This window comes from Microbispora cellulosiformans, assembly GCF_008728085.1.
GTDB classification, from domain to species: domain Bacteria; phylum Actinomycetota; class Actinomycetes; order Streptosporangiales; family Streptosporangiaceae; genus Microbispora; species Microbispora amethystogenes.
This window is the reverse complement of record NZ_VYTZ01000001.1, coordinates 519,044-634,386: the sequence shown is the minus strand read 5'-3', so window position 1 is coordinate 634,386 and position 115,343 is coordinate 519,044. Positions and strand designations below refer to the sequence as shown.

Genomic DNA, 115,343 nt, shown 5'->3' with positions numbered 1-115,343 from the left:
GCGGTGGAGGGCATCGCCGAGGCCTCGGTGCGGGCGCTGGCCAAGGTGGTGCGGGTGATGCCGGCCCGGCTGCGGCGCCGGATCGACGCGCTGCGCGCGATGACCGTGCGCGGTGGCTGGGACGGCCCGGCCAGGGCCGGCGTCGACCCGGGCGTGCTCACCACGGTCGCGCTGGCCTGCCGGGACAGCGAACAGCTCCGCTTCTCCTACACCGCCTCCGGCGGCCGGCGCACCGACCGCCATGTCGAACCCCATCGCCTGGTCTGTCTCGGCCGCCACTGGTACCTGCTCGCCTACGACCTCGTCCGGCACGACTGGCGCAGCTTCCGGATCGACCGGCTCACCGCGCCCCACGACACCGGTTCCCGGTTCCGGCCCCGGGAACTGCCCGCCGCGGACGTCGCCGAGTTCGTGCGGGCCGGCCGGGACAGCCTGCCCCGGCCGTACCGGGTGGAGGTTCTGGTCGACGCCCCGGCCGCGACCGTACGCGAACGGATTGGCAGATGGTGCATGATCGAGGAGGTCGACGACGAGCACTGCCGGGTGCGCATGACGTCCGACTCCCTGGACTGGCCGGTGATGACGCTGGGCGTGTCCGGCGCCGATTTCCACGTCATCGAACCACCCGAACTGCTCGACCGAATCCATGAGTTGGGAGCACGGTTCAACCGGTGTGAGAAAGCTCTTCCCTCGTCTTAGCCCATTCGCCCATAAATCGCTTTTTGTCACCGCCGGGTGGCGGTGCCGGGAGCGGTTGGGAACGCTCCACCGGCCGCCGGGGGGTGGACGGTTGCCACTTCCTGACGGCCGGTGCGTGAGGGGCTCAGGAGGCCCGGCGGCCCACGGGGGTGCGCTGCGGCTCCGGCTCGGCGGGTCCGCCCGCTCGCTGCGGCGGCACGACCGGCGTGGGCCGTACGAGACCGAGGGCGACGACCTCGTTGGCCAGCCTGGTCCGCCGGTTGGTGCCCTCCGGGATGCGGAACTTCTGGTAAAGCCGCAGCAGGTGCTGCTTGACCGCCGCCTCGGTCACCACCAGGTCGTCGGCGATCTCGCGGGCCGTCGCCGGCGCCACGAACGCCTCGTCCGACAGGGCGGGGCGGCACAGCGAGGTGAGCACGTCGACCTCGCGGCGGGTCAGTTCCGGCGCGGCGGCCCGGCGCAGTTCGACCTCGGGCGCGAGGTCCTCACGCGGGATCCCGCCGACCCGGGCCCGGGCGGCGCCGAAGGAGACGACGTCGCCGTCGTCCAGCACCCTTCTGGCGATCGGCCTGCCGTTCACCCGTGTGCCGTTGCGGGACAGGCCCAGGTCCACGACGTACAGGTAGGGCCCACGACGGACGAATTCGGCGTGCAGCCGTGACACGCTCGGATCCGCCAGCCGGATGTCCGCGCCCCGGCCACGACCGATCGTGGTGACGTCGGGGCGCAGCGGTACCACCTCGCCGCTGTCCTCGATCCGTATGAACGGCCCCTCCACGGCAGTTCCTCCCCAGGTAGCCCGCCGTTACTTTCTCTATAGATGCGGCTTACCCACCCGTGGCGAGGGGGAATCGCCTTTGCCATAAGCAGAATCCTCCGTGAAATCGATCTGGGCCTTTGAGGGGCTTCTTCCCTGCTCACGGGTAGACTTCGGGCGGAGATAAGCGGAGGAAATACTATGAAGCAGACTTCCTCGGACGGGGGGGACTTGGGGGGTGGAACCCCCCGAGAGGTGGCAGACAAGCCCACCAAAGGACTCGCCGACGTCGTCGCCGCGTCCACAGCGCTGAGCGACATCGACGGCAAGGCGGGCCGGCTCTTCTACCGTGGCTACGACATCCACGACCTGGCCGGCCGCACCACCTTCGAAGAGACCGCCCACCTGCTCCAGCGCGGGTCGCTGCCGTCCCGCGCGCAGCTCGCCGACTACGGCGCGGAGCTGGTGCGGGGCCGCGCCCTGGGCACGCTCGTCGAGCGCGACATCCCCGAGATCGCCGAGAGGCAGACGCCCATGGAGGCGCTGCGCACGCTGGTCTCCCTGGCCGGCGCGGAGGATCCGGACAAGGATTCCAACGCCCCCGAGGCCAACCTGCGCAAGGCCGCGCGGCTGACGGCCCAGCAGCCGATCCTGGTCGCCCGCTACCACGCGGCGCGGACCGGGGCGACGCTGCCCGAGACCGATCCCGAGCTGAGCATCGCCGGGAACTTCCTGCTCCAGATCACCGGCCGGCGCCCCGAGCGGCGCGCCGCCGAGATCTTCGACACGTGTCTCGTGCTGCACGCCGACCACACCATGAACGCCTCGACGTTCGCCGCCCGGGTGTGCGCCGCCACGCTGTCCGACATGCACTCGGCCGTCGTCGCCGCCATCGGCACGCTCAAGGGGCCCCTGCACGGAGGCGCGAACGAGCAGGTCATGCGTACGCTGGAAGCGCTGGACCCGCGCGGCGTCGCCCAGGCCGTACGGGACAGACTGGCGGCGGGCGAGAAGATCATGGGATTCGGGCACCGCGTCTACAAGACGGAGGACCCCCGGGCGACGCACCTGCGGCGGATGTCGGAGGAGCTGGCCGAGGCCTCCGGCGACGACACCTACTACCGGATGTCCCGGGAGATGGAGGAGGTCGTCTTCGCGGAGAAGCGCCTCTATCCGAACGTGGACTTCTACGCGGCGACCGTCTACCACTACCTGGGCATCCCGACGGACCTGTTCACTCCCGTGTTCTCGGTCAGCCGGATGTCGGGGTGGACCGCCCACGTGATCGAGCAGCACGCCGACAACCGGCTGATCCGGCCCGACAGCGAGTACATCGGCGAGCGCGACCGGAAATGGGTGCCCATCGGTGAGCGGTGACATCGAGGAGCGCGGCGGCAGGCATGGGAGAGACGTGAGAGCGGGCGAGAGCACGGCCTGGGGGCCGTACCTGCTGGTGGTGGCGGGCGTGGCCGCCGGCCTGGGCACGATCGGGCTGGGGGCGCCGGTGTCCACCGGCGGAGCGGTGATGGGAGGCGCCTTCCTCGCCGGGTCCGTCGCCCGGCTGGCGACGCCGGACCGGCGGGCGGGTGTGCTCGCGGTCCGCGGCAGGCGGACCGACGCGATCACGCTCGCGGCCTTCGGCGCGGCGCTCGTGGCCGGCTCGCTGCTCATGCTGCTGCGCCTGCACGACTCGTGAGCAACGCGACCTCGTTCGCGGGCTTACCACACCCGTCCGATAGCCTCAACGGCCAGTGAGCCTCAAAAAGGACGTGCTGGCCAGTCAGACCAGAAGGGGAACCCCACGCATGCCCAAGATCAAGGTAGCGGGACCTGTCGTCGAGCTCGACGGCGACGAGATGACCCGGATCATCTGGCAGTTCATCAAGGACCAGCTGATCCTTCCCTACCTCGACGTCGACCTGAAGTACTACGACCTCGGCATTGAGCACCGCGACGCCACCGACGACCAGGTCACGATCGACGCCGCCAACGCCATCAAGCAGTACGGCGTGGGCGTCAAGTGCGCGACGATCACGCCGGACGAGGCGCGGGTCGAGGAGTTCGGCCTGAAGAAGATGTGGAGGTCCCCGAACGGGACGATCCGCAACATCCTCGGTGGTGTCATCTTCCGTGAGCCGATCATCATGTCGAACGTCCCCCGGCTGGTGCCCGGCTGGACCAAGCCGATCGTCGTCGGCCGTCACGCGTTCGGCGACCAGTACCGCGCCACCGACCTCAAGGTGCCGGGCGAGGGCACCCTGACGCTGACCTTCACCCCGAAGGACGGCGGAGAGCCGATCGAGCTGAACGTCTTCGACTTCCCCGGCTCGGGCGTCGCCCTGGCCATGTACAACCTGGACGAGTCGATCCGGGACTTCGCCCGGGCCTCGATGCGGTACGGCCTCAACCGCGGCTACCCGGTCTACCTGTCGACCAAGAACACCATCCTCAAGGCGTACGACGGCCGGTTCAAGGACATCTTCGCCGAGGTGTACGAGAGCGAGTTCAAGGCCGACTTCGAAGCCGCCGGGATCACCTACGAGCACCGGCTGATCGACGACATGGTGGCCGCCTCCCTCAAGTGGGAGGGCGGGTACGTCTGGGCCTGCAAGAACTACGACGGCGACGTGCAGTCGGACACCGTGGCGCAGGGCTTCGGCTCGCTCGGCCTCATGACCAGCGTGCTGATGACCCCCGACGGCCGCACCGTCGAGGCCGAGGCCGCGCACGGCACGGTGACCCGGCACTACCGCCAGCACCAGCAGGGCAAGCCGACGTCCACCAACCCGATCGCCTCGATCTTCGCCTGGACCCGGGGCCTGCAGCACCGCGGCAAGCTCGACAACCAGCCCGAGGTGATCGACTTCGCCGAGAAGCTGGAGCAGGTCTGCGTCGAGACCGTCGAGGGCGGCCAGATGACCAAGGACCTCGCGCTCCTGGTCGGCGGCGACGCCGAGTGGCTGACCACCCAGGACTTCCTCGCGGCGCTCGACGAGAACCTGAAGAAGAAGATGTCTGCCTAGATGTGAGAAAAATCGGCCTCTGCCCGCGGTTCCATCGCCGGGCAGAGGCCGATTCGCGTCTTCGGGCCGCGCCCGCCGACCCTCCTCAGCGAGTTGAGCAAGGGGTTACTCATGCGCCGGCAGAACCGGCGGGGCACCCTGAGCGGCGGGCCGTGAGTCGGCCGGTGAACAGGAGGGAAGTCGATGAGGTCAATCACAAGAAGCCACCTCGTAGGTGTTCTCGCGGTGGCGCCGTTCCTGCTCGGGAGCGGGGCCACGGCCGTGAACGCCGCGACCAGCGCATCCGTCAGCCTCGCCCGGGCGGCGGCGCCATATGCGGCGGCTCCACCCATCAGGATCCAGAACAGGCGCAGCGGCCTGTGCATGGAGGTCAACCAGGGGGACGGGACCTACGGCCTGGGGAACGGCACCGGGATCGTGCAGTACACCTGCCACACCGGCACTCAGCAACAGTGGACCTTGTTCGCGGAAGTGTTGGACGGGGCGGGCAACGTCCTGTACGTCTCGTTTGTCAACGGCCGCAGTGGAAAGTGCCTGGAACCCAACCAGGCGGACGGGACCTCAGGCCTGGGGAACGGCACCGGGATCGTGCAGTACACCTGCCACCACGGCGTTCAGCAGCACTGGCGGCAGATCGCCATGGGCGACGGCTACTTCCTGTTCCAGAACAGGCGCAGCGGCCTGTGCATGGAGGTCAACCAGGGGGACGGGACGTACGGTCTGGGGAACGGGACCGGTGTCCTGCAGTACACCTGCCATGGCGGTGCTCAGCAACAGTGGAGAGCGGCGTAAGAACTGGGACACCTCCCCGCCGGGCGTCGTACGTCGGCAATCGGACCCGTATCGCCCCGCAATCCGATGTCGAGGGCTCCCGGCGACCCTGGTCGAGGGCCGGGCCACCACAGGCGAAGACCCTCGACGAAGGACGCGCGATGGCAGAGACGACGCACACCTCACACAACCCCGCCGAAGAAGCGGTGCCCACGACGAAGGTCAAGGAGTGGGCCAGCGCGGCCCGCGTCGAGCTCGGCCAGTGGCTCAGGACGGCGACGCTCGCCAGCGAGACCAAAGCAGCCGCCGAGGAGGTGTGGAAGAGGCTCGGCGCGCTGGAGAGCGCCCTCGTGAACAAGACGAAGTCCGAGGCGGAGGCGCGGGCGGCCTTCGTCACGTGGGTCTACGAGAGCGACTGGAACGGCGGGTTCACGTGGTACCTGGAGGAGAAGGCCAGGGTGGTCGCCGAGGCCAGAAGGCTTGAGGCCGAACAGGCCATCCAGCGTTTCATCGCCAAGGCCCGCACGGAGGCCCAGAAGGCGACCAGGACGCAGGGTGGGGTGGGCACCGTGGTCGCCGGCCTGGCCGACCTCGGCACGCAGCAGACCTTCACCGGGACGAGCGGCGCGTATCCCAACCTCCCCGGCAGCGGTAAGCATCCGGTCATGGAGGAGATCCTCTCCAGGGTCGGGCAGGGCGAGGATTGGACGGTGGACAACTGCGCCGAGGTCGACGCGATGAACAAGTACCTGTACGCGATCAACGCTCGGGTCCTGAGCGACGTCCAGGGCAAGAACCTGTACTTCCACGCCGAGACGTGGAACTGGGACAAGAAGGTGTGGCAACCCCGCAAGGCGTGCGGCAACTGCGACAAGTGGCTGAAGACCATCGGAGCGCGCCGCGTCTGACCGGTCGCCGCTCGGCTCGGGCCCGACAGGAAGGGGAGCCGTCTGGAGACATTCCGGGCGGCCCTTTTCCGTCACGTGGGGATAGGGACCACTCGCCGCATTGTCACGACTTCCTGACGTCACGGCGTGGTATCGGGCGCCGGAACCGCCGCGCGGGGGCCGTAAAGTTCTGCTGGCCGGTACTTTGCCGAATCGTGGGGAACGGGGATGCCGCAGATCGCGCCGCTCCAACCGGGGGACCCGACCCGGCTCGGTCCCTTCGTGCTGTCCGGCCGTCTCGGCGAGGGCGGCCAGGGCGTGGTCTACCTCGGCGAGGACCAGGCCGGCGAGCAGGCCGCGGTCAAGCTGCTGCACGTGAAGTTCACCGGGGACGCGGTCGCCAGGTCCCGTTTCGCCAGGGAGTTGCGGGCCGCCCAGCGGGTGGCGAGTTTCTGCACCGCACGAGTAATGGCGGCCGACCTGGAGGGCGACACGCCGTACATCGCCAGCGAGTTCATCGACGGGCGGTCGCTGCGCGAGACGGTCGAGGAGCGGGGAACGGTGACGGGCTCGGCGCTGGAGCGCCTGGCCGTCGGCACGGCCACCGCGCTCACCGCCATCCACCAGGCGGGGATCGTCCACCGCGACTTCAAGCCCGACAACGTGCTGCTGGCCGTCGACGGACCCCGGGTGGTCGACTTCGGCATCGCCCGCATCCTCGACTCGACCGCCACGATCACCAGCCGGGCGATCGGCACGCCCGCCTACATGGCCCCCGAGCAGATCTCCGGCGGCAAGGTCGGGCCCCCGGCCGACGTCTTCTCGTGGGCCTCGACGATCGCGTACGCCGCGACCGGCACGGTCGTCTTCGGCGGTGACTCGATCGCGGCCGTGCTCAACCGCATCCTCAACCACGAGATCGACACCTCGACGCTGCCCGAGCCGCTCGCCGGGGTGGTGCGGGCGTGCCTGCGCAAGTCGCCGGACGAGCGCCCGACGGCCGACCAGATCCTGCTGCGCCTGCTCGGCCGTACGGCGTCGGGCGACGCGTCCACGACGGTGCTCTCGGAGGGCGCCGCGCACGCGGCCGATCCCGCGGCCAAGCCCTTCGCCGGACGCGCGGCCCCTCACCCCGGCGGCCGGCACGGTGATGAGCTCAGTGGCCGGTACGGCGGCTCGTACGGCGATCAGCCCGGCGCTCAGCACGGTGGCCGGCCCGGCGGCTCGTATGGCGGCTCCGGCGGTGACGCCCGGAGCGGCCCGCACCGGTTCGCCGGAGCGGCGGGCGGCGGTCCGCACGAACCCGCCGGCGGAGCCCGGTACGGCCCCCCGAACGGAGCTCACAACGCGGCCCACAACCCGGCTCACGACGCGGCCTGGCGCGGCCGGCAGGAGGGCTCCACCGGCCCCGCGCTGAGCGTGGGGACCTGGGACACCGAGGCGGCCCGTGCGTTCCTGTCGCCCGCGGTCAGCACCGACGTGCGTGCGGGCGGGGACACGGGCACCGCCTCCTCGCCGCCCACGCCCCCGGGGACCGGATCGTACGGATCGGAGCCGCCGGGCACCGGACCGCGCGGATCGGGACAGCAAGGATCAGGGCCGCAGGGGTCAGGAGCGTACGGATCGGGACCGCAGGGTCCGGGGCCGCATGGGCCGGCTTTGCACGGATCGGGGTCGCACGGGTCGGCGCCGCAGGGGTCGGGGCCGGTGGCGCCGCATGACCCGGGGCCGGTGGCGCCGCACGACCCGGGGCCGGCGCCCTCCCGGCGGTCCCGGCGCAGGGGCCTGCTGATCGCCGCGTGCGCGACCGCGCTCGCCGTCCTGGCCGGCGGGGGCGCGCTCGTCGCGAGAGAGATGGGCCTCCTTCCGATCGCCGGCGGCGAGACCGGCGAGGTCGGGGAGGCCGGCGAGGTGGGCACCTCGTCGTCAGGCAGCCCTCAGCCCCGGCCCACGTTCGCGTCCGTGCTCGACAAGGTGGCGCGCACCGGGCGGCTGACCATCGGCGTACGCGGAGACCTGCCGGGCGTCGCCCTGCTGCAGGGGACGGGGTCCAGCGGGTTCGAGATCGACCTCGCCACGTCCATCGCCCGGCGCCTCAAGGTCCCGGCGAGCGGCATCACCTTCCACCGGATCGGCGTCGGCGAACGGGTGCGGGCTCTGACCGACGGCGTGGTGGACATGGTCGTCGCGACGTACTCCTACGACGACAACCGCGGCGACGACGTCACCTTCGCGGGCCCCTACTACACGGCCCACGCCGACCTGCTGGTGCTCGCCGGCTCACGCGTCAGGAAACTCGACGACCTCGCCGGCCGCCGGATGTGCGCGCCCGCCGGGAGCACGACGGCCCGGCTCATCGCGGGCAAGGTGGACGTCGAGCAGGTCCCCGCCGACAACTACGCCCAATGCATGACCCAGCTGACCAGCGGGAAGGTCGACGCGGTCCCCGGAGACGACCTGATCATCGCGGGCTTCGGGAACAGGGAGGCGCTGAAGCTGTCGGTGCTCGGTGTGCGGCTGAGGGCCCAGCGGTACGCCGTCGGCCTGCCCAGGAAGGACCTGCGCACCTGCGCGGCCGTCGAGGGCGCGATCCGGGACCTGTACGCCGACGGCACGATGCGGGGCCTGCTGCGCAAGCACTTCGGCAACGTCGACTTCGACTCCGAGGCGAAGGCCCCGGCTCCGCTCTCCTGCCGCTGAGTCCCCGCCCGCGCGCCGGCGTCAGGACCGGCCGCTTCAGGACCGGCCGCTTCAGGACCGGGCGCTGCAGGGCCAGGCGCTTCAGGACCGAGCGGTTCAGGACCGGGTGCTTCAGGATTGGGCGCGGATCTCGGCGATCGCGTCGTCCGCCCACTGGAGCACCATGCGGGTCTGCCGGATCCCGAGGTCCAGAGCGAGATTGCCGAACTTGACCCGCGCCGTCCCCTCCGGGATGGGCGCCGAGTGCTTGGCCGTCCAGAGGGCTTCCAGCTGCACCAGCTTCCGCTCCGAATGGGCCCGGAACCGCTCCAGCACGGCCACCGCCTCCGGCGCGTCGAGCAGCGGGATGAGGAACGCCTGCAGCGCGACCTCACTGCGCGCCGGGCCGGTGGGATCGTGGCCGAGCAGCCATTCGCGCAGCTCGGCGCGGCCCTCGGCGGTGATCGTGTAGATCTTCCGGCCCCGGGCGCCCTCCGCCTCGACCGTCACCAGCCCGTCCGCGGCCATCTTGGCGAGCTCCGGATAGATCTGGCTGTGACCGGCCTGCCAGACGTGGGCCACCGACTTCTCGAACGATTTGGCCAGGTCGTAGCCGCTCGCCGAGCCGTACGCCGTGAGCAGACCGAGGAGGGCGATGCGCAGGGACATGCCCCTCACTATACCTCCGTATTGACATGTAAGCACTGACATGTCACCTTCGACACATGCAATCCAAGAACGGACTCCTCCTCTTCGCCGTGCTGGGCGGCATGTTCCTCGCGATGCTCGACCAGACGATCGTCGGCACCGCGCTGCCCAGGATCGTCGGCGAGCTCGGCGGCACCGGCCTCTACACCTGGGTGGTCACCGCCTATCTGCTGACCTCGACCATCACGGTCCCGTTGTACGGCCGGCTGTCCGACGCGTACGGCCGCAAGCCGCTCCTGCTGACCGGGGTGGCGCTGTTCCTGCTCGGCTCGATCCTGTCCGGCGCCGCGCAGAGCATGGGGCAGCTCATCGCCTTCCGCGGACTGCAGGGCCTGGGCGCGGGCGCGCTGCTGCCGCTGTCGCTCGCGTTGGTGGTCGACCTGTTCCCGCCGGAGCGCGGCGGGCGCGTGCAGGGTGCCCTCGGCGGGGTCATGGCGCTGAGCTACCTCGCCGGGCCTTTCCTCGGCGGTCTGTTCACCGACCACGCGAGCTGGCGCTGGGCCTTCTACGTGAACGTGCCGATCGGCGCCGTCCTGGTGGCGATCATCGTGTGGCGGCTGCCGCACCGGCCGGGGCACGGCGGGGCCCGGCCCGACTACCTCGGCATCGCGGTCTTCAGCGCCGCGATCAGCGCGCTGCTCGTGGGGCTGACCGAGAAGGGCGTGGACGGCCACACCTGGACGAGCGGGCCGGTGATCGGGCCGATCGCCGCGTCACTCGCGCTGCTCGTGGTCTTCGTCATGGTCGAGCGCCGGGCGGAGCAGCCCATCGTGCCGCTCCATCTCTTCGCGAACCGCACCTACTCGCTGGTCAACGTCGCCTCGTTCTTCACCGCGTTCTGCATGTACGCGGGAGTGGTCTTCCTGCCGCGCTACTTCCAGGAGGCCCGCGGCCTCAGCGCCACCTCCTCCGGGCTGCACATCTACCCGCTGATGCTGGCGATGGTGGTGGGCAGCGCGGTCACCGGCGCGCTGATCTCCCGCACCGGCCGGTACAAGCCCTGGCTCGTCGCCGCGACGGCTCTCCTGGTGGCGGGCACGACGTTGTGCGCGAACCTCGCCGCCGGCACCTCGGAGCCGCTGCTCGTCGCGTGGATGGCGCTGATCGGTCTCGGGATGGGACCCATGCTGTCGGGCCTCACGGTCGCCATCCAGCGGTCCGTGCCGCCCCGGTATGTCGGCACGGCCAGCGCGAACCTGACGTTCTTCCGGCAGATCGGCGGCTCGGTCGCACTGGCCGTCGCGGGCACGGCGTACGCGTCGGTGGTGGCCCGGGAGGCCCCGGCGCACGGACTGCCCGCCGCGCACGCCGCGGCGACCGCGACGGTGATCCCCTGGCTCGGGGTCGTGGGCGCGGTGGTCGCACTCCTCGCGCTCGCGCTGCTGCCCAACCGGAACCTGTGGCTCGACCGGTCCGCGCCGCGGCAGGAGGACCTGGTCACGGCGTGAGTCCACCCCGCGTCAGCGGCGCCGTACGCGGCGTGTCGGGCGGTCGCGGGCACTGCCCGGACGATTGAATTGATCTCACGCTTTCGGGGGAGCAGCATGGGTCGCAGGGTCGTCACGGGGTTGGTCTGTGTCTTCGTCGCGGGAACGCCGCACCCGGCGCTCGCCGCGCCGGGGGCGGTGCCGGCGCAGGGGCGGTGGGGGACCGCCGATCTCATGGTCGGGATCACCGCGTCGCCGAAGGTCGCGCAGCCGGGGCAGCCGCTGACCTACCACGTCAGCGTGCACAACAAGGGCCCGGGAGACGCGGTGCTGCCGACGCTGCGGGTGCGGCTGCCCCGCGACTTCCAGATCCTGAACGTCGGCGTGGCCGAGTGCGGGCCCGGCTCCGCCCGCAACGAGGTGCTCTGCCGGTCCTCCGACGACGTCCTGCCCGGCGGCTCGGGGGACATGACCATCACGGGCATGATCCGGCCGGGGGCGCACGGACCCCTCCGCGCGCGGGCCGACCTGACCTCCGAGGTGCTGGACGACGACGAGGCCGACAACACGGCCGAGACGGTGACCAAGGTCGACGAGGGCGCCGACCTCGCCATGCGGTTCAGCTCCTCCACCCGGTACACCCGTCCCGGGCACTGGTTCGCCGTACGGGCGGAGGTGCGCAACCGGGGACCCAGGATCGTCCGGGACGCCTACGTGTTCTTCCAGCCGCAGGAGGCCCGGCTCCAGTCGGCGACCGGAGCGCGCTGCCACCGGAGCCGCCAGTTCGTCGGCTGCGCGCTGCCGCCGATCAGGTCGGGGTCGCGGGGGCTGCTCAAGCTGGTCTTCCGGGTGCCGTCCCGGGCCTCGCACGCCGTGGCGACGATGGCCACCGTCTACTCGCGCCGCTTCGGCGACCGCCGGCCGGCCAACAACCGGGCCAGCATGCGCGTGGCCCTGCGCCGCGCGTGACCAGCCCAGGACGCCGGCCGCGGGAGGGTCAGGCGGGTTTGGCGCAGGCGGCCCAGGCGTCGGCGACCATGTCGCGCAGGGAGCCGTGCGCCTGGGTCCAGCCGAGCTCGCGCTGGATCTTCTCCGGCGACGCCACCAGGACGGCCGGGTCGCCGGGACGGCGCGGGGCGGTGGTCACCGGGATGGGGTGCCCGGTCACCTCCCGGGACACCTCGACGACCTCCTTCACCGAGAAGCCGCTGCCGCTGCCGAGGTTGTAGATCCGGTGCTCGCCGGGCGCGCAGGCGTCGAGGGCGAGCAGGTGGGCGTCCGCGAGATCCGTGACGTGGACGTAGTCGCGGACGCAGGTGCCGTCCGGGGTGGGGTAGTCGGTGCCGAAGACGCTCACCGACTCCCGCTCGCCGAGCGCCACCTTCAGGACGTTGGGGATCAGATGGGTCTCGACCGTATGCCGCTCGCGGAACCCGCCGTACGCTCCGGCCACGTTGAAGTAGCGCAGGCTGACCGCGCCCAGGCCGTACAGGCCGGCGAAGGCGGTCAGCGCGGTGTCCACGGCGAGCTTGGACGCGCCGTAGGGGTTGCCGGGCCGGGTCGGGTCGGTCTCCAGGATCGGCGTGCGCTCCGGCTCGCCGTACGTCGCGGCGGTGGAGGAGAAGACGATCCGGGCCACTCCGGCCTGCCGCATGGCGTCGAGCAGCGCCAGCGTGCCGCCCAGGTTGTGTGACCAGTAGAGGCCCGGTCGCTCCACCGACTCGCCCACGAGCGACTTGGCGGCGAAGTGGAGCACGGCGTCGAACCCCTCGGAGAGCACCCCGCCGGCCTCGGTGATCGACGCCTGCACGAACGACGCGCCGGGCGGCACCGCGTCGGCGTGCCCGGTCGACAGGTCGTCGAGCACCGTGACCTCGTGCCCGCGCTCCAGGAGCCGCGCCGCCACGACACTGCCGATGTACCCGGCTCCACCAGTAACCAGCAACCGCACTGTGCGCTCCTGTTCGAAAGTGTTTGATTATGTAGGCCCAGAACCTAGCTTACGCGCTTGACCTGAGGAGCGGGTTAAATGCCACCAGTACCGCAATCTCCGCGAGCCGCGGAGATCGCGGCGACCGGCCGGCACGCCCGACACCCGAACGGACAAAAGACGTGAGCAACGTCGCGGTGACCATCGCCCTGGTCCTCATATTCATCCTGATCGGCGGGTTCTTCGCGGCGGCCGAGATGGCGATGGTCTCCCTGCGGGAGAGCCAGATCCGCCGTCTGAGCCGCGAGGGACGCCGCGGCGCGCGGGTGCAGAAGCTCGCCCGCGACCCCAACCGCTTCCTGTCCGCCATCCAGGTCGGCGTCACGGTGGCGACGGTGCTGTCGGCCGCCCTCGGCGCCGACGCGCTGGGCCCGGAGTTCGCCCCGGTCCTGGAGGGATGGGGCATGCGGCCGGACGCCGCCGCGCCCGCCGCGTTCGTCACGGTCACGCTCGCCATCTCGTACGTCACGCTCGTGCTCGGCGAGCTCGCGCCCAAGCGGCTCGGGCGCCAGCGGGCGGAGAGCCTGTCGCTCCTGACCGCCCCGCTGCTCGACCGGATCGCCACACTGTCGCGTCCGGTGATCTGGGTGCTGTCGAAGTCGACCAACGGCATCGTGCGGCTGGTGGGCGGCAACCCGTCCGCCGACCGGGCGGCCATGACGACCGAGGAGCTGCGCGACATGGTCGTGGGGCACAAGGAGCTCACCCAGGACGAGCGCGACGTGATCGCCGAGGTGTTCGCGGCGGGCAAGCGCCAGCTCAGGGAGGTCATGCTGCCCCGCACCGAGGTCGAGTTCATGGCCGCCGACACGCCGCTCGCCGAGGCCGCCGTGCTCGCCGCCGCCATGCCGCACTCCCGCTTCCCGGTCTACCGCGACACCTACGACGATGTCATCGGGTTCGTCCACGTACGGGACCTTCTCGACCCGGTCAGGACCGGGCGGCTGGAGCCGATCAGCGAGGTCGTGCCGATCCGGCCGGTCAAGCTCGTGCCGGCCAGCAAGCGGGTGCTCGCCACGCTGGCCGAGATGCGCGACGAGGGCCACCACCTCGCCATCGTCGTGGACGAGTACGGCGGCACCGACGGCATCGTGACGCTGGAGGACCTGGTCGAGGAGCTCGTCGGCGACATCCGCGACGAGTACGACGAGAGCGGCGACGCCGTACGGGTGATCGCCGGTGACGTGGAGGTCGACGGGCTGGTCAACCTGGACGAGTTCCACGCGCAGACGGCGGTGCGGCTGCCCGCCGGGCCGTACGAGACGCTGGGCGGGTACGTCATGGCCTTCCTCGGTCACCTGCCGCAGCGCGGCGAGGTCGCGGAGGCGCCGGGCGTCACGCTGACCGTGACCGAGATGGACGGCCGCCGGGTCTCCCGCGTCCGCGTCACCCGCAATCCTCCCGCCGACGCGTCCCCTGCGGATGAGACCCCCGTGGAGGAGCCCTCTGCCGGAGAGCCCCCGGCCGCGACCGTCTGACGGCCCTCCGACGGCTGTCCGCGGCCCGGCGCGTGTGTCGCGGGCAGCCCGCGAGTCCTGACAGAATTGCCCCATGGCTCTCGCTCGCGTCCTGTCCGGCATCCAGCCCACCGCCGACTCGTTCCACCTGGGGAACTACCTCGGCGCCGTCCGGCAGTACGTCGCGTTGCAGGACACCCACGAGGCCTTCTTCTTCATCGCCGACCTGCACGCGCTGACGGTCTCCCCGAAGCCGGAGGAGCTGCGCCGCCGCACCAGGGTCGCCGCCGCCCAGCTCTTCGGCGCGGGGCTCGACCCGGAGCGCGCCGCCGTGTTCGCCCAGAGCCACGTACGCGAGCACAGCGAGCTGGCCTGGTACCTCATCTGCCAGACCGGCATGGGCGAGGCCGGGCGGATGACCCAGTTCAAGGACAAGTCCGCCAGGTACGGCGAGAGCTCGGCCGGCGTCGGCCTGTTCACCTACCCGATCCTCCAGGCGGCCGACATCCTGATCTACCAGGCCGACCAGGTGCCGGTGGGCGTGGACCAGAAGCAGCACCTGGAGCTCAGCCGCGACCTCGCGCAGCGCTTCAACAGCCGCTACGGCCCGACCTTCAAGGTGCCGAACCCCTACATCCTCAAGGAGGTCGAGAAGATCACCGACCTCCAGGACCCGACCGCGAAGATGTCCAAGTCGTCGTCGAGCCCGCAGGGCATCATCGACGTCCTGGAGGAGCCGAACGCCCTGCGCAAGAAGATCATGCGCGCGGTGACCGACACCGGCAGCGAGGTCGTCGCCGACGAGGAGAACAAGCCGGGCGTCACCAACCTGCTGCGGATCCACTCCGCGCTGACCGGCACGCCGATCCCCGAGCTGGAGGCCCGGTTCGCCGGGCAGGGCTACGGCACCTTCAAGAAGGAGGTCGCCGAGGCGGTCATCGAGACGTTCGCCCCGATCCGCGAGCGTACGGAGAAGCTGCTGGCCGACGAGGCCGAGCTCGACCGGCTGCTGGTCGCCGGCGCGGCCCGGGCCCGCGCGGTGGCCCGCGAGACGATGGCCCAGGTGCGCGAGCGCCTCGGCCTGCTGCCGTCCCCGTCCTTCGACTGACCGGCGAGGCCTCCGCGGGCAGGCATCGAGCCCTCTCCGAGGGGTAGAGAACCGCGATGGGGATGGGGATCGTCCAGCAGGTCACCCGGCGGGTGGACGCGGTCAAGGCGGCGGGCCGGGTGTGGATCGAGCGCAACCGGATCCGCTTCCGCGCGCTCGACCACCTCATCCGGACCGTGCAGCGCTACCAGGTGCAGACGGGCGACCGGCTCGCGGGCGCCATCACCTACTTCGCGTTCCTGTCGTTCTTCCCGCTGATCGCGCTGGCCTTCGCGCTGTTCGGGTACGTCGTGACGATCCGCCCGGACGCGCTCGAGACCCTCACCGAGGCGATCAACAGCCAGCTTCCCGGGCTCGCCGGGCAGTTGCACATCGACCAGCTCGCCGGGGCGCGGGCCCGGGCCGGGATCATCGGCCTCCTCGGCCTGCTCTACGCCGGCCTGGGCGCGATGGACGCGCTGCGCGGGGCCCTGCGCACCGTCTGGATGACCTGTGAGCCGCCGCTCAACTACTTCGTCGGCAAGCTGCGCGACCTCGTCGCGCTCGTGCTCATGGGCGTCGTCCTGCTCGCCTCGGTGATCGCGAGCGGCTTCGCCACCGGGGCCACGAGCACGGTCGCCGGCTGGCTCGGCCTCGGCTCCTCGCCGCTGGCCGGTCTCGGCGTCTGGCTCGCCGGGGTGGCCGCGAGCCTCGTCGCCGACCTGCTGCTCTTCCTGGTCATCCTCGGCTGGCTGGCCAAACCGGCGCAGTCGTTCCTCGTCGTGCTCAGGGGCGCGCTGCTGGGCGCGGTCGGCTTCGGGGTGCTGAAGCAGCTCGCCGCGCTGATCCTCTCCAGCACCCTGCACAACCCCGTGTACGGCACGTTCGCGGTGGTCGTGGGGCTGCTGCTGTGGATCAACCTCTCGGCCCGGGTGATCCTCTACGCCGCCGCGTGGACGGCGACGGCCACCCTCGGCCCGCCTCCCGAGCCCACTCCGCTTCCCTCGCCCGCGACCACCCCCACCCACGGCACGGCCTGACGGCGGGCGTCACCCGCCGGAGGGGTCCTCCCCGCGGGACCGGCGGCGCCGGGCGTACGCGCCGCCGAGGGCGAGAATCGCCACCAGGCCACCACCGGCGAACAGGGGGACGACCGGTCCCGAACCCGCGGGCTCCCTTCCCGCGACCCTGTGCGCGTCGCCGCCTGTGCCGCCCGCCGCGCCGGGCGTCTGAGTGGGCCGTACGGCCAGGGCGGACGACGAGGGCGTGGGGTCGGGCACCGGCCGGACCAGTTCGCCGATGGGGGCGACCCGGCTCCGCGCGGCGAAGCCCCAGTCGAGCAGCTTGGAGACCTCCTCCCAGAAGCCGCCGGGGTGATGCATGATCACGACGATGATCGTGTGACCGTCACGGCGGGCCGCGCCCACGAAGCTGCCGAGGGCCTTCGACGTCCAGCCGTTCTTGACGCCGAGCATGCCCTTGTAACGCCCGAGCAGCCGGTTGTGGTTGGCCATCTCGTAGTAGGCGGGCGCCGGAGACTCGCTGGGGTCGGAGTCGTCGTGATGCTTCTTCTTCTTTTTCTTGCCGTAGTCCTTCGGCGCCGGAAACTTGGCGACCTTCGTGCTGATGTACTCGCGGAAGGCGGGCATCGCCAGCCCGGCCCTGGCGATCAGGGCGAGGTCGTACGCCGAACTGCGCTGGCCCGGGGCGTCCAGGCCGTTCGGCGTCCTGGCCACTGTGTCGTACGCCTGGAGTTTGCGCGCCTGCCTGTTCATGTCGGCGAGCGTCCTGGTCAGCCCGCCGTTGGCCTCGGCGAGCGCGACCGCGGCGTCGTTGGCGGAGACCATGAGGAGCGCCCGCATCAGGTCGTCGACCTTGTAGATCGGTTCGGGGACGATCCCGACGGCGCTGCCCTCGACGTTGCAGGCCTTCTCGCTCGGCTTGATCTTGCGGTCCTTGTCGAGCCGGGGGATCAGCGTCACGGCCGTCAGCGTCTTCAGCGTGCTCGCCGGCAGGTAGTGCCCGTGCGGGTCCTTCGCCGCGAGCACCGCGCCGGTGTCCGCGTCGGCGACCAGGTAGGCGGAGGACTCGGTCTTGGGCGGCGCCTTGAAACCGGCCGGCGCGATGACGCCGTGCCCGGCCAGCCGTTCCCCGCCGACGGTGGCGGCCCCGGCGGCCGGCCCGGTCGCCCCGGCGGCGGCCGCGGTGTCGCTCGCCCGCGGGGTGGGCGGAGTCGGCTCGGCACGTGCTCCGGCGGCGGGAGAAGCGCCGAGCAGCGCCGTCGTCAGCAGCCCCGCCGCCGCCCCGGTCGCGGCGAGTGCCCGTAGGTTCGTCCCCATAGGGGGCTCAGCCTAGCCTCGACTGTTTTCGCATGAAGCGACATATGCCCCATAGACCTCGGGGCCACGCGGAGAGCCGCCGATACTGGAGACATGACGAGACGTGTCTCCGCCTTTCTCGTGGCGCTCGCCGCGTTCATGATCTTCGAGTGGATCAACCTGGGCTTCAACCTCGCCGACGGGCACAAGACGTCCTTCTACGTCGTCCACGGGGTGCTGATCGCGGTGAACATCCTCCTGGCGCTGACGCTCGCGGCCGTGGGCGTGCGGGGATGGATGAGGGGTAGGGCTGACCACTGACGACGTAGTCCGGCACGACCATGTGCACGACCAGGTGATGGAGGCAAGCGGTGACCATCGAGTTCAATCCCTCGCGGGGCGCGACGCTCGGGGTGGAGTGGGAGCTTCAGCTCGTCGACACGCACACGCGGCATCTGCGCCAGGACGCGAGGGACGTGCTCGCCGCGGTCCCCGACCTCAGTGAGGGCCAGCGGCCCAAGGCGATGCACGAGCTGATGCAGTCGCAGGTCGAGATCATCACCGACGTCTGCCACACGGTCGCGGAGGCCGTACAGGACCTGCGCAAGAGCATCGACCGGCTGACCGAGGCGGTCGAGCCGCGCGGCATGGCGCTCGCCTGCACCGGGACCCACGCGATCAGTGACTGGCGGGACGCCGTCTACGCGCCCAACCAGCGGTACGTGGAACTGGTCGAGGAGATGCAGTGGCTCGCCTGGCGCATCCAGACGTTCGGCGTCCACGTCCACGTCGGCGTGCGGGAGCGGGACAAGGTCATCCCGATCGTCAACGCCCTCGCGGCGTACCTGCCGCACTTCCTCGCGCTCACCTCCTCCAGCCCCTACTGGGGCGGGCAGGACACCGGGCTGGCGTCGAGCCGGGCCATCGTCTTCGGCTCGCTGCCCACCGCCGGGCCGCCGCACCTGCTGGCCGACTGGGCCGAGTTCGAGGAGTACATGGACACGCTGATCAAGGCGGGCACGATCCGCAGCATCAAGGAGGTGTGGTGGGACATCCGGCCGCACCCCGACTTCGGCACGATCGAGATCAGGATGTTCGACGGCATCCCCACGCCGCGCGAGGTCGGCATGGTCGCCGCGCTGTCCCAGTGCCTCGTGCAGCAGTTCGACCAGCAGATCGACCGGGGCTACACGCTGCCGCATCCGGCGCCGTGGGTGGTTCGCGACAACAAGTGGCGCGCGACGCGATATGGTCTCGACGCGGACGTGATCACCGACGACCATGGCTCCACGGCGCCGATGCGCGACGTATTGTATGAACTTCAGCGCGAACTCGAACCGGTCGCAGAGCGGCTCGGCTGTGCCGAGGAACTGGCGGTCGTGACCGACGTGCTGGAGCAGGGAAGCTCCTCCGAGCGCCAGCGGGCGATCCTCGCCGACGGCGGGAGCCTCCAGGACGTGGTCGATGCCACGATCATCGAGCTCGCCGAGGACAGGTTCGTGACGTCGAACCCCAACCGCGACGCCGGACAATCGGGCTCCTGAGGGGGTACGTCTGATATGTCCGGGAAACTGCGCCGCAACTCTGACAATCGGCGATGACCGGTGTAAATACTGGGTAACCCGCCGTATCAAGGGCTCGCGGCATGGGAGGATTGTGAATGAAGGGTCGGTGGAGGCGAGGCACGCCCGCTCGGCCCTTCTGGGCTTTTTCATGACTTCTTTCAGTGATCATATGGACGATCCGATGACCCGTGGCCGGGACGGCTCACCGGAGAAGGGAAGACCCGTGGCCACCTCATCGAAGCTCGCTACGCCGGACGCGGCCGTGCCGGGAAGCACCGACCTGGCCGCGCAACTGGCGGACTTCCTTCGCGAGCACAACGATGAGCTGATCGAGTTCCGGCGCGACCTGCACGCGCATCCGGAGATCGCCTTCAGCGAGCATCGCACGACGGAGAAGATCGCCGAGCGCATGACCGACGCCGGTCTCACGCCACACCCGCTGTCCCGCGGGACCGGCCTGTGGGTGGACCTCGGCCGGGGCGAGGGGCCGACGGTCGCCCTGCGCGCCGACATCGACGCGCTGCCGATGGAAGACGAGAAGGACGTCCCCTATCGCTCCACGAACCCGAACGCCTGCCACGCCTGCGGCCACGACGTGCACACGGCCATGGTCATCGGCGCGGGGCTGTTCCTCGCGTCGCAGGCCGACGCGGGCGCGCTGCCCGGCCGGGTGCGGCTGATCTTCCAGCCCGCCGAGGAGGTGGCGAGCGGCGCCCTGGAGGTCATGCGCGACGGCGGCCTGAACGACGTCGACCGCATCTTCGCGCTGCACTGCGACCCGCGCCTCGACGCAGGGCACGTCGGCCTGCGCACCGGCCCGATCACCGGGTCGTGCGACAGCCTGCGCATCCGGGTGGCCGGCCCCGGCGGGCACACCGCCCGGCCCCACCTGACCGTGGACCTCGTCTACGCGCTCAGCAAGATCGTCACCGAACTCCCGGCCGCGCTGTCGCGGCGCGTGGACCCCCGGTCCAGCCTCAGCCTCGTGTGGGGCCAGATCTCGGCCGGCTCGGTGGCCAACGCGATCCCGGACGTCGGGACGGCCCAGGGCACGATCAGGTCGCTGGACGAGGAGGCCTGGCACCAGGCCCCCGACCTCGTCAAGGCCCTCCTCGACTCGGTCGCCTGCGCGTACGGCGTGGACGCCGAGATCGACTACCGGCGCGGCACGCCGCCCACGGTGAACGAGGCCACCAGCATCCAGATGCTGCACGACGCGGTCACCCAGATCATCGGCGAGGGCAGGGCCGTGCCCACCCCGCAGAGCCTCGGCGGCGAGGACTTCTCCTGGTACCTCGAATCGGTGCCCGGCGCGCTCGCCCGCCTGGGCACCCGGCCGCCGGGGGCCGTGGACGAGGTCGACCTCCACCGGCCGCAGTTCGACGTGGACGAGCGCGCCATCGGCGTCGGCGTCAAGGTGCTCGCCGCGACCGCGCTCACCGCCCTGTGGGGCGGCAACCGCTGAGGCGTGGGCCTCATGCCCGGCGTCTCCCCCCTGCGTCCCGAGGATCCCCGGCGTCTCGGGACCTACCGCCTCGACGGCCGCCTGGGCGTCGGCGGCCAGGGGATCGTCTTCCTCGGCGTGGGCGCGCCGGGCGGGCCGGTGGCCGTCAAGCTCCTGCGCGCCCGGCTCGACGACACGTCCGCCCGGCGCGGCTTCGCCCGCGAGATCGAGGCGGTGCGCCGGGTCGCGCCCTTCTGCACCGCCCAGGTCCTCGACGCCGACCTCGACGGCGACCGCCCGTACATCGTGAGCGAGTACGTCGACGGACCCTCACTGCGCGACCATGTGGCGGCCGCCGGCCCGCGGACCGGCGGCGACCTCGACCGGGTGGCCGTGGGGACGGCCACCGCGCTGGCCGCGATCCACCGGGCGGGGGTCGTCCACCGCGACTTCAAGCCGGGCAACGTGCTCCTCGGCTCGGACGGGCTGCGGGTCGTCGACTTCGGCGTCTCCCGGCTCGCCGACGCCACCGTGACGACCGGGAACCCGATGGGCACGCCGGCCTACATCGCGCCCGAGCAGCTGGAAGGACGGCCGGCCGGGCCGGCGGCGGACGTGTTCTGCTGGGCGCTCACGCTCGTCTACGCGGCGAGCGGACGGCATGCCCACACCGGGGACACGCACATGGCCGTCATGGCCAACATCCTGTACGGCACCCCGGACCTCGGGCCGCTCACCGGCACGCTGCGCGATCTCGTCGTCGCGTGCCTGGCCCCGGACCCCGCCGACCGGCCGGACGCCGGGCAGGTGCTGAGCGCCCTGCTCGACCGCGCGCGGGCCGGGACCGCGCCGGCCGCCCTCGGGCACGCCGCCCCGGACGGGACCGGAAGCGAGCGGAGCGGCGTCCACGAGACGGGGATCGACGAGACGCGCATCGATGAGACGGGGACCGAGCGGCCCGGGCACGACGCGACCGATCGCGCCGGAGGCCGCGACGGCAGGCGGGTGAGGGTCGTCGCGGCGGTGGCCGCCGGGCTCGCCATGGCCGCCGTCGTCGCGGTCATGGCCGTCCTCGCCGCGCCGGGCGTCCTCCGAGCGCCGGCCGGCCGGGACACCGGCCGCCTCGGCGGGACGTGGACGGGCGCGGCGCGGTTTCCCTCGGCCGGACGCGTCTTCCCCGTCGAGATCCGCCTGGCCGAACCGGCGCGGATGCGGTGGGGCGCCGACCTGCACTGCTCCGGTCGCCTGACCCGCTCGGGCGGGACGGACGACGCGCCGGTGCTGACTCTCGGCCAGGTGCGCGGCGACGCCTGCTATCCGGGCAGGGTCTCGATCACCCCGCAGGGGGACCGCACGGCTGCCTTCGAGGTGACTCGTGCGGGGGAGGGCGGCATCCGGTACTCCGGATCTCTCACCCGCACGGAGTGACTCCCGGCCGGGCCCGAGGAGCGCCGGTGCGCCGCGCAGGCCGCTCACCAGCGTGATCGTCCGGCCTGCATGACCGAGTTTTCCCAGGCTGTCCCAGGGTCACAGCCCGGACTGGGCTCAATAACGGACATGTTGCGGAGTGGTATGCGGGTTTGGTCTATGCAGGTCAAACAACTATCTTCCGTGCAGGGTTGCCGTGCGTTCCTGCGTGCGTGCGACGAGAGTTGGACGGCGGGGAACGGAAGGGGAGTCAACACCTTGCTCCGCAATCGAGTTAGCAAACTGGCCGCCACCACCATGGGCGGCGTCTTGCTCATGGCCGCCGCCGCGTGTGGGGGCGGTGGCGACGACACCACGACCGGAGCCACGGCCGGCGCGTCATCCGCCCCGGCCGAGGCCGGCGGCGGCGCGAAGGTGGGTCTGGCGTACGACATCGGCGGCCGCGGCGACGGGTCGTTCAACGACGCCGCCGCCAAGGGCCTCGACCAGGCCGTGTCGGAGCTGAAGGTCGAGAAGAAGGAACTGGAGGCGACGGCGGGCGAGACCGACGCCCAGAAGGAGGAGCGGCTGCGCCTGCTCGCCAACGGCGGGTACAACCCGGTCATCGCGGTCGGCTTCGCCTACTCGGGCTCGGTGGCGAAGGTCGCCAAGGAGTTCCCCGACGTCAAGTTCGCCATCGTCGACGACGACGCCGCGAAGGGCGACAACATCAGCAACCTGATGTTCGCCGAGGAGCAGGGGTCGTTCCTCGTCGGCGCCGCGGCGGCGCTCAAGTCGGAGAAGGGCAACATCGGCTTCGTGGGCGGCGTCGACGTGCCGCTGATCCACAAGTTCGAGGCGGGCTTCGAGGCCGGCGCGAAGGCCGTCAAGCCGGACATCAAGATCCAGAGTAAGTACCTCACCCAGCCCCCGGACTTCGGCGGCTTCGGTGACCCGGCCAAGGGCAAGACCGCCGCGCAGGGCATGTACGACGCCGGCGCCGACGTGGTCTACCAGGCGGCCGGCGGCTCCGGCGCGGGCGTCTTCGAGGCGGCCAAGGCCGCGAAGGCGTCGGCGATCGGCGTCGACTCCGACCAGGCGGCCCTCCCGGCGTACGCCGACTTCAAGGACGTGATCATCACCTCGATGATCAAGAAGGTCGACGTGGCGGTCTTCGACTTCCTGAAGAACTTCACCACCGGCACGGTCAAGCCCGGTCCGACCGTCTACGACCTCAAGGCCGGCGGCGTCGACTACTCCACCACCGGTGGCAAGATCGACGACATCAAGCCGAAGATCGACGAGTACAAGCAGAAGATCATCGGCGGCGAGATCTCGGTCCCGACGTCCTGACCTGCGCGTTCAAGGGGCCCGGTGGCACCCCGCCCCGGGCCCTTTTGTTCTACTCTGACTACCACTTGACCGTCATCGGGCACTCCGCGAGGAGGAGGCCGCCATTACCGTCGCCACCGCTACGGCGCCCGCAGTAGAGCTCGCCGGGATCACCAAGAGGTTCCCGGGAGTCGTCGCCAACAGCGACATCCACCTCCGCGTCGCCCGAGGGCACATCCACGCCATCGTCGGCGAGAACGGCGCGGGCAAGTCCACGCTCATGAAGATCCTCTACGGGATGCAGCGTCCCGACGAGGGGGAGATCCGCGTCGACGGGTCGCCGGTGAGCTTCCACACCCCCGCCGACGCCATCTCCGCCGGCATCGGGATGGTCCACCAGCACTTCATGCTGGCCGACAACCTGACCGTGCTGGAGAACGTGGTGCTCGGCAGCGAGCCCCGCCGGGGCGGCCTCGCCCTCGACTTCGCCGCCGCGCGCAGGAAGATCAAGGAGATCTCCGACGCGTACGGCCTGGGCGTGCGGCCCGACGTGCCGGTGGAGGAGCTGGGGGTCGGCGACCGCCAGCGGGTGGAGATCCTCAAGGTGCTCTACCGGGGCGCCCGCATCCTGATCCTGGACGAGCCGACCGCCGTGCTCGTGCCGCACGAGGTGGACGAGCTGTTCGACAACCTGCGCGGCCTGGTCCGCGAGGGGCTGACGATCCTGTTCATCTCCCACAAGCTGGACGAGGTGCTGCGGGTCGCCGACGCCATCACCGTCATCCGGCGCGGCACCACCGTCGCGACCGTGGACCCGGAGGGCGTGACCTCCCGCAAGCTGGCCGAGCTGATGGTCGGCAGCGAGCTGCCCAGCCCGGAGACCCGCGAGTCGACCGTCACCGACGTCGTCGCCCTGTCCGTACGCGACCTGACCGTGCGCACCGGCGACGGGCGGCCGACGGTCGAGAACGTGAGCTTCGACATCCGCAAGGGCGAGGTGCTCGGCATCGCGGGTGTCGAGGGCAACGGCCAGGCGGAGCTGGTCGAGGCGATCATGGGCATGCGCCCCTGCGAGGTGACCACGCTCACCCTCGGCGACGCCGACATCTCCCACTGGTCGACGCTCAAACGGCGGGCGGGCGGGATCGGCTACATCCCCGAGGACCGCCACCGGCACGGCCTGCTGCTGGAGTCCCCACTGTGGGAGAACCGCATCCTCGGTCACCAGACCCGCAGACCCAACGTCAGGGGCCCGTGGATCGACCGCGCGGGCGCGCGGGCCGACACCCAGCGGATCGTCGAGGACTACGACGTCCGCACCCCGGGAATCGACGTGGACGCCGCCGCGCTGTCCGGCGGCAACCAGCAGAAGCTGATCGTCGGCCGCGAGATGAGCGGCGACCCCGTGCTGCTCATCGCCAGCCATCCCACGCGTGGCGTCGACATCGGCGCGCAGGCGGCGATCTGGGACCATCTGCGCACCGCGCGCGCCGCCGGGCTGGCCGTGCTGCTGATCTCCGCGGACCTCGACGAGCTGATCGGGCTGTCCGACACGCTCAAGGTGATCCTGCGCGGGAGAATCGTCGCCGACGTCGATCCCGCGAACGTGACGCCCGAGCAACTGGGCTCGGCGATGACCGGCGCCGGGGAGGGCGTATGAGCGGCTTCCTCGACCGGGTGCTCGGCCGGGTCCGGCTGGGCGGCTGGCTCGCCGTGGCCGCGCCGATCCTCGCGGTCGTCTTCGCGGTGCTGATCACGTCGGTGGTCCTGCTCATCGCAGGCAAGGAGCCGGTGGAGGCGTTCACCACGCTCGCCGGCTACGGCACCCAGCCGCGGTCGATGGTCATGATCCTCAACACCGGGGTCATGTACTACATCTCCGCGCTCGCGGTGGCCGTCGGCTTCCGGATGAACCTCTTCAACATCGGCGTGGACGGCCAGTACCGCCTCGCGGCCGTGATCGCCGCCGGGCTCGGCGGCGCCGCCGTGGTCCCCGGCGTGCTGAACATCGTCCTCGTGGTCGTCGCCGCGGTGGTCGTCGGGGCGCTGTGGGCCGCCATCGCCGGCCTGCTCCGGGTCTACCGGGGCGTGAGCGAGGTCATCTCGACCATCATGCTGAACGCGATCGCCACCGGCCTCGGGTCGTGGCTGGTCAGCGAGCACTTCGGCGTGCTGACCGGCAACGACCTCGGCACCCGGCCCATCCCCGACGACGCGCACATGCCGGGCATCCCGCTCATCGCGGGAACGCCGGTGCTGGTCAACGGGTTCATCGTGGTCGCGGTCCTGCTCGGCGTCGCGTACTGGGTCGTGCTCACCCGCACCCGGTTCGGCTTCGAACTGCGGGCGACCGGCAAGTCCGAGTCGGCGGCGGTGGCCAGCGGCGTCAGCGTGAAGAAGATGATCGTCGCCACGATGGTCATGTCGGGGGCGGTCGCCGGGCTGATCGGCATGCCGGAGCTGCTCGGCGCCTCCTACAAGTACAGCAACAACTTCCCGGCCGGTCTCGGCTTCACCGGCATCGCGATCGCCCTGCTCGGCCGCAACAGCCCGGTCGGCATGGCGGTCGGCGCGCTGCTGTGGAGCTTCCTGGACAACTCGTCGAACCAGCTCCAGCTGCTCGACATCTCCAAGGAGATCGTCCAGATCATGCAGGGCGTCGTCGTGCTCTCGGTGATCATCGCGTACGAGCTGGTCCACCGGTACCGGATCGTGGCGGAGCAGCGCCGGGTGAGCCGCCAGCTCGCCGCCCCGGCGGAGCCGCCGAAGGCGGAGGCGGCGGTATGAGCGCGGCGGACGAGATCGAGGAGACGGCATGACGGCGACGGACCTTCCGGTTGAGCGTCCGGTCGAGACGCCTCCGGCGCGGCGCTTCCGGCTGTCGGCGCCGATGCTCCTGCTCGGGCTGGCCGGGCTGGTGGTACTGCTGTCGGTCGCGCGCCTGGTGACCGGCGCGAACGACATCACGTCGGCGGGCACGGTCAGCGCCGCGCTCGGCCTCGCCGTGCCGATCGGCCTCGCCGGGCTCGGCGGCCTGTGGTCGGAGCGGGCCGGGGTGGTCAACATCGGCCTCGAAGGCATGATGGTGCTCGGCACGTGGTTCGGCGCCTGGGGCGCGCTCCAGTTCCACAGCCCGTGGGCGGGCGTGCTCGCCGGCGCGATCGGCGGGGCGCTGGGCGCCGCGATCCACGCGGTCGCGACGGTGACCTTCGGCGTCGACCACATCATCTCCGGCGTGGCGATCAACATCGTCGGCGTCGGCTTCACGCAGTACCTGTCCCAGCTCGTCTTCAACGGCATGCCGGGCGGCGGCACGAAGAACTCCCCGCCGCTGCCGAAGCTGGGCACGGTGAGCCTGGGCTTCCTCGACGACCCGCTGCGGACCGTCGAGGCCACGCACTGGTTCGTGTTGTCCGACTTCGCGGGCCTGTTGCGGGGCATCACCCAGGGCGTGTCCTGGTTCACGATCCTGGCGATCCTGCTGGTGCCGCTGTCGTTCTACGTTCTGTGGCGCACGCCCTTCGGGCTGCGCCTGCGGGCGTGCGGCGAGCGGCCGGTCGCGGCCGAGTCGCTGGGCGTGAACGTCTACCTCTACAAATGGGCCGCGGTGCTCGTCTCCGGCCTGCTCGCCGGGCTCGGCGGCGCGTTCCTGTCGCTGGTGGCCGCCGGCATCTACCGGGACGGCCAGACGGGCGGGCGCGGCTACATCGGCCTCGCCGCCATGATCTTCGGCAACTGGCGGCCGGGCGGGCTCGCCGGGGGCGCCGCGCTGTTCGGCTACACCGACGCGCTCCAGCTCCGCCAGGGCGGCATCTCGGTGCACGCGCTGCTGCTGGTCGTCGCGCTGCTGCTCGCCGCCGTGGCGGTCTACCAGCTCGTACGGCAGCGGCGGGGGGTCGCGGCGCTCGTCACCGGGATCGTGGCGATCGCGGTGTTCGCGGTCTTCGCCCTGACGGACACCGTTCCGGAGCAGTTCACCTCGTTCACCCCCCACCTGACCACACTGCTGGTGTTGTCGCTGGCCTCGCAGCGGCTGCGCATGCCGGCGGCCGACGGCGTCCCGTATCGGAGGGGGCAGGCGAAATGACCATCGACTGGGAGGCGCTGCGCGAGGCGGCCCGCGAGGCCATGACCCACGCGTACGCGCCGTACTCGAAGTTTCCGGTGGGGGCGGCGGCGCTGGCCGACGACGGCCGCGTCGTCACCGGCTGCAACGTGGAGAACGCGTCGTACGGCGTCGGGCTGTGCGCCGAGTGCGGGCTCGTCTCGGCGCTGCACGCGAGCGGCGGCGGGCGGCTGGTGGCCTTCACCTGCGTGGACGGCCACGGCGAGCTGCTGATGCCGTGCGGGCGCTGCCGCCAGCTGCTGTTCGAGCACGGCGGAGCCGATCTGCTGGTGGAGACGCCCGACGGCCCGATGCGGATGGCGGACTTCCTGCCGTTCGCCTTCGGGCCCGATGATCTGTCGCGATAGAGGGGGAAAGCGTGGGGTTCGACGCGATCGAGGTCATCACCGTCAAGCGTGACCGGGGCGAGCTGTCGGCCGCCCAGATCGACTGGGTGATCGACGCGTACACGCGGGGCGAGGTGGCCGACGAGCAGATGTCGGCGCTGCTGATGGCGATCCTGCTGAACGGCATGAACCGCCGGGAGATCGCGGACTGGACCCAGGCCATGATCAGGTCGGGGGAGCGGATGGACTGGTCCGCCCTCGACCGGCCCACGGCCGACAAGCACTCCACCGGCGGGGTCGGTGACAAGATCACCCTGCCGCTGGCCCCGCTGGTCGCCGCGTGCGGGGCGTACGTGCCGCAGCTGTCCGGGCGGGGCCTCGGGCACACCGGCGGCACGCTGGACAAACTGGAGTCGATCCCCGGCTGGCGGGCGTCGCTGTCGAACGACGAGATGCTCGCCGTGATCCGCTCGGCCGGGGCGGTCGTCTGCGCGGCGGGCGCGGGCCTCGCGCCCGCCGACAAGAAGCTCTACGCGCTGCGCGACGTCACCGGCACGGTGGAGTCGATCCCGCTGATCGCCTCCTCGATCATGTCCAAGAAGATCGCCGAGGGTACGGGGTCGCTCGTGCTCGACGTGAAGGCCGGCTCGGGCGCGTTCATGAAGAACGTGGACGACGCCCGTGAGCTGGCCCGGACGATGGTCGAGCTCGGCACCGACGCCGGGGTGCGCACGGTCGCCCTGCTGACCGCGATGGACCGGCCGCTCGGCCTGAAGGTGGGCAACGCGCTGGAGGTCGAGGAGTCCGTCGAGGTGCTCGCCGGCGGCGGCCCCGCCGACGTGGTCGAGCTCACCGTACGGCTGGCCCGGGAGATGCTGGAGGCCGCGGCCGTGCCGGGCGCCCGGGACCCCGAGCAGGCGCTCAAGGACGGCTCGGCGATGGACGCCTGGCGGCGCATGATCGGCGCGCAGGGCGGCGACCCGGACGCGCCGCTGCCGAAGGCCGCGGAGTCGGCCGTGGTGACCGCTCCCGCGTCGGGCACGCTGGTCACGCTCGACGCGCTCAAGGTCGGCGTGGCGGCCTGGCGGCTCGGCGCCGGACGCGCCCGCAAGGAGGACCCGGTGTCGGCGGGCGCGGGCGTCGTCCTGCACGCCAAGCCCGGCGACGAGGTCCGGGCGGGCGCCCCGCTGATGACCCTGTACGCCGACGAGGCCGGCCGGTTCGACCGGGCGCTCCAGGCGCTTGAGGGGGCGTACGAGATCGGTGACCAGGACGGCGCCGACCTCCTCCCGCTGGTGATCGACCGCCTGACAGCCTGACCTCCCGCGCGCTCCGGCCCGGCTCAGCGGGGGAGATCAGCGGGGGAGGAGCAGCGCGCCCATGCCGACGAACAGTCCGCCGGTGAGCAGGTCGAGCCTCTTCCCGAGCCGCCGGTAGCCCCTGGTGATCCACGGGCTGCCGGCCAGGAAGGCGACGGCGGCGAACCAGGCGAAGGCGATGGCCAGCATCGAGCCGAGCGTGACCGCCCGCATGGCGAGGTTCGCGTGGTGCGGGAGCAGGCTGGCGAACAGGGCGCCGAAGAAGACCAGGGCCTTGGGGTTGGCGAGGTTGGTCAGGAGCCCGGCCCGCCACTCGCGCAGCCTGCCCGGACGCTGCGCGGCGACGGCCGGTGGCTCGTCACCGTCGGCCCGGGACGACCGTTTGCGGGTGGCGCGGATGGTCGCGACGCCGAGTGCGACGAGGAACAGGGCCCCGGCGACGCGGGCGGCGGTGTAGAGCCACTCGAACCGCTGGACGAGCACGGTGACGCCGAACAGACCGGCGACCGCCCACACCCCGATGCCGGTGACGACGCCCGCGGCCGTGCGCACGCCGCTGCGCCGCGACCCGCCGGCCGCGTGCCTGAGCACGATGAGGAAGTCGGGGCCGGGAGCGACGACGACCAGGATCCAGACGCCGAGCAGGGGGAGTATCGGCAACCACGACATGGGCGGGGCTCCTTCCTGACCGGCCCGGCCGGTCACGGGCGAGGCGCTGACGACCGCGCTGTCCGCCGCTTCACGTGTTCAACATACGAAGATCTCCCACTTTACCGATCCTCGCCGGCCTCGGGATCGAGGCCGGCGAGGGCGTCGCCGAGGGGCGTGCGGTAGTAGAGGACGGACCGCCCGGCGCGGCGGCGCCGTACGAGACCGGCGTCGAGCAGCACCTTGAGGTGGCGGCCGACGGACCCGAGCGGCTGACCGGTGAGCGCCACGAGGTGGGTCGTGCTCTTCGGCGCGGCGAGCAGGGTCAGCACCCGGGCGCGGGCCGGGCCCAGCAGCCGCCCCAGCGCCTCGGGCACCGGCGCGCGGGCGGGATCGGCCAGGGTGCCCGTGCAGGGGTAGATCAGGGCGTAGCGCAGGCCCGCCGTCCAGCTCGCCCACGCCTGCCGGGTAGTGACGGGGACGAACATGAGCCTGGCCCCGCCGATCCGCCGGGGCGGGTAGTCGAAGGTGTTGATCTGCAACCGGTCGCCGCCGAGCCAGCGCATCCCCGGGCGCATGTCGTCGAGCGCGGCGGCCCAGCCGCCCTGGCTGAGCTGCCCCACGCGGGCGACGATGTCGGCCTCCATGATCCGTCGCCGGCGCGGCCAACTGGGCAGCACGGTCCGCGTCCACACCCACTCCAGCAGGTCCGCCGCGCGTTCGGCCAGGTCCGTACGCCGCAACGGCGCGGGCAGCGGGCCGCGCAGCGCCACCTCCACGTCGGCCTGCGCGACGCCGGGCGGGGTCTCCCGGACCCGGGCCAGCTCCTCCTCGAAGACCGCCTCCCCCTCGCCGGCCGGTGCGGGCGTGAGGAAGTCGGCGGTCCAGTTGCGTCCGCGGGCGGCCTTCAGGAGCAGGGCGGTGATCGGGTCGCCGGCCAGGCGGGCGCGGTAGGCGGGCAGATGCGCGTCGAGCCAGGCCCGCTCGGCCGGATGCGCCGCCGACGCCTTCTCCAGCGTGTAGAGGCAGGCGGTGGCCTCGGCCAGGGGAGAGACGACGAATCGGCTCTCCGCGAGAGTGTCGGAATCGACCAGCCACCAGCCCACGTTTCGCCTCCCGGCGAAACACTAACGGTGGCACGCGGCGGTGACCGACGCTCCCGTCATGCGTACCTACCGGGAACTGTTCCGCACTCCGGAGTTCACGCCGCTGTTCACCGTCGGGTCCGCGCAGGTGGCGGCGTCGACGGTGAGCGGCCTCGCGCTCGGCACGCTCGTGTACGGGACGACGAGGTCGCCGCTGCTGTCGGCGCTGAGCATGTTCGGCGCCTCCTTCTCCCAGGTGCTCGGAGCGGTGGTGCTGATGTCGGCGGCCGACCGGCTGCCCCCGCGCGCCGCGATGACGTGCCTGGCGCTGGTGTTCTGCGCCGGGACGGTCGTGCTCGCCGTGCCCGGCCTGCCGCTGTGGGCGCTGTTCGCGGTCGTCCTCGGCATGGGGCTCGCCGCGTCCCTCGGCGGCGGCGTCCGCTTCGGGCTGCTCAACGAGATCCTGCCCAGGGACGGATACCTGCTGGGCCGTTCGGTGCTCAACATGTCGGTCGGCGTCCAGCAGATCGTGGGTTTCGCCTCCGGGGGAGTGCTCCTGACCGCCTTCTCCCCGCGCGGCACCCTGCTCGTGGGGGCGGGGCTGCACCTCGTCGCCGCCGTCGTCGCCCGGTTAGGGCTCGCCGCCCGCCCGCCCCGGGCGCAGGGGCGGCCCTCGCCCGCCGAGACGTGGCGGACCAACCGGAGGCTGTGGTCGTCGCCCGCGCGCCGTCACCTGTATCTGGCCCTGTGGGTGCCGAACGGCCTGATCGTCGGCTGCGAGTCGCTGTACGTCGCCTACGACCCCCGGCACGCCGGGACGCTGTTCGCCTCCGCCGCCGCGGGCATGCTCGCGGGAGACACCCTGGTGGGGCGGTTCGTCCCGAAGTGGTGGCGTGAGCGGCTGAGCGCACCGCTGCGGCTGCTGCTGGCCGTGCCGTACCTGGTCTTCCTCCTGAACCCGGCCCTGCCGCTCGCGGTCGCGGCCGTGGCGCTCGCCTCGGCCGGATACGCGGCCGGCCTGCTCCTCCAGGAACGCCTCCTGTCCATCACTCCCGAGGAGATGAGCGGGCAGGCGCTGGGGCTGCAGTCGTCCGGCACGATGACCATGCAGGGGGTCGGCGCCGCGCTCGCCGGGTCCGTCGCCCAGTTCACCTCGGCCTCGGCCGCCATGGCCGCGATGGCCGCGCTCTCCGTGGCGGTCACCCTGGCCCTGGCGCCCGGCCTGCGTCCCGAGGGGTATGGGAAAGTCTCCTGTGCGCAGACATGAGGGCTTCGTGACCGGCGGTGCCGGGGCGGGCCGCGACGGAGGAGGGCACGTGTCCAGAGACATCCGGCATGTCGAGATCGGCGTCGCCGATCTGGCCCGTTCGCTCGACTTCTACCGGAGCCTGCTGGACCTCGCCGAGGTGGAGGGCCCCGCTGGAGGAGCGGGGGTGGCCTGGCTGACGGCGGGTCCGGTGCTGCTCAAGCTGGTCGAGACGGGCGACGGCGACCTCGGCGGCTGGGTGAACGACGACCTCCAGCGCGGCATCCGGCACATCGGTTTCAAGGTCGGCGACGTCGACCTGCGGGCCGAGCGCGTACGCGACGCCGGGGTGCCCTTCACGCTCCCGCCGCTCGACGCGGTCGGCGGCGTGCGGATCGCGTTCTTCCAGGACCCGGACGGCACGCACCTGGAGATCACCGACAACTACCTGCGGTATCACCGTGTCGCCTCGCCCGAACTGGCCGAACGCGAACGGCTGGCCACCCTGAGCAGGCCGCGTACGGCGCCGCCGGTCTTCGACCACGTGGCGGTCACGTCGGGCGGGCTCGACGCCGCGCTCGCCTTCTACCGCGACACGCTCGGATACGAGGTGATCGGCCAGATCACGCTGGACGATGACCCCCGGGGCTTCCTGATCACCTACCTGCTGGCCGGGCCGGCCGTGCTGGAGGTGTTCACGTTCACCTCGGCCACGACGCCGAGTCCGTGGGCGGCAGCCCCGGCAGTCGGCCCCGGCCGCCGTGGCTTCCGGCACGTCGCCGTCGCTGTGGACGATCCCGAGAAGGAGGCCGGGAGGCTCGTCGCGTCCGGCGCCCGGGTCGCGGCGGACGGGCTGCTCGTCGACCCGGACGGCGTCCCGCTCGCTCTCACAGGCCCCGTCTGACCGACCCTGGAGCGGCGTTCTCCGGGGCGGTGCCCTCGGCCGGGGGCGCGCATCCGGCGTCGACGAGGTGCGGGAACAGGTGCGCGGACAGGACGGCTCTGTGGGTGGGGGTCGCCTCCGCGTGCCGGCGGCGGCCTTCCTCGGTGAGCTGCACGAACACCCCGCGCCGGTCCGCTTCGCACAGGGCGCGGGCGACCAGTCCCTCGCGTTCCAGCCGGGCGATGAGGCGGGACAGCGCGCTCTGGCTCAGGTGGACCTGGTCGGCGAGGCCCTGCACGCGGAACTTGGCCTCGCCCGGCTCCTGGCAGGACGACCGGGCCTCGGCGAGACGCTCCAGGACCTCGAACTCGCTCACCCCGAGGCCGTGCCTCTCGCTGAGCTCACGCTCCAGGACGCCCGACACCTCGGCGTGGCGGGCGAGCAGCGCGCGCCACGCCATGACCACGAAATCGGTGTCGGTGTCGTTCATACGAGTGCCGCCTTTCTGCGCGTGACCATACCATCCGTGCCAACTACATGCAATCGCATTAATTGCTTGTGCATTGAATGCGCGTGCATGTAAGTTTCCGTGCCATGACTTCCTCCACTCAGGACGAGCGCTGGGGGGCCCGCCTGTGGGGTGCCCTCACGGTGCTCTGCGCCGTCGTGTTCCTCGACGCTCTGGACGTGTCGATGGTCGGGGTGGCGCTTCCGTCCATCCAGGCCGATCTCGGGATGACCACCTCCTCGCTGCAGTGGGTGGTGAGCGGTTACGTGCTCGGGTACGGCGGTCTGCTGCTGCTCGGGGGCCGGACCGCCGACCTGCTCGGCCGTCGCCGCGTGTTCCTGTCGGCCCTGGTCCTCTTCGCCGTCGCCTCGCTGCTCGGCGGGCTGATGAGCGACGGGACGCTGTTGATCGCGGCCCGTTTCGCGAAGGGCATCAGCGCCGCGTTCACCGCTCCGGCCGCGTTGTCCATCATCACCACGACCTTCGCCGAGGGGCCCGCGCGCAACCGGGCGCTGAGCATCTTCACCGCCTCCGGCGCCAGCGGCTTCTCGCTCGGGCTGGTGTTGTCCGGCGTGCTCACCGAGATCGGGTGGCGCTGGACGTTCCTCATGCCGGTGCCGGTGGCGATCATCGCGCTGGTGGCCGGGGCGCGGCTGCTGGACCGGGGTGAGGAGCGCGGCGAGGGCGGCCACGACATCCTCGGCGCGGTCACCATCACGGCCGCGATGCTGCTCATGGTCTTCGCCGTGGTGGAGGCGCCCAAGGTGAGCCTGGCGCGCACCGTCCTCTCGCTCGCCGCGTCCGCCGCCCTGGTCGGCCTGTTCGTCCGGCTGGAGCGGAGGGTGCGGCACCCGCTCGTCCGGCTCGGCATCCTGCGCTCCGCACCGCTGGTGCGGGCCAACATCGGGCTGGTCATCCTGTTCGGCTCGTACGTCGGCTTCCAGTTCGTGGCGATGCAGTACTTCCAGAACCTGCTGGGCTGGAGCGCCCTGGAGACCGCGCTGGCGTTCCTTCCGGCCGGACTGCTGGTCGCGGTCGGCTCGACCACGATGGGCAGGCTCGCCGACCGCTTCGGCACCGCCCGGCTGATCGTGGTGGGGTCGGTCGCGCTGCTCGCGGGCTACGCGGTGTTCCTGCGGGTGGACCTGCACCCCGGCCTGTTCACGACGGTGCTGCCCGGCATGGTCCTGCTGGGCGTCGCGTTCGCGCTGTCGTTCCCCTCGCTCAACATCCAGGCGACCGCCGGGGTCGACGACGAGGAGCAGGGGCTCGCCTCCGGGCTGCTGAACACCTCCGGGCAGGTCGGCGGCGCGGTGGTGCTGGCGATCGTCACGGCCGTCCTGACCGCGGGGGCGGGCGGCGGTGACCCGATCACCCACTTCCGTGCCGCGATCCTGGTCTCGGCCGGGTTCGCCCTCGCCGGCCTGGCGATCTCCGTCACGGGGCTCCGGGTCCGGCGGCCGGTCGAGGCCAGGGAGGAACCGGTGCCGGAACTCGTCTGATCCGTCAGGCGGTTCCCTGCCCGGCGGAGGGGGCGTCCCGGTCACCGGGGCGCCCCTCACCGTCGTCCGGCCGTCCGTACGCGGTTCAGTGCAGCGTGCCGGGCACCCAGAGGTCGGGCACGCCGCCGGCCTCGTCCAGCGCGATCGGCCGGGAGGCCCCGGTGCGCACGTCGACGGCGTGGACGGAGTATTCCTCCTCGTCTTCGTCGTCGGGCTGCCTCGCCTCGACGATCACCTCGTGCTCGCTCGCCCAGCCGCATACAACGGTGACGTGCGCGTCCGGGGGAAGGGCCGCCTCGCGCCGGGTGAGTACGCGCCCGGTGGCGGAGTCGAGGGTGACCACCTGGCCGTGGTCGTCGTCGCCGGGGTGGGCGCGCTCGGCCGCCACGGCGACGGCGCGTCCGTCAGGGGAGACCGCGACGCCGGACTCGAACAGCGCCGGGTCGATCGGCGCACTGCTCAGCGTGCGCCCGTTCGGCCGCACCCGCAGCAGGACGGTGGTGGCGAGCCGCCCTGGAATCGTGTTCGTGTCCCACGTGGCCGTGCCCGTCACCGTGCCGTCGTCCCCGACCGCCAGGATCCGCATGCGACGCGGCAACACCGCGACCCGGTAACCGGTGAGGCTCTGCACCCGCGGCAGGGGTGCTCGCGCGCCCGCGCCGAAGTCGGCGGCCATCCACCGCCCTCTGGGCGAGATGACCAGGTGGGCGTCCTGCGGTGACACGTCCTCGTTGAGCGGGAACATGCCACTTCTCTCCGCCCGGGCACGACGCCGGTCGAGGACCATGAAGTCGGGCGACGTCTCGCCGTAGTAGGCCACGCGGTTGCCGTCCTGGCTGATCGCGAGGAGGGAAGGGTTCCAGTGGCCGCCGGGGTCGAGGGCCACGTCCGGAACGCGCCACTGCTCGCCCGTGGTCGTGACCAGCCGCCACTGGTCGCAGCCGTTCGCGAACTTCTCGGCGAACGCGTCCCAGTCGTCGTCCGTGCAGGAACCCTGGTAGGCGAAGCGTACGGGGGCGGGCAGGGGGGCGCGCAGCGTGCCGGGAATCGCGGCGCTCACGTCCGGGGAACCGGAGGCTCCGGGGGTGCCATCGCCGACTGCCCGCTCCACGCGCCCGGCCAGGCTCGTCACACCGAAGGCGAGGGAGACGACGACCAGGGCGCCGAGCGTGACGCTCACGGCCGTGACCACCGCACGACGCCGGGTGCGGTGCCGCCGACCGGCCCGCGCCGCCTCCGCGGCGAGCGGGACCGGGTCGAGCGCGGGCATCCCCGCGGACAGGGCGGCCAGCTCCCGGCGCAGCGCCGCCTCCCACGGACCGTCGCCGTGGTCGCCCGCGCCGGTGCCTCCCGCAGGACTGACAGGCGCGATCGCCGGGGACGCGGAGAACGGTGCGGCATGGTACGGCGGCGTGCGGCCCGCAGGGGCGGCGAACGAGCCGGGCGCGGCGGCCGCAGGGGTGGCGAACGAGATGGGCGCGGCGGCCGCCGGTTCGGGGGCCCGGCCCGCCTCCGACGGCGACCCCCACGAGCTGGGCGCGGGACCGGCCGGCCCGGATGGCGATGCCCAGGGGCTGGGCGAGGGGCGGGTCGGCTCTGATCCCGGGGCCGTCCCCGCCGTGGTGCCCGGGACCGTCCCTCCTGTGGTGTCCGAGGCCGTCCCCACTCCGGTCTCCGGGGCCGTTCCTGCCGTGGTGTCCGGGGCCGTTCCCGCGACGAACGAGGCGGGAAGGCGGTCGCGCAGTTCGGCGATGGCGAGCACGGTCTCGGTGTTGGCCGTCCGCGCGTCCATGCGGCACAGGCCGGCCGCCTGCCAGGTGGTGTGCCCGTCGTGGAAGCAGGCCACGACAAGGGCACGCCGCCCCGGCGGCAGCGCGGTGAGTGCCTCCGCGAGGGCCGCCGCGTCCGTGCCGGGCGTGCGGCTCGGGTGCGTGCCGCGCCCGCCCGCGGCTCCGGGTCGCGGGCGCTCCAGGTAGGCCCAGTACAGCGCCTTATGTGTGGCTTGGGCGGGAAACGACCAGCATGTGGTGCCCCATCTGGCGGCCACGGCGGAGAGCGCTGTCACCACGAGTGCGCGGGCGGCCTCCGGTTCTCCCGTCAGCGACAGGGCTGTACGGGCCAGCGGCCGGACGTGGTCGGCGGCGAAGGCGTCAAAGCCCGGCAGATCTCTCACCGCGGCTCCTCGCCCGTACGGCGAGGAGGCCCGTGTCGTGTCTGCTTCAACGCATCACTCCCGGCTCGGGGGCCTCTCTCGCGACCACAGCCGACAAAGCGTAGTGCGAACGTGCGCGAATGACATGATCTCCGGATCAACTGACACACTGGTCGGCATGGTGAGGAAGATCGAGGGACCCACCCGGGTGCCGGTGCCGGGCGGGAAGGTCATCGACGAGTACGTCGGCCGCGTCAACAGCGGTGACGAGCAGGTCTCCATCGCGCACATGGTGGCGCCCGCGGGCTGGAGCGAGCCCGCGCAGGCCCCGGGGTTCGCCGAGTACACGCTCGTCCTCAAGGGATCGGTCGTCGTCGAGCACGAGGGAGGAACGACCGTCGTGGAGGCGGGTCAGGCGTTCGCCAGCGAGCCGGGGGAGAAGATCCGCTACAGCGCCGGGCCGTCCGGCGCCGAGTACGTGGCGGTCTGCCTGCCCGCGTTCTCGCCGGAGACCGCCAACCGCGAGGAGTGAGCGACGGCGAGTTTCGCCAGGCCGCCCGATCCGGGTCCGTGGATAGGATTGCCGGATGTACGACCGCGGTGAGGAGGGCGAATGAACGAGCTGCCCACTCTGGAGGAGATCCGCAGGGCGCCGAAGGTGCTCCTGCACGACCATCTCGACGGCGGACTGCGGGCCGGGACGATCGTGGACCTCGCCCGGGAGTGCGGGCACGAACTGCCCGCGTACGACCCGGACGCGCTGGGGGCCTGGTTCAGGGCGGCGGCCGACTCGGGCTCGCTGGAGCGCTACCTGGAGACGTTCGCCCACACCGTCGGGGTCATGCAGACCCGCGAGGCGCTGGTCAGGGTGGCCGCCGAGTGCGCCGAGGACCTGGCGGACGACGGCGTGATCTACGCCGAGGTCCGTTTCGCGCCTGAGCAGCACACCTCGCAGGGCCTGTCGCTGGACGAGGTCGTGGAGGCCGTGCTGGAGGGGTTCCGGCTCGGCTCCGCCGGACCGGACGGCGGCGCGCGCATCAGGGTCGGCACGCTGCTCACCGCGATGCGCCACCAGGCCCGCTCGATGGAGATCGCCGAGCTCGCCGTACGCTATCGGGACCTCGGCGTGGTCGGCTTCGACATCGCGGGCGCGGAGGCCGGATATCCGCCCACCCGTCACCTGGACGCCTTCGAGTACCTCCAGCGGGAGAACGCCCACTTCACGATCCACGCGGGGGAGGCCTTCGGGCTGCCGTCGATCTGGCAGGCGATCCAGTGGTGCGGCGCCGACCGGCTGGGCCACGGGGTGCGGATCATCGACGACATCACGGTGCCGGCGGACGGCGAGGCCAAGCTCGGCAGGCTCGCGGCCTACGTCCGCGACAAGCGCATCCCGCTGGAGATGTGCCCGACCTCCAACCTGCAGACCGGGGCCGCCCCGTCGATCGCCGAGCACCCGATCGGTCTGCTGCGCCGCCTGTACTTCCGCGTGACGGTCAACACCGACAACCGGCTGATGAGCGGCACCAGCGTGTCGCAGGAGTTCGCGAAGCTGGTGGACGCCTTCGGCTACGGCTGGGACGACCTGCAGTGGTTCACCGTCAACGCGATGAAGTCGGCGTTCATCCCGTTCGACGAGCGGCTCGCGCTGATCAACGGCGTGATCAAGCCCGCTTTCGCGCAGATGCGGCAGCAGGCGTGAAGCCGCAGGTCTTCCGGTCGAAGCCGGCCTGGATCTTCGGTTGGGCCTGGCTGGTGTTCGCCGCCTGGAACGCCTGGGACCTGATCGCCCACGGCCGGCTGCCCAGCGCGCTGATCGCGGGGGCGGTGCTCGGCGTCATCACCGTGCTGGTCTTCGTGATGGCGCTGCGGCCCGCCATCCTCGCCGAGGAGGGCGGGGTCCGCGTCCGCAATCCGCTGAAGAACGCCTACGTCCCCTGGAACGCCGTCGACGACCTGACCGTGACCAGCGCGATCGTCATCGAGTCGGGCGGGACCGCCGTACGCTGCTGGACGCCGCAGGCCACGGCGCGGGAGCGGGCCAGGGCCGCCGGGCAGGCCGTCAAGGCGGCCTCGTCGAAGGACCGCGTCGAGCGGGCCACGGCGGCCGTGGGCGGGCGCACCCACGCCGACTGGGTGGCCCAGCAGCTTGAGGAGATGAGCGGGTCTCGCCGGCAGACCTCCTCCGGCGAGACCCGGGTCACCTGGTCGCCCTCCGCCCTGGCCGCCCTGGCGGCCGCGCTCGCGCTGGTCGTGGCGGCCGTCGTCGTCTCCTGAGACGCCCCTCTCAGAGAGCGAGGGCGGTGGCGAGGTCCCGCTTAAGGGCCTCCAGGTCCGCCGCGGCCCGTGCCCTGGCCGCCGTGACGTCGTCGTCCCCGACCGGTACGACGACCTCCAGATAGCACTTGAGCTTGGGCTCGGTGCCGCTGGGCCGCACGATGACCCGGGCGTCGCCGGAGAGGCGGTACCGCAGGCCGTCGGTCGGCGGCAGCCCGGCCGCCCCCTGCGACAGGTCCTCGGCCGACTCCACCACCCGGCCCGCCAGCCGCGCCGGCGGGTTGGTCCGCAGGCGCTCCATCGCCTTCGCGATCAGCGACAGGTCCTCGACCCGGACCGACAACTGGGTCGTCGCGTGCAGGCCGTACCGGCGGGCCTGCTCGTCGAGCAGGTCGAGCAGCGACCGGCCCTCCCGCCGGGCCGCGGCGGCCATCGCGGCGACGGTGAGGGCGGCCCCGACGCCGTCCTTGTCGTGGACCGGCAGGCCGGCGTCCGACCCGACGCTGTAGCCCAGCGCCTCCTCGTATCCGAAGACGAGCCCCGGCCCCGACTTCATGATCCACTTGAAGCCCGTCAGCGTCTCGGCGTGCCGCACGCCGTGGTCGGCAGCGATCTTCGCGAGCAGTGACGACGACACGATCGACGTGGCGACCAGCCGGTCGCCGCCCGAGGTGTGCCGCAGCACGTGCTCGGCGAGCAGCCCGCCGACCTCGTCGCCGGTCAGCATGCGGTAGCCGCCGCCGGGCAGCGGCGTGCCGACCGCGCACCGGTCGGCGTCCGGGTCGTTGGCCAGCACGAGGTCGGCGCGGGTGGCGGCGGCGAGTTCGAGCGCGAGGTCCATCGCGCCCGGCTCCTCCGGGTTCGGGAACGTGACAGTGGGGAAGTTCGGGTCGGGCATGGCCTGCCGGCCGACCATGACCGGCACCTCGAAGCCCGCCGCGCGGAACGCCTCCGACACGGTCGCGCCGCCCACGCCGTGCAGCGGCGTGTACGCGACCGAGATCGCGCGGGCGTCGCCCAGCGGCAGCGCCGTCAGCGCCCGCAGGTACGGCGTGACGATGTCGTCGTGGCCGAGGGTCGTCCAGTCGTCGCCCAGCGGGAGGGCGTCCACCGGGCCGGTCGCGTCGATGGCGGCCGAGATCTCCAGGTCGACGGGCGGGACGATCTGCGCGCCGTCGCCCCAGTAGACCTTGTAGCCGTTGTCCTGGGGAGGGTTGTGCGAGGCGGTGACCATCACGCCCGCGTCCGCGCCGAGGTGGCGCACGGCGAACGCCAGCACCGGCGTCGGCCACTTCCCGGCCATGACCGAGGCGCGCAGCCCGGCCCCCGTCAGCACGCGGGCCGTGTCGGCGGCGAACACGTCGGACTTGTGCCGCCCGTCGTAGCCGATCACGACGTGGCGTCCCGGTCCGAGCACCCGGGCCAGCCCGGCGGCGGCCCGCATCACGGTCACCCGGTTCATCCGGTTCGGCCCGGCTCCCAGCGCGCCGCGCAGGCCCGCCGTGCCGAACTCCAGCTTCGCGCCGAAGCGGTCCTCCAGCGCGTCGAGGTCCTGCCGGTCCAGGATCGCGTCGAGTTCCGCCCGCGTGTCGGGGTCGGGGTCCTGGTCACGCCATTCGCGGGCGAGTCGTACGAGATCGGTCACAGGTGCTCCCTAAAGCTTGTCGACGACCTGGGCGAGCAGGACGCCCATCCGGGCGGCGGTGGCGCGGCCCACCTCCAGGACCTCCTCGTGGTTGAGCGGCTCGTCCGCCAGGCCCGCGCCGGGGTTGGTGACCAGGGAGATCCCGAGCACCTCGGCCCCGGCCTCCCGGGCGGCGATCGCCTCCAGCACGGTCGACATGCCCACCAGGTCACCGCCGAGCGTGCGCAGCATGCGGATCTCCGCGGGCGTCTCGTACGTCGGGCCGCGGAAGGCCACGTACACGCCCTCGGTCAGCGAGGGGTCCACCTCGCGGGCGAGGTCGCGCAGCCGCCGGGAGTACACCTCGGTCAGGTCGACGAACGTCGCGCCGACGAGCGGGTTGCTCCCGGTCAGGTTGATGTGGTCGCCGATGAGCACGGGGTCGCCGACCTTCTGCGTCTCCGGGCGCAGCCCGCCCGCCGCGTTGGTCAGCACGACCGTGCGCACCCCGGCCGCGACGGCCGTACGGACGCCGTGCACCACCGGGTCCACGCCGCGGCCCTCGTACAGGTGCGTACGCCCCAGGAAGATCAGCCCGTTGAGCCCGGCCGCCGTCCGCACCGCGCGTACCGTGCCGGCGTGCCCGGCGACCGCGGGCGGGGAGAACCCGGGCAGCTTCGTCACCGGGAGTTCGGCGACCGTCTCGCCGATCGCGTCCGCGGCCGGCACCCATCCCGAGCCCATGACGAGTGCGACGTCGAAGGAAGAGATGCCGGTGAGGTTCCTCAACGTGGTCGCGGCCTCGGCCGCCAGGTCATAAGGGGTCACTTTGCTGAGCGTACAGAAGGGCATGACGAAGTCCGGGGCTCCACCTGCCCGTTCTGCCGCTCAGGGCGTCGCTGCGTTCGTCGCTGGGGTCGTCGCTGCGGGTGGGATCAGTCGCCGAGCGACTTGCAGGGGCGGTTGCGCAGCCCCGTGACGTAGTCGTCGGGAGCCCCCGCCTTCTCCGCGGCGTCGGCGAGGATGCCGATGTAGCGCGCCGAGGGCAGGCCGCCCTCGTAGGAGTCGAGCACGTGCGACCAGGCGAGCACGTCGCCCTCCAGGGTCGCGACGCGGAGCCGCACCTTGCGGTAGAGGCCGAGGTCGGTGCCCGTCCACCGGTCGAGGGACGGCTCGTCCCACTCCGGCACGTCGTACAGGACCACGAATACCTGCTCGTCGGCATCCTCGACTATCGTGGCGAGAGCACCCTCCCAGCTGACGTCCTCGCCGCCGAAGGTGAGCCGCCAGCCCGGGAGCCACCCCGTTCCTCGCATGGGCGAGTGGGGCGCCCACTCCGCCATCTGCTTGGGGTCCATGTTGCTGCCGTAGGCCGCGTAAACAGGCACGGCACCCAAGCCTAATCCAAGATCGCCAAAGTTGGACGGGTAGCGCGCGCATGAGGTGTGGCGCGAGAAATACGAGTAGTTGACCCGTTACGCGGCCCTCGCCGGGAATACGTAGCCAGGATGCGGGACAATGGAGCATGTGACAAGGATCGTGATCATCGGTGGCGGCCCCGGCGGATACGAGGCGGCCCTGGTCGCCGCGCAACTGGGGGCGCGGGTCACCGTAGTGGAGGAGGAAGGGCCCGGCGGGGCGTGCGTTCTCACCGACTGCGTGCCGTCCAAGACCCTGATCGCCACCTCCGTTCGCAAGCAGGCGCTTCTCGACGCGGCGTCTGTGGGGGTCCGCTTCGACGGCGGCCTCGACGGTGACGCGGGCGGCATCGCCGTGGACATGATCGACGTGAACAAGCGCGTCAAGGAACTCGCGCTGGCGCAGTCCGGCGACATCGCCGCCCGGCTGGCCGCCGAGGGCGTCGAGGTCATCCGCGCCCGCGGCCGCCTGGTCGATCCCCAGGTGGTGCGCGCGGGCGACCGTACGATCCGGGCCGACGTGGTCATCGTGGCCACCGGCGCCCACCCCCGGGTGCTGCCCGGCGCCGAGCCGGACGGCGAGCGCATCCTCAGCTGGCGGCAGCTGTACGACCTGGAGGAGCTGCCGGGGCACCTGATCGTGGTCGGCTCCGGCGTCACCGGCGCGGAGTTCGCCGGCGCCTACCAGTCGCTGGGCTCGGAGGTCACACTGGTCTCCTCCCGCGACCGGATGATGCCCAACGAGGACGCCGACGCGGCCGAGGTGCTCGAAGAGGTCTACCGGCGGCGCGGCATGAACGTCATGGGCCGCTCGCGGGCCTCCTCGGTCAAGCGCACCGAGCACGGGGTCGTCGTCACGCTGGAGGACGGCCGCACGGCCGAGGGCACCCACTGTCTGATGACCGTCGGCATGGTGCCCAACACCTCCGGCCTCGGGCTGGAGGACAACGGGGTGCGGCTCGACCGGGGCGGCTTCATCGAGGTCGACAAGGTCTCCAGGACCTCAGCCCCGGGCGTTTACGCCGCGGGCGACTGCACGGGCGTCCTGATGCTCGCCTCGGTCGCCGCCATGCAGGGCAGGATCGCGGTCTGGCACGCGCTCGGCGAGGCCGTGCAGCCGATCCGCCTGGCCACCGTCGCCTCGAACATCTTCACCGACCCCGAGATCGCGGCGGTGGGGATCTCGCAGCGGCAGATCGAGTCAGGCGAGATCGAGGCGAACGTGGTCAAGCTGCCCCTCGCCACCAACGCCCGGGCCAAGATGCAGGGCTTCCACGACGGTTTCGTGAAGCTGTTCTGCCGCCCCAACACCGGCATCGTGCTCGGCGGCGTCGTGGTCGCCCCGCGCGCCTCGGAGCTGATCCTCGCCGTGTCGGTGGCCGTGCAGCACCGCCTGACCGTGGACCAGCTCGCCCACACGTTCGCCGTCTACCCGTCGCTGTCCGGCTCGATCACCGAGGCGGCCCGCCGCCTCATGTCGCCCCTGACCGCCGGAATCTGACCGCCGGTATCTGACCGGCCCGGCGACCGGCCCGTCTCGCTCGCCGGTGCCGGCCCCTCGGCGGGCGCGCGCCGGGCCGCACGGCCGGTTACCGCCGCGGCTCAGTGGCCTCCGCCCGTGTGCGGCAGCCGGGACCGCACCTGCCGCAGGGCGTCCCGTCCCCGTGCCACCATCACGGCCGCCGCCCGCAGTTCGTACGGCGTGCGGGCGACGCCGAGCGCCTGCTTGGCCGCCTCGTAGGCGTCGAGCGCCGCCCGCCACTCCTGCGACGGGCCGCTGATCTGGTTGATCTTCATCTCGAAGTCGAGGGCGTCGATCTCCTCGCCGAAGCGGGTCACGTCCTCCTCGGCGGCGTGCCTGGCCACCGCCATCTCCGCCGCGAAGCGCTGCTTGCGACGGTGCGCGGCGCCCCACATGATCAGGGTCAGGACGAGCCCGAGGCCGCTCACGACGACCAGGATCAGCGCCGGTGACGGGCCCCGTGTGCCGCCCGCGCGTACGGTGAGATCGTCGCCGGTGTCGTCGCGTACGACGTCGTCCACACCGACCTGGGCGTCCCCCTCTCCGTCCGCGCCGTCGGTCCGGCCGGGCGCGACGGCGTCGTCCGGCAGGTTCACGGGCGTGCCGCGGGCGCCGGTGAGGTTCACGTCGCTCGCCTGGATGAAGGACGCCTTGCCGACGTCGGCGCCCCGGAAGTCGGCGCCGTCCAGTTCGGCCTGGGTGAACTCCGCCTCCGACAGGTCCGCGTTCCTGAGCACGGCGTGCTCCAGATGGGCCTGGCCGAGCTTGGCCTCGCCGAGTTTGGCGCGGGTGAGGTCGGCCTTGCGGGCCTTGATCTGGCCGAGCGTGGCATCCCTGAGGTCCGCGCCCACGAGCGTGGCGTCGGTGAGGTCGGCCTGCGTGAGCACGGCCCGGGTGAGGACGGCGCCCGTCAGGTCGGCGTGCGGGAACTCGGCCTGGACGGCGTCCGCGTCGGTGAGGATCGCTCCGCGCAGATCCGCCTTCCTGGCCCGCAACTGCCCGAGGTCCGCGTCCGACAGGTCGGCCCCGCGCAGGTCGGCGTAGTCGAGGTGCGCCTGGCCGAGGTCGGCCTCCTTCAACGACGCCTTGCGGAGGACGGCTCCGGTCAGGTCCCTGGCGGTGAGATCCACCCCGTCGAGCTTCGCGCCGGTGAGGTCGGCACACCGCAGGACCGCGGGGAGGGTGCTGCCCTGGGTGAGGTCCCTGCCCCGGAGCTTGACGCCGCTTCCCGGCGCGCACGGCGCCCCCGCCGCCGCGTACAGAACGCGTGCGGCGGCCGCCGGGGACGAGAAGAGCGTCGCCGGCAGGAAGGCGAGCGACAGGACCTGGACGGCGACGAAGAGGGGGGCGAAACGGCGCAAGGGGGGCCTCCTGGGGGAACGCCCCGAGTCTCCCACGCGATCTTTACGTTCGCTTGCAAGTCGCTGACGCCGTCTCCCGGAGCGCTCACGGAGCGCTCACGGCTGCTCCGGCTCGGGCGAGGCGCTGGCCATATCGAGAAAATCGGCACCATATCGCCTTTGTCGCAATCGCCTAATATTGCATATTATGTCGCGTCGGGTCATTCTAATGGCCGCCCGCTCGGCGGCCGTGCAACGACGCGAAAAATCATCGCTTTCCCGCGGGCAGCCGCCGTGCGTGCGCGGAAATGGAACGCCCGCTTGTTCTCGCGGCGCCCGAGAGAAGTGTCCCGATCGTTCCTGAGGTGATAAAAGGCTGTCCCAGGGGCTTTTATCGGCCTATCGGAAGGGGATCAATCCGGCCGAACGAAGGTGCGGGTCATCGGGGGTAACAATCATGCGTGAAAGCGACCGGGCGAGCGGCGAGGCGAGCGAGCTGACGCGCCGCCGGTTCATCCAGTTCTCCGGCCTGGCGGGAACCGGCCTGCTCGCCGGTGCGGGGCTTCTTTCCGGCGCCGGACGCGCCCTGGCCGTGCCTCCGCCGAGCCTGGCCAAGGGGCCCGACCCCAAGGAATGCGGCAGGACCACCGACTCGGACTCTCTTTGGCAGCGCAGTCAGAAGTGCCACAGCAACAACACCTGCCTGCAGAACCACACCGACTACGTCGTGATGGGCGGCACCAACAGCAAGAAGGGATACGTCAACTACATTCTCGTCCCCACCGAGCGGATCAACGGCATCGAGTGTTCCTGGATCTGCGGCAACAGTGCGCCGAACTATTGGAGCGCCGCCGACTACTACGCCACCCAGTCTCCCACCGTGGTTCCCACTCCGGTGGGGCTCGGGATCAACTCGAAGGCGATCAGGAATTTCGACCAGCTGCACATCCATATGGCCCGGGCGCGATGGGAGTCTTTGAACGACCTCGTCGCGCAGGACAACCTGGCCGCCTGGCACGTGCCGCACTGGGCGGACTCGCGCGTGTCGGTCCGGGGTCTCAGCGAGAAGCTCGGGATCATCCCGCACACCTACCGGGTGCTCATCTGGCCCGGATTCAACCAGGACAATCTCTTCGCGATGCTCAGGTCAATGCTGGCCGCTTCGCTGGGGCACGGAGGGACGACCGCCAAGGCGCAGCCGCTAATGCAGTACCAGACGCTGATCGTGATCCCCCGGCCCGCCGGGGGCTACTACATCGTCAACAGTGAGAAGGGCCTGGTCGACCCGAACAACCCCCACCTGACGGGAACCGACACCTGCGACCCGTTGCTGCTCATGCATCCCTGACCCGGCACCGATCGCTTGCCGGGGTCTCCGACGACGAAGGGGGCGGACCGTCGTGGTCCGCCCCCTTCTCAGGTCGTATCCGGTGTCGTGTCAGGCGTTACCAGTCGCCGCCGCCGAAGTCTCCTCCGCCGAAGTCGCTGCCGCCGCCCCAGTCACCGCCGCCACCGAAGTCGCCGCCACCGCCGCCGCCCCAGTCGCCGCCGCCGCCGGACTCGACGCCCGCGGCGTATCCCGAGTCGTAGCCGGCGCCGTAGCCGCCGTAACCGCCGTAGCCCCAGCCGCCGAAGGCGTTGCCGAGCATCGTGCCGACGAGCATGCCGGTCAGCAGGTCGCCGCCGAAGCCGCCGTAGTAGCCGTACGCGTAGGGCTGGTAGGCGGGACCGGCGTCCCAGTAGGGCCTGCGGTGGCCGTTCACCACGACCTCACGCATCTGCGGGTCGAAGCCGCGCTCCACGGCCTCGGCGTCGGCCGCGCAGGCGGGGACGTCGCGCACCGCGCCGCCGGGGGGCGCCCAGCGGACGTTGCGCACCGACGGGCCGTGCTGGGGGTTGAAGAAGCACGGCGGGAGCCGCTCGGGCAGCGGCTGGTTGTTCACCCGTGCCTTGACGCACGCCAGCGCGTAGCGGCCGTCCTCCAGCGTCGAGGTCACCGTACGCAGGTCCTCGGGCCGCTTGATCGCGTCCAGCTCGGTCTTGGCCCGCTCGTAGGAGTCGAGCGCGCGCTGCCAGTCGCTCGTCGTCTCCGCCTGGGGGAGCATCTTGACGTCGACGTCGAGCGCGGTGATCTCCTCACCGAACTTGGTGACGTCCTCCTCGACCGTCTGCTTGACGGCGGCCAGCTCCGCGGCCTCGCGCTCCTCGCGCTTGCGCTTGTTGCGGCGTCCGATGATCCACAAACCGGCACCTCCCACTACGGCGACGCCCAGGATGCCGACGAGCACGCCCGAGCCGCCGCCACCACCGACGGTGGAACCAGTGCCCCGGGCGCCCTTCACATCACCTTCGTGGACCAGGTTCACCCGGTTGACGAAGTCCTGCATGCCGCTGACCACGTCGCTGTTGGCGCTGGTGGACAGCCGCGCCAGCGTTCCCGCGGCGTTCTTCGGCAGGTCGTTGGAGCCGGCGAACAGGCTCATGCCGTCGAGCAGGGCCACGGTCGCCCGCGACCGCCCGGCCTTGTCGAGCTCGGTCATCAGCTGCGGGATGTACGTGCTCACCTGGGCCGTGGTCACGGTGCCGTCGGGCAGCGCGACCATGTAGATCTTGGCTTTCGAGTCCTCCAGCTCCTTGCGGATCTTGCTCTGCTGGTCCGGCGAGAGCGGCGACCCGGGCTGGACGAAGAGCGGGTTACTGCTGTTCTTCCATGACGCCACGACCGTGGCCGGGTCCGGCGGAGCCGCCGCGTTCGCGGCGGGAGCGAGCGCGAGCGAGATGAAGAGCCCGGCGAACAGAGCCGCCAGGGCGGCCCCGGCCCGTCCGAGCGGTGATTTCATGGTCACGGCTTAAGCCTCCTTCGCCCTACTGGACGAACGGCAGGGCGCGATGGTTCCTCCACAGGAAACTATCGTTCCCCATCGCCGCACCACACCGCACGACGACCGTACGGTCGCCGCGGGCCGGGCCGGGTCAGGCGTCCTTGATCTCGCAGAGCGCGGTCCCGGCGGTGACCGTCTGGCCGGCGGTGGCCGCCAGGCCGGTGACCGTGCCGCCCTTGTGCGCGGTCAGCGGCTGCTCCATCTTCATCGCCTCCAGGACGATGACCGTGTCGCCGGGCTCGACGGTGTCCCCGTCCGCCACGACGACCTTCACGATCGTGCCCTGCATGGGGCTGACGAGCGCGTCGCCGCTCGCCGCGGCCTTCTTCGCGCCGCTCCCGCCGGACCGCCTGGGCGCCGCCTTCCTGAGCTCGGGCCGGTCCGCCCCCGGGCCCGCCGAACCCAGCCCCGCGGGCAGCACGACCTCCAGCCGCTTGCCGCCGACCTCGACCGTGATCCGCTCACGGCCGGCGGGCTCGCCGGGGGCCTCCGCCGTCGCCTCGTACGGCGGGATGTCGTTGACGAACTCGGTCTCGATCCACCGGGTGTGGACGGAGAACGGCTCGCCGGCGAAGGCGGGGTCGTCCACCACGGCCCGGTGGAACGGCAGCACGGTCGGCATGCCGCCGATCTCGTACTCGGCCAGCGCCCGCCGCGCCCGCTCCAGCGCCTGCCGCCGGGTGGCCCCGGTCACGACCAGCTTGGCCACGAGGGAGTCGAACGCCTGCGGGACGCTCATCCCGGTCTCGTAGCCGCCGTCGAGGCGTACGCCCGGCCCGGAGGGGACGCGCATCGAGGTCAGCGTGCCCGGCGCGGGCAGGAAGCCCCGGCCCGCGTCCTCCGCGTTGATCCGGAACTCGATCGAGTGGCCGCGCAGCACCGGGTCGTCGTACCCCAGCGGCTCGCCGTCGGCGATGCGGAACATCTCGCGGACGAGGTCGATGCCGGAGACCTCCTCGGTCACCGGGTGCTCGACCTGGAGCCGGGTGTTGACCTCCAGGAAGGAGATCGTGCCGTCCTGGCCGACGAGGAACTCGCAGGTGCCGGCGCCGACGTAGCCCGCCTCGCGCAGGATCGCCTTCGACGACGAGTAGAGGAGGTCGAGCTGCTCGTCGGTGAGGAACGGCGCCGGGGCCTCCTCCACGAGCTTCTGGTGACGGCGCTGGAGCGAGCAGTCGCGGGTGCTGACGACGACCACGTTGCCGTGCCGGTCGGCCAGGCACTGGGTCTCGACGTGGCGCGGCCGGTCGAGGTAGCGCTCGACGAAGCACTCGCCGCGCCCGAAGGCGGTCACCGCCTCGCGTACGGCCGACTCGTAGAGGTCGGGGATCTCCTCCATCGTCCGGGCCACCTTGAGCCCGCGTCCGCCGCCGCCGAAGGCCGCCTTGATGGCGATCGGCAGGCCATGCTGCCCGGCGAACTCGACCACCTCGTCCACGCCGGACACCGGGTCGGGGGTGCCCGCCACGAGCGGGGCGCCGACGCGCTGCGCGATGTGCCGGGCCTGGACCTTGTCACCGAGCGCGTTGATCGCCGAGGGCGGCGGGCCGATCCAGATCAGGCCGGCGTCGATCACGGCCTGGGCGAAGTCGGCGTTCTCGGCCAGGAAGCCGTAGCCGGGATGGACGGCGTCCGCGCCGGTCTTCTCGGCCACCGCCAGGATCTTCGCGATGTCGAGGTACGTCTCCGCCGGGCTCTGCCCGCCGAGCGCGTGGGCCTCGTCGGCCACCCGCGCGTGCAGCGCGTCCAGATCCTGGTCGGCGTACACCGCCACGCTGGCCAGGCCGGCGTCCCGGCAGGCCCGGGCGATCCGTACGGCGATTTCGCCACGATTGGCGATCAGGACCTTGTGCACAGGGATGTCCCTTCCCTTCAGCGCTCGCGAACCCTGCCTGGGAGTGTAGAGGTGCCGCCTGACCCGAGGGGGCCCCAGGGGCACCCCTGACCTACGCCGGGCAGGGATTTCCGGGGTGGGCGGCCGGGATCCTGCGCCCGGCGGGCCGGCTCCTCCCGGCAATGCCCGGTGGAAGGGGAATGAACTACCAGAAAAGCCACACTCTTCTTCCGTTCCGATATAGCCGCTCGGCATAAGGTCTCCACAGGATTGACCTGCGTTTTACGGTGAGGGCGGCCCCTTTGTCGATGGAGGAGTGACTGAATGAGTAACAGCTTGCTCGGCGGCGACCCCGCGGAGATGCAGGGCATGGCCGCGCAGTTCAGCCAGCAGGCGGACCAGGTTCGCACCACGATGGCCGCCCTCGACCGCGAGGCGGCCAAGGTCGGCACCGCCTGGACCGGCCCCGGCGCGCAGCGCTTCCACGACGCCTGGCAGAGCTACCGGACGGCGTTCCAGCGCATGGCGGAAGAGCTCAACGAGGCCTCCCGGGTCATCACCACGTACCGCGGCAACATCGAGTCCGCCACCCGCTGACGAAATCCACACGATCTCCGCTGGGCGCCCCGGCTGACGAGGCGTCCGGCGATTCGTGAAAAGGGACGGCCTTTATGCCGGAAAAAGGGCTGAAATAGCCGTCCTCGTCCCACCGCCGGACGCCGCCCCTGCGGCGTCCGGCGCTGTGTCTCCGGGGTCACTGTGTCTCTGGGGCGCCAGGGCGCTGGGTCACTGGGGGACGGCCGCCTGGATCGGGGTGGCGGTGCCCGAGATGACCAGCAGGCCCCGCCCGGGAGGCCCGCCCACGGCGCCACGCGGCAGCCGTACGGTGAACAGGTCCCCGTCGGCGGGACTCTGCACGTTCAGCAGCAGGCCGGTCCGGCCCTTGCGCGCCTCGGCCGCGAAGCCCCGATAGGCCGTCGCCAGGTCGCCGGTGGTCCCCGCGACGAGCAGGCCGTGCTCGCCGTCCCGGCCGGTCCGCAGGATCTCGTCCAGGGCCAGCCCGAGCGGCGAGTCAGGGGAGATCAGTTCCGCGTCGTCCACGACCACCACGTAACGCTCGTGCCCGGCGACCAGGGCCAGCGGGTCGAGCGCGCCGGGCAGGCCGCCGAACTCCTCCGCGCCGCCCCCGGTCACGCTCCTGGCGTTGCCGTCCAGCACGGCGAGCACTCCGGACGTCCCGGCGAGGTCGCGCAGCGGGCTGCGGCGCGGGGTCACGACGAGCACCGGCGTGCCCCGGCCGAGCAGCGAGCGCGTCGCCGTGAGCAGCGTGGACGACCTGCCCGATCGGGGCGGCCCGGCGATCACCGCCGCCGGGCCCTGGCCCTGCAGGTCCACGCCCAGCGGCGTGAGCGCGTCGCCTCCCGCGCCGAGCAGCGCCCACAGCGCCGACGGCGGCTCGAACGCTGGAGCCAGGTCCATCGTCTGCTCCGCCGTTATCCGCATCGGCAGGGCGTCCACCCGCAGCGGGGGCTCCGACGGCCAGACCCAGGCGCGGGCCGCCTCCCCGCCGTCCCCCACGGCTCCCGTCGCGCCGCTCGTCGTGCCCCCGGCTGTGCCTCCGAACCTGGCCGCGGCCGTACGGGCGAGATCCTGCAGGACCGCCACCTGCGCGGGCCCGGAGGGGTCGTCGCCGAGCAGCGCGAACTGGCTCTCCACCAGGCCGTGGTCGCCCACCGACAGGGCCCGGCCCGGCGGCATGGAGGTCGGCAGGTTGCGTACGGGCAGCCCGGCGAGCCCGTAGTCGGCGGGGTCGGCGAGCCGGAGCACCAGCCGGTCGTCGAAGACGGTGGAGATCTGCCCGATTAGGCCCGACCGGTCGGAGGTGACGACGGCGCGCAGCCCCACGGCCGGTCCCTCCCGCAGCAGTTGCAGCAACGCGTCGACCAGCCGCCCGTAGTCGTAGTTCTCGAACGCCGCGACGTATCCCTCCCAGCGGTCCAGCAGCAGCACCATCCAGGGCAGCGCCCCCACGCCCGAACGGTCCCGGGCCGCGGGCGGCCTGGTGTCGGCCCGGGACCTGGCGGCGCCCCGCGCCTCGGCGAGCGAGGCGTACCCCGCCTCGGCCAGCAGGTGCTGACGGCGCCCGACCTCCGCGCGCAGCCGGGTCAGCAGGCGCTCCACCCGGTCCATCTGGTCGCGCGTGACCACGGCGCCGCAGTGCGGCAGCGCGACGAGCGGCAGCAGCGCGCCCGACCCGCAGTCGACGGCGTGGACGTGCACGTCCTCGGGGGAGGCGCCGGCCGCGATCGACCCCGCGATCGTCCGGAGCGCGCTGGACCTGCCGCTGCGCGCGCCGCCCGCGATCAGCAGGTGGCCGCCGTGGCGCGGGTCGAGCGTGAGCGCCCGCCGGGCCTGCCGCCAGGGCAGGTCCGTCACGCCGAACGGCAGCGGCGGCACCTCCTCGATCCCCGGCCGGTACGGCGGCGCCGCCGCCAGCGCCCCGCCGTCGAGCGGGTCGCTCCCCGACCCGGGCCGCCCGGACCCCGACCGTCCGGAGCCGGACCTCGCGGAGCCGGACCGCCCGGCCGCCGCGGCCTCGACGTCGAGGACGACCCGGTCCGGAAGGGGCGGCAGCCAGGGGCTGGGCTGGCGGGGCAGCCCGTTCCCGGCCTCCAGCAACGCGTCGACGAGCAGGGCCAGGTCGGTGCCGCTCCCCGCCTGGGCGGGCGGGGCGGGCAGCGGACGGCCGAGCGCGGGCCAGGGCAGGTCGAGCACCCGCACGTCCTCGGCGCCGCCGTCGGCCGCCCCGTTGCCGCGGACCCGGGCGTGCGGGGTCCGCCCGCCGATCCTGGCCGTCTGCACGGCGACCGGCGTGGACGAGCCCGCCCGCACGTAGCAGCGGCCCGGCGTCGACCGCGAGATGTGCGCGGCGTCCGGCGCGTCGATGACGTCGCCGGACTCGCGGGCGTCGGTCACCCGCAGCGCGATCCTGAGCGAGGTGTTGGCCTGGATGTCGGCCGTGACCACGCCGCCCGGCCGCTGGGTGGCGAGGATCAGGTGGATGCCGAGGGAACGGCCCCGGCGGGCGATGTCGACCAGGCCGTCGACGAAGTCGGGCAGCTCCGCCACCAGCGCGGCGAACTCGTCGATGATCAGGACGAGCCGGGGCAGCGGCGGCAGGTCCCTGTTGTTCCCGGCGCTCTCCGGCACCGGCGCGGCGAAGATCCCGCCGCCGCGCGCCCGCCGGACGCCGCCGGTGCCGAGGACCCACGTGGCCCCGCGCGACCGCTGGTAGTCCTCGATGTCCTTGGCCCCAGCATCGAGCAGCAGGCGTTCCCTGCGCCGGATCTCGGCGGCCAGCGACGACAGGGCGCGCTGGGTCAGGTGGCCGTCGAGGTCGCTCACCATGCCGACCGTGTGCGGAAGCCGCACGCACTCCTTGAAGGCGGCCCCGCCCTTGTAGTCGATCAGCACGAACGTCATCTCGTCGGGCCGGTTGACCACCGCGAGCGAGCAGATCAGGGTCTGCAGCAGCTCCGACTTGCCCGCGCCGGTCGTGCCCGCGACCAGGGCGTGCGGGCCGTCCCTGCTCAGATCCACCTCGAACGGCCCCTCCGGCCCCACGCCGATCAACGCCCGGGTCGTACGGCCCTGCCGTTCGGCGAGGGCGGCGGGGTCGGGCGAGACGTCCAGCAGGTCGAGCAGGCGGACCGCGTCGGGCAGGGCGGCCGAGGGGTCCTCGCGGCTCACGTCGCGCAGCGGGGCGAGCGCGCGGGACAGGCGCTCGGCCCAGGACGGCGAGACCCGGTCGGCGCGGATGCCCGTGATCGGGTCGAGGCCGCCGCCGTGGAGCCGTACGCCCCCCGCGGCGTCGCAGGACACGACCGTCGCGCACTCCTCGGGCAGCAGCCGCTCGTCGTCGTCGATCGCGATCGTGTAGACCCCCGCCCGGGGGCCCTGCCGCAGCACCTGCGGCATGCCGGGCAGGCCGCGCAGCACCTGCGCGCCGTCGAGCACGACGAGCACGTCGAACGGCCGCTCGTCGTAGGTCGTGAAGGCCGGCTCGGCGGGCCGGTTCCCGCCGCGCCCCAGGTCGTCCCAGCCCGCCGGGCCGCCCGACAGGCGGGCGCCGCGCGGCGCCCCCGGGTAGGGGCCGGAGCCGTTCTCGGCGTCGAGCCGTTCGGCGACCAGGGCGGCGAGCTCGGAGACGCGGCGGGCGGCGGCCTCGGGGTCGGCGCCGACGAGCGCGGCGCAGTCGGACGACAGGGCGCCCCCGCGGGCGGCGTCCGGGGCGCAGTGCGGCAGCCAGCGGACCCAGCCCCACTGCTCGGCGCCGTCGGCGTTGGCCGAGAGCACCACGACGGCGAGGTCGCGCGGGCTGTGCAGGGCGGCGGCCTGGCCGACGAGCCACCGGGCGCAGCCGAGGGCCACATCCCGCGGACCGGTCAGGCCCGCGACGCCGAGGCGGCGCATGACGAGCGCGACCGGCACGTCGTGGCAGACGGGCGGCTCCCGCCGGGCCGCGTCGGGAGGAGTGCCGGTCTCGGGCTCGAACTCCAGGTCGGCGGGCAGGTCGGCGAGCCCTATCCGCAACCGCAGCGCGTCCTGGTCGTGCACCCGGCGCTCCCAGAGGCGGCGGCGCGGCCCGGTCGCGGTGAGCAGCACCTCGGCGGGGTCGGGGGCACCCTGGCGGCGGGCCTCCTCGTCCTGCCGCACCGCGCGGGCCACCTCCGCCTCGAAGGCGGCCATCCGCTCGCGGTACGCCTTGAGCGCCTGGCGGTGCTTCTTCCTGCCGTGCCTGCGGTCGCTCACCCACTGGCCGATCATGATGAGCGGCGTCATGAACGCGATCAGCAGGTAGTACCACGTGTGGGTGACGAGGGCCATGACCACGCCGAGGACGGCCGGCAGCATCGCGGCCAGCAACTGCAGCCGCATGCCCTCGCCGCGCTTCGGCTCGGCCGGGACGGTGAACCGCCGCTGCCGCTCGGGCCGCTGCAGGCGCGGCGGCCGGTTGTAGGCGAGGCCGCCGTCCGGCAACGCGTCGAGGTGGGCGTCCGGGGGCCGTACGGGGCCCAGGGACAGCACGGAGCCGCCGCAGGAGAGCATGCCGCCCGCGGGCCACTCGACCGCCCCGGTGACCGGCTCGCCGTCCAGCCGGGCGACCGGCTCGCCGCCGGGCGCGGGAGCGGGTCCGGCGGGCTCCACGGTGGCCGTCCCGAGGGCGAGCCTGACGACCAGCGCGACGGGCGGCATCCTCGGGTCGGGTACGGAGATCGCGCAGGCGGGGTCGGCGCCCAGCGTGTGCGCGCCGAGCCCGATCCGGTGGACCACTCCCGCGCCCGGCCCGCCCACCACCCGGAGCTCCGCCGGGCCGCCGGGCTCCTCCGTCACGGTGGCGGCCGCGGCGTGGCCGTCCAGGGCCACGAGGTCGCCGTCCCGCAACAGGCCGAACACGACCGCGTCGGGGTCGAGCGGCCGGCCGTCCACCCAGAGTCTCGTCTCCTGGCCGGCGGCGGGCGCGGCGGGCCGGTCCCGGTCCATGTCGTACGGCGCGCGGGCACGCGGGAGCCGTACGACGTTGGCGGGCCGGGCGGACGCGCCCTCCAGCGCGGCGGTGAGCGCGCCGGTGAGGGCGGCGACCGTGGCGGTCCCGTCTCCCTCGACCAGCACGTCGCGGCGGCCGTGCTCGGTGACCACGGTGAGCGTAACCCGCATGCGCAGACTCCCAGACGGCGGTGGTGCGGCGGAGAACTCCGGAAAGCGTTTCATCCCGGGGCGTTCCAGTGAAGATCTTCACCGAGGCCGGCTCCGGCGCCGCCTCGTCCGGCCGTTCTCCCGCGGGACACCGTAGCCGCGCGCCCGCCGCTCATCTGGGCGTTTCCCGGAATAGGTAAAAGCGCCTGTCATCAGGTGACGTGTGACGGACCGGGAGACATGCCCGGCACGACCCCCGCCGCGCTTCGCCGGATGCCGCTGTGAACGATGTGACAAGTGGGGAGGATGTGGTCAGTCACTATCACGAAATGTCGTGATAGTAAAGCTTTGTGTCGATATGGCGATAGATCGACTCCCGTTGACAGGCGTATTCCTAACGGATAAGCATGGGTCGCCACTTCGCGCCACTTATGGCGGCCGGAGCTGGCCATAATGGAGTGAATTCGGAGCAACGGTAAGACCGTAATTACAATCAAGCGGCCCGAAAATAGAAGGGGCGCCGTCATCCTGGGGGTCCCCCGCCCATGAGGATCAGCGAGAAGTCGCCGCAGGACGCTCGCGCGGCCGCGCGGCCCGGCCTGTCCGGTCCGGCCTCCCGCAAGCTGCCCGTGCCGCCGCGGGAGCGCAAGCCCGCCCTCGCCGCGCTCGCCGTCCTCCTCATCCTGGGCGGCGCGCTGGCCACCACCCTCCTGGTCATGCGCAGCGGCGACCGCGTCTCGGCCGTGCAGATCACCCAGCAGGTGGGCGCCGGGCAGCGCATCCCGCCGTCCGCGCTGCGGGAGGTGCAGATCGCCGACACCGGCATCGACTACGTCGCCTGGCGGTACAGGGACCAGGTGATCAAGACGTACGCCGCGGTGACGCTGCTGCCCGGCACGCTGCTCACCGAGCCGATGACCGCCAAGAGCACCGACCAGGTCGGCCCGGCCAAGGCCAAGGTCGGCCTCTCGCTCAAGGCGGGACAGATGCCCACCGACCTCAGATGGAGCGAGATCGTCCAGGTGGTCTACGTGCCCACGGCCGGGCGCAACTCCGCGACCACGCAGCAGAAGGTGCTGACGACCGCCGCCCGCGTGGAGAGCATCTCCTCCGGACGGTCCGGCGGCGGGCTGGTCACGATCGTCGTCGACACCACGATCGCGCCGACCATCGCGCAGTACGCGTCGAGCGGCGAGATCGCACTCATCTCGCTTCCGGGGGTCAAGTGACGTGGCGCTGATCGTGCTCGCGGCCGACAAGGGGGCGCCCGGCGTGACCACCGCGGCGACGGCCCTCGGCGCGGTGTGGCCCCGCCCGGTGCTGCTCGCCGAGTGCGATCCGTCCGGCGGTGACCTCGCCTACCGCCTGCCCGGGATCGACGGGAGCGTGCTCAACCCCGGCCGCGGCCTGCTCAGCCTCGGCGCGGTCGCCCGGCGCGGGCTCCACACCGATCTCCTGTACGAGCACACGCAGAAGCTCGTCGGCGGCCTCGACGTGCTGGCCGGGCTGACCAACGGCGAGCAGGCGGCGGGCCTCACCTGGCTGTGGGGGCCGCTCGGCCGGGCGTTCGCCTCCCTGCCGCAGGCCGACGTGCTCGCCGACTGCGGCCGCCTCGGGCTGCACGCCCCGATCAACGACCTCATGGCCGAGGCCGACCTGGTGGTGCTGTTCACTCGGGCCAACCTCGACCACGTCGCCCACCTGCGTGAGCGGCTGTCGCTGCTCGGCCGCAAGGCCGGCGTCGTCGTCATCGCCGACCCCCGGTCGTACCGCACCTCGCTGGAGGAGATCCGGCGCATCGTGTCCGGCTGGGACGTCGCCTTCGTCGGCGGCCTGGCGCACGACCCGAAGGGCGCGGAGCTGCTGCGCGGCCAGTGGGGCGGCAAGCTCGACCGCAGCCTGCTGATCCGTACGGCTCGGGAGCTGGCCACCCGCCTCGCCACGCACCTCGCGGGCGGCGGCGAGGAGCCGGAGCAGGCGCGGCGGCAGCCGGGCGGCCGGATCACGCGGCGGGCGCCGGAGGTGCGGTCGTGAGCGCCCAGGGGCGGACCGTCGACCACGGCCTGGTGAAGCGGTTCCGGCAGGAGGTCGGCGACCGGCTGGCGCACCAGCGGCGGCTGGACCAGGCGAGCGGCCTGCCGCCCATGTCGGGGGAGGACGAACGGCAGTTCGCCCGGGCGCTGATCGCCCAGGTGCTGGAGGAGTTCGCGCGCGGCGAGATCGGCGTGGGGCGCACGCCGCCGACCGCCGAGGAGGAGGAGGCGCTCGCGGCGGGCATCCACGCCGCCCTCTTCGGCGTCGGCCGCCTCCAGCCGCTGCTGGACGACCCCGAGGTCGAGAACATCGACATCAACGGGTGCGACCGGGTGTTCGTCAGCTACGCCGACGGCCAGGAGCTCATGCACGACCCCGTCGCGGAGTCGGACGAGGAGCTGGTCGAGCTGATCCAGATCCTCGCGGCCTACTCGGGCCTGTCGTCGCGGCCCTTCGACACCGCGAACCCGCAGCTCGACCTGCGCCTGCCGGACGGCTCGCGGCTCTCGGCGGTCATGGACGTCACCGTGCGGCCCGCGCTGTCGATCCGCCGGTCCCGCCTCGGCAAGGTGTTCCTCTCCGACCTCGTCGGGAACGGCACGCTCACCCCCGAGGTGGGCAGGTTCCTCACGGCCGCGGTCGCGGCGCGCAAGAACATCATGCTCGCCGGGTCGACGAACGCCGGCAAGACGACGCTGCTGCGGGCGCTGGCCAACGAGATCCCGCCGACCGAGCGGCTCATCACCGTGGAACGTGCCCTTGAGCTGGGGCTGGACCAGTTCCCCGAGCTGCACCCGAACGTGGTGGCCTTCGAGCACCGCCTGCCCAACTCCGAGGGGCAGGGAGAGATCACGATGGCCGAGCTGGTGCGCCGCTCGCTGCGCATGAACCCCTCCCGCGTGATCGTGGGCGAGGTGCTGGGCGACGAGATCGTCACGATGCTGAACGCGATGACCCAGGGCAACGACGGGTCGCTGTCGACGATCCACGCCAACTCCAGCATGGAGGTGTTCAACCGCATCGCGACCTACGCGCTGCAGGCCACGGAGCGGCTGCCCATCGAGGCCACCCACATGCTCATCGCCGGGGCCATCGACTTCGTGGTGTTCATCGAGAAGCGCAACGACTACCACCGGGGCGGCACGCTGCGCCGCTACGTGTCCAGCGTGCGCGAGGTCACGGGCTGCGACGGGCGGGTGCTGTCCTCGGAGGTGTTCGCGATGTCGGGCGGCTACGTGGTGCCGCACGCCCCGATCTCCTGCGCGGACGAACTGGCCGCCCACGGCTACGACCCGGCGATGGGAGCGTGGCGATGAGCGGCCTGCTGCCCGTGCCCCAGGACCTGCTCGACCCGCTGGTGCTGCTGCCCGGCGCGATGGCCGGCGGCGGGATCTTCCTCCTCGCCCTGGCGCTGTACGGCGTGCGTCCCCGGCCCGCCTCTCCCGACGGCAAGGCGAAACGGACGGCGCTGCTGCGCGCGCTGTCCACCAGGATGGCGGTCGCCCTGATCACGGGCGTGCTGGTGCTGGTGGTGACGGGGTGGCCGGTCATCGCGGGAGGCGCCGTGCTGCTGGTCATCGCCTGGCGCGGGCTCACCGGCGGCGCGGCCGAGGAGCGGGCCGCGATGCGGCGGCTGGAGGGCCTCGCGGCCTGGACCGAGTCGCTGCGGGACACGATCGCCGGCGCCGCGGGCCTGGAGCAGGCCATCCCGTCCTCGATCCGGGCCGCGGCCCCGATGCTGCAACCCCACCTGCGGGCGCTGGTCGACCGCCTGCACATGAGAATGCCGCTCTCGGACGCGCTGCGGATCTTCGCCGACGAGCTGGACGACACCTCCGCCGACCTCGTCGTGGCGGCGCTGATCCTCAACGCCCGGCTGCGCGGGCCGGGCCTGCGCGACGTGCTCTCGGCCCTGGCCGTCTCCGCCCGCGAGGAGCTGGACATGCGCCGCCGGGTCGAGGCCGAGCGCAGGTCCACCCGCAAGAGCGTGCAGATCGTCGTCGGCACCGCCCTCGTCTTCGCCGGCACGCTCGTCGTGTTCAACCGGTCCTACGTGGAGGAGTACAACTCCGTGCTCGGCCAGGCCGTGCTGGTCATCGTGGCCGGCCTGTTCGGCGCGGGCTTCGCGTGGATGCGGCGGCTCGCCCACTTCGACAAGCCCGCCCGGATCCTCGCCCCGCACCCCCGGGCCGAAATCTCTCCGTCGCAGACCCGCCCCCAGACGCGGCCGGCCCCCGCCGGAGGAACCGTCGGTGGTCTCGCGGCCGAAGGGAGGACGCCGTGATCAACACCGTGCTTGCCGGGGTGGTGCTCGGGCTCGGGATCTTCCTGCTGCTGCGCGCGCTGTTCCCGCCCCGGCCCGGCCTGCTCGCCCGGCTCGCCGCGCTCGACCAGGCCCGTGACGGCACGGGCGTGCCCCGGGCTCCCCTGATCGCGCCGGAAGAGAACGTCAGCGAGTTCCGCCGTACGCTCGGCGTCCGGCTCGCCGCCTTCTACGAGAGCCGCGGCTGGGAGGTGCGCTCGACCAAGGCCGACCTCGCGCTGCTCGGCAGGTCGTTCGAGGGCTTCCTGGCGACGAAGCTGCTGCTGGGGGTCTCCGGCCTGCTGGCGTTCCCGCTGCTCGTCGGCTGGCTGGCGCTGATGGGGTGGGGAGTCTCGCTGCAGGTGCCACTGTGGTCGGCCCTGGTCGTCAGTGTGGTCTTCTTCCTGCTGCCCGACCTGCAGATCAAACGGGACGCCGCCGAACGGCGCCGGGACTTCCGGCACGCCGTGGGGGCCTTCCTCGACCTCGTGGCGATGAACCTCGCGGGCGGCCGGGGCGTCCCGGAGGCGCTGATGATGGCCGTCTCCGTCGGCAGCCCCGCCGCCGCGCCCGGCGCGCTCAACGGCACCCTGAACGGCACGCTGAACGGCACGGCCGCCGGCGCCTCGACAGGCACCGGGAGCGGCGGTGTGAACGGCGCCGCGAACGCGGCCGGGCCCGCCCCCGGCGCGAACTGGGCCATGGAGCGCATCCGCGAGGCACTGGCGAACGCCCGGATCGTCGGTATCACCCCATGGCAGGCACTCGGCCAGCTCGGCGAGGAGATCAACGTCGACGAGCTACGAGACCTTTCGGCCGCCCTCGGGCTGGTCGCCGACGACGGCGCCAAGGTGCGCTCGTCACTCACCGCACGGGCCGCCACCCTGCGCCGCCGCGAGCTCGCGGAGGTCGAGGGCAAGGCGGGCGAGCGGTCCCAGTCGATGCTCGTCGCCCAGCTCCTGCTGTGCGCGGGCTTCGTGATCTTCCTTACCTTTCCGGCAGCCATGAAGATGTTGGGGGCCTGATGCTCTGGTTTCACTATCTGGTCGCCGTGCTCCACGTACGGCTCGACCGCGCCAGGACCGCACCGTCCAGGGGCGCCTCGGCGGTCGAATGGGTGATCATCACCGCCATCATCGCCGGGGTCGCGCTCGGCCTGGCCACACTGATCAGGACACTGGTCGAGGGGCGGCAGGCGGACATCGAGACCGGCTTCGGCGGTGGTGGTGGAAGCGGCGGTGGCGGCGGTGGCGGCGGCGGTGGCGGCGGCGGAGGATGACAAGGGTGCAGGGCGGACGCGGGCCGCGCGGCTCCCGTCCCCGGCCACATGCCGCCGAGCCGTCCGGGCCCGGTCCCGCACGGCTCGGCGCCGAGCCGTGCGGTGACGGGCCGCGCGGGTCCGCCCCCGGACGGCGTGGCGGCGGGTCATGCGGCTCCGCCGACCGGTCGCCTGCCGAAGGGCCGTGCGGCTCTCGCGGCTCCGTGCGACGGCCGCGTGGCGAGAAGGGCGGCGGGCGGCGGGGTGAGCGGGGCGCGACGGTGATCGAGCTCGCCATCCTGATGCCGATCGTGCTGGCGATCGTCTTCCTCATCGTCCAGGTCGCGCTCTGGTTCCACGGCCGTCAGGTCGCCGACGCCGCCGCCCGGGAGGGCGCGCGCGTCGCCAGGGCGGCGGGTTCGTCCGACGGCTGGCAGGAGGCGGCGGAGGGCAAGGCCCGGCAGATCGTGCAGGCGATCGGCCCGCAACTGCTGCGCGACGCCGAGGCGAAGGCGTGGGAGCAGGGCGACCAGCGGGGTATCGAGGTCACCGGCGACGCCGTGCTGGTGGTGCCGCTGCTGCCCGAAATGGCCATCCACATCACCTCGCGCTTCGGCGGGCCCGTCGAGTGCTTCCGCCCGGACGACGGCTCGGAGGGGTGCGAATGACCTTCCGCTCCGCCCCGGTCCCACGACTCGCCCAGGCTCCGCACGTCGTCAAGAAAGGAGAGAGCGGTTCGATGACGGCCGAGACGGTCATGCTCGCCCCGCTCTTCCTGCTGTTCCTGCTGTTCCTGGTCGCGGCGGGCCGCATCGTGGAGGCGCAGGGGGAGGTCAACGGGGCCGCACGTGACGCCGCGCGGGCCGCCTCGGTTCAGCGCACACAGTCGGAGGCCGAGTCGGCCGCCAGGGAGGCCGCCGAAGCGGCCCTTTCCGGCGAATGCTCGCCACAGGTCGACATGTCCGGCACCGAATGGAAGATGAGCACCGACGAGCATCTCGCGGTCGTCCGCGCCACCGTGACCTGCGAACTCGATCTGGCGATCCTCGGCTTCGGCGCGGGCAAGCAGATGTCGGGCACCTCGGTCGTGCCGCTGGAGCAGTTCCGGAGGGTGCAGTAATGATCCCTCTCTCCCGCCCCGCCCCACAACCGGCCGCCGCCCCGGCGTCGGACCCTGCCCGCGCATCGGGCCGCGCCCCCGCATTGGGCCGCGCCCCCGCATTGGGCTGCGCCCCCGCATTGGGCCGCGCCCCTGCATTGGGCTGCGCCCCGGCGTCGGACCCTGCCCGCGCATCGGGCCGCGCCCCCGCATCGGGCCGTGCCCCGGCGTCGGGCTGTGCCCCGGCGTCGGGCTGTGCCTCGGCGTCGGGCTCCGCCTCGGGACCGGCTTCCGGATCGGCGCCGGGCGCCGCCGCCTCGCGGCCGGGGTGGCTGAGCGCGCGTGCCCGGCCCGGATCGCCGGGTGCAGGAGCGCGTCGCGCCCGCCGGGCCGTACGGCGGAGAGGGGCGGAACGGGGCTCCATGTCGGTGTTCGTGGTCCTCTTCTCCGGCGCGGTGTTCCTGCTGGCCGGGCTGCTCGTAGACGGAGGGGCGGCCATCAACGCCCGGCTGAAGGCGGCCGACATCGCCGAGCAGGCCGCCCGCGCCGCCGCCGACCAGATCGACGTCGAGACCCTTCGTGCCTCCGGCCAGGTGCGCCTGCTCGCCGACGAGGGCGCGGTGTGCGGCCGGGCCGAGGAGATCGCGACGGACCGAGACGCCGAAGGCGTACGCATGACCGACTGCACGGTGGGTGGTGGCCAGGCGGACGTCACAGTGGGGGTGGCGGTCCACTGGGACGCCTTCTTCCTGTCCGCGCTCGGCTTCGCCGGCTCCGACATGGAGGCGGAGGCCACGGCCGCACCGGATCCGGGGGAGGAATGACGGACAGGTCCACGCCGCAGGGCCGGCACTCCGCCCGTGACTCCGCAGGGCAGACCCAGTGGCCGGGCCGTGCCGCCGCGCCGCCGCCGCGCGGCGTCCCCGGCCGTGCGGGCCGCACTCCCGGCCAGGACACCTACCAGGACTCCTATCAGGCCGTCCGTCAGGACCCCGGCCGGGGACCGCGACCGCGTCCCGAGGGCATGCCGTCCGTGCTGGCACCCCAGCGCGCGCCGGAGCACTGGCGCGACGACCGGTCGGTGCGGCCGCGGTCCAGGCGCGGGGCGAAGGACGTGTTCGCCGGCATCGGGGCGTTCATCGCGCTCGTCGCCCTGGTGGGCGGCGTGCCGTACGCGCTGCTCCGGCTGGCCGGGCCGCCGATCAGCGGTGATCTGCTGAACCTGGACCTGTTCACCGACCACGTCGGCCCGGAAACGATCATCGCGATCCTGGTCCTCCTGGTGTGGCTGGCCTGGCTGCAGCTGTTCCTGTGCGTGATCGTCGAGGTGTACGCAGGGCTGCGCCGGGTCGGGATGCCGGCCCGGGTGCCGCTGTCGGGCGGCACCCAGGCGCTCGCGAACCGCCTTGTCGGCGCCGTCCTGCTGCTGTTCACGGCGACCGCCGCGGTGGTGCCCATCGCCCGCGCGGGCGCGCCCGTCGTGATCAAGGCGCAGACGGTCGCCGCCGTGCTGGCCGCGCCGGTGCCCCAGACCGAAGCGGACCGGCCGGCCCTGCACGCCAGGGAGGTCAAGAAGGTCTACGTGGTCCAGCCCCCGCACGGGCGTCACCACGAGAGCCTCTGGGAGATCGCGGACAAGTGCCTGGGCGACGGGCGCCGCTATCCGGAGATCTACCAGCTGAACCAGCACAAGGAGCAGCCCGACGGCAGCCGCCTCCACATGGCCGACCTCATCCGCCCCGGCTGGGTGCTCGACATGCCGGACGACGCCAGGAACGTCCACGTCGTGCCCGTCGACGAGGACCGGCCGGAGATCCTCAAGGAACACCGGAACGCCCCCGCCGAACTCGACGGCACCACCCGTTACGGCGGCGGCGCCGGGGGAGCGGACGCCAAGGGCGGCGACGTCCGCGCGCATCCCCGCCCGACCCCTCACACGACGACCGGCTCGCCCGGCGGCGCCCACGAGCGTCCGCACGCCACGCCCGATCCGCGCGTCTCGGCCGGAACGGGTGCCCCCAGCGGCTCAGCAGGCGGCTCGGCCGGTGGGGAAAGGGACACGACGCTGCCCGACCAGGGCTCGGGAGACGCCCCGGCCGGGCCGGGCGGGAAGGCGCGGCACACCCCGCCGACGGCCGGGCCCGCCACCCCGCGGCCGGAGGGGACCGCTCAGCATCAGGGCGACGTACGGCACGAGCCCGGCAGGGTGACCCCCCAGCCGGGCAAGCCGGGGGTCGTGCTGCCGCCGCCCGCGATGCCGCAGGACCCCTCCGCGGCGCAGCAGCCGGGACACAGCGGCCACGCCGCCACGCCGGACGCCCACGCCACGGGCAAGCCCGCCACCCCCGACGCCCATGCCGGCAAGGCCGCCACGCCGGACGCCCACGCCACCGGCCGTGCCGCAGCCCCCGACCCCCATGCCACGGGCAAGGCCGGCACGCCGGACGCTCACGCGACGGGCGAGGCGCCGCGGACGCCCCGGCCGATCACGACCACCACCGCTCAACCGGCCGCCGTGGGCGAGGCACGACCCACCGAGCAACCGGCCGAGGACCCGGGCGATCACGCGTCCGAGCAGCCCGGTGCGGGGTCCGCGCGGGAGGAGGGGCAGCCCCCGGTGCGTAACCGGCCCGTCGCCGAGGCCGCGGGGCCCGGCCGCCACGCCACCGGCTCCCCGTCCGTGTCGCCGTCCGTGTCCCCGCCCGCCTCCTCACCCGGCGCGCCGGCCGATGCCCACGGCGCGCCCGCCGCGGCGGCCGGCGACCACGGCGGGGGCGGAGCCGAGGAGGACGGGCAGCGGGGCGGGCCGGTGCTCGCGGACTACCTCGCGGCGTCGTCGCTGGCGGCGGCCGGGCTACTGGCCCTGCTCGGCCGCAAACGGCGCGAGCAACTGTGGCGCAGGGCGTTCGGACGGCGGATCGCGCGGCCACGCGGAGACGCCGCCGAGGCCGAGGTCGCGATCCGCCTCGGCGCCGACGCCCCCGGCAGCCGGATGCTCGACATCGGCCTTCGGCTGCTCGGCCGCCTGCTGGCCGACTCAGGCAGGCGGCCGCCCACCATCTACGCCGTGCATCTGTCCAGCCGGGGTCTCGACCTGTGGATCCACCCGGCCGAGCAGCACGCGCCCGAGCCGTGGGAGGCCTGCGACGGCGGGCAGGTCTGGCGGCTCCCGGCCCACGAGGGGCGACGCATCGACGAGCACGCGCTCGCCGGGGTGCCCGCGCCCTACCCCGGGCTGGTCTCGCTCGGCACCGGTCAGGGCGGCCGGGTCCTGGTCGACCTGGAGGCCGCCCACGGAATCATCGCGATCACCGGCGCGCACACCGTCGCCGCCCTGTCCGCGCTCGCCGTGGAACTCGCCACCAACCGCTGGTCCGACGACATGCGTCTCACGCTCGTCGGCTTCGGCGAGGAACTCACCCTGCTCGCGCCCGACCGGATCAGGACGGCGGGCAGCCTGGCCGAGGTGCTGCCCGAGTTCGAGGAGCGCGGCCGGCACGACGGCGACGTGCTGACCGGCCGCGTGCACAGCCGGGTGGCCGATCCCGCCTACACCCCCCACTATCTGCTGTCGGCCATCCGGCCCGACGAGGACGAGGCACGCCGGCTGGCGCTGCTCGGCAAGGGCACCCGTACGGCGAGCGGCTTCGTGATCGCGGGTGAGGTGCCGCACGCCACCTGGAAGTGGGACGTCACCGACGGCGGACGGACCCGCGTCGACGCCCTGGGCCTGGACATCGAGGCACACCTGCTGCCGCGCCGGCACTACGACGCGGTGGTCGGCCTGTTCCGGACCGCGCTGCGGCAGGAGAGCGAGCCGCTCACCCCCGTGACGGAGCGGCTCAGCGAGGAGCCCCCGGCCATCGAGGTGCGCGTCCTCGGCCCGATCGAGATCAGCCCGGTGAACCCCCTCGAAGAGGGGCGGGCGGCCCTCGCCCACGAGCTCGTCGTCTATCTCGCCACGCATCCCGAAGGCGTGCATCCGGTCGTCCTCGCCGGGGTGCTGTGGCCGCGCGGCGTGCAGACCGCGGTCCGCGACGCCACCATCGCCCGGGTCGCCGAATGGCTCGGCCGCGACTCCGAGGGGCGTCCCCACCTCTTCGCCGACCGGTCCGGGCGGTTGCGGCTCGGGCCGGAGATCCGTACGGACTGGCGGCTGTTCCAGGACCTCGTACGGCAGGCGAGCGAATGGGCCGGGACGTCCTCCTCCGGTGAGGTCGAGGAGGACCTGCTGAACCGGGCGCTGCGGCTGGTCCGCGGGCCACTGCTGAGCGGCAGGCCGCCGGACCGGTACGCCTGGCTGGCCGCCGACCCGCTGGAGTACGACGTGACGGCCTGGGTGGCGGACGCGGCGCACGAACTGTGCGAGATCAGGCTGCGGCGCGACGACCCGTACGGCGCGGTGGCGGCGGCCCGCGCCGGGCTGCTGCTCGCGGCGGACGACGAGGGGCTGTGGCGCGACCTGCTCCGCGCCTCGCACGCCACCGGGGAGCCGGTCCGGCTGCGGGCGGTCGTCGACGGCCTGGTGCGTCGCTCGGCCTCCCACCCGTACGGCGGCGGGATGGCCCCGGAGACCGAGGCGCTCATCGACGAGTTGCTGCCCGACTGGCGCCGCACCCTCTCACCCGATCTCCGAACCCAACGTCTCGCCTGAGCGGAGCGCCGATGCCCGACCCATGCCGATTCGTGCATGACGCTGGATCATCGCCGGCGACCCTTTCTAGGGTGGGCCCGGCGGGGGATCGCGTACTGCGGAGGACCCCTTTGACGCGTCCGGCACTCGCCACAGCGGCGGCCACACTGCTCGTGTCGGCCTGCGCGCTGCTCACGTCGGCCTGCTCGACGCCGGGTGAGGACCACGGCTTCACCCCGGGCGGCGCGAAGGCGCCCGCCGCGGCGGCGGGCGCGGCGACCGGGGTGACCGGCGACGACACGGCTGACGGGATGGGCGGCGACGTGGTGACGGCGGCGCCCGGCCTGCGGATCGAGATCGAGTGGCCGGGAGGGCTCGACCCGGTGCAGTCGGCCGTGGTCAAGGCGTTCGCCGACGACTTCACGGCGCAGTGGCGGGCCGTCGGCACCTCCGGTGCGGACCGGTCCTACACCAAGGGGCTCCACCCGGAGTCGTCGGCCTACCGGGACGCCGACAAATGGGTCCACAGCTTCCTCAAGGACGGACGCTCGGCCCGGGGCGTCGCCAAGATCTATTCGATGACCGTACCCGCGATCATGGGACGCGGGGCCGAGACGAACGCCTGCGTCGACCTGACCGGTGTCCGGCTGACCGACGAGGAGGGCACCCCGCTGGCGGCCCAGCCTTCCTGGGTGAAACGCCCGCGAGCGGTCTTCCTGCAGAACGCCGGGCTGCGCCGTGGGGGCGACGGCGCCTGGCGAATCGCCATGTACCACCACGCGGACTATCCGGACGAGCGCGCTAAGGAGTGCCTCCGTTGAGCACGAGACCGACAATCGCGGTGATGTCCCTGCTGGCAGGCAGCCTGCTCGCGGTGCTGACGCCGCTCGCCACGCCGCCCGCGGCGGCGGACCAGGGCGACGGGCCGCACGGCGAGGCCTTCCAGCACGACAGGAAGGCCGGCGTCAGGCTCACCAACTCGCAGATCACGCTTTCCGGCAGCGGGATCGGCGGCAACGGCAACGGCTACCAGATGCCCAATCCCTGCTGGTACGAGCCGAACATGACGGCCGACGAGGCGCGTGACCTCAAGGCGCGGGAGAAGAAGGAGTCGGTGGAGACGGGCGGCGACTACCGGCCGGACCTCGACAAGTTTTCCAGCAAGCTGGACGAGAAGGGCCAGTGGTGGGGCATCGGGTACAACGCGGGCGACCCCAAGGGGGAGGCGTGCGCGGCCGGGCGCGATCCGCTCGTGTGGGTGCCGGAGGGGGACACGCCCGCCGGAGGCATCACGTTCGAGCAGCTCAGGGAGCTCGCCCGGGCCGCGCTGACCGTCCCCGAGCCGACGATCAAACTGAGCCCCGATGCCAAGAGCTACGTGAACCTGGGGACGTGGGTCTGGCTGGACGGCGCCGACCAGGCCCCCAGATCCGTCACCGCCACGCTGCCGGGGGTCATGTCCGCCACCGTCACGGCGAAGCCGGCCGAGAACAGCATGCACATCAAGTCCGGCACCGGCGATGACCGGGCCACGGTCTTCGAGGCGCGGTGCGGCGAGACCGGCGTGCCGTACGTCAAGGGCGCCGCCAAGGGCTCGGACGACGACCCTCCATGCGGGGTGCGCTACCTGCGTTCCTCCATCGACCAGCCGAACAAGGTCTACACGCTCACCGTGACGACCACCTGGAACGTCGAGGGCAACGGCCAGAACCTCGGCGGTGGCGCGGGCGACCCGTTCATCTACGCCCCGATCGCCTTCGCGCCGATCCAGGTGAACGCCCAGCGCGACGTGCCCGTCGGGGAGGTCCAGAGCGTCGTCCGGAACTGACCGGCCGCCCGGCTCACCGGGCGGCTCATCAGGCTTGCCGGGCGGCTCGGCTCATCGCGTCGCCCGGCTCAAGCGGTCACGCCGGACTCGTGGGCGAGCAGCCACTCCTTGACCGGCGTGCCGTAGTAGTAGCCGCCGTAACCGCCGGTCGAGGGCAGCACGCGGTGGCACGGCACGAACGGCGCGACGAGGTTCTGCGCGCAGGCCGATCCGGCGGCCCGCGCGGCGGTCCGGGGCAGCCCCGCCCGCTCGGCCAGCACGGCGTACGACACGGTGGTGCCGGCGGGCACGGCGCGCAGCGCCTCGTACAGGCGCTGCCTGGTGGGGGTGCCCGGCTGCTCGGCCGGGACTCGGTCGAGCGCGTCGATCTTCCCGTCGAGGTACTCGCGGACGGCAAGCGCCGCGTCGCCGAGGTCGTCCTCCCGCAAGGGGAGCGTCCGCAGGGACGGCGAGAGCCGCGCGTACATCTCGCGGGGGTCGGCGGTGAAGCCCGCGGCGACGAGCACGCCGTCACGGGCCAGCAGGGCGAGAGGGCCCACGGGGGTGGGCACGATCTGCGTGAGGATCATCGGTTGTTCACGTCCATGTGGTGTCTTGGGCTTGGTCGGTGTCCCCAGGCTCAGGCCGGTCGGCGCCGGGCCGGGGTTGTGACTGAGGTCGTGGTTGGGTTCGTGTCCGACGCTGGGCGCGGGGGCTCAGGCCGAAGCGGCGCCCGGGTGCGTGTCCAGGGTGAGGGCCGGGGCCGGGGTCTGCTGGGAGGCGTGGCTCCACAGGTGGACCGCCGCGTACGCGCGCCAGGGCCGCCATTCCTCGCTCTCGCCGGCCGTGATGCCGAGCCGGTCCATGGTCCTGCGCAGCACGAGGTCGCCCTCGGGCCAGGCGTCCGGGTCGCGCAGCGCGCGCAGCGCGATGTAGCTCGCGGTCCACGGGCCGATGCCGGGGATCGCCAGCAGCCTGGCCGTGGTGTCGGCGGGGTCCTCGGCGCCGTCGAGGTCGATCTCGCCGGAGGCGACCCCCTCGGCCAGCGCCCTGATCGTGGCGGTCCTGCGGGTGGTGAGCCCGAGGCCGTCCAGATCGGCGCCCGCCAGCCGGTCGGCGGTGGGAAACAGCAGCGGGGTCTCGTTCGCCGCCTCCGAGGTGGGCTCCCGGTCCATGATGGCGGGGGTGCCGGCGCGGGCGGCGATGCGGCCGAGCAGCGTGCGGGCCCCGGCCACCGAGATCTGCTGCCCCACGACGGCCCGGACGGCCGCCTCGAACCCGTCGTACGCTCCCGGGACCCGCAGTCCCGGCCGGGCCTCGACCAGCGGCGCGAGCGACGTGCGGCCGAGGATCTCCCGCACCGCCCCGGGGTCGGCGTCCAGGTCGAGCAGCCGGCGGCACCGCGCCACCAGCGGCGACAGGCGGTGGGCCTCGGTGGTCCGCACCGTGAGCCTGACGTGGTCCGCCGCGGGCCGCAGGGTGATCGAGCCGCCCGGAACGGCTCGGGTGTACGCCGCGACGTCCGCGCCCGCCCAGCGGACCGCCTCCACCCCCGGGATCGCCCGCGCGGCGAGGAAGCGCAGCACCGACTGCGCGTCGTACGGCCGCCGGTGGCCGAGCCGCAGCGTCAGGCCGCTCGCGGGGGAGCAGTGCCCCCCGCCGTGCCCTCCGCCGCCGACCGGCCCGTTGCCCTTGCGCAGCTCACCCGGCGCGAAGCCGTACGACTCCTTCATGGCCGCGTTGAACTGCCGTACGCTCCCGAACCCGGCGGCGAACGCGACGTCCGTGATCGGCAGGGTGGTCTCGGTGAGCAGCTGCTTGGCGAGCAGCAGCCGCCGGGTGCGGGCGACGGCGAGCGGCCCGGCGCCGAGCTCGGCGGCGAACAGGCGGTGCAGATGGCGCTCGGTCACGTGGAGGCGCCGGGCCAGCCCCGCGACGCCGGAGTCGTCGGCGACGCCGTCGTCGATCAGCCGCAGCGCGCGTCCCACCAGGTCGGCGCGGACGTCCCAGCCGGGGTCGCCAGGGCTGAGCTCCGGGCGGCAGCGGCGGCAGGGCCGGAAGCCGGCGGCCTCGGCCGCGGCCGCGTGCCGGTAGAAGCGGACGTTCGCCCGTCCCGGGGTGCGGGCCGGGCAGATCGGGCGGCAGTAGATGCCGGTGGTCGTGACAGCCGTGTAGAAACGCCCGTCGAAGCGGGGGTCCCGGGCGGACACGGCCAGGTAGCACGCGTCGAAGTCGAGCTGTCGTGTGGTGGTCACGCACACGACGTTATGCCCAGGCCACCGATGCGGGCTCGCGGAAATCGGACGCGGTCGTCACGTCGCACGATGGCGCTCGCGGCAGGCCGGGCGGTGCGGCGCCGGGCCTTTTCTCGCTCGGCACGGGACGACGTCGGCGTCACTTGCTGGAGATGCCGACCCCGAGGTCGAACTCGCGGTACACCCGGGCCCAGAAGCCGTCGCGCAGCCACACGCGGGCCTCGGGATAGGGCCGCAGGGAATGGCCGAGTTCCTTCTCGGCCTCGATGAGCAGTTCGGTGTCGATCACCGTGGGCAGGATCGGGCCGGGCAGCAGGTCGCGGATGTTGTCCCGGCCGCGCGTAAGGATCCATTTCTGCGCGACGTGCTCGCCGACCTCCTCCACGTGGGGCCGGCCCGGGCCCAGTTTGGAGGTCTGGCCGACCGGCGCCTTCGGCGGCATCGGCTTGGCGCGGCCCGCGAAGACCTGGGCGGGCGACGGCGCGGGCGGAACGGGCACCGGCACCGGAGCGCGGGTGAAGAACGGACGCAGGAAGTCGGCGCTGAGGATCTCGACGGTGTCCGACTCCCAGACGAGCCGTTCGGCCTGGTTGGTCCCGAACGGCGGCTCGACGCCCCACAGGTGGACGCGCACCCCGTACGCCTGGGCGGCCTCCACGGCGGGGACCATGTCCTCGTCTCCGGCGATCAGCACGGCGTCGTTCACGGCGTGGTGCCGGGCGAGCGCCTCCAGGTCGCTGCGGATCTGCGCGTCCACGCCCTTCTGCTGGCCACGGGCGTTCAGGTTGCCGAGCCGCACCTTGACCCAGGGCAGCTGGGCGATCACCCGCTGGTCCACCGTGGGCACCCGGTCACGCGCGGCGTCGTACCAGTAGACCCGCAGCAGCTCGCCCGAGATGCTCTGCACGACGTGCTTCTGCAGCGCCTGGATCAACTCGTCCGCGGCGACGCGGTACTCCTTACGCTCCTTGGCGCCTAAGAGAACTTCACCGGCGGCCGCGTAAAGGTAACCCACGTCCACCAGAACGGCATACTTCGCGGCAATCCCATGTGCGCTGAAGTCCGGGATGGCCATGGTGTCCTCCAGGACTCGTCACTAGATGATCAGGCGACTATATTCCCCCGCTTTCTAGATAGTCCCAACTCTTGGGCCAGTTGACACCCGGTTCCGTCGATGTAATCAGGCTGTGGTCCCCGGCTGATCCGCGGCTGCCGTCACCGGGCGCCGGGGAGGAAGGCGGAGCGCCACGCCCCCGGGCCGTGCGGCAGCGCCGGGCGCATGACGCGCCCCGCGTACCTCCAGTTTCCCCTGGTGGCGGGCCGGGCCTCCCGGGGGGCGTGCGCCGACGCCCGGGCCAGCAGTGCGGCGAGCAGGGCGGCGGTCTCCTCCGGGGTGGCGTCCCCCCGGATGATCTCCAGGTACGGCTCGCGAGTGCTCACAACGGGATGTTCCCATGCTTCTTCGGCGGCAGGACAGCCCGTTTGTTGCGCAGTGCCCGCAGCGCGCGGACGATCCGGACCCGGGTGTCCGACGGCCGGATCACCGCGTCCACGTAGCCACGTTCGGCGGCGAGGTACGGGTTGGCCAGCGTGTCCTCGTACTCGGAGACGAACCTCGCCCGCGCCGTGTCCGGGTCGTCGGCGGCGGCCAGTTCGCGCCGGTAGAGGATGTTGACCGCGCCCTGCGCCCCCATCACCGCGATCTGGGCGGTGGGCCACGCCAGGTTGATGTCCGCGCCGAGGTGCTTGGACCCCATGACGTCGTACGCCCCGCCGTACGCCTTGCGGGTGATGACGGTGACCAGCGGCACGGTCGCTTCGGCGTAGGCGTAGAGGAGCTTGGCGCCGCGCCGGATGATGCCGTTCCACTCCTGGTCGGTGCCCGGGAGGAAGCCCGGCACGTCGACGAAGGTCAGCACCGGGATGTTGAAGGCGTCGCAGGTGCGGACGAACCGGGCGGCCTTCTCGGATGCGGCGATGTCGAGCGTCCCGGCGAAGCTCATCGGCTGGTTGGCGACGACACCCACCGAACGCCCCTCGACCCGGCCGAAGCCGACCAGGATGTTCGGCGCGAAGCCCGCGTGGATCTCCAGGAACTCCCCGTCGTCGAGGACGTGTTCGAGCACCGTGTGCATGTCGTACGGCTGGTTGGCCGAGTCGGGGATCAGCGTGTCGAGCACGAGGTCCTCGTCGGTCGTCTCCAGGACCGCCTCCGCCTCGAAGACCGGCGGGTCGTCCATGTTGTTGGACGGCAGGAACGACAGCAGCGCCCTGGCGAAGTCGAGGCAGTCCTGCTCGTCGGACGCCTCGTAGTGGGCGACGCCGCTGCGGGAGTTATGCGTGTGGGCCCCGCCCAGCTCCTCGAACGTCACCTCCTCGCCGGTGACGGTCTTGATGACGTCCGGCCCGGTGATGAACATGTGCGACTTCTCCCGGACCATCAGGACGAAGTCGGTCAGGGCGGGGGAGTAGACCGCGCCGCCGGCGCACGGGCCCATGATCAGCGAGATCTGCGGGATCACCCCGGAGGAGTGCACGTTGCGCTTGAAGATCTCGGCGTACAGGCCGAGGGAGACCACGCCCTCCTGGATGCGCGCGCCGCCCGAGTCGTTGATCCCGATCACCGGGCAGCCGGTCTTGAGCGCGTGGTCCATCACCTTGACGATCTTCTCGCCGAAGACCTCGCCCAGCGAGCCGCCGAACACGGTGAAGTCCTGCGCGAACACCGCGACCGGGCGGCCGTCCACCGTGCCGTACCCGGTCACGACCCCGTCGCCGTACGGGCGCTCGCGGTCCAGGCCGAAGGCGGTCGCCCGGTGCCTGGCCAGCTCGTCGAACTCCACGAACGAGCCCTCGTCGAGGAAGGCCGCGACCCGCTCGCGGGCCGTCATCTTGCCCTTGGCGTGCTGCTTGTCCACCGCCCGCGCGGAGCCTGCGTGGGCCGCCTCGCCGAGGCGCCGCTCCAGGTCGGCGATCTTGCCGGCGGTGGTGTGGATATCGATCTCGTGGGCGCGTTCCGCGCTCATCGTTCCCTCACCGTTCCTCGCATGCTCAGCGGCCCCGGGTCCCGCGATGCGCTCCAGGCCGCGTCGGATCCATGGCCGACAGGTTAACGAGACTTCCGCCGCGAGGTCGCGCCGGGGCGCGGCCGGAAGCCGCCCGGGAGGCGTTCGGGGAGGAGTCCGGGAGGAACGGAGGTCGCCTGTCGTTCGTTCGGCTTTTACAACCAGGCCTTCACGACCAGGCCTTCATGACGACGGCGGAGAAGGGGGCGCGATGGCTGACGCCGTACGCACGCAGGGCTTGTACAAGCGCTTCGGGCGGCAGGTGGCCGTCGGCGGGGTCGACCTGGTCGTGCCGAAGGGCGGTTTCGCCGGCCTGGTCGGCCCCAACGGCGCGGGCAAGACGACGACGCTGAGCATGATCACCGGGTTGCTGCGCCCCGACGGCGGGCGGATCGAGATCGACGGCCACGACGTGTGGGCCGATCCCGTCGCCGCCAAGGCGCGGATCGGCGTGCTGCCCGAGGGCCTGCGGCTGTTCGAACGGCTGTCCGGCCGCGAGTTGCTGCTGTACGGCGGCCAGTTGCGCGGCATCCCCCTGGACGAGGCCGGCAGGCGCGCCGACGAGCTGCTCAGGGTTATGGACCTGGTCGAGGCTCAGGACAAGCTGGTGGTCGACTACTCGACCGGCATGCGCAAGAAGATCGGCCTCGCGGCGGCGCTGTTGCACAACCCGCGCGTGCTGTTCCTCGACGAGCCGTTCGAGGGCGTCGACCCGGTCTCGGCCAACACCCTGGCCGAGGTGCTGCGCAGATACACCGCCTCGGGCTCCACCGTCGTCTTCTCCAGCCATGTGATGGACCTGGTCGAGCGGTTGTGCGACTGGGTGTCGGTGATGAACGGCGGGCTCGTCGTCGCGCAGGGCCCGCTCGACGACGTACGGCGGGGCCGCACGCTCAACGAGGCCTTCCTCGACCTCGTCGGCGCACGCGGCAACGGGGAGGAGGGCCTGTCGTGGCTGGGCACCTCGGCCTCCTGACCGCGCGGCCCGTCGGCCTCCCGACCGCCTCGCACGCGCGCCTCCTGACCGAGCTGTCCATCGGACCGGGGAGCGCGTCATGACGTGGCTTTTCGTCCGGATGAAGCTCAGCCTGGTCCGCGGGGGCCTGCGCGGCGAGACCGCCAAGCAGCTGGGCTTCGCCTTCTCGTTGATCGCCGCCGTCCTCATGGCGGTCGCGGGGTTCGGGCTGCTGGCGCTCGTACGGTTCGCGCCGCACGACATCGCGCTCGACGTCGTGCCGGTGGCGTTCGCGATGTTCGCCGCCTGGTGGATCGTCGTGCCGCTGATGGCCTTCGGCCTGGACGAGACGCTCGACCCGGCCCGGCTGGCCCTGTTCCCGCTGACCACCCGGCAGCTCGCGACCGGCCTGTTCGCCGCGTCGGCCGCCGGGCCGTGGCCGATCGCCTCGCTGGTCACGCTCTTCGGCGGCCTGGTCGCGCTCGCCCACGGACCGGGCGGGGTGCTGCTCGGGGTGCCCGCGGTGGTCCTCCAGTTCGCCTTCTGCATCGTGGTCTCCCGCCTGGTGACCACCGCGTTGTCCGGCGCGCTGCGAACCCGCCGGGGCCGCGACGTGCTCGCGGTCGCCGCCGTCTTCGGCGTGCTGTTCGCCCAGCTGCCGAACCTGCTGCTCAACCGGAGGCTGGCGGGCGACCCGGCGGGAATGCTGGCGTCGGCGGCGGACGTCCTGCGCTGGACGCCGCCCGGCCTGGCCGCGCACGCGATCGCCGACGGCGGGCTCGCCGGTGTGGCCGACCTGGTCGTCGTCGCGGTGGTGGTGGTCCTCCTGGGCTGGCTGTGGATCGCCGCGCTGCGGCACGCGCTGGTGCGGCCCGACTCCTCCAACCAGAGCGGCGGCTCGGTGCGGCGGTCCTGGGCCGGCGGACTCCTGCCGGACAGCATGATCGGCGCCGTCGTCGCCAAGGAGCTGAAGTACGCCCGCAGGGAGCCGCGTGGCCGGGTGAACTGGATCGCCGCGATCTTCGTGAGCGCGGTCGTCATGTTCTCCCTGCACGGGCCCGGCGGCTCGGCGGGGCCCGCGTCCGCGATCGGCCCCGCCTGCCTGGCCGCCCTGGTGATCGGGCTGCAGTCGGCCAACTCCTTCGGCATCGACGGAAGGTCGCTGTGGATGAACGCGGTGGCCTTCGGCACGCCGCGCGACCTGCGCACCGACCTCGCCGGGCGGCACCTCGCCATGGCGGTCATCGCGGTGCCGCTGCTGGCGCTGGCGTCGCTGTCCGCCGCACTGGTGGCGGGTGACGCCGGCTGGGCCCCCGCCGCCGCGCTCACCGCGTGGGGCGTGCTCGGCGTCGGCATGGGAGTCGGCGCGCTCACCAGCGTGACCGTCCCGTACACCTATCCCGACCGGCTCAACGCCTTCAGCGGCGCGGCGCCCGGGCAGGGCGGGCAGGCGTTCGCCTCGTCCTTCGCCACGATGCTCGCCGTCGCCGCGCTCGCGCTGCCCGTCGTCCTTCCGGTCCTGCTCGGCACGACCTGGCTCGCCGTCCTCGCGGTGCCGTACGGCGTGGCGGTCGCCTGGGCGGGTCGCCGGCTCGCGTCCGGCATCGGCTTCGCCCGGCTCCCCGAACTCCTCGCGGCCGTCTCCCGCCCCACCTGACTGCGCCTTCTGCCCCGTCTGTCACGTAACAGAGCGGTCGCGAAGTCCTTGCGGTGTTGCGGGCGTTATGGGCTGTCCCTATAACGGTCTGGACCGTTCTAGGGAGACAAATGATGCACGACCGCGGGCGGCTGGGCCGCACGATCTTGGCGACGCTGGCCGCGGCGGCGCTGAGCGGACTGGTCATCGGAGCGCTGGCGCGCCTCCTGATGCGGGGGGTCAAACTCGCCGTCGGAGGGCCGACCGACCTCTCCCCGGCCGGCACGGCGATCATCATCGTCGCCTTCGGTGTGCTGGCCCTGCCGGCGGCGGCGACCGCGACCGCGCGTCCGGCGATCATGCATGTCGGCCGGTGGGTGACCGCCCTGGTGACGGGGCTGCAGGCGGCCAGGACCGGGCTCGGCGACGCGCAGGCCATCCTCCTGGCCGAGGACGGCCAGTTGACGCCGATATCCATGCTGATCGTCGCGTTCGCCGCCGTTGTGGTGGCTCATGGCCGGTTCGCCCAGCACCTCACCCTCCGCTTCAGGCGGCTCCCAGCGGGCGAGAGCGCCCCCGCCGCAGTGGTTGGATCATTGTGATCTGTCCCTTTTCAGTGGTCTAGTCCAATTAGTGAGACCGCCCTCGGGGCGCGGAGCGTCATTCGCTAGCCTTCCAACCATGGCCGCCATCGCTCCTGCCGAACGACACAACGCCGTAGCGGAGATGCCGGATGAGCTCCGCGCGGACGTGCGCCTCCTGGGTGGACTGCTGGGTCAGGTGATCGCCGAGCACGGCGGCCCCGACCTCCTCGCCGACGTGGAACGGCTCCGGAAGGCGGTGATCGCGGCCCGGCGCCGGGAGACGACCGCCGACGAGGTCGCGGCCCTGGTCGCCGAATGGCCCGTCGACCGCGCCGTGCAGATCGCCCGCGCCTTCACCTGCTACTTCCACCTCGCCAACCTCGCCGAGGAGCACTACCGGGTGCGTACGCTCCGGCAGCGCGACAAGGACGACGTGCCGCTGCGCGAGTCGCTCGCCGAGGCCGTCCAGCGGCTGCGCGGGGACGACCGCCTCCAGGAGCTGATCGACGGGCTGGAGTTCCGGCCGGTGCTCACCGCGCACCCGACCGAGGCGCGGCGGCGCGCGATCGTCACCGCCATCCAGCGGATCAGCGCGCAACTCGACGCGTACAACATGCCGGGACGGGGGGCCGCCGAGCGCGAGGAGGCCCACCGGCGGCTGCTGGAGGAGATCGACCTCCTCTGGCGGACCGCGCAGCTCCGGCACACCAAGCTCGACCCCCTGGACGAGGTCCGCACCGCGATGGCGGCGTTCGACGAGACGCTGTTCCGCACGGTGCCGCTGATCTACCGGTCGCTCGACGCGGCGCTCGGCCCGGGCACCGGGACGCGGGAGCCGCAGGCGAAGGCGTACATCCGCTACGGAAGCTGGATCGGCGGCGACCGCGACGGCAACCCCAACGTCACCGCCAAGGTGACCAGGGAGGCCATGCAGATCCAGGCCGAGCACGTGCTCATCGCGCTGGAGAACGCCACCACCAGGATCGGCAGGTCGCTGACCCTGGCCGGCGCCTACACGCCGCCGTCCGCCGAGCTGCGCGCCGCGCTCGCCCAGGCCGAGGACGACCACCCCGACCTCGTGTCGGAGATGGCCACCCGCTCCCCGATGGAGCCGCACCGCCAGTGGCTGATGTTCGTGGCGGCCAAGATCGCCGCGACCCGCCGTCGTGACCTCGATCTCGCCTACCGCGCCCCGGCGGAGCTGCTCGCCGACCTGCGGCTCGCGCAGGACTCCCTGCGCGGCGCGGGCGCCGTACGGCAGGCGTACGGCGAGCTGCAGCACCTGATCTGGCAGGTCGAGACCTTCGGCTTCCACCTGGCGGAGCTGGAGGTGCGCCAGCACTCGGCGGTCCACGCGGCGGCGTTGCAGGAGATCGCGTCCGGCACGTTGTCCGAGCGCACCGAGGAGGTCCTGGCCACGATCCGGGTGATCGGCTGGATCCAGGAGCGCTTCGGCGTGACCGCCTGCTCCCGGTACGTCGTCTCGTTCACCCGGTCGGCCGACGACATCGCCGCCGTGTACGAGCTCGCCCGGCACGCCCTCGGCGACCGCGCTCCGGTGCTGGACGTGGTTCCGCTGTTCGAGTCGGGGGAGGACCTCGACAACTCCACGAGAGTCCTGGAGGGCATGGCCGCGCTGGAGCCGGTGCGCAAGCGGCTGGCGACCAACGGGCGGCGCATGGAGGTCATGCTCGGCTACTCCGACTCGGCCAAGGAACTCGGCCCGGCGGCGGCCACTCTGCGCCTGTACGACGCGCAGGCCGCGCTGACCGCCTGGGCGGCGGCCAACGACATCCGGCTCACGCTCTTCCACGGCCGCGGCGGCGCGCTCGGCCGCGGCGGCGGCCCGGCCAACCGCGCCGTCCTCGCCCAGGCCCCCGGGTCGGTGGCCGGACGGTTCAAGGTCACCGAGCAGGGCGAGGTCATCTTCGCCCGGTACGGCCACTCCGCCATCGCCAAGCGCCACATCGAGCAGGTCACCAACGCCGTGCTGCTGGCGTCCACCTCGGCGGTGGAGTCGAGCACGGCCGAGGCGGCGGCCAAGTTCCGCCGGCTCGCCGACCTCGTCGCCTCGGCCTCCGAGCGCGCGTACCGGGGCCTGACCGAGGCCCAGGGCTTCCCCGAGTGGTTCGCGCTGGTCAGTCCGCTGGAGGAACTCGGCTCGCTGCGGCTCGGCTCCCGGCCCGCACGGCGCGGTCTCGGCGCGCCCCGCTCGCTCGACGACCTGCGGGCCATCCCGTGGGTCTTCTCGTGGGCGCAGACCCGGGTCAACCTCCCCGGCTGGTACGGCCTCGGCAGCGGCCTCGCCGCCGTGGTCACCGACGGCGGCATGGCCGAACTGCGCGCGGCGTACCGGGAGTGGCCGCTGTTCGCCGCGATGCTGGACAACGCGGAGATGTCGCTGGCCAAGACCGACCGCGCCATCGCGTCCCGGTACCTGGGGCTGGGCGGGCGGAGCGACTTCGCCGAGCAGGTCCTGGAGGAGTACGACCTGACGAGGCGGCTGGTGCTGGAGGTGACCGGCCACACGCGCCTGCTGGAGAACCGGCGGGTCCTCTCGCGGGCCGTGCAGCTTCGCGACCCGTACGTGGACGCGCTCAGCCACCTGCAACTGCGCGCGCTGTCGGCGCTGCGGGCGGCCGGCGACCTGTCGGAGGAGGAGCGCGAGCGCCTGTCCACGCTGCTGCTGCTGAGCGTGAACGGCGTCGCCGCCGGCCTCCAGAACACCGGCTGACCGGCCGGACCGGCGTGCGGGCGCAGGTGAACGGGCGCCCGCACGCCGGTCAGCCGCGAAGTGTCACTGCGCGGGAGAGGCCGAGATCGACGGCTCCCGTTCGACGTCGATCCTCTCGGGGCAGGCGTAGACGTTGAAGCGCTCGTCGCGCAGGAACCCCACGAGCGTGACGCCGAACTCGCGGGCGAGGTCGACGGCGAGCGACGAGGGCGCGGAGACGGCGCAGACGATCTGGATCCCGGCGCTCGCGGCCTTCTGCATGATCTCGTAGCTGACGCGGCCGCTGACCAGCAGGACGTGCCGGTCGAGGGGCAGCGTGCCGCCCATCAGCGCCCAGCCGACCAGCTTGTCGACCGCGTTGTGCCGCCCCACGTCCTCCCGCACGGCCACGGGAGCGCCCTCGGGCGTGAACAGCCCGGCGGCGTGCAGCCCGCCCGTCCTGCCGAACACCCCCTGGGCCGCGCGCAGCCGGTCCGGCAGGGCGTAAAGGGTCGCGGCGGACACGCCGACCGGCGGGCGTACGGCCGGCGGCGCACAGCGGTCACGCAGGGCGTCCAGGCTGGCCGTGCCGCAGACGCCACACGCGCTCGACGTCAGGAAGTTCCGCTGGACGGAGGTCATGTCGGGCAGTTCGGGAGCGGTGAGCCGTACGGTCACGGTGTTGTAGCGCGCCTCGGGGTCCAGGTCCTCGTCCGTGCAGTAGCCGATGGCGGCGATGCCGCCGGGGCCGACGATCCCCTCGCCGTGCAGGAACCCCGCCGCGAGCTCGAAGTCCGCGCCCGGCGTCCGCATCGTGATCGCCACCGTGCGGGCGTCGCCGCCCGCGGCCAGCAGCCGGATCTCCAGCGGTTCCTCGGTGGCGAGGTCGTCCCGCCGGTCGCGTACGGCCGATCCCGACACCCTCCGGACGTAGAACCGCGTGACCGGCCCCGGACGGGCCGGCAGCCCTTCACCGCCGTCCCCTCGCATCTGCTTCCTCCTCTGGCGGCATGGCTGCCGCTCTTTCCCGTACGCAGCCTGCCACGCCTCGTCCCGGGCTCGTCTCAGGGGTCCTCCGCCGGGCGACGCGGGGGAGGGCCGCCGTCGCACAGGCGGGTCACGAGGCGGGTCACGGCGCGGGCGACGGACGCCACGGAGACGTCGGCCATGCAGGCAGGGCCCGCCGGGAACGGTCGAGCCGGAATCGCCGGCCACGCGGATGGGGGAAACGGCGGAGCCGGCGATGCCGTACCTCTCGGCCCAGGTGGGGCCGAACAGCCCGACCGTGGCCGCGCCGGACGCGGCGGCGAGGCGCAGCGGGCCGGTGTCGCCGCCCACGACCACAGCGCCCCTTCTCGCCACCGCGGCGAAGCACGCGGCGAGCCCGCGCAGGTCGCGGGACGGCAGCACCGCCGCTGCCGGGCACGGGTGACCGGGCGCCGTACCGCGGGCCGCGGCCGGGCCGGGGACGTGCTCGTGCGGCGCGCCGAGCGTGAGCAGGGGATGGCCCCGGCGGGCCGGCAGCGCGGCGAGTGCCCGCCAGCGCGCGGCGGGCCAGTGCTTCACGTCCATGCCCGCCTCGGTGACCAGCACCACCGGCGGGCGGGGCGTGGCGGTCGGGAGACACCGCCCGACCGTGCTCTCGCCGTCCGCGATCTCGTCCGCCGTCAGCCGCACGACCGGCCGCGTACGGAGGTCGCCCGGCGCCGGCAGCCCCTCGGCGAGCAGGATCCGCAGGTACCGCTCGCCGACCGGCTCGCCGGGAGGCGGGTGACGCCACAGATCGGTGACGCAGCGGGCGCCCGAGGCGGCGAGGAGATCGGGGATGCCGTCGTAGCGGGTGGTGGTGACGGCCAGGTCCGGACGGCGGGCCGCGAGGGCCTCGGCCACGGCCTCCCGCTCGGCGCCCGCGCCGCCGTGGCGCGGGGTGAGCACCCGGGTGACGGCGGGGTCCGCGCGCAGCAGGGCGGCGCCGGGCGCGTGGGTGAGCACGCGCAGCGACGCCCCGGGGTTGCGGCGGGCCAGGGCGTGTCCGGCGGGCAGCACCATGATCAGGTCGCCGATGCCGCCGAGGAGGTCGACGACCAGGATCTCCCGGTACGGCTCACGCATCACGGCCGGGGAGATCTCGGCGCGGATCGGCCACGGCCGTGTACCGGCCCCGCCCATCAGCCGACGCAGGCCCGGATCGTCCAGCAGCGCGACGGCGGCGGCGTCGCGGCGGGCCGGGATCACGGCGGGGGCCTCCCCGAGCGGAAGCGCCGGGTCGGGTTCGTCCGGCACGGTGACCGCTACCGGCAGACCGTGCGCCAGCATCGTGAGCACCCGTCTCCCTGTCCCACAGGCGGGCCCGCTCCAGCGGCCGCCAGACGGCGCCGGGCACCCATCCGGGGGTCGCCCACCAGCCGTACTCGTGCAGGGTCGTCACCAGCGGCGTCCCGCCCGGCAGCAGGGGCGGGAGCAGTCCCGGCAGCCCGGAGAACCGGTAGGCCGAAGGGGCGAACTGCACGTGGACCACGTCGGGGCGCAGCCGCCGCACCCGCCGGGCGGCCGCCAGCGTCGCCGGCAGCCACTGCCGCGCGGAGCGGGCGTCCGGCGTTCCCACCGGCACGCCCACCGCGTCGATTCCGGCCCCGCCCAGTGCGCCGACGAGGCGCTCGGCGTAGTCGCCGACACCGTCGCGGTGCGCGGGCCCGGGACCGTGGACCACGGCCACGCGGATCTCTCTCGCCATGGTCGCCTCCCTCAGGCGGCGCTGTGCCCGGGGGTCTTCCCCGGCAAAACCCTGATCCGCGCGGGTCACAGCCGGATCCCGGGTCCGCCGTACGGGCGCGGCGGCTCCGGCGGCATGCCCCCACGGCCGCCGAGGGCCCGCGCTGAGGCCGCCTGGGAGCCCGCCCGGGGAACCGGCACGGACCCGCTCTCAGTTCGCCTGGGGACCCTCCTGGCGCCCCGCGCTGAGGCCTATCGAGGCGGCGGGCCGCCGATGTGGCTTCGCGGAGGTGGGGGCGGCCCCCGGCCGATAGCCTGGACGCGTGCCCGACTCGCCGTACGCCGACCTCGATCGGCCTCCGCTGTCCGAGACCGCGCTGACCAGGGCGCTGGTGCGCCCCGGATCGCTGTGGTCGTCCGTGCGCGTGGTCGAGCGGACCGGTTCCACCAACGCCGACCTCGCGAAGACCGTGCGGGACACCCCCGGTGAGGGCGCCGTGCTGGTCGCGGAGGCGCAGTTCGCGGGCCGGGGACGGCTCGGCCGCCCCTGGAGCGCGCCGCCGCGCTCGGGGCTGACGTTCTCGATGCTGCTGCGGCCGGAGGTGCCGCTCGCGCGGCAGGGCTGGCTGGCCCTGCTGGTGGGTCTCGCCGCCGCCTCCGCCGTACGGCGGATCGCCGAGCTGGACGTACGGCTGAAGTGGCCGAACGACCTCATGATCGGGGAGCGCAAGCTGGCCGGCATCCTGGCCGAGCGGGTCGACCGGGTGGTCGTCATCGGCATGGGCCTCAACGTCTCGCTGCGGCGGGAGGAACTGCCCGTCGAGCGGGCCACGTCCCTCGCGGTGGAGAACGCCGCCTGCACCGACCGCGACCCGCTGCTGCGCGCGATCCTGCGGGAGGTCGAGTCGCACTACCGCGACTGGGTGGCCGCCGACGGCGACCCGGACGCCTCGGGCCTGCGCGCGGCCTATCTCGCCTGGTCGGCGACCGTGGGCCAGGACGTACGGGTCGAACTGCCCGGCGAGCGGGTGCTCACCGGCCGGGCCGCCGGCATCGACCCGGCGGGCCACCTGATCGTGCGCGGCGAGGACGGGGAGCACTCGCTCAGCGCCGGCGACGTCGTTCACGTCCGCCCCGGGCCGATCACGTAGCCCGGGAACGCATGCGAACGACCCGGGATCGTGTCACGATTTGCGCCATGGGTCTCCCGGATCACTATCTGGCCGAGGGCGAGCGGGTCGTTCTATCGTTCCATCCGCACTGGAAGCGGCTCATCCTGCCGGTTCTCGCCTTCGTCGTCGTCCTGGCCGCCGCCGTCGCGGCCTTCGTCCTCATTCCCGGCGACTACGAGTACGCGGGGCTCGCCCGCGGCGCGGTGGCCGTGGTCGCCTTCGTGGCGCTGGTCCTGTGGACGCTCATCCCCTATCTGCGCTGGGTGACGACCTCCTACACACTGACCTCGCACCGCTTCGCCATCAGCCTCGGGGTGCTGAACAAGTCGGAGGACGACATCCCGCTGGCCAAGGTCAGCAGCGTGAGCTCCGACCAGCGGTTCCTGGAGCGCATCCTGGGCTGTGGCACGCTCCGGGTCGAGTCGGCCTCGGAGAAGGGCGACATCGACTACCGGGACATCCCCCAGATCCAGCGCGTACGGCACGAGCTGTTCCGGCTGGTGGAGGATGCCGCCGACGGGAAAATCGACGGGGAGTAGCGCGGCGCGGACCACGTGCCGTACGGGGGAGGGAGACGTGGAGACAAGCGGGCGGCCCGGCGCCGACGACATGCGGCGGCTGTTCCTGGGGCCGCCGCCGGTGTACACGCGGCGGCAGGTCGCCGAGGCGGCGGGGATCCCGCAGGACCTCGCCGCGCGGATCTGGCGGGCACTCGGCTTCGCGACGTTCGCCGACGACGCGGTGGCGTTCACGGACGCCGATCTGGAGGCCCTGCACCGCATCCGCGACCTGCTGGACGCGGAGATGCTCGACGAGCGGTCCGTGATCCGCATGGCGCGCGCGCTCGGCCGCAACACCGCGCGGCTCGCGCAGTGGCAGGCCGAAATCATGGTGGACGCGCTGATCGAGCCCGGAGCGCGGCCGGGCGAGGAGCGGCTCCGGCAGGTGATGGACACGGTCAGCCGCCTGCTGCCGGACTTCGAGCGGACGCTGGTGCACGTCTGGCGGTCACAGCTCGCCGCGACCGCGAGCCGGCTGGTCAGCCTCGCCGAGCCCGGCGAGCCGGGCGGGGAGGCGTCCCCGACCCGCCCGAGGCTCGCGGTGGGGTTCGCCGACCTCGTCGCCTTCACCCGGGTGTCCCGGGAGCTGGACGAACTGGCGCTGGCCGACCTGGTCGAGGGGTTCGAGTCGCGGGCCTCCGACGTGATCGCGGCCCACGACGGGCGGCTGGTGAAGACGCTCGGCGACGAGGTGCTCTTCACGGCCTCGGGCCCGCGCACCGCGGCCCTGATCGCGCTCGACCTGCTCGACGAGCTCAAGCGGGACGCCGAGGGGCCGGACGTGCGGGTCGGGCTGGCGTACGGCCCGGTGCTGCCCGCGATGGGCGACGTCTTCGGCACGACGGTGAACCTGGCGGCGCGGCTCACCGCCATCGCCCGGCCGGGCACGATCCTCGCCGACAGCGAGATGGCCGCGGCGCTCACCGGGGCCTCCGGCGTCGACCTGGTGAAACTGCGCCGCCGCCCCGCACGCGGGCTCGGCGTCGTGGAGCCGTATGTTCTGAGGAGATCCAGCAGAGAGAGTTGAGGTGCGGGGCATGCCGTACGAAGTCCAGGGCGTGGTGGCACGGGGCAAGGGAGAGGCGGTGACACTGGAGACGGTCGTCGTCCCGGACCCGGGGCCCGGCGAGGCGGTCGTGAACGTGCAGGCCTGCGGCGTCTGCCACACCGATCTCCACTACCGCGAGGGCGGCATCAACGACGAGTTCCCGTTCCTGCTGGGCCACGAGGCCGCGGGCGTCGTCGAGGCGGTCGGTGAGGGCGTCACCGAGGTCGCGCCGGGCGACTACGTCATCCTCAACTGGCGGGCGGTCTGCGGGCAGTGCCGGGCGTGCCTGCGGGGCCGGCCGTGGTACTGCTTCAGCACCCACAACGCCGCCCAGAAGATGTCCCTGGCCGACGGCACCGCGCTCAGCCCGGCGCTCGGCATCGGGGCGTTCGCGGAGAAGACCCTGGTGGCCGCGGGCCAGTGCACGAAGGTCGACCCGGCGGCCGTCCCGGCCGTCGCCGGCCTCCTCGGCTGCGGCGTGATGGCGGGCCTCGGCGCCGCGATCAACACCGGCGGCGTCACCCGCGGCGACTCGGTGGCGGTGATCGGCTGCGGCGGCGTGGGCAACGCGGCGATCCTCGGGTCGAACCTCGCCGGGGCGCGGACGATCATCGCGGTGGACGTCGACGACCGCAAGCTCGACTGGGCCCGCCGCTTCGGCGCCACCCACACCGTCAACTCGCGTGAGGCCGATCCCGTGGCGGCGATCCGCGACCTGACCGGTGGTTTCGGCGCCGACGTGGTGATCGAGGCGGTGGGCCGCCCGGAGACGTACAAGCAGGCCTTCTACGCCCGCGACCTGGCCGGGACCGTCGTGCTCGTCGGCGTGCCGACGCCCGAGATGACCCTCGAACTCCCCCTGCTCGACGTGTTCGGCCGCGGTGGCGCGCTCAAGTCGTCCTGGTACGGCGACTGCCTGCCCAGCCGCGACTTCCCGATGCTGATCGACCTCTATCTGCAGGGACGGCTCGACCTCGACGGGTTCGTCTCCGAGACCATCGCCCTCGACCAGGTCGAGGAGGCGTTCGGCAAGATGCACCGCGGGGAGGTGCTGCGCTCCGTCGTGGTGCTCTGAGTCACTGTGCTCTGAGTCGCGGTGCTCCGACCTCCGCGGACGGCGGCCCGCCTCGGCGACAGGGGCGGCGTTGGGCTCCCCGGGTCCTCCTCGGACAGCGGGTTTGCCGGACGCCGCCCCTTTCTGTGCGTGGGATCACGTAGGCAAGCCTTACCAAAGTGGGTTATCTTAGGTATGCCTAACCTTCCTCATGATCCCTGAGAGGGCGATCCATGTACGTGTGCATCTGCCGCGCGGTCACCGAGAACGAGGTGCACGACTGCATCGCCGCGGGGGCGCGGACGGCTCGTCAGGTGCGGGACGCCACCGGCGCCGGAGGGGACTGCGCGTCATGTGTCCGAAAGATCTGTGCCATCCTGAAACGGTCAGACGACCTGGTCACCAGCGCATAGATCGAGGTACGCGATGCAGGGCGACAAGGAGATCATCGCGCTGCTCAACGAGCAGCTCACCTCCGAGCTCACCGCCATCAACCAATACTTCCTGCACGCCAAGCTGCAGGAGAACTGGGGCTACACCAAACTCGCCGCCTTAACGAGGGCGGAGTCGATAGACGAGATGCGGCACGCGGAGGAGCTCACCGACCGGATCCTCTTCCTGGAGGGCCTGCCGAACTACCAGAAGCTCAACACCCTCCACATCGGCCAGACCGTCAGGGAGCAGCTCCAGGCCGACCTGGAGCTTGAGGTCGAGGTGGTCAAGCGGCTGCGGCCGGGGATCGCCCTCATGCGAGAGCGGGGAGACTTCACCTCCGCCACGCTCTTCGAGCGGATCCTCGCCGACGAGGAGCACCACATCGACTACCTGGAGACCGAGCTCGGGCTCCTGGACAGCCTGGGCGAGCAGTCCTACCTCCAGCGGTACGCGGAGCCGCCGTCGCCCGCCTGAGGCCCGCCCGGAGTCTCGTCCGGAGGTCGGCCGAAACTCGCGAATACAGATGGACAACGCCCGTCGACATCGGTTCGGCGGGCGTTTCTCATGTCATTATCCGTATTGATCCGAGGCTGTTCGAATTGGCGGAGAACGCCATAAAAGATCACGGCCCTTCCGTGCTGACTATCCGGGATATATCAGTGTTTGCCCAGGTCAATTGATGAGTCAACGACAAGTCAAACTGCGCGCTGTAGCCGGGAAACGATCGCTTAAGGTCCTACGATCGCACCATGACCTGCGTACTTCTCGCCGAGGATGACACCTCGATATCCGAGCCACTGGCGCGCGCACTGCGCCGGGAGGGCTATCAGGTGGAGGTGAGCCCGGATGGCCCGCAGGCCCTGGAGAGGGCCTTGTCGGGGGGCGTCGACCTGATTGTTCTCGACCTCGGCCTGCCAGAAATGGACGGGCTGGAGGTCGCGCGCCGCATTCGCGCGGAGGGACACGGGACTCCGGTCCTGATCCTCACCGCCCGTGTCGACGAAGTCGACACCGTCGTCGGTCTCGACGCGGGGGCCGACGACTATGTGACCAAGCCGTTCCGGCTGGCGGAGTTGCTCGCCCGTGTGCGGGCGCTGCTCCGGCGCGGAACATCGGAGACCCCGGTGGTGCAGGGCGTCCGCATCGACGCCGACTCCCGCCGGGCCTGGATGGGGGACAAGGAGCTGCATCTCACCACCAAGGAGTTCGACCTGCTGCGCGTGCTCGTACGGGACGCCGGCAAGGTCGTCACCCGCGAGCAGATCATGCGCGAGGTGTGGGACACCAACTGGTGGGGTTCGACAAAGACACTGGACATGCACATTTCCTGGCTGCGCCGGAAGCTGGGCGACGACGCGGCCAAACCGCGCTACATCACCACCGTTCGTGGGGTCGGCTTCCGCTTCGAGCGCGAGTAGCGGCCGTGGGGCGGTTTCGGGGGAGGAGCTAGCCGCATGCGCCGGCGCCTGCTTGCCTCCATGCTGCTCGTCGCGGTCATCGCGGTCCTGCTGTTAGGCGTGCCCCTGGGCGTGGTCGTCGTACGGCTGATCAACGACGAGGCCGCCCAGGAACTGCACTCGGAGGCGAACCGGCTGCTGATCGGGGTGGAGTATTCCATCAGCCAGCAGCAGCCGATCAGTCCGGAGCAGCTCGCACGGAACTACCCGGACAGATACCTCCAGGTGTACGTCCGGGGGAATCCGCCGATCATCGCAGGCACGCCGCCGCCGGAGGCCCGCGACCTGACAGAGGAGGCTCGCTCCGAGAACGGCTACGTACGCGTCAGCCGCGACTCGGCCCAGGTCCAGCGGGAGACCCGGGCGCGGCTGGTGCTGATCATCGCGCTCGCGATCGCGGCGCTCGGCGCCGCGATCGGGCTGGCCACCGTGACCTCGCGCCGCCTGAGCCTGCCGCTCCAAGACCTCACCAGGATCGCGGAGCGGCTGGGCTCGGGCGACGCGAGGCCCAGCAGGCACCGCTACGGCGTTCCGGAGCTCGACCTCGTGGCGGAGGTGCTGGACCGCAGCGCGCTACGGATCTCCGATCTGCTCGCCCGCGAGCGCGAGTTCGCCACCGACGCCTCCCACCAGCTGCGTACGCCGCTGACCGGGCTGACCATGCGCCTGGAGGAGATCGTCGCCGCGGCCGGGCAGCCCGAGGTGGTCCGCGAGGAGGGCGAGGCCGCCATCGTGCAGGTCGAGCGGCTGACGGCGGTCATCGACGAGTTGCTGGCCGCCGCCCGCAGGCAGCGCCACGCCCAGGCCGGGCCGCTCGACGTGGACGACGTGGTCGGTCAGCAGATCGTCGAGTGGGAGCCCGCGTTCCGCCGGGCCCATCGGTCGCTGGTGCTGGCGGGAGACCGCGGCCTGCGCGCCCTCGGCACGACGGGCGGGCTCAGCCAGGTGCTGGCCACCCTGCTGGAGAACTCGCTGAAGCACGGCGACGGCGTGCTGACGATCAACACCTCGAGCGCGGGCAAGTCCGTGGTGATCGAGGTGGGCGACGAGGGGCCGGGCATCCCCGAGGCCCTCGGCCAGCGCGTCTTCGAGCGGAACGTGAGCGGCAGCGGTGGCACCGGCCTGGGGCTGACCCTCGCCCGCGCCCTGGTCGCCGCCGACGGCGGCCGGCTCGAACTCGTCAAGCGCCGTCCGGCGACCTTCGCCATCTTCCTGCGGCACGACCGCGACAACGAGCGTCGCCGCGTGGTCTCCGGCCCGGCCTGACCCGGGCGGCGTGCGAAGCGGGGGACGGGAACGGGGTCAGCGAGCGGTGACCGGGTCGGCCTGCGCAGAGACGTCCGCCGTGACAGCCGCTCTCGCCTTCGCCCGCGCCTTCTTGCCGGTCTTCCGAGAGCCGTTCTTCGGGGAGCCGTTCGCCGGGGAGCCGTTCTTCGGAGAGCCACCCGTCGGGGAGCCGTTCTTCTGGGGGCCGACCTTCGCGGCGGACGCGACGAGCGCCTCGACGCCCCCGGCGGGACCAGCGCTCTCGACCGGCTCCGGAGCCGCGAGGAACACCCACTTCTTGTACGACCAGAAGCGGAACAGCGTGCCGATGACCACGCCGACGCCCTGGGCGATGTTGTAGCTCAGTGCGTCGTGCAGACCCAGCGAATACGTGACGAATCCGATGGTGAGCAGCGGGGGCAGCAGCCCGACGCCGTTGAGAATGAAGAACAGGATGTACTCGCGCCGCAGGCCGCTCTGCTTGCGGTGCCGGTAGGTCCAGAACCGGTTGCCCGCGTAGGCGAAGGTGGCGGCGACGATCGTGGCCCCGACCTTCGAGCTCAGCGGGCCCAGGCCGACGCCGAACCGCAGTAGGTTGGTGCCGCCGAAGTCGATGACGAACGCGATCGCGCCCACCGCTCCGAACTTGATCAACTCGTGGATGAGCGTGGCGAACCGCTCGTAGGCGCGTTGTAGAAACTGCACGTCCCGATCGGTCCTTCCTGATCTGCGGCCTGGTCGGCGGCGAGGTCCTCTCAGGCTACCTGCCGGTGGCACAAATGAGGGTAGTAGCGCAACCTCTCGCCGCTTCGCCGCAGGTCACCAAAGAACATTTCACGGAAAATCCCGTCATCTGGGATTTGGCGGCACTCTTCGCACTACGCTCTCGCCCCACTGGATCACTTCGCGCGGGGCCGTGCCGTTGTGGAAGAGGTGGCCTTCACCGTGGTTCGTCGTACCTTCGGGGCTCGTCCGCCGAGCCTCGTCCCCGGCCGCGTCCCGTTCGCGGTCCTGCTCGCGGTTCTTCTCGCGGTCTCTCTCGCGGGGTGCGGAACCGAGAGCGCCCGGGAGCTCCCGGCCGATCCCGGGGAGACCTCCGCGCCGATGGCCGAGGTCGCCCGGGCGGACGCCGAGGCGGCCTTCGGCGGGCTCGGCGATCTCGCCGCCGCCTGGAAGGACGGCGACTGCGCGGAGATCGAGCGGCTCACGACGTGGGCGGAGCAGGCGATCGGGAGCCGTGTCTGCGCGGCGGCCCGCGAGGGCCGCGCCGCGCCCGGCTTCGACGTGCCCGAGGACCCGGAGTTCCTGCTCCCCGCACACGAGGACGGCGAGGACGACCCCTGGTTCGCCGTCCTGGCCCGCAAGCCCACCCCGGCCTACTTCGTTTTCGTACGCGCGGACGGCGCGTGGCGGCTCGGCGCCGGGCCGATTCCGCTCGACGGCGAGGCGCCCGAGGCGTCCGAGGGAGAGGGTGAGATCGTGGACGCCGCGGCCGGCCCGGGTTCCTGGGTCGGGGCGCGGCTCGTATCCACCCGGCACGTCGCGTTCCTGACCGATCCCGCGGGGGTGAGCGGGGTCCGCTTCGTCTCCGGCGACCCGATGCGCGGCCTGCTCGGCGAACTGGTCCGGGCTCCCGGCAGGGTCCGTCCCGACCGCCTGTCCACCGACGTACGCATCGAGGGGCCGGCCCGCGCGCTGGCCCTGCCGGATGGCGGGGCCCTGGTGTTCCACGCGCTGCGCCTCGTCTTCATTCAGAAGCCGGGCCCGGGGCGCCCCTCCCTCGCCCATCGGCGGTACGGCGCGGCCGACGTGCGCGCCTTCACCGGCGGCGCGCCGAAGACCGTGACGGGCGCGGAGATCGTGCTGCTCGCCACCAGGGTGGGCGCGGACAACAGGATGACGACCGTGGGCATGCGCCGGGTCCTGGCCGACATCACCGAGGGCGACGGCTGACCGGGTCGGCTTTGGCTGCTCTGTGAAGCGTGACCCATGGCGGGCGTACGCGCGGGCAATAGGTAGGCTGACCTGTCGTGAACAGCCCGAAGGATTCCCCTTCCCGGCCGGTGGCCGCGCCCGTGGTGGGCCCTGTTGTGGGCCCTGTCGTGGGCATGGTCGGCGCGGGCCAGCTCGCCCGGATGACCCAGCAGGCCGCGATCGCGCTCGGCGTCGAGCTGCGCGTGCTGGCGGGCGCCCGCGACGAGAGCGCCGCCAAGGTCATCGTGGACACCCGGCTGGGCGACTACCGCGACCTCGCCGACCTGCGGGAGTTCGCCAAGGGGTGCGACGCCGTCACGTTCGACCACGAGCACGTGCCGACCGGGCACATCCGGGCCCTGGCCGACGACGGGCACGCCGTACACCCGGGAGCCGACGCGCTCGTCCACGCGCAGGACAAGGCGGTCATGCGCGAGCGGCTCACCGCGATCGGCGCGCCCTGCCCGGCCTGGGCCCGGGTCGAGGACCTGGCCGGCGTCGAGGCGTTCGCCGGCGAGCACGGCTGGCCGGTGGTGCTGAAGGCGGTCCGCGGCGGGTACGACGGCCGGGGCGTGTGGGTCTGCTCGTCGCCGGACGAGGCCGAAGCGGCGCTCGGCACCGGCGTCGACCTGCTGGCCGAGGCGTTCGTCCCGTTCGAGCGGGAGATCGCCGTGCTGGTCGCCCGGTCGCCGCACGGCCAGGGAGTCAGCTACCCCGTCGTGGAGACGGTCCAGCAGGACGGGATCTGCGTCGAGGTCATCGCCCCCGCGCCGGACCTCGGCGAGGAGGAGGCGGCGTACGCCCAGCGCGTCGCGCTCACCATCGCGCGCGACCTCGGCGTGACCGGGCTCCTCGCGGTCGAGATGTTCGTCACGAAGACCGGACTCGTGGTCAACGAACTGGCCATGCGCCCGCACAACAGCGGCCACTGGACGATCGAGGGCGCGCGGACGTCCCAGTTCGAGCAGCACCTGCGGGCCGTGCTGAACCTGCCGCTCGGGTCGCCGTCGATGACCGCGCCGGTCGTCGTCATGGCCAACCTGCTCGGCGGGCCCGACCCGGACGTGTACTCGCGGTACGAGCACGTGCTGGCCAACGACCCGGGTATCAAGATCCATTTCTATGGCAAGGACGTGCGGCCCGGCCGCAAGATCGGGCACGTCACGGCCCTCGGCACCGACCTCGACGAGGTGCGGGCCCGCGCCCGCCACGCCGTCACCTGCCTGAGAGGACCCGTGGATGCCTGACGTCGGGATCGTCATGGGGAGCGACTCGGACTGGCCGGTGATGCGCCTGGCCGCCGAGGCGGTCGCCGAGTTCGGCGTGTCCTTCGAGGCCGACGTGGTCTCCGCGCACCGGATGCCGGCCGAGATGATCGAGTACGGCTCCCGCGCGGCCGGGCGCGGGCTGAAGGTGATCATCGCAGGGGCGGGCGGCGCCGCCCACCTGCCGGGCATGCTGGCCTCGGTCACCCCGCTGCCGGTGATCGGCGTCCCGGTGCCGCTCAAGTATCTCGACGGGATGGACTCGCTGCTGTCGATCGTCCAGATGCCGGCCGGGGTGCCCGTGGCGACCGTCGCCGTCGGCGGCGCGCGCAACGCGGGGCTGCTCGCCGTACGGATCCTGGCGGCGGCCGACGAGGGCCTGCGGCGGCGGATGGAGGAGTTCCAGGTCGCCCTGCGCGACCAGGCGCACGCCAAGGGCGAGCGGCTCCGCGCCGAGGCCGCCGCCCTCCACGGGGAACAGGATCAGGGGCGGCCGAGCGCGCGGTAGTCCCAGCCGGCGCCCCGCCAGGTCTCCACGTCGAGCGCGTTGCGGCCGTCGACGATGACCCGGGCGGCGACGACCGCCCCCAGGTCCTCGGGGTCGAGGGCGACGAACTCCTGCCACTCGGTGAGCAGCAGCACGACCTCGGCTCCACTCGCGGCCTCCAGGGCCGACTCGGCGTACCCGAGCTGGGGGTGGGCGGCCCGCGCGTTGGCCAGGGCGGCCGGGTCGTAGAGCGTCACCAGCCCGCCCAGCTCGGCGATCTTCACCGCGACGTCCAGCGCGGGCGAGTCGCGGATGTCGTCCGAGTTGGGCTTGAAGGCCGCGCCCAGCACCGCCACCCTCCGGCCCCCGAAGGAACCGCCGAGGGCCTCACCGGCGAGGCCGACCATCCGGGTTCGGCGCCGCAGGTTGATCTCGTCGACCTCCCGCAGGAAGGCGAGCGCGTGGCCGGCGCCCAGTTCGTCGGCCCGGGCGGTGAACGCCCTGATGTCCTTGGGCAGGCATCCGCCGCCGAAGCCGAGGCCGGGGTTGAGATACCGGCCGCCGATCCGATCGTCGTACGACAACGCCGCGGACAACTGCGTGACGTCGCCGCCGGCGGCCTCGCAGACCTCCGCCATCGCGTTGATGAACGAGATCTTCGTGGCCAGGAACGCGTTCGCGGCCGACTTGACCAGCTCGGCCGTGGGGAAGTCGGTCACCACGATCGGCACCTCGCCGAGCGGCGCGTAGACGTCCCGCAGGATCTTCTCGGCCCGTTCGGAGGCCACGCCGAGCACGATCCGGTCCGGCTGAAGGGTGTCCCGTACGGCGAAGCCCTCGCGCAGGAACTCGGGATTCCAGGCCAGCTCGGCCTGCGTGCCGGCGGGCGCGAGCCGTACGAGCTTGTCGGCGAGGCGCTCCGCGGTGCCGACGGGGACCGTCGACTTGCCCACGACCAGGCACTCGCGGTCCAGATAGGGGGCCAGCGACTCGACGACCGCGTCGAGATAGGAGACGTCGGCGGCGCGCTCGCCCTTCTTCTGCGGCGTGCCGACGCAGACGAAGTGGACGTCGCCGAACTTCGCCACCTCCTCGTAGGAGGTGGTGAAACGCAGCCTGCCCGAATCGAGGTTGCGGCGGAGGACCTCCTGGAGCCCGGGCTCGTGGATCGGCAGCTCGCCGCGCCGCAGCCGTTCGATCTTGCTCTGGTCCACGTCGAGAGCGAGCACCTCGAAGCCCAGCTCCGCCATGCAGGCCGCGTGCGTGGCACCCAGGTATCCGGTCCCCAGCACGGTGAGGCGGTACGGCACGGCAGGCTCCCCTCTTGCCGACTCTTCGTGATCTGGCATGGTACCGGGCCTGTCATCTGCCCGAGCAGCCACCTGGGCAAACCGGGGCCATGAGCCCAACGGTACGGCCAAACGCCCAGGTGGTCGATGGGTCCTGTGTGCATAGGCCATTACGGCCGTTGTCAGGGCGAGCTGTCAGGGCGCGTGCCGTACCGACTGGTAACTTTTCGGTCGGACGTCCTAGTATCGCGTCATGAGCTTCCCTCTCTACGCCCCCGCCGAGGAGCACGAGATGCTCCGTGAGACCGTACGGGCCCTCGCCGACGAGAAGATCGCCCCGCGAGCCGCGGCGGCGGACGAGAACGAGGAGTTCCCCTGGGAGGTCTACAAGGACCTCGTCGCGGCCGACCTGCAGGCCGTCCACATCCCCGAGGCGTACGGCGGCGCCGGGGCCGACGCCCTGGCGACCGTGATCGTGATCGAGGAGGTCGCCCGCGCCTGCGCCTCGTCCTCCCTGATCCCGGCCGTCAACAAGCTGGGCACCATGCCGCTGCTGCTGTCGGCGTCCGAGGAGCTCAAGCAGCGCTACCTGCGGCCGGTCGCGGCCGGGGAGGCGATGTTCTCCTACGCCCTGTCGGAGCCGGAGGCGGGCTCGGACGCCGCCGCGATGAAGACCAGGGCCGAGCGCGACGGCGACCACTACGTGCTCAACGGCACCAAGATGTGGATCACCAACGCGGGCGTGTCGGAGTACTACACGGTCATGGCCGTGGCCCACCCGTCGGCCGGCGCCCGCGGCATCTCCGCGTTCGTGGTGGAGAAGGACGACGAGGGCGTCTCGTTCGGGCCCAAGGAGAAGAAGCTCGGCATCAAGGGCTCGCCCACCCGCCAGGTCATCCTGGAGAACGTGCGGATCCCGGAGTCCCGGATGATCGGCGAGCCGGGCACCGGCTTCAGGACCGCCCTCGCCACGCTGGACCACACGCGCATCACGATCGCGGCGCAGGCGCTCGGCATCGCCCAGGGCGCGCTGGACCACGCGATCGGGTACATCAAGGAGCGGAGGCAGTTCGGCAAGCCGATCGCCGACTTCCAGGGCCTGCAGTTCATGGTCGCCGATATGGCCATGAAGCTGGAGGCCGCCCGCCAGCTCACCTACGCCGCCGCGGCCAAGTCGGAGCTAGCCATGAACGGCACGCGGGTCAAGGACCTCACGTTCTTCTCCAGCGCCGCCAAGTGCGCCGCCTCCGACGCCGCCATGGAGATCACCACCGACGCCGTCCAGCTCCTCGGCGGGTACGGCTACACCCGCGACTTCCCGGTCGAGCGCATGATGCGCGACGCCAAGATCACCCAGATCTACGAGGGCACCAACCAGATCCAGCGCATGGTCATGGCCCGCCAGCTCCTCAAGTAGCCCTTGGGTGGCGCAACCACCCTGCCGTACTCGGCGGGGTGTGCATGGCGGCGTCATCGCGGACCTCACAGTACGGTCCGGTCGGCCTTCGGCAGGTCCAGGGCTAGGCGGCGGAACTCGGGGAACAGCTCCTCGATCTGCCGGGGGACCTCTCTTGGAGAGCGCCGGATATTCGGCATGCTCTTGACGGGCGTAAAAATACTGCCGTAGCTTCGGTTGGTCCGCGTTCACAGGACACTCTCCTCTCCCGGGAACGGAGCGCTTTCGTGCCTCGACGCCTCCTTCGCATTCCCGCCGCCGTCGGCTCGCTCGCCCTCGTCGCGGCCACCCTGACCGGAACCGCCGGGGCTGCGACGGAGGCTCGGACCGGCATCACCGCTGCGGCTACCACCCCGTCGCACCTGTCCGGCACCCTCGCGGACGGCGCCACCTGGATCGCCGACGTGCCCGCCGACTGGAACGGCACGCTCCTGCTGTTCAGCCACGGCTATGGTCCGGCCGTCGCGCAGAACGCGCCTTCCGACGAGGCCCGTACGGCCCTTCTCGCGGAGGGCTACGCGCTCGCCGGTTCCTCCTTCGACCCGCAGGGCTCGTGGTGGGCGCTGAACAGCGCCGAGCGCGACCAGTTCGCCACCCTCGACGCCTTCGGCCGTGCGGTCGGCCGGCCGTCTCGCACCCTGTCGGTCGGGCTGTCCATGGGCGGCCTGGTCAACGCCCAGATCGCCCGCGACGGGGCCGGCCGCGTCGACGGGGCCCTCGGGCTGTGCGGCCTCGTCGCCGGGGGCGTCGACCTGGACGACTACCAGTACGACGCCGAATACACGATCGCCTCGCTGCTGTTGCCCGGCCAGGAGGTGCGGCTCACCGGGTTCGCCGACGCCGCGGACGCCGCCGCGACGGCGCAGCGGCTGACCGACGCCGTGATCGCCGCGCAGGCCACTCCGCAGGGACGGGCCAGGATCGCGCTCGCCGCCGCCTACCTCAACCAGAGCGACTGGGCGCCCGGCCAGAACCCGCCGGCGCCCGGCGATCACGAGGGGCAGGAGGCCCAGCAGTTCGCCTGGCTCTCCCAAGGGGTGCTCGGGTTCATCGAGAACGGCCGCTGGTCCATCGAGCAGTCCGCCGGGGGCAACACCTCCTGGAACGCCGGGCTCGACTACGCGGCGCTGCTGCGCGACTCCGAGCACGCCGGCCAGGTGCGGGCGCTGTATCGCAAGGCCGGCCTCGACCTGCGCGCCGACCTGGCCACCCTGACCCGCGGCGCCGACCTGCGCGCCGACCCGGGCGCGCGGCGCAGGCTGGAGGCGTCCTCCACCGCCGGTCAGAGCCTCGCGGTGCCGCTGCTCGACCTGCACACCATCGCCGACCAGCTCGTCCCGGTGCAGCAGGAGGCGGCGTTCGCCGAGCGGGTCCGGGCGGCCGGCGACGAACGGCTGCTGCGGCAGGCGTACGTCGCGCGCCAGGGCCACTGCGCCTTCACCACCGCCGAGATCGTCGCGGGCGTGCGGGCGATCGACAGGCGGGTCACGACCGGCCACTGGGGCGACGTCGCCGAACCCGCCGTCCTGCAGCGCTCCGCTCTGTCGCTGAACCTCGGCGAGGCCGCCTTCGTCCGATACCAGCCCGGCCGTCTCGTCGTCGGCCGGCACTCCTCCCGGATCGGCTCGCATCTGCCGCCAGGCCCGGCGGCGACCATGTGATCCCGTTCCGCGCTCACCTGACCGCGGTAGAAGCGGACCAGGGCACTGATGTCGATGAGGTAGAACTCTGTCGCATCAGCAGGCGTGGCCGGCCTGGCTAGTCGACGCCCTTGCGCGCCCGTACCGTGTGGTCGATGAGCTCGCGCAGCGCGCTCTCGTCGACCTCGTCGAGCCGTTTCAGGTAGAGGCATCCCTTCCCGGTCTTGTGCGGACCGAGGCGGGCGAGCACCGATGCGTGCCGCTCCTCGAACCCGCCCGCCAGGTAGACGACGAGTTGCTGCCTGCGCGGCGAGAAGGCCGCCAGGGGCGAGTCGCCCGTGCGCCCGCTCTCGTAGGTGTAGTGGTAGCTGCCGAAGCCGACGATGCTCGGGCCCCACATCACCGCGGGCTCGCCGGTCACCTCACGCAGAATCGTGCGGAGGCGCTCCGCGTCGGCCCGGCGGCGTTCGTCGGGGAGCGCGGCCAGGAAGTCGTCGACGCTGACCTCGGTCGGGATCGTCACCGGCTGTTTCGATGTCGCCATGCGGCCATGCTCCCAAGCCGGTACGACAAAGTTCGTCGCGCACACAAGAGCGCCGCGGCCGCGAGGGTGAGGGAGGCGTATCCGCAGGTCACGGACAAGCCGGCCCAGGGTGGAAGCGGATAGTAGCCGTCGAGCAGGGACGTGTTCACGTCCACGTGCGCGAACGTGGGGATGCTCTGCGTGATCGCGAACCCGGCGGCTGGGGTGATCATCAGCAGCCATGACGCCAGGCCCGCGGACGCCAGCAGGTAGGGCACGACGACGAGCGCGACGGCCAGCCCGACGGCGACGACGGCCCGCCTGACCAGCGCGGCGAGGCCCAGAGCCAGCACGGCGGCGGCCGCCGTCAGCGCGGCGTAGCCGACGATCACCCGAAGCTCCGTGCCCAGGCTGATCGGCTGCACCGGGTTCTGGTTGGCACGCAGTATCGCCAGGCCGACGGGGACCACGACCCCCGAGGCCACCAGTCCCGCCACGAACGCGACCGCGCCGATCACGGCGGCCCTGGCCGCCAGCAGCCGTACCGGATGCGGCTCGTCCGGCGGGCCGGTCCTGATCGGTGTGCGCCGTCGCTCGGACGTGACGAACGTGACCGCCGCCACGAGCAGCGGGATCAGTCCCACGGCCCCGCCGGTCAGCAGGAGGTCGGCGCGCACGCCGCCCTCCACCGGGGCGGGCCCGATGTCACCGCCCCCGGTCACGATGAGCTTGCCGCCGGACTCGACGACCCCGCCCGGGTGATGCGGGGTCCTGCCGTCGGACTCCAGGGTGACGCCGACGTCGTCGCGGCGCCACGAACCGTTCGCGCCCTGCAGCGTGATCCGGTCGAAGGTGGCGGTGGCCTGGGCGAAGGCCTGCGCCCTCTCCCAAAGCACGCCTGGCGAGGTGGCGAACAGCCCGATCTCGACCGTCTCCGGCAGCCCGGTCAGCGTGACCGTGCCGACCTCGGTCCACGTCCTGCCGTCGTCCGACTCGTAGCCGGTGACGGTGTCGCCCGACCTGGTCAGGCGCAGCCACTGGGGGCCGTTGTGCGGACCACCGGCCATGTCGTGGGTGTAGTTGTACTGCATCCGTACGCCGTGCTCTCCGGTGAGCATGACGGCGGCGTACGGTGTGCCCTGCGTGAGGCTCTGCCTGACGAGGAGCCCGGCCTTCGCCCACGGCACCACCCCCTCCTTGACGTTGCGCACTCCGGGCACGACGTCCGGCAGCCGCATCTGCCCGGTCAGGTCCGACACCCGGGCGGTGATGCCGCCGTTCCCGCTGAGCGGCTGGTGCACGAAGTAGTACTTGTCCCTGACCGCCGTGCCATCGGGTCCCAGCAGGGGCGCGGGGCAGGGGCCCTCACCCTTCCCGGTCACGCAGGTGCTGCGGACGCCCCCCGCGATCAGCAGTCCGAGCGACACGGTGACCAGCACGGAGGCCGCCACGGCGAGCACCAGGCCGCGCCTGGTGCGGAACCTGGCCCACTCCGCGCGCAGCACCCGGGGGAAGTGCAACGCCCGGGGGATGGCGTCCTGCCGGCTGCGCCGCTGAGGCTTCAGTGGATTCATGGCGACGGTTGTACGGGGCACCCGGTTCCAGCCGGGTCGCGGACGCCGCGACCCGGCTGCGACCGGGGAGCTGGCATCGTGGAGACATGGCACCTCGACCCGGCCGCCCCGCCCGTACGACGACCGGCGGTGAGCGGCGGTGAGGGTCCTCGTCGTCGAGGACTTCGAGATCCTCGCCCGCTCCGTCGGAACGGGGCTGCGCCGCGAGGGCATGGCCGTCGACGTCGTCCTCGACGGCACCGCCGCCCTCGACCGCCTGGCCGTCACCCGCTACGACGTGGTGATCCTCGACCGCGACCTGCCCGGTGTCCACGGCGACGAGATCTGCCGGCGACTCGCCCACGGCCGCTGCGAGACCCGGGTGCTGATGCTCACCGCCTCCGGCACGGTCGAGGACCGTGTCGACGGGCTCAGCCTCGGCGCCGACGACTACCTGCCCAAGCCGTTCGCGTTCGCCGAACTGGTCGCCCGCGTCCGCGCCCTGGCCCGCCGCGCCACCCCGCCGCTGCCGCCCACCCTGGCCTGCGGGGACATCACCCTCGATCCTGCCCGCCGGGTCGCGTCCCGGGCGGGCCGGCGCCTCGACCTGAGCCCCCGGGAGTTCGCCCTGCTGGAATGCCTGCTCGCCGTGCCCGGCCTGGTCATCTCCGCGGAGGAACTGCTCGAACGCGTCTGGGACGAGGCCGCCGACCCCTTCAGCAGCGCCGTCAAGCACACCATGCACCGGTTGCGCGCCAAGCTCGGCGACCCGCCGGTGATCGAGACCATCCGCGAAGGCGGCTACCGCATCGGGCCGTCATGACCTCCCGGCAATTCGCCAGGAGGTCGCTGCGGAAGCGGCTCGCGCTCGCGTACGCGGCAGGCGTCTACGCGGCCGGGGCCCTGGCGCTCGTGTTCGTCAACGTCCCGCTCGCCGGCATCCAGGAGACCAGACCCGTAGGCGGGCCCGAACCGAGCACGATCACCGGAACGGAGCCCGGGATCGGCCTGCCCCAACTCCTCGTCGGATCCGCCGTCGCCCTGGTCGTCCTGGTCCCCGTCGCCCTGGCTCTCGGGTGGTACGTCGCCGGCCGGTTCCTGGACCCGCTGCGCGCCATCAGCGCCACCGCCAAGGTCATCTCCGCGGGCAACCTCCACCGGCGCCTCGCCCTCGGCGAGCCCACGGACGAGCTGACCGAACTCGGCCACACCCTGGACGACCTGTTCGCCCGGCTCGAAGCCTCCTTCGACGCCCAACGCCACTTCGTCGCCAACGCCTCCCACGAGTTGCGCACGCCACTCGCCGGCCTGCGCACTCTCCTCGAAGTCACCCTCGCCGACCCCGACGCCGACGCCGGCACACTGCGCTCGGCCTGCCAGGAGGCCCTCGCTCTCGGTGGACACCAGGAGCGGCTCGTCGACGCGCTGCTCGCCCTGGCCACCAGCGAGCGCGGCGTCACCCGCTGGGACACCCTCGACCTCGCCCACGTCGTCGAAGGAGTGCTCGCCTCCCGCCGCGGCCAGGCGGCGGAGGCGGGCATCGACCTCGCCGGCCACCTGACGCCCGCGCTGACGGCCGGGGACCCGCGACTGATCGAAAGCCTCGTCGCCAACCTCGTCGACAACGCCGTCCGCCACAACCACGCGGACGGGCATGTGGAGGTCACCACGCGGACCTCCGGCACGCAGGCGGTCCTCACGGTCACCAACAGCGGGCCGATCATCCCCGGGGACCAGATCCAGCGCCTTTTCCAGCCCTTCCAGAAACTGGCGCCCGAGCGTCACGGCCGCGGCGACGGGTACGGCCTCGGCCTCGCGATCGTCAACGCCGTCACCCAGGCTCACCACGCCACCCTGGCCGCCGGCGCACGCCCCGAAGGCGGCCTGACCATCACCGTACGGTTCTCGCACGGAACCCCTCCGAACCACCCCTGACGCGGTACGGCTGCGCGAGGCCGGAGCTCGCGGGAAAGTGGTGAGCCGCGGACAATGAGAGGGTGCCGGCCGGTGAACGACGGCGGACCGGCCTGCCTGCGACCCGCGCTTCCGTAACCCGGACACGACGAGGGAACGATGACCTGGGAACAGCACGCCGCCCGGCTCGCCGCCGATGTCACCCGGCCCGCCTCACGCTGGCGCGAGCCGGTGGCCACCACGCCGCGCCAGTTGTTCGTCCCGAGGTGGTGGGAGCACCGCGAAGGGCTCTGGACGTTGCGGGACGGGCCGGCCGACGAGCCGCAGTGGCTGAAGGCGGCATTCTCCGACGTGTCGCTGGTGACCCGGGTGGGGTCGTCGCACGCCGACCACGCCACGGGCGAGGATCACCCGGGCGGGCTGCCGACGTCGTCCTCGACGATGCCCGGCCTGGTCGTGCGCATGTACCAGCACGCTGACATCCAGGACGGCGTCGACGTGCTCGACGTCGGTGTCGGCTCCGGGTACGGCGCCGCGCTGCTCACCCGGCGGCTCGGCGATCGGCACGTGACGAGCGTGGACCTGGACGCCTACCTGACCACGGCCGCGACCGAGCGGCTCGACGCGATCGGCCTGCACCCGCGGGTCGTCACCTGTGACGCCACCGGGCCCCTGCCGGGGACGTTCGACCGGATCGCGGCCATGGTGTCCGTACGGCCGGTCCCGGCGAGCTGGCTGGAGGCGCTGCGTCCCGGCGGGCGCCTGGTCACGACGATCGCGAACACCATGATCATAATCGTCGCGGACAGGACGGACGACGGCGGCGCCTTCGGGCGGGTGCAGTGGGACCGGGCCGGGTTCATGACGACCCGGCACGGCGAGGACTATCCGCCCGGGCTCCTGGCCAGGTTCGAGGAGATCCGCGACCAGGACGGCGAGGACGTCGGGCGCGGCCGATACCCGATGGTCGAGGTGATCGAGGCGTGGGAGCTCCGGTCGATGCTGGAGGTGACCGCTCCGGGCATCGCGCACTGGTTCGAAGAAGGTGACGACGGCCGGCGTACGGCGTGGATGGTCCACGCGGACGGCTCCTGGGCGCGTGCCGAGGGCGTACGCGACGAGGCCCCGCTCGTGCACCAGGGCGGGCCGCGGCGTCTGTGGGACATCCTCGACCGGATCCGCCATCAGTGGCTCGCCGACGGCAGCCTGCCCCTGTACGGGGCGTGGGTCACGATCAGCCCTGACGGCACGATCCGGCTGGAGCGTGGCCGGTGGAAGGCCGTCATCGCCTGACCGCCGCCCCTCCGCGAGCACCGCCCTGCGTTAGAGTCCTTGCGCACCATGACAATCACGGCAAAAGACCTCAACCGCGCCACGCTCGCCCGGCAACTGCTGCTGCGGAGGGAGCCCGTCGGTGTCGTCGACGCGGTCCGGCGCGTCGTCGCGCTCCAGGCCCAGCAGCCCGCCTCGCCGTACATCGCGTTGTGGAACCGGCTCGCCGCCTTCGACCCGGCCGACCTCGACGTCGCCTTCGCCGGTGAGGCGCTGGTCAAGGCGACGCTGATGCGGATCACGCTGCACGTGGTGCACGCCGACGATCATCCGCCCATGCACACCGCCATGCAGCCGACGCTGCGCGGCGCGAGGCTCGGCGACCGCCGCTTCACGGAGAGCGGTCTCGGGGCCGCCGACGCCGACGCCCTCCTTCCCGACCTGCTGGAGTTCGCGGACCGGCCCCGCACCAACGCCGAGATCCAGGCCTGGCTCGCCGGACGGCTCGCGGTCCCGCCGCAGGGCGTGTGGTGGGCGGTGCGGTCGTTCGCGCCGTTGCTGCACGTCCCGATGGGCGGGCCGTGGTCGTTCGGCCCCCGGCCGTCGTACGTCGCGTCGGGGACGCCGCCGACGCCGTACGACAGGGACCTGTCGGACAAGCACCTGCAGACGTTGGTCCACCGCTATCTGGAGGGGTTCGGGCCCGCGTCCGTGGCGGACGTGGCGCAGTTCGCCCTGGTGCAGCGGTCCAGGGTCCGGGAGGCGCTGGGCGCGCTCTCCGCCGTACTGGAGCGGCTGGAGGGGCCCGGCGGCGTGGAGCTGTACGACGTGCCGGGCGCGCCGCGGCCCGCCGCCGACACCCCCGCCCCTCCCCGGCTGATGGCCATGTGGGACAGCGTCCTGCTGGCGTACGCCGACCGGAGCCGGGTCCTCCCGCCGGACTACCGCAGGCTCGTGATCAGGGCGAACGGTGACGTGCTGCCGACGCTCCTGGTCGACGGGTACGTCGCCGGTGTGTGGCGCCAGGTCGAGGGCGGCATCGAGGCCACCGCCTTCCACCCGTTGGCCGCCGAGGCGTGGGAGGGGCTCGCGGAGGAGGCCCGGGCGCTGACGGCGCTCCTGGTCGGCCGCGATCACCGGCTCTACCGCGCGTACGACCGCTGGTGGGCCGACCTGCCCGCCGCCGAGGTGCGAGTTCTCCCCGGTTGAGCGATCTCTTGCCGTCTGCCCCCGAACATCCGCGACGGTGTGCGAGGATGCCGGAATGCCGTACCGGGTACTCCTGGCCGCGGTCGTGACCGCCGCCCCCCTCACGATCACTCCCCATGCCGAGGCAGCGGCGGCCAAGCCGGTCATCCGCTACGCCGGGCTCAGCTCCTGCCTCCAGAGCGACGGCGGCCGGCACCCGTGCGGCCCGTTGAAGCTGTGGCTGAGCAACGGCCGCGTCGTCCCGCTCCCGGGCGCGCGCAGGACGGTGGGCGACGACGAGTACGTGGCCGCCGCCGTCGTCGCGGTCTCCCAGGACGGCGCCCGGGCGGCGTATTTCAGCGGCAAGGACGGCGTGCTCACGATCTGGACGGCCGCCACCGGCAGGGCGCGCGAGATCCCCAAGGTGACGTGGCCGGACGACCTCCAGATGAACTCGCTGATCCTTTCCCCGGGCGGGCGGTACGTCAGCATGCTCGGCGTCGACGCCTCCGAACGGGAGGTCGACCGGGTCGCCGACACGACCACCGGGAAGGTCTTCACACTGCCCAGGGGATACCAGGCCTGGGACTTCAGCCCCGACGGCAGGCGGATGATGGCGGGCAACAACCGTACGGCGGTGCTCTACTCGACCGGCACGTGGTCGGTGAAGCTGCGGCGATCCGTCTACATGCGCGGCGACCTCGGCCCCGACGGCGTCACCGTGGCCGGCACCAAGTGGACGAAGACCGGCAAGACCGTCCGGAACATGGTCGTCACCCGCAACCTCGCCACCGGAAAGAAGAGCACGATCCCCATCCGGCTCCGTACGGGGGAGAACCCGCTGCGGACGCGCTGGGACAAGGCCGGTCACATCGACGTCCTGACCCGCTCCGACCGCCGGGTCGGCGGCGAGGAGCGCAGGCTCCACACCTGGTATCGGTTGAACCGCGCGACGCACAAGCTGAAGCGGATCGACTCTTTCCTGATCCCGCCCTCCGTGGGAGGCTACGTCCTCCCCACCTGACGGGGGCTCACAGAACCATGGTTCCGGGAACTATACTTCTGTAAGGACCTCGGAGTGGGGGCGGGAGTGGTTCCAAAGCCGGAGCGGGTCTTCGATCGGGTGCGGGAATGGCAGGGGCTCGCCTCCTTCGCGTCGGCGGGAGCGCAGGCGGGGCACGGAGCCACGCTCGGGATCGTCAGCGGGCGCCGCAGACAGGGCAAGAGTTTTCTCCTGCAGGCGCTGGCCGAGGAGACCGGAGGCATGTACTTCGCCGCCACCGAGGCCACGGAGGCGGAGTCGCTCCGGCTCTTCGGGGACGCGCTGGTACGGCACACGCGTGCGGCGCTCGATCGGCCGTTCCGCGACTGGAACGACGCGGTAGCCGAGCTTTTCCGCAGGTCCCGCGGCGACCGGCCGACCCTGGTGGTCGTCGACGAGTTCCCATTCCTGTCCAGGGTGACTCCGAGCCTGCCATCGATCATCCAGCGCGAACTCGGCCCCGGCGGCAGCGGGCGGGACAGTTCCGCGCGCCTGGTCCTCTGCGGATCGGCCATGGCGGTGATGGGCGGCCTGCTCGCCGGGCAGGCGCCGCTGCGGGGGCGGGCCGGGCTCGAACTGGTCGTCCAGCCCTTCGGCTATCGGGACGCCGCGCGGTTCTGGGGCCTCGCGGACCCGCGTCTGGCCGTGCTGGTCCACTCGATCGTCGGAGGAACTCCCGCCTACCGGTACGAGTTCACGCAGGGGGACGCTCCCACCGGCCTGGACGACTTCGACTCCTGGGTCGTCAGAAGCGTCCTGAACCCGCAGAAACCCCTCTTTCGCGAGGCCCGCTATCTGCTCGCGGAGGAGTCGGACATTCGAGATCCGGCGCTTTACCACTCCGTGCTGGCGGCGATCGCCACTGGCAACACCACGAACGGCGGCATCGCGAGCTACATCGGACGCAGGTCGGATCAGATCACGCACCCTCTCAACGTGCTGGAAGACTGTGCGCTGGTCACCCGTGAGCCGGATGTCTTCCGCCCGGGCCGTTCCCGGTACCGCATCGTGGAGCCTCTGATCACCTTCTACGAGGGGGTGATGCGCCGAAGGTGGCCCGAACTGGAGGCGTACCGCGGGGAGACGGTGTGGGGCTCGGCGCGCGAGACCTTCCTGGCCCAGATCGTGGGCCCCCACTTCGAGGCCCTGTGCCGCGCCTTCGCCCAGGACGCCGACGAGGAGGTTTACGGCGGCTTCCCCGCCACGGTCGGCGCGGGCGTCGTGAACGATCCGGAGAACCGTACGCAGATAGAGATCGACGTGGCTGTCTTCTCTCCTCCCGACGGAGGCCGGTCGGGCAGGTTGCTGTCCCTGGGGGAGGTCAAGTGGGGTGAGACGATGAGCCGTCACCACGTTGCACGGCTGGCCCGCGCCCGCGACCTCCTCGCCGCCAAGGGGTACGACACCCGCGCCACGACCTTGGCCTGCTACGGCGGTGCGGGGTTCACGGAGGAGTTGCGGGCCTCGGCGGCGTCCGACGCGGGCCTCCGCCTGGTCGGTCTGAACGAGATATACGGCGTCGGCTGACCGCGATCGGCGCCTGCGGCGGGTCGTGAGCGATTGGTCACAGGCCCGGGGCATCGGCGTCCCCGTTTGCCACTGTGGCCTCACCGCTCCCGCTGATGACGATATGAGCGGGCAATCCACACCGGAGCATTGCCGGGTCATACGGTGGCTTTGCCCGCGATGCCGCATCGTTGAGGGTGCTCAGCGGTTCTCAATCCATTCCAATCCGGACAGACGGCTCTCGTGATCTGCCCTGTCCGGCGACCGGCGCGTTCTCCACGAGCCTTCCGAGCGCGAGCCGTACGGCCCGGGCCTGTCCACCTCTCGTACGGGCGCTCCGCTGGCCGGTCGCGCTCGCGGCGGGAGGCCTCGCGGCCGAACTGGCAGGGCAGCGGATCCCCGCGCCGCACCTGCTCGTGCCGATGGCGCTGGGTCTCTGCCTGGCACTCGCCGGGGTGATGCCCGACAAGGCGCCGAGGTGGGCGAACCGGGTGGCCCAGGCGCTTCTCGGGGTCCTGCTGGGCACGCACCTGAACCCGCACGCCCTGGCGGAGTCCGCGGGCGACGTGGTGCCGCTCACCACCGTCACGGGAGCCGCCGTCGTCCTGGGTGTCGGCGCGGCGGCGATCCTCGCCCGTCGCGCCGGAGTCGACCGGGCGAGCGCGACCCTGGGCATGGTGGCGGGAGGCTCCACCGCCGTGGTCGCCTCCGCCGAGGACCTCGGCGCGGACACCCGGCTGGTCGCGTTCATGCAGTACTTACGGGTCGGCCTGGTCGCGGCCACCGCTCCCGTGGTCATCGACTGGATGGCCGGCGGAACGAGCGCGCGAGAGGCGCCGGCCACCGCCCGTGAGTGGGGACGGCTCGTCACGGGCGACCATCAGGCGGCGGGGCTCCTGGTGCTGGCGGTCGTCGCGGCCCTCGGCGTGTTCCTGGGCACGAAGACGCGGCTGCCGTGCCCGGCGCTGCTCGGACCGATGCTCCTCACCGTTCTGGGCACGGCGCTGGTCACCCTGACCGGCACGCTGACGGAGATCGTCCCGGTGGACGCGCCGCCGGCGTACGCCCCGGCGGGCGCGCTGAGAACGGCCCTGTTCACCCTGGTCGGCCTCGACGTCGGCCTGCGTTTCACCCGGCACACGCTGCGCCGCGTACGGTCGCTGCTGCCGGTGCTCCTCGCCCTGACGGCGGTGGTGAGCGGGGGATGCGCCGTGATCGCGGCGGTGCTGGCGCGGATTCTGGACGTCCCGTTCTCCGACGCCTACCTGGCCACCACGCCCGGCGGGATCAACGCCGTGATGACCACCGCCGTCGTCACCGACGCCGACGTGTCCCTGATCTCCGGCGTGCAGAGCCTCAGGCTCTTCGTGATGGCGCTGCTCGCGCCGCTGCTGGTCCGGTTCGCCCTCTCCGTGATCCGCGGCCCCGCGCGGGCTCCCGGGACTTCCGGGCCCGTGCCACAGAGGGCGCGGCTCACCTCCGTGAGATCTGGGTCTCCGTGACGCCGGGGGCGCCGGGTCAGAGGACGGGTGGGTCGAAGTCGAAGTCGAGCCGGCGGCCCTCGCGGGACGCCACGGCGTCCGGATGCTCGGGGCCGAGGACCCCGACGTACCGCTCCAGGGTGTCGGCCAGCAGCGTGTCCGCCGCCTCGTCGTCTCCCACCGTCCGCAGGTCGATCACGTGGTTGGCGGCGGCGGCGAGGGTCAGCGGGTGGCTCTCGCCCAGGAGCGCTCGAAGCCGCGCCAGCGTGTCCTCGCCCAGTTCGCTGGCCGCCTCGGCGTCGCCCAGGGCGGCGAGGTCGCTGGCGAGGTTGATCGCGCAGGTGAGGGAGAAGTGGTGGTCCCGGGTGAGGCGGCCGTCGAATCCGTTCAGCGCCCGTGCGTCCATGTCCCTGGCCCGCTCCGCCTGGCCGTTCACCCGCAGCAGCAGCGCGAGGTTGGTGTCGCAGCCGTACTTGAACGGGTGGTCGTCGCCGTACATGCGCGGATAGCGGGTGGTCATGTCCTCCAGCAGTTCGAGCGCCGCGCCGGTCTCGCCGTAGGCCCGCTGGGCGTTGGCCAGACAGAGGGCGGCGGCCAGGGTGTCGGGGTGGTCGACCTCCTCGAAGATGCGCTCCTGCAGGTCGTAGGTGCTGCGGGCCAGCTCCAGCGCCTCCTCGATGTAGCCCGCCCGGCGCTTGGCGATCGACAGGTCCTTGGCGGTCCGGAGCGTCCAGGGATGCTCGCGGCCCAGCTCCTGCACGCCGTACTCGTAGGCGTCCTCGCCGATGTCGCAGGCCTGGCGGTACTCGCCGTTGAGCCGCAGCAGCCGGGCCAGGCCGTTCCAGGAGGCCAGCACGTTCTGCTTGCTGGAGCCCGACCGCTTCTGCAGGGTGAACGTCCTGGACTGCAGTTCCAGCGCCGTCGCGTAGTCGCCGAGCAGCAGGTAGTCGAGGGCCAGGTTGTTCATGGCCCGCAGGGTCCGCCGGTGGGACGGGCCGAAGACCGCCTCGTGCCTGCGGAGCGACTCCTTGTCGTGCTCCAGCGCCGCCTGGAAGTCGCCGCGGAAGCGGAGGTCGGCCCCGTGGCTGTTGGTGAGCAGCAGTGTCTCACCGTCGTCCTCGCCGAGCACGTGCCGCATCCGCTCCAGCACGCGCCGGTTCAGGTCGAACGACTCCTGGATCTCGCCCAGCTCTCTGACGACGATCGCCTGGTGGCGGTGGGCGGACAACACGTGCCGGTCGTCTTCTCCGCTGTCGGCCCGCCAGCGTTCGATGAACCGCTCGACCAGCGACCGGGCCGACAGGAAGTCACCCGACGAGTAGAGGTAGCGGACGATGTTGAGGGCGAAGGAGCGGATGCGAGGATCATGACTGCTCGCGACGTCGGCGGGGGCCACATGGCCGAGCAGCCCGGAGTAGCGCGGCCAGGACTGGGTGTCGTCCGCCTCGTACGGCGCGGCGGCGGCCGCCAGCAGCAGGTGCACCTCCCGCCGGAACGCGGCCCGTTCGGGATCGTCGAGCTCGTCGCGCAGCAGCGCCTGGACCAGCCGGTGGACCTGGAGGGTGCGGCTCTCGGAGTCGATGCGGACCAGCGCGTACCGGCCGAGCTCGCGGACGGCTCCGCTCACCCGGATCGAGTCGGCGAACAGGTCGGCCATCCGCGACTGGGCGGCGAACGGCTCCGGCAGGGGCTCGAACACGTCGCGCGGGATCGGCTCGGGACCGAAGAAGGCGCAACAGCGCAGCAACTCCACGGCCTCGGGTGACTTCCCCCTGAGCTGTGCCACCGACAGCGCCCACGCCGCGGTCATCGACAGCGGATAGTCGGAGGCCTTGTTGATCCCGAGCAGCCGGGTGGTCTGCTCCCGCAGCAGCCGCAGGTATTCGTCGACGGACATGCCCGACTCGACCTGGAAGGCGCCCGCCTGCTCCAGCGCGAGCGGGAGGTCGCCGAGCGCGTCGGCCAGCCGGTCGGCCTGCTCCTCGCTCAGCCCTCGCCGCACCCGGCGCAGCAGGAACTCCTTGCTCTCCTCGCGCAGGAAGACGTCCACGGTGACGGTGTCGACCACTCCCTGCCAGCTGTGGTTGCGCGAGGTGATCAGCACATGCCCGGGACCCCGGGGGATGATGTCGTTGATCTGCTCGGGGTCGTCGGCGTTGTCGAAGACGAGCAGCCACCGGCCGTACGGCTCGCCCCGGCGCAGCGCGTCCAGCACGGCCTCGGCGGCGTCCTCGATCCCGGCGGAGACCGCGCTCGGCAGCTTCATCTCCCTGGCGAGCCCGGCGAGCGACGACTTGACCAGCATGGGCTGGTCGGCGGGGATCCACCACACGAGGTCGTACTCGCGCCGGAAGCGGTGGGCGTACTCCATCGCGAGCTGGGTTTTGCCCACGCCGCCGAGACCGTGCAGGGCATGGGGGAGGACGGCGGCCGTGGTCTCGGTCATGAGGTCGGCGCGCAGTTTGTCGAGGAGGTCCTTGCGTCCGGTGAAGTTCTTGTTCTGCTGGGGGACTCTGCCCCAAATCGCGGGCATGCGGCCAGAGTCCGACGAAAAGTGCGAAACCGACACGCTGCCATCCCTTGCCGGGGCTCGATTGGTTTGGACAAAGCTTAGAGCGCGACACCTCGTGGATTGAAGAGTCAAGGAGTCAGACTGGTGGCACCTCGCCGTGCGCGTGGGGGAAGATGGGGTCCACTGTTTATCGGACGAGGAGCGTCATGGGCGACATGGCCGATGGTGGGTACAGCGGTGGGCTGATCGATGTGACCGGTCTCAGCCTGGTCGAACTCGGGCAGGTGGACAATCCGGCGCTGTCGGAGGCCCTGCGCCGTCTGCTGGAAGAGGATGGTTCTGTTCCCTACGCCGGTTTTCAATCGACTATTTGAGCATTCCGGCCAGGATAATCCGGCCCGTCCGCAAATCAATCGCCGGTCCGTTGCCGTCATCGTGGGTCATAATCGACTTAACTGGTGACTTTGCGGCGACCCCCGGGATGACGTGTGAACGATGCGGACTGGGAACGGCTGATCAAGCAGCTCCGCAGGGGTGACTGCACGCCGCTTCTCGGTGCGGGTTCCTGTTTCGGGCGGCTGCCCACCGGCGGTGAACTCAGCCGCCATTTCGCGCACGAGTATCGGTATCCGTTCGCCGACTCGGGCAACCTGGCCCGGGTGATGCAGTACGTGGCGCTTCTGGGCCGGGACTCGGTCGAGCTCAAGCACGAGATCTGCGATTATCTGAAGCGGTATCCGGCCGGTGAGGCCGCGAATGCGCTCGATCCGCACACGGTGCTCGCGCAATTTCCCATCACGACGTTCATCACCACCAACTACGACGATTTCATGACGCAGGCGCTGCAGCGGTCCGAAGCGGAGCCCAAGTCGCCGGAGACGTACACCTCGACCTGGTGGGACACGAAAGCGGACGACATCGAAGCGCTGGAGCCGACGTCCCGGCGGCCGCTGGTCTATCACCTCCACGGTCATTGGGACGACCCCGCGTCGCTCGTGCTCACCGAGGACGACTACCTCGAATATCTGGTCAACATGGTCGACGCCCGCGCCTCCGGGGTGCGGCAGCCGCTGCCCACCCCCGTGCTCGCCGCGATGACGACAAGGCCCCTGCTGTTCGTGGGCTACAGCCTGCAGGACTGGAACTTCCGGGTGCTCTTCCACGGCCTCATCCGGCCCGTTCCGCTCACGCGGAGGCGGCGGCACGTCAGCGTCCAGCTTCTGCCGGAGCTGAGCGGGACGGTCGCCGGCGCCGCGGGCAAGGCGCAGGAGTACCTGGAGCGCTACCTCGACGGCTGGAGCATCTCCATCTACATAGGGAGCACCGAGGACTTCTTCCAGGAGCTGCTGGACAGAATGAGGACGACATGACGGAGACCGAACCTGTCCGCCCCTACGTGGGGTTGCGCCCCTACCAGCGCGACGAGAGCGCTCTGTTCCACGGCCGTGACCGCGAGGCGCGGGAGATCTCCACCCTGTGGCAGGCGGCCGGGCTGACCGTCCTCTACGGCGCGTCCGGAGTGGGCAAGACGTCGCTGCTCCAGGCGGGCGTGCTGCCCCGCCTCGATCCCGGCCGGGTCGACCTGCTGCCGGTCGCCAGGGTCCATCCCCGGCCCCGGCCGCCGGAAAGCAGCGGCAACCCGTACGTGGCGGCGCTGCTGTCCTGCTGGGCGCCCGAGCGGGACCCGCGCACGACGGCCGGTCTGACGGTGACGGAGTTCCTGCGGGCCCGGCCCGAGCGCACCGACGAGTACGGCGACCCGATGCCGATCCTCGCGGCCGTCGACCAGGCGGAGGAGATGTTCCAGGGCGGGCCGGCCGGGGAACGGGACCGGGCCGAGCTGCTGGACCAGCTGACCACCGCCGTACAGGAGCACACCGGGCTGCACCTGCTGCTCTCGCTGCGGGAGGAGTATCTGTTCCTCGTCCTGCCGTACGAGCGGCCGTTCGGGCAGGGCTCGCGGGCCCGCTTCCACCTGCGGCCGTTCACCCCCGAGGCGGCCCGTGAGGCGGTGGCGCGGCCGCTCGGGCACACCGGCAGGACGATCACGCCCGCCGCCGCCGAACTGCTCGTGGACGACCTCCGTACGGCGGTCATCGTGGACGAGGCCGGCCACGAGTCGAAGGTCATGCTGGACACCGTCGAGCCGGTCCAGTTGCAGGTCGTCTGCGCGGCGCTCTGGGAGTCGCTCCCGCCCGGCGTCACCGAGATCACCGAACGGCACGCCCGCGCGTACGCCGACGTGGAGGAGTTCCTGTACGACTTCTGCAAACGGATGGTCGCCGAGGTGGCCGAGGAGTTCGACATGTCGCCGGGCGAGATCAAGTTCTGGTTGCGCAACACGTTCGTCACCGAGCACGGCACCCGCAACATGGTCTACGAGGGACTGCAGCAGACCCGCAGCATGCCCAACGCGGTGGCGCGGGCCCTGGAGGACCGGCACATCCTGCGCGCCGAGCACCGGCGGGGCATCCGGTGGTACGAACTCGCCCACGACCGGCTCATCCGGCCGATCTCCCGCTCCGACTCCCCGGAGGCCTACCTGCGGGCGGCCCGCGCCGCGCTGGCCACCCGCAAGTGGGAGCAGGCCCGGCGGCTCGCGGGCGAGGCGGTGCGGGCCTCCGACCTCGGCGAGTCGTGGGTGCGGGCGGAGGCCGCCGAGATCCTCGCCGAGGTGGCCGTCGAGAACGGCGAGTACGAAACCGCGCGGCGATACTGCGAGGAGGCGGTCGAACTCTACGCCGAGCGCCAGCGGTTCGACGGCGTGGCGCGGATGCTCCGGGCCGACGGCCTGCTGTGGCTGCGCCAGGGGGACCATGTGAAGGCGATCGAGCGCATCACCGCCGCGCTGAGCTGGGCGCCCAATGACATGGCCGCTCACCTGGCCCTCGCCGAGGCGCTGGTCAGGGCGGGCACCCCCAAGGCCGCCGCGCAGGTGGTGACCGGCGTGCTCGATCGCCTGCCGCCCGACCTGCTCAAGCAGGCGAGGGAAATGCTCCGGCAGACGGCGTGATCTCACTATGCTGGGCACCCTTAGGAGCCCCAGCGTGGAGGCTGATCCGCGGTGCCCGAGTGGCCGTCGACTCTCGACGTGGATGCGCTGCTGGCGGACGGCTGGCGGCCCACCCCGTTCAGGCAGTTCATCCTGAAGATCCACAGCCGCTGCGACCTGGCGTGCTCCTACTGCTACGTGTACGAGATGGCCGACCAGACCTGGCGGAGCCGTCCCCGGCGGATGAGCCGCGACACTGTCGCGGCCACCGCCGCGCGGATCGCCGAGCACGTGACGGCGCACGGCGTCGAGTCGGTGGAGGTGGTCCTGCACGGCGGCGAGCCGCTGCTGGCCGGGCCCGCCGAGATCGAGCACGCCGTCCGCACCCTGCGGGCCGCGGTGCCCGCCCGCGTCGACGTCCTGGCGCAGACCAACGCCACCCTTCTCGACGACGACTACCTGCGGCTTTTCGACGCGCTCGGCGTCGGCCTCGGGGTGAGCCTCGACGGGAGCCGTGACGCGCACGACCGGGTCCGCCGCACCGCCGACGGCCGCGGCAGCTACGACCGCACCGCCGCGGCGCTCACCCGGCTGACCTCTCCGGCGTTCCGGCACCTGTTCCGCGGGCTGCTGTGCACCGTCGACCTGCGCAACGACCCCGCCGAGACGTACGAGGCGCTGTGCGGCTTCGGCCCGCCGGCCGTCGACTTCCTGCTGCCGCACGGCAACTGGTCCGCTCCGCCACCCGGCCGTACGGCCGGCCTGCCGGCCACGCCGTACGCCGACTGGCTCGGCGCGGTCTTCGACCGCTGGTACGCCGCGCCCGGCCGGGCTCCGCGCGTGCGGCTGTTCGGCGAGATCATCCATCTGCTGCTCGGCGGGTGGTCCGCCTCCGAGCAGGTCGGCCTGTCCCCGGCGGCCATGGTGGTCGTCGAGACCGACGGGGAGATCGAGCAGTCTGACCTGCTCAAGTCGGCGTACGAGGGCGCGGGGAGCACCGGCCTGCACGTGGCCACGCACTCCTTCGACGACCTGCTGCTGCTCCCCGGCACCGCCGCCCGGCAGATCGGAACGCTCGCGCTCGCCGCCGAATGCGCCGCCTGCCCGGTCGGCGGGATCTGCGGCGGCGGCCTCTACGCCCATCGCTATCGGCACGGCAGCGGTTTCCAGAACCCCTCGGTCTACTGTCCCGACCTGCTGGCGCTCATCCGCCGGATCGGGACCGCCGTCCAGGCCGACCTGTCGGCCCGTCCCAAGGAACCTC

The 115,343-nt window shown here is 72.4% G+C and carries 97 protein-coding genes and 1 pseudogene (2 of these 98 running past the window's edge); 71 read left to right on the top strand and 27 right to left on the bottom strand.

Features of this window, described 5'->3' with window-relative positions; genetic code table 11:
* Window positions 1-699, top strand: the 3' portion of a protein-coding gene (locus F5972_RS02575; RefSeq protein ID WP_150930671.1) for a helix-turn-helix transcriptional regulator. Its footprint begins 276 nt before the window's first position; 699 of the gene's 975 nt are visible here — the last part of the coding sequence; its start codon lies beyond the left edge, outside the window; it ends in the stop codon at window positions 697-699.
* A 124-nt stretch (window positions 700-823) separates the two neighbouring features.
* On the opposite strand, the gene F5972_RS02570 is transcribed toward F5972_RS02575, so the two are convergent.
* Window positions 824-1,477 carry an FHA domain-containing protein gene (locus tag F5972_RS02570; RefSeq protein WP_150930669.1) on the bottom strand — a complete coding sequence of 218 codons (654 nt, stop codon included), beginning with the start codon at window positions 1,475-1,477 and terminating at the stop codon, window positions 824-826.
* 234 nt (window positions 1,478-1,711) lie between these two features.
* Here F5972_RS02570 and F5972_RS02565 point away from each other — a divergent pair, with 234 nt between their 5' ends.
* The 6 genes from F5972_RS02565 to F5972_RS02540 all read left to right on the top strand — a co-directional run bounded on the left by F5972_RS02565 (window position 1,712) and on the right by F5972_RS02540 (window position 8,837).
* Window positions 1,712-2,833 carry a citrate/2-methylcitrate synthase gene (locus F5972_RS02565; protein ID WP_150930667.1) on the top strand — a complete coding sequence of 374 codons (1,122 nt, stop codon included), beginning with the start codon at window positions 1,712-1,714 and terminating at the stop codon, window positions 2,831-2,833.
* On the top strand, window positions 2,823-3,152 hold the full coding sequence (locus tag F5972_RS02560) for a DUF3017 domain-containing protein (RefSeq protein WP_150930665.1): 330 nt from the start codon (window positions 2,823-2,825) through the stop codon (window positions 3,150-3,152). The genes F5972_RS02565 and F5972_RS02560 overlap by 11 nt, the downstream gene beginning before the upstream one ends.
* 109 nt (window positions 3,153-3,261) lie before the next feature.
* Window positions 3,262-4,479, top strand: a complete 1,218-nt coding sequence (locus tag F5972_RS02555) for an NADP-dependent isocitrate dehydrogenase (RefSeq protein ID WP_150930663.1) — start codon at window positions 3,262-3,264, stop codon at window positions 4,477-4,479.
* 183 nt (window positions 4,480-4,662) lie between these two features.
* Entirely contained in the window at window positions 4,663-5,271 is a 609-nt protein-coding gene (locus F5972_RS02550) for an RICIN domain-containing protein (protein ID WP_150930661.1), read from the top strand.
* Between the two features lie 140 nt (window positions 5,272-5,411).
* Window positions 5,412-6,158: a YwqJ-related putative deaminase gene (locus F5972_RS02545; protein ID WP_150930659.1), complete on the top strand. Its 747-nt coding sequence runs from the start codon at window positions 5,412-5,414 to the stop codon at window positions 6,156-6,158.
* Window positions 6,159-6,365: 207 nt separating this feature from the next.
* Window positions 6,366-8,837: a serine/threonine-protein kinase gene (locus tag F5972_RS02540; RefSeq protein WP_150930657.1), complete on the top strand. Its 2,472-nt coding sequence runs from the start codon at window positions 6,366-6,368 to the stop codon at window positions 8,835-8,837.
* Window positions 8,838-8,948: 111 nt separating this feature from the next.
* Here the strand turns inward: F5972_RS02540 and F5972_RS02535 are convergent, their stop codons facing one another.
* Window positions 8,949-9,485, bottom strand: a complete 537-nt coding sequence (locus F5972_RS02535; RefSeq protein WP_150930655.1) for a PadR family transcriptional regulator — start codon at window positions 9,483-9,485, stop codon at window positions 8,949-8,951.
* A gap of 56 nt (window positions 9,486-9,541) precedes the next feature.
* Here F5972_RS02535 and F5972_RS02530 point away from each other — a divergent pair, with 56 nt between their 5' ends.
* Complete coding sequence (locus F5972_RS02530; RefSeq protein WP_150930653.1) at window positions 9,542-10,972, top strand: MDR family MFS transporter; 1,431 nt, start codon at window positions 9,542-9,544, stop codon at window positions 10,970-10,972.
* Between the two features lie 96 nt (window positions 10,973-11,068).
* Entirely contained in the window at window positions 11,069-11,920 is an 852-nt protein-coding gene (locus tag F5972_RS02525) for a CARDB domain-containing protein (RefSeq protein ID WP_150930651.1), read from the top strand.
* Window positions 11,921-11,948: 28 nt separating this feature from the next.
* On the opposite strand, the gene galE is transcribed toward F5972_RS02525, so the two are convergent.
* Entirely contained in the window at window positions 11,949-12,902 is a 954-nt protein-coding gene (gene galE, locus F5972_RS02520) for a UDP-glucose 4-epimerase GalE (protein ID WP_150930648.1), read from the bottom strand.
* 161 nt (window positions 12,903-13,063) lie between these two features.
* On the opposite strand from galE, the gene F5972_RS02515 reads away from it, so the two are divergent.
* From F5972_RS02515 to F5972_RS02505, 3 genes are all read left to right on the top strand, one after another.
* Window positions 13,064-14,419, top strand: a complete 1,356-nt coding sequence (locus tag F5972_RS02515) for a hemolysin family protein (protein ID WP_150930646.1) — start codon at window positions 13,064-13,066, stop codon at window positions 14,417-14,419.
* Window positions 14,420-14,492: 73 nt separating this feature from the next.
* On the top strand, window positions 14,493-15,506 hold the full coding sequence (gene trpS / locus F5972_RS02510; RefSeq protein WP_150930644.1) for a tryptophan--tRNA ligase: 1,014 nt from the start codon (window positions 14,493-14,495) through the stop codon (window positions 15,504-15,506).
* Between the two features lie 56 nt (window positions 15,507-15,562).
* Window positions 15,563-16,525: a YihY/virulence factor BrkB family protein gene (locus F5972_RS02505; RefSeq protein WP_225311106.1), complete on the top strand. Its 963-nt coding sequence runs from the start codon at window positions 15,563-15,565 to the stop codon at window positions 16,523-16,525.
* Between the two features lie 9 nt (window positions 16,526-16,534).
* On the opposite strand, the gene F5972_RS02500 is transcribed toward F5972_RS02505, so the two are convergent.
* On the bottom strand, window positions 16,535-17,824 hold the full coding sequence (locus F5972_RS02500) for a D-alanyl-D-alanine carboxypeptidase family protein (RefSeq protein WP_150930642.1): 1,290 nt from the start codon (window positions 17,822-17,824) through the stop codon (window positions 16,535-16,537).
* Between the two features lie 93 nt (window positions 17,825-17,917).
* Here F5972_RS02500 and F5972_RS02495 point away from each other — a divergent pair, with 93 nt between their 5' ends.
* The 10 genes from F5972_RS02495 (at window position 17,918) to F5972_RS02450 (ending at window position 29,322) form a co-directional block, all read left to right on the top strand.
* The gene (locus F5972_RS02495) at window positions 17,918-18,124 is read left to right on the top strand and encodes an SCO4848 family membrane protein (RefSeq protein WP_150930640.1); all 207 of its coding nucleotides are present in this window, start codon (window positions 17,918-17,920) and stop codon (window positions 18,122-18,124) included.
* Between the two features lie 50 nt (window positions 18,125-18,174).
* A complete protein-coding gene (locus F5972_RS02490; RefSeq protein WP_150930638.1) occupies window positions 18,175-19,347 on the top strand; it encodes a glutamate--cysteine ligase in 1,173 nt (390 codons plus the stop codon).
* A gap of 244 nt (window positions 19,348-19,591) precedes the next feature.
* The gene (locus F5972_RS02485; RefSeq protein WP_404803026.1) at window positions 19,592-20,833 is read left to right on the top strand and encodes an amidohydrolase; all 1,242 of its coding nucleotides are present in this window, start codon (window positions 19,592-19,594) and stop codon (window positions 20,831-20,833) included.
* Between the two features lie 12 nt (window positions 20,834-20,845).
* The gene (locus F5972_RS02480; protein ID WP_150930636.1) at window positions 20,846-22,240 is read left to right on the top strand and encodes a serine/threonine-protein kinase; all 1,395 of its coding nucleotides are present in this window, start codon (window positions 20,846-20,848) and stop codon (window positions 22,238-22,240) included.
* Between the two features lie 297 nt (window positions 22,241-22,537).
* Complete coding sequence (locus tag F5972_RS02475; RefSeq protein WP_191909907.1) at window positions 22,538-23,572, top strand: BMP family lipoprotein; 1,035 nt, start codon at window positions 22,538-22,540, stop codon at window positions 23,570-23,572.
* Between the two features lie 103 nt (window positions 23,573-23,675).
* Window positions 23,676-25,211 (top strand): ABC transporter ATP-binding protein, encoded by a 1,536-nt coding sequence (locus F5972_RS02470; RefSeq protein ID WP_150930635.1) that lies wholly within the window; start codon window positions 23,676-23,678, stop codon window positions 25,209-25,211.
* Window positions 25,208-26,338 (top strand): ABC transporter permease, encoded by a 1,131-nt coding sequence (locus F5972_RS02465; RefSeq protein ID WP_150930632.1) that lies wholly within the window; start codon window positions 25,208-25,210, stop codon window positions 26,336-26,338. The genes F5972_RS02470 and F5972_RS02465 overlap by 4 nt, the downstream gene beginning before the upstream one ends.
* A gap of 28 nt (window positions 26,339-26,366) precedes the next feature.
* Window positions 26,367-27,638 carry an ABC transporter permease gene (locus tag F5972_RS02460; protein ID WP_150930630.1) on the top strand — a complete coding sequence of 424 codons (1,272 nt, stop codon included), beginning with the start codon at window positions 26,367-26,369 and terminating at the stop codon, window positions 27,636-27,638.
* Entirely contained in the window at window positions 27,635-28,024 is a 390-nt protein-coding gene (locus tag F5972_RS02455) for a cytidine deaminase (RefSeq protein WP_150930627.1), read from the top strand. Before F5972_RS02460 ends, F5972_RS02455 begins: the two co-directional genes overlap by 4 nt.
* An 11-nt stretch (window positions 28,025-28,035) precedes the next feature.
* The gene (locus tag F5972_RS02450) at window positions 28,036-29,322 is read left to right on the top strand and encodes a thymidine phosphorylase (protein ID WP_150930625.1); all 1,287 of its coding nucleotides are present in this window, start codon (window positions 28,036-28,038) and stop codon (window positions 29,320-29,322) included.
* Window positions 29,323-29,358: 36 nt separating this feature from the next.
* Here the strand turns inward: F5972_RS02450 and F5972_RS02445 are convergent, their stop codons facing one another.
* Entirely contained in the window at window positions 29,359-29,991 is a 633-nt protein-coding gene (locus F5972_RS02445) for a LysE family translocator (protein ID WP_150930623.1), read from the bottom strand.
* Window positions 29,992-30,092: 101 nt separating this feature from the next.
* The gene (locus tag F5972_RS02440) at window positions 30,093-31,076 is read right to left on the bottom strand and encodes an ArsR/SmtB family transcription factor (protein WP_150930621.1); all 984 of its coding nucleotides are present in this window, start codon (window positions 31,074-31,076) and stop codon (window positions 30,093-30,095) included.
* A 58-nt stretch (window positions 31,077-31,134) separates the two neighbouring features.
* On the opposite strand from F5972_RS02440, the gene F5972_RS02435 reads away from it, so the two are divergent.
* Together F5972_RS02435 and F5972_RS02430 are read left to right on the top strand one after the other, a co-directional pair.
* Window positions 31,135-32,322, top strand: a complete 1,188-nt coding sequence (locus F5972_RS02435; RefSeq protein ID WP_150930619.1) for an MFS transporter — start codon at window positions 31,135-31,137, stop codon at window positions 32,320-32,322.
* A gap of 49 nt (window positions 32,323-32,371) precedes the next feature.
* Window positions 32,372-33,205, top strand: a complete 834-nt coding sequence (locus tag F5972_RS02430) for a VOC family protein (protein WP_191909906.1) — start codon at window positions 32,372-32,374, stop codon at window positions 33,203-33,205.
* Here the strand turns inward: F5972_RS02430 and F5972_RS02425 are convergent.
* A complete protein-coding gene (locus tag F5972_RS02425; RefSeq protein WP_150930615.1) occupies window positions 33,189-33,674 on the bottom strand; it encodes a MarR family winged helix-turn-helix transcriptional regulator in 486 nt (161 codons plus the stop codon). The genes F5972_RS02430 and F5972_RS02425 overlap by 17 nt on opposite strands.
* A 104-nt stretch (window positions 33,675-33,778) precedes the next feature.
* On the opposite strand from F5972_RS02425, the gene F5972_RS02420 reads away from it, so the two are divergent.
* Window positions 33,779-35,194 carry an MFS transporter gene (locus F5972_RS02420; protein WP_150930613.1) on the top strand — a complete coding sequence of 472 codons (1,416 nt, stop codon included), beginning with the start codon at window positions 33,779-33,781 and terminating at the stop codon, window positions 35,192-35,194.
* 85 nt (window positions 35,195-35,279) lie between these two features.
* On the opposite strand, the gene F5972_RS02415 is transcribed toward F5972_RS02420, so the two are convergent.
* Entirely contained in the window at window positions 35,280-37,367 is a 2,088-nt protein-coding gene (locus F5972_RS02415; protein WP_150930612.1) for a SigE family RNA polymerase sigma factor, read from the bottom strand.
* 157 nt (window positions 37,368-37,524) lie between these two features.
* On the opposite strand from F5972_RS02415, the gene F5972_RS02410 reads away from it, so the two are divergent.
* The 3 genes from F5972_RS02410 (at window position 37,525) to F5972_RS02400 (ending at window position 39,623) form a co-directional block, all read left to right on the top strand.
* A complete protein-coding gene (locus F5972_RS02410; protein WP_150930610.1) occupies window positions 37,525-37,878 on the top strand; it encodes a cupin domain-containing protein in 354 nt (117 codons plus the stop codon).
* Window positions 37,879-37,959: 81 nt separating this feature from the next.
* The gene (locus F5972_RS02405; RefSeq protein WP_150930607.1) at window positions 37,960-39,048 is read left to right on the top strand and encodes an adenosine deaminase; all 1,089 of its coding nucleotides are present in this window, start codon (window positions 37,960-37,962) and stop codon (window positions 39,046-39,048) included.
* Window positions 39,045-39,623 carry a hypothetical protein gene (locus F5972_RS02400; RefSeq protein WP_150930605.1) on the top strand — a complete coding sequence of 193 codons (579 nt, stop codon included), beginning with the start codon at window positions 39,045-39,047 and terminating at the stop codon, window positions 39,621-39,623. The genes F5972_RS02405 and F5972_RS02400 overlap by 4 nt, the downstream gene beginning before the upstream one ends.
* A 10-nt stretch (window positions 39,624-39,633) precedes the next feature.
* Here F5972_RS02400 and F5972_RS02395 read toward each other — a convergent pair whose 3' ends face one another.
* The 3 genes from F5972_RS02395 to F5972_RS02385 form a co-directional block, all read right to left on the bottom strand.
* Entirely contained in the window at window positions 39,634-41,268 is a 1,635-nt protein-coding gene (locus F5972_RS02395) for a phospho-sugar mutase (protein ID WP_150930603.1), read from the bottom strand.
* Between the two features lie 9 nt (window positions 41,269-41,277).
* On the bottom strand, window positions 41,278-42,075 hold the full coding sequence (locus F5972_RS02390; RefSeq protein ID WP_404803025.1) for a purine-nucleoside phosphorylase: 798 nt from the start codon (window positions 42,073-42,075) through the stop codon (window positions 41,278-41,280).
* Window positions 42,076-42,182: 107 nt separating this feature from the next.
* Window positions 42,183-42,635, bottom strand: coding sequence for a gamma-glutamylcyclotransferase (locus F5972_RS02385; protein ID WP_138460432.1), 453 nt, complete (start codon window positions 42,633-42,635; stop codon window positions 42,183-42,185).
* Between the two features lie 139 nt (window positions 42,636-42,774).
* Between F5972_RS02385 and F5972_RS02380 the strand changes: the two genes are divergently transcribed.
* The gene (locus F5972_RS02380) at window positions 42,775-44,166 is read left to right on the top strand and encodes an NAD(P)H-quinone dehydrogenase (protein ID WP_150930599.1); all 1,392 of its coding nucleotides are present in this window, start codon (window positions 42,775-42,777) and stop codon (window positions 44,164-44,166) included.
* Window positions 44,167-44,267: 101 nt separating this feature from the next.
* Here F5972_RS02380 and F5972_RS02375 read toward each other — a convergent pair whose 3' ends face one another.
* Window positions 44,268-45,548: a pentapeptide repeat-containing protein gene (locus tag F5972_RS02375; protein WP_191909905.1), complete on the bottom strand. Its 1,281-nt coding sequence runs from the start codon at window positions 45,546-45,548 to the stop codon at window positions 44,268-44,270.
* Between the two features lie 436 nt (window positions 45,549-45,984).
* Here F5972_RS02375 and F5972_RS02370 point away from each other — a divergent pair, with 436 nt between their 5' ends.
* A complete protein-coding gene (locus F5972_RS02370; protein WP_150930594.1) occupies window positions 45,985-46,875 on the top strand; it encodes a CDP-diacylglycerol diphosphatase in 891 nt (296 codons plus the stop codon).
* A gap of 97 nt (window positions 46,876-46,972) precedes the next feature.
* Here F5972_RS02370 and F5972_RS02365 read toward each other — a convergent pair whose 3' ends face one another.
* Window positions 46,973-48,367, bottom strand: coding sequence for a hypothetical protein (locus tag F5972_RS02365; RefSeq protein WP_191909936.1), 1,395 nt, complete (start codon window positions 48,365-48,367; stop codon window positions 46,973-46,975).
* Between the two features lie 133 nt (window positions 48,368-48,500).
* Window positions 48,501-50,264, bottom strand: coding sequence for an ATP-binding protein (locus F5972_RS02360; RefSeq protein ID WP_150930590.1), 1,764 nt, complete (start codon window positions 50,262-50,264; stop codon window positions 48,501-48,503).
* A 303-nt stretch (window positions 50,265-50,567) separates the two neighbouring features.
* Here F5972_RS02360 and F5972_RS02355 point away from each other — a divergent pair, with 303 nt between their 5' ends.
* Window positions 50,568-50,840, top strand: a complete 273-nt coding sequence (locus tag F5972_RS02355; protein WP_111698308.1) for a WXG100 family type VII secretion target — start codon at window positions 50,568-50,570, stop codon at window positions 50,838-50,840.
* 189 nt (window positions 50,841-51,029) lie between these two features.
* Here F5972_RS02355 and F5972_RS02350 read toward each other — a convergent pair whose 3' ends face one another.
* On the bottom strand, window positions 51,030-55,961 hold the full coding sequence (locus tag F5972_RS02350; RefSeq protein ID WP_150930587.1) for an FtsK/SpoIIIE domain-containing protein: 4,932 nt from the start codon (window positions 55,959-55,961) through the stop codon (window positions 51,030-51,032).
* 524 nt (window positions 55,962-56,485) lie between these two features.
* Here F5972_RS02350 and F5972_RS02345 point away from each other — a divergent pair.
* The 12 genes from F5972_RS02345 to F5972_RS02290 all read left to right on the top strand — a co-directional run bounded on the left by F5972_RS02345 (window position 56,486) and on the right by F5972_RS02290 (window position 69,094).
* The gene (locus F5972_RS02345; protein WP_150930585.1) at window positions 56,486-57,169 is read left to right on the top strand and encodes a hypothetical protein; all 684 of its coding nucleotides are present in this window, start codon (window positions 56,486-56,488) and stop codon (window positions 57,167-57,169) included.
* A gap of 1 nt (window position 57,170) precedes the next feature.
* On the top strand, window positions 57,171-57,974 hold the full coding sequence (locus tag F5972_RS02340) for a MinD/ParA family ATP-binding protein (RefSeq protein WP_225311105.1): 804 nt from the start codon (window positions 57,171-57,173) through the stop codon (window positions 57,972-57,974).
* On the top strand, window positions 57,971-59,290 hold the full coding sequence (locus F5972_RS02335) for a CpaF family protein (RefSeq protein WP_150930584.1): 1,320 nt from the start codon (window positions 57,971-57,973) through the stop codon (window positions 59,288-59,290). Before F5972_RS02340 ends, F5972_RS02335 begins: the two co-directional genes overlap by 4 nt.
* Window positions 59,287-60,258: a type II secretion system F family protein gene (locus F5972_RS02330; protein ID WP_150930582.1), complete on the top strand. Its 972-nt coding sequence runs from the start codon at window positions 59,287-59,289 to the stop codon at window positions 60,256-60,258. Before F5972_RS02335 ends, F5972_RS02330 begins: the two co-directional genes overlap by 4 nt.
* Window positions 60,255-61,301, top strand: coding sequence for a type II secretion system F family protein (locus F5972_RS02325; protein ID WP_150930580.1), 1,047 nt, complete (start codon window positions 60,255-60,257; stop codon window positions 61,299-61,301). The genes F5972_RS02330 and F5972_RS02325 overlap by 4 nt, the downstream gene beginning before the upstream one ends.
* On the top strand, window positions 61,301-61,555 hold the full coding sequence (locus tag F5972_RS02320) for a hypothetical protein (protein ID WP_150930578.1): 255 nt from the start codon (window positions 61,301-61,303) through the stop codon (window positions 61,553-61,555). The genes F5972_RS02325 and F5972_RS02320 overlap by 1 nt, the downstream gene beginning before the upstream one ends.
* 203 nt (window positions 61,556-61,758) lie before the next feature.
* Window positions 61,759-62,202 carry a TadE/TadG family type IV pilus assembly protein gene (locus F5972_RS02315; protein ID WP_225311104.1) on the top strand — a complete coding sequence of 148 codons (444 nt, stop codon included), beginning with the start codon at window positions 61,759-61,761 and terminating at the stop codon, window positions 62,200-62,202.
* A 71-nt stretch (window positions 62,203-62,273) separates the two neighbouring features.
* Window positions 62,274-62,654 carry a TadE/TadG family type IV pilus assembly protein gene (locus F5972_RS02310; protein WP_191909904.1) on the top strand — a complete coding sequence of 127 codons (381 nt, stop codon included), beginning with the start codon at window positions 62,274-62,276 and terminating at the stop codon, window positions 62,652-62,654.
* A 401-nt stretch (window positions 62,655-63,055) separates the two neighbouring features.
* Window positions 63,056-63,457 (top strand): pilus assembly protein TadG-related protein, encoded by a 402-nt coding sequence (locus tag F5972_RS02305; RefSeq protein WP_150930572.1) that lies wholly within the window; start codon window positions 63,056-63,058, stop codon window positions 63,455-63,457.
* Window positions 63,454-67,287, top strand: coding sequence for a bacterial transcriptional activator domain-containing protein (locus F5972_RS36870; RefSeq protein WP_191909903.1), 3,834 nt, complete (start codon window positions 63,454-63,456; stop codon window positions 67,285-67,287). Before F5972_RS02305 ends, F5972_RS36870 begins: the two co-directional genes overlap by 4 nt.
* A 110-nt stretch (window positions 67,288-67,397) precedes the next feature.
* Complete coding sequence (locus tag F5972_RS02295) at window positions 67,398-68,087, top strand: hypothetical protein (RefSeq protein ID WP_150930570.1); 690 nt, start codon at window positions 67,398-67,400, stop codon at window positions 68,085-68,087.
* A 23-nt stretch (window positions 68,088-68,110) separates the two neighbouring features.
* A complete protein-coding gene (locus F5972_RS02290; protein ID WP_150930568.1) occupies window positions 68,111-69,094 on the top strand; it encodes a hypothetical protein in 984 nt (327 codons plus the stop codon).
* A 68-nt stretch (window positions 69,095-69,162) separates the two neighbouring features.
* Here F5972_RS02290 and F5972_RS02285 read toward each other — a convergent pair whose 3' ends face one another.
* The 5 genes from F5972_RS02285 to F5972_RS02265 all read right to left on the bottom strand — a co-directional run bounded on the left by F5972_RS02285 (window position 69,163) and on the right by F5972_RS02265 (window position 74,354).
* Window positions 69,163-69,663, bottom strand: coding sequence for a methylated-DNA--[protein]-cysteine S-methyltransferase (locus F5972_RS02285; RefSeq protein ID WP_150930566.1), 501 nt, complete (start codon window positions 69,661-69,663; stop codon window positions 69,163-69,165).
* 126 nt (window positions 69,664-69,789) lie between these two features.
* Window positions 69,790-71,328, bottom strand: coding sequence for a DNA-3-methyladenine glycosylase 2 family protein (locus F5972_RS02280; RefSeq protein ID WP_150930564.1), 1,539 nt, complete (start codon window positions 71,326-71,328; stop codon window positions 69,790-69,792).
* Between the two features lie 139 nt (window positions 71,329-71,467).
* Window positions 71,468-72,403, bottom strand: coding sequence for an NYN domain-containing protein (locus F5972_RS02275; RefSeq protein ID WP_150930562.1), 936 nt, complete (start codon window positions 72,401-72,403; stop codon window positions 71,468-71,470).
* 140 nt (window positions 72,404-72,543) lie between these two features.
* Window positions 72,544-72,768, bottom strand: a complete 225-nt coding sequence (locus F5972_RS02270) for an acyl-CoA carboxylase epsilon subunit (RefSeq protein ID WP_150930560.1) — start codon at window positions 72,766-72,768, stop codon at window positions 72,544-72,546.
* The gene (locus F5972_RS02265; RefSeq protein WP_150930558.1) at window positions 72,765-74,354 is read right to left on the bottom strand and encodes an acyl-CoA carboxylase subunit beta; all 1,590 of its coding nucleotides are present in this window, start codon (window positions 74,352-74,354) and stop codon (window positions 72,765-72,767) included. Before F5972_RS02265 ends, F5972_RS02270 begins: the two co-directional genes overlap by 4 nt.
* A 250-nt stretch (window positions 74,355-74,604) precedes the next feature.
* On the opposite strand from F5972_RS02265, the gene F5972_RS02260 reads away from it, so the two are divergent.
* The 4 genes from F5972_RS02260 to F5972_RS02245 all read left to right on the top strand — a co-directional run bounded on the left by F5972_RS02260 (window position 74,605) and on the right by F5972_RS02245 (window position 80,302).
* A complete protein-coding gene (locus tag F5972_RS02260; protein ID WP_150930555.1) occupies window positions 74,605-75,369 on the top strand; it encodes an ABC transporter ATP-binding protein in 765 nt (254 codons plus the stop codon).
* A 79-nt stretch (window positions 75,370-75,448) separates the two neighbouring features.
* Window positions 75,449-77,005 carry a hypothetical protein gene (locus F5972_RS02255; RefSeq protein ID WP_150930553.1) on the top strand — a complete coding sequence of 519 codons (1,557 nt, stop codon included), beginning with the start codon at window positions 75,449-75,451 and terminating at the stop codon, window positions 77,003-77,005.
* 110 nt (window positions 77,006-77,115) lie between these two features.
* Window positions 77,116-77,586: a hypothetical protein gene (locus F5972_RS02250; RefSeq protein ID WP_150930551.1), complete on the top strand. Its 471-nt coding sequence runs from the start codon at window positions 77,116-77,118 to the stop codon at window positions 77,584-77,586.
* A gap of 79 nt (window positions 77,587-77,665) precedes the next feature.
* Complete coding sequence (locus F5972_RS02245) at window positions 77,666-80,302, top strand: phosphoenolpyruvate carboxylase (protein WP_150930549.1); 2,637 nt, start codon at window positions 77,666-77,668, stop codon at window positions 80,300-80,302.
* Window positions 80,303-80,365: 63 nt separating this feature from the next.
* Here F5972_RS02245 and fdhD read toward each other — a convergent pair whose 3' ends face one another.
* Entirely contained in the window at window positions 80,366-82,516 is a 2,151-nt protein-coding gene (gene fdhD / locus F5972_RS39135) for a formate dehydrogenase accessory sulfurtransferase FdhD (RefSeq protein WP_191909902.1), read from the bottom strand.
* Between the two features lie 127 nt (window positions 82,517-82,643).
* Window positions 82,644-83,084: pseudogene (locus F5972_RS39130) on the bottom strand (glycosyltransferase); the annotation flags it as partial.
* A 232-nt stretch (window positions 83,085-83,316) separates the two neighbouring features.
* Here F5972_RS39130 and F5972_RS02230 point away from each other — a divergent pair.
* The 8 genes from F5972_RS02230 to F5972_RS02195 all read left to right on the top strand — a co-directional run bounded on the left by F5972_RS02230 (window position 83,317) and on the right by F5972_RS02195 (window position 89,985).
* Window positions 83,317-84,144 (top strand): biotin--[acetyl-CoA-carboxylase] ligase, encoded by an 828-nt coding sequence (locus F5972_RS02230; protein WP_150930543.1) that lies wholly within the window; start codon window positions 83,317-83,319, stop codon window positions 84,142-84,144.
* Between the two features lie 47 nt (window positions 84,145-84,191).
* Window positions 84,192-84,704 (top strand): PH domain-containing protein, encoded by a 513-nt coding sequence (locus tag F5972_RS02225; protein ID WP_150930541.1) that lies wholly within the window; start codon window positions 84,192-84,194, stop codon window positions 84,702-84,704.
* 37 nt (window positions 84,705-84,741) lie between these two features.
* Complete coding sequence (locus F5972_RS02220) at window positions 84,742-85,752, top strand: adenylate/guanylate cyclase domain-containing protein (protein WP_225311102.1); 1,011 nt, start codon at window positions 84,742-84,744, stop codon at window positions 85,750-85,752.
* Between the two features lie 10 nt (window positions 85,753-85,762).
* Window positions 85,763-86,848, top strand: a complete 1,086-nt coding sequence (locus F5972_RS02215; protein ID WP_150930539.1) for an S-(hydroxymethyl)mycothiol dehydrogenase — start codon at window positions 85,763-85,765, stop codon at window positions 86,846-86,848.
* Between the two features lie 212 nt (window positions 86,849-87,060).
* Window positions 87,061-87,240 carry a (2Fe-2S)-binding protein gene (locus F5972_RS02210; RefSeq protein ID WP_111698258.1) on the top strand — a complete coding sequence of 60 codons (180 nt, stop codon included), beginning with the start codon at window positions 87,061-87,063 and terminating at the stop codon, window positions 87,238-87,240.
* Window positions 87,241-87,253: 13 nt separating this feature from the next.
* Window positions 87,254-87,736: a bacterioferritin gene (bfr, locus tag F5972_RS02205; RefSeq protein ID WP_150930537.1), complete on the top strand. Its 483-nt coding sequence runs from the start codon at window positions 87,254-87,256 to the stop codon at window positions 87,734-87,736.
* A 275-nt stretch (window positions 87,737-88,011) separates the two neighbouring features.
* The gene (locus F5972_RS02200; protein ID WP_030451323.1) at window positions 88,012-88,680 is read left to right on the top strand and encodes a response regulator transcription factor; all 669 of its coding nucleotides are present in this window, start codon (window positions 88,012-88,014) and stop codon (window positions 88,678-88,680) included.
* A 36-nt stretch (window positions 88,681-88,716) separates the two neighbouring features.
* Window positions 88,717-89,985, top strand: a complete 1,269-nt coding sequence (locus F5972_RS02195; RefSeq protein ID WP_150930536.1) for an ATP-binding protein — start codon at window positions 88,717-88,719, stop codon at window positions 89,983-89,985.
* Between the two features lie 36 nt (window positions 89,986-90,021).
* Here the strand turns inward: F5972_RS02195 and F5972_RS02190 are convergent, their stop codons facing one another.
* On the bottom strand, window positions 90,022-90,690 hold the full coding sequence (locus F5972_RS02190; protein WP_150930533.1) for a GtrA family protein: 669 nt from the start codon (window positions 90,688-90,690) through the stop codon (window positions 90,022-90,024).
* A gap of 240 nt (window positions 90,691-90,930) precedes the next feature.
* On the opposite strand from F5972_RS02190, the gene F5972_RS02185 reads away from it, so the two are divergent.
* From F5972_RS02185 to purE, 3 genes are all read left to right on the top strand, one after another.
* A complete protein-coding gene (locus tag F5972_RS02185; RefSeq protein WP_150930531.1) occupies window positions 90,931-91,938 on the top strand; it encodes a hypothetical protein in 1,008 nt (335 codons plus the stop codon).
* Between the two features lie 125 nt (window positions 91,939-92,063).
* Window positions 92,064-93,206, top strand: a complete 1,143-nt coding sequence (locus tag F5972_RS02180) for a 5-(carboxyamino)imidazole ribonucleotide synthase (RefSeq protein ID WP_150931262.1) — start codon at window positions 92,064-92,066, stop codon at window positions 93,204-93,206.
* Window positions 93,199-93,732: a 5-(carboxyamino)imidazole ribonucleotide mutase gene (purE, locus tag F5972_RS02175; protein ID WP_150930529.1), complete on the top strand. Its 534-nt coding sequence runs from the start codon at window positions 93,199-93,201 to the stop codon at window positions 93,730-93,732. The genes F5972_RS02180 and purE overlap by 8 nt, the downstream gene beginning before the upstream one ends.
* On the opposite strand, the gene F5972_RS02170 is transcribed toward purE, so the two are convergent.
* Complete coding sequence (locus tag F5972_RS02170; RefSeq protein ID WP_150930527.1) at window positions 93,708-95,021, bottom strand: UDP-glucose dehydrogenase family protein; 1,314 nt, start codon at window positions 95,019-95,021, stop codon at window positions 93,708-93,710. The two genes, purE and F5972_RS02170, sit on opposite strands and share 25 nt — an antisense overlap.
* Before the next feature lie 232 nt (window positions 95,022-95,253).
* Between F5972_RS02170 and F5972_RS02165 the strand changes: the two genes are divergently transcribed.
* On the top strand, window positions 95,254-96,417 hold the full coding sequence (locus tag F5972_RS02165; RefSeq protein WP_150930525.1) for an acyl-CoA dehydrogenase family protein: 1,164 nt from the start codon (window positions 95,254-95,256) through the stop codon (window positions 96,415-96,417).
* Between the two features lie 266 nt (window positions 96,418-96,683).
* Complete coding sequence (locus tag F5972_RS02160) at window positions 96,684-98,117, top strand: alpha/beta hydrolase (RefSeq protein WP_150930523.1); 1,434 nt, start codon at window positions 96,684-96,686, stop codon at window positions 98,115-98,117.
* Window positions 98,118-98,214: 97 nt separating this feature from the next.
* Here the strand turns inward: F5972_RS02160 and F5972_RS02155 are convergent, their stop codons facing one another.
* Entirely contained in the window at window positions 98,215-98,640 is a 426-nt protein-coding gene (locus F5972_RS02155) for a DUF1801 domain-containing protein (RefSeq protein ID WP_150930521.1), read from the bottom strand.
* Window positions 98,616-100,193, bottom strand: a complete 1,578-nt coding sequence (locus F5972_RS02150) for a DUF1349 domain-containing protein (protein ID WP_150930519.1) — start codon at window positions 100,191-100,193, stop codon at window positions 98,616-98,618. Before F5972_RS02150 ends, F5972_RS02155 begins: the two co-directional genes overlap by 25 nt.
* A 139-nt stretch (window positions 100,194-100,332) precedes the next feature.
* Here F5972_RS02150 and F5972_RS02145 point away from each other — a divergent pair, with 139 nt between their 5' ends.
* The 7 genes from F5972_RS02145 (at window position 100,333) to F5972_RS02115 (ending at window position 108,596) form a co-directional block, all read left to right on the top strand.
* Window positions 100,333-100,995, top strand: a complete 663-nt coding sequence (locus F5972_RS02145; RefSeq protein ID WP_150930517.1) for a response regulator transcription factor — start codon at window positions 100,333-100,335, stop codon at window positions 100,993-100,995.
* Window positions 100,992-102,107, top strand: coding sequence for a sensor histidine kinase (locus F5972_RS02140; RefSeq protein ID WP_150930515.1), 1,116 nt, complete (start codon window positions 100,992-100,994; stop codon window positions 102,105-102,107). The genes F5972_RS02145 and F5972_RS02140 overlap by 4 nt, the downstream gene beginning before the upstream one ends.
* A 138-nt stretch (window positions 102,108-102,245) precedes the next feature.
* Window positions 102,246-103,379: a methyltransferase domain-containing protein gene (locus F5972_RS02135; protein ID WP_150930513.1), complete on the top strand. Its 1,134-nt coding sequence runs from the start codon at window positions 102,246-102,248 to the stop codon at window positions 103,377-103,379.
* A 48-nt stretch (window positions 103,380-103,427) separates the two neighbouring features.
* Window positions 103,428-104,567 (top strand): winged helix DNA-binding domain-containing protein, encoded by a 1,140-nt coding sequence (locus F5972_RS02130; protein ID WP_150930511.1) that lies wholly within the window; start codon window positions 103,428-103,430, stop codon window positions 104,565-104,567.
* A gap of 55 nt (window positions 104,568-104,622) precedes the next feature.
* Window positions 104,623-105,570, top strand: a complete 948-nt coding sequence (locus F5972_RS02125; protein WP_150930509.1) for a WD40 repeat domain-containing protein — start codon at window positions 104,623-104,625, stop codon at window positions 105,568-105,570.
* A gap of 54 nt (window positions 105,571-105,624) precedes the next feature.
* A complete protein-coding gene (locus tag F5972_RS02120) occupies window positions 105,625-107,115 on the top strand; it encodes an AAA family ATPase (RefSeq protein ID WP_225311100.1) in 1,491 nt (496 codons plus the stop codon).
* Between the two features lie 176 nt (window positions 107,116-107,291).
* Window positions 107,292-108,596, top strand: a complete 1,305-nt coding sequence (locus tag F5972_RS02115) for an AbrB family transcriptional regulator (protein WP_225311146.1) — start codon at window positions 107,292-107,294, stop codon at window positions 108,594-108,596.
* Between the two features lie 16 nt (window positions 108,597-108,612).
* Here F5972_RS02115 and fxsT read toward each other — a convergent pair whose 3' ends face one another.
* Entirely contained in the window at window positions 108,613-111,108 is a 2,496-nt protein-coding gene (fxsT, locus tag F5972_RS02110; RefSeq protein WP_191909900.1) for an FxSxx-COOH system tetratricopeptide repeat protein, read from the bottom strand.
* 185 nt (window positions 111,109-111,293) lie between these two features.
* On the opposite strand from fxsT, the gene fxsA reads away from it, so the two are divergent.
* From fxsA to F5972_RS02090, 4 genes are all read left to right on the top strand, one after another.
* Window positions 111,294-111,461, top strand: a complete 168-nt coding sequence (gene fxsA, locus F5972_RS02105) for an FxSxx-COOH cyclophane-containing RiPP peptide (protein ID WP_191909899.1) — start codon at window positions 111,294-111,296, stop codon at window positions 111,459-111,461.
* 114 nt (window positions 111,462-111,575) lie between these two features.
* On the top strand, window positions 111,576-112,457 hold the full coding sequence (locus tag F5972_RS02100; RefSeq protein ID WP_150930503.1) for an SIR2 family NAD-dependent protein deacylase: 882 nt from the start codon (window positions 111,576-111,578) through the stop codon (window positions 112,455-112,457).
* Window positions 112,454-114,100, top strand: a complete 1,647-nt coding sequence (locus F5972_RS02095) for an nSTAND1 domain-containing NTPase (protein ID WP_150930501.1) — start codon at window positions 112,454-112,456, stop codon at window positions 114,098-114,100. Before F5972_RS02100 ends, F5972_RS02095 begins: the two co-directional genes overlap by 4 nt.
* Before the next feature lie 78 nt (window positions 114,101-114,178).
* Window positions 114,179-115,343: the 5' portion of an FxsB family cyclophane-forming radical SAM/SPASM peptide maturase gene (locus F5972_RS02090; protein ID WP_225311099.1), read on the top strand. Its footprint extends 5 nt past the window's final position; the window shows 1,165 of its 1,170 coding nt (coding positions 1-1,165); the start codon lies at window positions 114,179-114,181; its stop codon lies off the right edge, out of view.

Bases quoted from the DNA above. Each gene is read 5' to 3' on its own strand.
- F5972_RS02330 (WP_150930582.1), top strand. From the start codon at position 59,287: ATGAGCGGCCTGCTGCCCGTGCCCCAGGACCTGCTCGACCCGCTGGTG.
- F5972_RS02245 (WP_150930549.1), top strand. From the start codon at position 77,666: ATGGCCGCCATCGCTCCTGCCGAACGACACAACGCCGTAGCGGAGATG.
- F5972_RS02140 (WP_150930515.1), top strand. From the start codon at position 100,992: ATGACCTCCCGGCAATTCGCCAGGAGGTCGCTGCGGAAGCGGCTCGCG.
- F5972_RS02455 (WP_150930627.1), top strand. From the start codon at position 27,635: ATGACCATCGACTGGGAGGCGCTGCGCGAGGCGGCCCGCGAGGCCATG.
- F5972_RS02420 (WP_150930613.1), top strand. From the start codon at position 33,779: ATGACTTCCTCCACTCAGGACGAGCGCTGGGGGGCCCGCCTGTGGGGT.
- F5972_RS02465 (WP_150930632.1), top strand. From the start codon at position 25,208: ATGAGCGGCTTCCTCGACCGGGTGCTCGGCCGGGTCCGGCTGGGCGGC.
- F5972_RS02135 (WP_150930513.1), top strand. From the start codon at position 102,246: ATGACCTGGGAACAGCACGCCGCCCGGCTCGCCGCCGATGTCACCCGG.
- F5972_RS02265 (WP_150930558.1), bottom strand. From the start codon at position 74,354: ATGAGCGCGGAACGCGCCCACGAGATCGATATCCACACCACCGCCGGC.
- F5972_RS02495 (WP_150930640.1), top strand. From the start codon at position 17,918: ATGACGAGACGTGTCTCCGCCTTTCTCGTGGCGCTCGCCGCGTTCATG.
- F5972_RS02535 (WP_150930655.1), bottom strand. From the start codon at position 9,485: ATGTCCCTGCGCATCGCCCTCCTCGGTCTGCTCACGGCGTACGGCTCG.
- F5972_RS02130 (WP_150930511.1), top strand. From the start codon at position 103,428: ATGACAATCACGGCAAAAGACCTCAACCGCGCCACGCTCGCCCGGCAA.
- F5972_RS02260 (WP_150930555.1), top strand. From the start codon at position 74,605: ATGGCTGACGCCGTACGCACGCAGGGCTTGTACAAGCGCTTCGGGCGG.
- F5972_RS02555 (WP_150930663.1), top strand. From the start codon at position 3,262: ATGCCCAAGATCAAGGTAGCGGGACCTGTCGTCGAGCTCGACGGCGAC.
- F5972_RS02540 (WP_150930657.1), top strand. From the start codon at position 6,366: ATGCCGCAGATCGCGCCGCTCCAACCGGGGGACCCGACCCGGCTCGGT.
- F5972_RS02290 (WP_150930568.1), top strand. From the start codon at position 68,111: ATGTCCCTGCTGGCAGGCAGCCTGCTCGCGGTGCTGACGCCGCTCGCC.
- F5972_RS02250 (WP_150930551.1), top strand. From the start codon at position 77,116: ATGATGCACGACCGCGGGCGGCTGGGCCGCACGATCTTGGCGACGCTG.
- F5972_RS02195 (WP_150930536.1), top strand. From the start codon at position 88,717: ATGCGCCGGCGCCTGCTTGCCTCCATGCTGCTCGTCGCGGTCATCGCG.
- F5972_RS02505 (WP_225311106.1), top strand. From the start codon at position 15,563: ATGGGGATGGGGATCGTCCAGCAGGTCACCCGGCGGGTGGACGCGGTC.
- F5972_RS02225 (WP_150930541.1), top strand. From the start codon at position 84,192: ATGGGTCTCCCGGATCACTATCTGGCCGAGGGCGAGCGGGTCGTTCTA.
- F5972_RS02255 (WP_150930553.1), top strand. From the start codon at position 75,449: ATGACGTGGCTTTTCGTCCGGATGAAGCTCAGCCTGGTCCGCGGGGGC.
- F5972_RS02370 (WP_150930594.1), top strand. From the start codon at position 45,985: ATGCGTGAAAGCGACCGGGCGAGCGGCGAGGCGAGCGAGCTGACGCGC.
- F5972_RS02210 (WP_111698258.1), top strand. From the start codon at position 87,061: ATGTACGTGTGCATCTGCCGCGCGGTCACCGAGAACGAGGTGCACGAC.
- F5972_RS02425 (WP_150930615.1), bottom strand. From the start codon at position 33,674: ATGAACGACACCGACACCGATTTCGTGGTCATGGCGTGGCGCGCGCTG.
- F5972_RS02480 (WP_150930636.1), top strand. From the start codon at position 20,846: ATGCCCGGCGTCTCCCCCCTGCGTCCCGAGGATCCCCGGCGTCTCGGG.
- F5972_RS02275 (WP_150930562.1), bottom strand. From the start codon at position 72,403: ATGGCCATCCCGGACTTCAGCGCACATGGGATTGCCGCGAAGTATGCC.
- F5972_RS36870 (WP_191909903.1), top strand. From the start codon at position 63,454: ATGACGGACAGGTCCACGCCGCAGGGCCGGCACTCCGCCCGTGACTCC.
- F5972_RS02155 (WP_150930521.1), bottom strand. From the start codon at position 98,640: ATGGCGACATCGAAACAGCCGGTGACGATCCCGACCGAGGTCAGCGTC.
- trpS (WP_150930644.1), top strand. From the start codon at position 14,493: ATGGCTCTCGCTCGCGTCCTGTCCGGCATCCAGCCCACCGCCGACTCG.
- F5972_RS02125 (WP_150930509.1), top strand. From the start codon at position 104,623: ATGCCGTACCGGGTACTCCTGGCCGCGGTCGTGACCGCCGCCCCCCTC.
- F5972_RS02350 (WP_150930587.1), bottom strand. From the start codon at position 55,961: ATGCGGGTTACGCTCACCGTGGTCACCGAGCACGGCCGCCGCGACGTG.
- F5972_RS02200 (WP_030451323.1), top strand. From the start codon at position 88,012: ATGACCTGCGTACTTCTCGCCGAGGATGACACCTCGATATCCGAGCCA.
- fxsA (WP_191909899.1), top strand. From the start codon at position 111,294: ATGGGCGACATGGCCGATGGTGGGTACAGCGGTGGGCTGATCGATGTG.
- F5972_RS02165 (WP_150930525.1), top strand. From the start codon at position 95,254: ATGAGCTTCCCTCTCTACGCCCCCGCCGAGGAGCACGAGATGCTCCGT.
- F5972_RS02445 (WP_150930623.1), bottom strand. From the start codon at position 29,991: ATGTCGTGGTTGCCGATACTCCCCCTGCTCGGCGTCTGGATCCTGGTC.
- F5972_RS02475 (WP_191909907.1), top strand. From the start codon at position 22,538: ATGGGCGGCGTCTTGCTCATGGCCGCCGCCGCGTGTGGGGGCGGTGGC.
- F5972_RS02310 (WP_191909904.1), top strand. From the start codon at position 62,274: ATGACGGCCGAGACGGTCATGCTCGCCCCGCTCTTCCTGCTGTTCCTG.
- F5972_RS02550 (WP_150930661.1), top strand. From the start codon at position 4,663: ATGAGGTCAATCACAAGAAGCCACCTCGTAGGTGTTCTCGCGGTGGCG.
- F5972_RS02305 (WP_150930572.1), top strand. From the start codon at position 63,056: ATGTCGGTGTTCGTGGTCCTCTTCTCCGGCGCGGTGTTCCTGCTGGCC.
- F5972_RS02410 (WP_150930610.1), top strand. From the start codon at position 37,525: ATGGTGAGGAAGATCGAGGGACCCACCCGGGTGCCGGTGCCGGGCGGG.
- bfr (WP_150930537.1), top strand. From the start codon at position 87,254: ATGCAGGGCGACAAGGAGATCATCGCGCTGCTCAACGAGCAGCTCACC.
- F5972_RS02320 (WP_150930578.1), top strand. From the start codon at position 61,301: ATGCTCTGGTTTCACTATCTGGTCGCCGTGCTCCACGTACGGCTCGAC.
- purE (WP_150930529.1), top strand. From the start codon at position 93,199: ATGCCTGACGTCGGGATCGTCATGGGGAGCGACTCGGACTGGCCGGTG.
- fxsT (WP_191909900.1), bottom strand. From the start codon at position 111,108: ATGCCCGCGATTTGGGGCAGAGTCCCCCAGCAGAACAAGAACTTCACC.
- F5972_RS02500 (WP_150930642.1), bottom strand. From the start codon at position 17,824: ATGGGGACGAACCTACGGGCACTCGCCGCGACCGGGGCGGCGGCGGGG.
- F5972_RS02285 (WP_150930566.1), bottom strand. From the start codon at position 69,663: ATGATCCTCACGCAGATCGTGCCCACCCCCGTGGGCCCTCTCGCCCTG.
- F5972_RS02405 (WP_150930607.1), top strand. From the start codon at position 37,960: ATGAACGAGCTGCCCACTCTGGAGGAGATCCGCAGGGCGCCGAAGGTG.
- F5972_RS02365 (WP_191909936.1), bottom strand. From the start codon at position 48,367: ATGAAATCACCGCTCGGACGGGCCGGGGCCGCCCTGGCGGCTCTGTTC.
- F5972_RS02345 (WP_150930585.1), top strand. From the start codon at position 56,486: ATGAGGATCAGCGAGAAGTCGCCGCAGGACGCTCGCGCGGCCGCGCGG.
- F5972_RS02150 (WP_150930519.1), bottom strand. From the start codon at position 100,193: ATGAATCCACTGAAGCCTCAGCGGCGCAGCCGGCAGGACGCCATCCCC.
- F5972_RS02095 (WP_150930501.1), top strand. From the start codon at position 112,454: ATGACGGAGACCGAACCTGTCCGCCCCTACGTGGGGTTGCGCCCCTAC.
- F5972_RS02355 (WP_111698308.1), top strand. From the start codon at position 50,568: ATGAGTAACAGCTTGCTCGGCGGCGACCCCGCGGAGATGCAGGGCATG.
- F5972_RS02215 (WP_150930539.1), top strand. From the start codon at position 85,763: ATGCCGTACGAAGTCCAGGGCGTGGTGGCACGGGGCAAGGGAGAGGCG.
- F5972_RS02460 (WP_150930630.1), top strand. From the start codon at position 26,367: ATGACGGCGACGGACCTTCCGGTTGAGCGTCCGGTCGAGACGCCTCCG.
- F5972_RS02530 (WP_150930653.1), top strand. From the start codon at position 9,542: ATGCAATCCAAGAACGGACTCCTCCTCTTCGCCGTGCTGGGCGGCATG.
- F5972_RS02435 (WP_150930619.1), top strand. From the start codon at position 31,135: ATGCGTACCTACCGGGAACTGTTCCGCACTCCGGAGTTCACGCCGCTG.
- F5972_RS02545 (WP_150930659.1), top strand. From the start codon at position 5,412: ATGGCAGAGACGACGCACACCTCACACAACCCCGCCGAAGAAGCGGTG.
- F5972_RS02525 (WP_150930651.1), top strand. From the start codon at position 11,069: ATGGGTCGCAGGGTCGTCACGGGGTTGGTCTGTGTCTTCGTCGCGGGA.